The organism is Nitratireductor sp. J20-h4, from assembly GCF_056780505.1.
Map to the genome: position 1 here is coordinate 2523314 of NZ_CM165557.1, position 113604 is coordinate 2636917.

The following is a 113604-nucleotide window of genomic DNA, read 5'->3' on the forward strand; positions in this document are numbered from 1 at the left end:
CGCCGAGACCGGCGAGGATTTCGTCTTTCTCGACATGACACGGGCCGGTTTCGACCTGTCCGACCGCGGCGTCACCGGCCGGCCCTCGCCCGGCGCGCTCGACGTCTATTCCTGGACCGAGCGCGGCATCTACCGCGCCGGCGAGACCGTGCACGCCGCCGCCCTGGCGCGCAATCCCGCCGCCGACGCCATCGACGACCTGCCGCTGACCTTCATCTTCCAGCGCCCGGACGGGGTGGAGGATCGACGCATCGTTTCCAACGGCGCCGAGCTCGGCGGCCATGCCGTCGACCTTGAGTTGACCGACAACGCCATGCGCGGCACCTGGAGCCTGCGCATCCACGCCGATTCGAAAGAGCCGCCGCTGTCGGAGAAATTCTTCCTGGTGGAGGATTTCGTGCCCGACCGCATCGAGTTCGATCTCGCCGCCGACCGCGAGGAAATCGCCCTTGGCGAGGCCGCCTCCGTCGAGGTCGACGGGCGCTATCTCTACGGCGCGCCGGCCGAGGGCCTGGCGCTCGAAGGCCAATTGGCGATCACGCGCAGCCGCGAATGGACGCGTTTCCCGGGGTACCGGTTCGGCCTCGAGGACGAGGAGGACGTCGAGGACGTGCGTGTCGCGCTCGACGGCCTGCCGCGCACCGGCCCGGACGGCAAGGCCGCCTTCCCGGTCGAACTTGCGCAAGTGCCCTCCACCACCCAGCTGCTTTCGGCCGAGATCTCGGTGCGCATGGTCGAGGCCGGCGGTCGCGCCGTCGAGCGCGCGCTCGAGCTCGGCGTGAAACCCGAGGGTACCTCGCTCGGCCTCAAGCCCGAATTCGAGGGCGGCCAGGTGCCGGAAGGCAGCATCGCCAGTTTCCGCGCCATCGCGGTCGGCCCGGACGGCGCGCGGCTCGACGCCGCCGGCCTGTCCTGGTCGCTGGTCAAGATCAACCGCCAGTATCAATGGTATCGCAGCGGCAATTCCTGGCGCTACGAGCCCATCGTTTCGACCAGCCTGGTCGAGGAAGGCAGCATCGACGCCACGGCGGCGGGCGAGGCCCAGATCAGCGTTCCGGTCGACTGGGGCCGCTACCGGCTGGAGATCGAGACGGACGACCCCGCGGGGCCGGTCACCAGCGTGGAATTTTCCGCCGGCTGGTTCGTCGCCGCGCGCTCGACAGAAACCCCGGACGGGCTGGAAATCGCGCTCGACAAGGAAAGCTACCGGGTGGGCGACACCGCGCGGCTGAAGATCGAGTCGCGTTTCGCCGGCGAAGCGCTGGTCACCGTCGGGTCCGAAAGCCTGATTTCGACCGTTACCGCCGCGGTTCCCGCCGACGGCGCGACCATCGAGATCCCGGTGACCGAGGACTTCGGCGCCGGCACCTATGTGACGGCCACCCTGTTCAGGCCCGGCGAGGCCGCCGAGACGCGCCTGCCGATGCGCGCCATCGGCGTGAAATGGCTGCCCGTCGACCCCGGCCCGCGCAAGCTCGCCGTCGCCCTGGAACTGCCTGTAAAGACCGAGCCGCGCCAGCCGCTCACCATCCCGCTCGCCGTCACCGGCCTGCGGCCGGGCGAAGAGGCCTATGTCACGGTCGCCGCCGTCGACGTCGGCATCTTGAACCTCACCCGCTACGAGGCGCCGGACCCGGCCGGCTGGTATTTCGGCCAGCGCATGCTCGGCATCGAGATGCGCGATCTCTACGGTCGGCTGATCGACGGCTCGCCCGGCGCGACCGGCCGGCTGCGCACCGGCGGCGACGGCGGCGGCATGAGCCCCCAGGGCAGTCCGCCGACCGAAAAGCTGGTCGCCTTCTTCTCCGGCATCGTCAAAGTCGACGAGGACGGCCGCGCCACGGTCGCCTTCGACATTCCGCAATTCAACGGCACCGTCCGCGTGATGGCGGTCGCCTGGTCGAAATCGGGCACCGGCAGCGCCGAACGGGACATCGTCATCCGCGATCCGGTCGTGCTGACGGCGAGCCTGCCGCGTTTCCTGGCGCCCGGCGACCAGACCCGGCTGTTGCTGGAGATCGCCAACACCGACGGGCCGGCCGGCGCCTACACGCTCGGCCTCGCCACCGGCGCCGCCCTGGTCGCCGATGCCGGCGCCCTGCCCGCGACCCTCGACCTGCCCGCCGGCGGCAAGACGACACTCTCGGTGCCGGTCGCGGCCGAAACCGCCGGCGACGGCGCGATCACGCTCACGCTCTCCCATGCCTCCGGCCTGGCGATCGAACGCACGCTCGCGCTGCCGGTCAGGCCCGGCGTCATGCCGGTCACGACCCGGCGCGCCGTGGCGCTGGCCGGCAAGGGCGGCAGCCTGAGGATCGACGGCGAACTGCTTGCCGCATCGATCGCGCAAGGCGCCTCGGTCACCGTCAACGTCACCCGCGGCTCCGCATTCGACGTGCCGGCGCTGCTGATGTCGCTCGACCGGTATCCCTATGGCTGCGCCGAGCAGACGACGAGCCGGGCGCTGCCGCTGCTTTATGTCGGCGAATTGTCGAAATCGGCCGGGCTGGAGGACGATCCGGCCCTGCGCGGACGCGTGGCCGACGCGATCGAGCGGGTCCTGTCCCACCAGGCCTCGTCCGGCTCGTTCGGACTGTGGGGCCCGGGCTCCGGCGATCTGTGGCTCGACGCCTACGTCACCGATTTCCTGACCCGCGCACGCGAGCAGGACTATCACGTGCCGGCCGCGGCCATGGACCAGGCGCTGCTTAATCTGCAGAACTCGCTCGCCTACGATGTCGATCTCGCCACCAATGGCAGCGAGGTCGCCTACGCGCTCTACGTGCTGGCGCGCAACCGCAAGGCGTCGGCCGGCGATCTGCGTTATTATTCCGATACGCAGCTGGGCGCCTTCTCCAGCCCGCTGGCGCGGGCCCAGCTCGCCGCCAGCCTGTCGCTTTACGGCGACGCCCAGCGTGCCGGCCAGGCCTTCTCCTCCGCGCTGACGCTGGCGCGCGGCGTGGAACCCGGCCTGCAGTCCCGCGCCGACTATGGCTCGGCGCTGCGCGACGGCGCGGCCATGCTGGCGCTGGCGGCCGAAAGCCGGCCCGAGCCGGCGCTGGTGCCGCAAATGGTCTCCTACGTCTCCGATATCCGCAAACAGACGCGGTATCTCAGCACGCAGGACCAGGCCTGGATGCTGCTCGCCGCGCGCGCTGTCGCCGGCGCCAGCGACGACATCCGCCTCGACATCGGCGGCAGCCCGCACGAGGGCGCCTTCTCGCGCCGTCTCGACGGCGAGGCGCTGGCATCCGATCCGTTCGTGATCACAAACCGTGGCGACGAGCCGGTCGAGGCGGTGGTGACCACGCTCGCCGCGCCCGAACAGCCTCTGCCGGCTGGCGGAGACGGGTTTTCGATCGAGCGCAGCTACTACACGCTCGACGGCAAGCCCGCCACGATCGCCGCCGCCCGCCAGAACGAGCGCTACGTGGTGGTGATCAAGGTGCGCGAACACAATGACTGGCCCTCGCGCATCCTGGTCAACGATCTCTTGCCCGCCGGGTTCGAGATCGACAATCCGCGCCTGGTCGGCAGCGCCGAGCTGAAGAATTTCGAATGGCTCGGCCGGACCGACGCGGTGCATACCGAGTTCCGCGACGACCGGTTCATCGCCGCCTTCACCCGCGGTCAGGGCGGCGATCGCGACTACACGCTCGCCTATGTGGTGCGCGCCGTCACGCCGGGCGTCTTCGTCCACCCCGCCGCCAGCGTGGAGGACATGTACCGCCCGCAGCTTTCGGCGCGCACGGCCTCCGGCTTCATGGAGGTGGTGGGCGAATAAGAGACGGAGGCCGACGATGAGCACGCGCCCGATGGGCCGTTTCCGGCGTGCGGGACCGCCCGCGCGCGGCGCGTGCCGGGCGGAACGGTCATGCGCCTGAACCGGCCGGCCCTTGTCCGTCTCGCTCGCCGGAGCGCGCTCGCCGTCGCCGTTCTGGCGGTCGTGGCCGGCGCCGGTCTGTGGCTGCTCGACCGGCTCGACCGCGCGTTTCCGCCGCCGCTCGACAGCGCCGCCGCGATCTCCACCGAAGTCGTCGACCGCAACGGCGTGCTTTTGCGCGCCTACGCGCTCGAGGACGGACGCTGGCGGCTCGGCGCCGATCTCGACAGAATAGACCGCGCCTTTCTCGCCATGCTGGTCGCCTATGAGGACCAGCGGTTCTGGAGCCATCGCGGCGTCGATCCGCTGGCGCTTCTGCGCGCCGCCGGCCAGTTCCTCGCCAATGGCCGCATCGTGTCGGGCGGCTCGACGCTGAGCATGCAGCTCGCCCGGTTGATCGAGCCGCGCGCCGAACGCAGCCTCGGCGCCAAGCTGCGCCAGATGGCGCGCGCCCTGCAGATCGAGCGCCGGTTGTCGAAACGCGAGATCCTGACCCGCTATCTGACGCTCGCGCCCTATGGCGGCAATCTGGAGGGCGTGCGCGCGGCGAGCCTGGCTTGGTTCGGCAAGGAGCCGGCCCGGCTATCGCTGCCGCAGGCGGCATTGCTGGTCGCCCTGCCGCAATCGCCGGAGGCGCGGCGGCCGGACCGGCATCCGGACGCGGCCCGCGCCGCCCGCGACCGCGTGCTGGCGCGCATGGCAGGCGCCGGCGTCATCATCGACAGCGAGGTCGCGCGCGCGGCCGCCGAACCGGTCTTGCCGGTCCGCCGCCCGCTACCGGGCTTCGCTGCCCATGTCGCCGACGCCGCGCTGCGCGAAGAGCCCGCCGCCCAACGCCACCAGCTCACCATCGAGCGCGGCGTGCAGGAACGGCTGGAACGGGTCGCGAAAAAGGCGGCGGCGCGCATCGGCCCGAAAGTCTCGGTGGCGATCGTGCTCGCCCGGGCCGACACGGGCGCCATTCTCGCCAAGGCGGGCTCCGCCGATTATTTCGACGCTGCCCGCGCCGGCTGGATCGACATGGCGCGTGTCGTCCGCTCGCCCGGCTCGACGCTGAAACCCTTCATTTACGGGCTTGCCTTCGAGGACGGGCTGGTCATGCAGGAGACGACGATCGAGGACCGGCCGGCCAATTTCGCCGGCTACCGGCCGAAAAATTTCGACATGGAGTATCAGGGCGACGTCAGCGTGCGTCAGGCGCTGCAATTGTCGCTGAACGTGCCGGCGGTGCGGCTGCTCGACACGGTCGGCCCGGTCCGGCTGGTCGCGCGCATGAAGCGCGGCGGCGTGACGCCGACGCTGCCCGAGGGCGAAAGGCCGGGGCTGGCCATCGGCCTCGGCGGCGTCGGCCTGTCGCTGGAAGAGCTGGTCCAGCTCTATACCGGCCTGTCGCAACGCGGCCGGGTCGCGCGGCTGCACAGCCGCGCCGACGCCGCCGCGCCAAAGCCGCCCGGCGAGCCGATCCTGTCGCCGCAGGCCGTCTGGCAGATCACCGACATGCTGTCCGGCGTCGCCCCGCCCCAGGGCGCGCCGCGGCTCGGCATCGCCTACAAGACCGGCACCTCCTACGGTTATCGCGACGCCTGGTCGCTCGGTTATGACGGCCGCCACGTCATCGGGGTCTGGGTGGGCCGTCCCGACGGCGGCGCGGTGCCCGGCCTCACCGGCTATCTCGCCGCCGCGCCGATCCTGTCCGAGGCGTTTGCCAAATCCGGGCTCGGCATCACGCCCCAGCCGCGTCCGCCGGCCGGCGCGGTCCGGCTTGCCCGCGCCGACCTGCCCTTCGCCCAACGTCGCTTTGCCGCCTCGGCGCGCGAGAGCGCCGACGCGCCGGTCGAACCGGCGCCGGAGATCGTCTATCCGCCGCAGGGCGCGCGTGTCGATCTCGGCCTGCGCGCCGGTGGCGCGATGCCGCTGGCGCTGAAAATCAATGGCGGACGCGCGCCGTTCCGCTGGCTCGCCAACGGCCGGCCGGTGCGGCTGTCGGCGCGGCGGCGCACCGCCGCCTGGACGCCGGACGGCGCCGGCGCCTCGACCTTGACCGTCATCGACGCGGCCGGCCGTGCGGCCAGCGTCAACGTGTTTCTGGAATAGGCGAGCGCCGTCCCTACCCCGCCGGGCGGCCGAGGCCTTTGAGCTTGTCCATCACCTCGGCCAGGCAGTCCTGTGGCGTGCGGCCCGAGGTCTCGATATGCAGGCCGGCGCGGGCGTAGAGCGCCTCGCGGCTGGTCAGGATCGATTTCAGCTCCTCCATCGCCGCCGGATTGCCGGCCATCGGCCGGGTGTCGCCCTGGGCGCGCACCCGGGCCATGTGCTCCTCGGGCGCCGCCTTCAGCCAGACGGTATGAAAGTTGCGCAACAGGATGTCGAAGGTCTCCGGCTCGGCGACGATGCCGCCGGCCGCCGCAAGCGCAATGTCCTCGCAGGTGGCGATGACGCGCTCGAGCGCCTGGCGTTCCAGCCGTCGATAGCCTTCCTGGCCGTAAAGCGCCATCACCTCCGTCACCGGCATGCCGCTCGCCGCCTCGATTTCCTCGTTGAGCTCCATGAACGGCAGGCCGAGCGTGTCGGCCGCCATGCGCGCCAGCGTCGATTTGCCGGCGCCGCGCAGGCCGATGAAGGCGATGCGCCGGGCGCGCCTGAGCGCCGGGTTCTGCGGATCGAGAATGGCGATCACCCGCCGGCGCTCCTCGGCCGTCGCGCGCTGGAAAAGCCGCGTCACGGTGCCCGCCTCCGACGCCCACGGATCGTCGGCGGCGACCAGCCATTCGATCTTCAGGTCGAGCGCCTCGGCGATGCGCCGCAGAAGCAGGATCGAAATATTGCCTTCGCCGCCCTCGAGCTGGGCAAGATATCGCTGCGAAACCCCGGATTTTTCCGAAAGCACCCGCCGCGACAGGCCTTTGCGGGCGCGCGCCGTGCGCACGCGCTCGCCGACCAGCGCCAAAAGGGCCCGGTTGGCCGCGTCCTCGCCCGCGGCCGTTTCCGGCGGCCTTGCCCGTCCATCGAAGCCGACGATCTCGTCCATGCGCTCACGGTCCGTTTCAATTTATGCATTATAATGCACAAATTGCCGAGATTCGCAAGAACGGCCGCCGCCGTCAGCCGGATACGGCCAGGGGTCCGATCAGGGCGCGGATATCCGGCGGCGCGGCCATCTTGCGGAACGATTTCGCCTCGACGAACACGCACACGAACGTGCCCTCGAAACACAAGCCCCCGTCCTGGCGTCCGGCGACCGAAAACCGCACCGAGCTCTCGCCGAGTTTTTTCAGCGTCACCGCGCAGGCGAGCACGTGACGCGGCGTGACCGGCGCGCGGAAATCGAGGCTCATATGCACGAAGGGCGTGCCGACATTGCGGTCGAGATTGAGCCGGTACCAGTCCTGGCCGACATGGGCCTCCCACCAGGCGTCGATCGCCTCGAGCGCGAAATAGGGAATGCGGCCGGTATAGGCGATCAGCGCCGGATCGCAATCGGCCCAGCGCACATGCACCGTGTGCACGAAGCCGCTAGCTGCCTCGGCCTGAGACGCCTTGTCGTTGGTCCTGGCATCCATCGTCCAGTTGCTCCGCTAATAGGTCTCGACATGGTAGCGGCCGGTCTCGCGCATGGCGTCGCGCACCGCCTTCCAGTCGAGCCCCGCCCCGCGCGCGATGTCGGCGAATGCCTCCTCCACGCCGGCTTCCATCGCCTTGAGCCCGCACACATAGACATGGGTGGTGTCGGAGGCCAGCATGGTCGCGATCTTGTCCTTTTCGACCCGCATCCGGTCCTGCACATATTCGCGCGGCGTCCCCTCCACCCGGCTGAACACCAGATGCTTGTCGAGCAGCGCGTCCGGCACCTTTTTCAGCGGGCCGAAATAGGGCAGCGAATCGGGACGGCGCGCGCCGAACACCAGCATCATGCCGCCGGTCTCACCAGACGCGGCGCGCTGGCGGCGCATGGTGAAGCCGCGAAACGGCGCCGAGCCGGTTCCCGTGCAGATCATCAAGATGGTGGCGCGCGCATCGTTCGGCATCAGGAAGGTCGAGCCGAACGGGCCGGTGAGCCGGACTTCATCGCCGCGCTTGAGGTCGCAGACATAGTTGGAAGCCAGCCCGTGCGGCTCGCGCTTGACGGTCAAGGACAGGTTGTTGGTGTTCGGGCGCTCGCCGTCGCGCGGCGAGGACACCGAATAAAGCCGCATGCGGTGCGGACGGCCGTTGTCGTCGGTGCCCGGCGGCGCGATGCCGACACTCTGGCCCTCCAGCACCGGAAACGAGGTCGTACCCAGATCGAGGATGATGTGGCGCACGTCGGAATCGGCGTTGTCGCCGGTCAGCCGGTAATTGCCCTGCACGGTGGCGACGGCCGGGCTGGCGGCCGTGAACAGGTTGACCGTCGGCTTGGCCGCGGAGGCCGGCGCCTTGGCCGCACCGCCGGCGCCCTTGTGCGCCTCGGCCAGAAGGGCGGCCACCTCGTCGTCCAGCGCCTCGATCGCGCCGCCGCCCGCCCCGTCCCCGGCCTCGAACTCCTCCTGTTCGGGCAGCTCCATCCAGGACAGCTGCTCCTCCAGCGAATAGGGCGTCTTGACGATCCGCCAATTGTCGATCGAGCCGGTCGGGCACGGGGCGATGCAGGCCATGCAGAAATTGCAGATCGAGGCGTCGACCACGACATTGTTGTCGTCGTGGGTGATCGCGTCGATCGGGCACGCCTCCTCGCAGGTATGGCAGCGGATGCAGATTTCCGGATCGATCAGATGTTGTTTGACGAGCGCGGTCATGAAAATCTTCGCTCCGGGGTTTTGGTTTCAAGACCGGTCCCGCGCCCCCTCTGGCGGGCGCGCAGGCCGGGTCTCGCCTTACGCCATGTGCAGCTGCACATACTCGAAATCGCCGGGCTTGTTGTCGATCCCCACGCGCGGCGGCGCGATCCAGCCGGCAAACTTGCCCGGCTCCCACACCGGCACCATCAGCGAGGCGATATAGTCGCCGTCGGCCTTCGACGGCAGCCATTCGTCGCGCTTCTTTTCCCATTCCTCCTTCGACACGATCTCGCCGTCGGGGGTGATGTTGGCCTGGCCGAACACGCCGATCTGGCGATGGAAACCCGGATGCGGCAGCTTCATCTCGAACGGGATGCCGATCTTGGCGATCATCGCGTTCCAGCGGTTCACGCCGCCCTGGGAGTCGCGGATATAGTCGTCGCGCAGCCGCATGTTGATCGCCGACAGCGCCGGCAGATCGGCCGTCACCACCTTGCCGTCGACGAGCTGGACGACCGGATAGGTCGCATCCTTGAGCTGGTGGTCGTCGTCGATCTTGGTTTCCTGATAGCGACCCTTGATGCCGGCGGCGAACGCGTTGGCGGCGTTGGTCGACACTTCCGAGCCGAACAGGTCGAGCGACAGCGTGTAGTGCAGGTTGAGCTTCTTCTGGATCGTCGGCAGGTCGATGACGCCGAGCGCGCGCACCGCCTGGATGTCGTAGGGATCCTCGATGCCGGCCTCCTTCATCGCCTCGCAGGTGCGCTGGATGACCCGGCCCACGCCGGTCTCGCCGACGAACATGTGGTGCGCCTCCTCCGTCAGCATGAAGCGGCAGGTGCGCGACAGCGGGTCGAAGCCGGACTGGGCCAGGCTTTCGAGCTGCATCTTGCCGTCGCGATCGGTGAAATAGGTGAACATGAAGAAGGACAGCCAGTCGGGCGTGGCCTCGTTGAAGGCGCCCAGCATGCGCGGCGCCTCCTCCGATCCCGACGAGCGGCGCAGCAATTCGTCGGCCTCCTCGCGGCCGTCGGCGCCGAAATATTTCTGCAAGAGATAGACCATCGCCCACAGATGCCGCCCCTCCTCGACATTGACCTGGAACAGGTTGCGCATGTCGTAGAGCGACGGCGCGGTCTTGCCGAGATGGCGCTGCTGTTCGACCGAGGCCGGCTCGGTGTCGCCCTGGATGACGATCAGCCGGCGCAGCATGGCGCGGTGTTCGCCCGGCACTTCCTGCCAGGCCGGTTCGCCATATTGTTCGCCGCACGGGATGCGGCGATCCTCGACCTGCGGCGCGAGCAGGATGCCCCAGCGATATTCCGGCATCTTGACGTAGTCGAACTTGGCCCAGCCCTTCGGATCGACCGAGATCGCGGTGCGCAGATAGACCAGCGATTCCTGGAATTTCTGCGGGATCAGGTCGTTCCACCAATTGATGTAGCCCGGGTGCCATTTCTCCAGCGCCTTGAGAACGCGCCGGTCGGAGGAAAGCCCGACATTGTTGGGGATCATCGTGTCGTAGGAAACATTGATCAGTTCGGACATTGGTCACTCCCGCAAGACTGTAAGCCGTGATTGGTCGCCGGGGCGAAGGAAACGGGCCGGCCCGAACGGCCGCGCGCGTCGTGGACGGTCCTCACACCCGCTTCGTGTCGAATTCGCCGCGCAGACCGGTGCCGTAGCGCTGCAGCGCGCCGGTCTCGCCGACCGCGTTGGGACGCTGGAAGATCCAGTTCTGCCAGGCCGTCAGCCGGCCGAAAATCCGCGTCTCCATGGTTTCGGGCCCGGCGAAGCGCAGATTGGCCTCCATGCCGGTGAGCGCGTCGGGCGAAAAGCTCGCCCGCTCCTCCAGGAAGATGCGCACCTCGTCCTCCCAGTCGATATCGTCGAAGGCGAAAGTGACCAGACCGAGCTCGCTCGCCGCGTCCGCCTCCAGCGCCTCACCGATCCGTTCCTCGGCGGCCCCGACGCTCGCCGGTTCCCCGAGAAAGCGCGTCTCAAGGCGGGTGAGGTCGTTCGACATCGGGTACGGCCCGAAATTGCCCTTGGTCAGGGTCAGCGTCGCGACCGGCCGGTTGTCGCCCTCGAATTCGCCGTCGGCCATGTAGGAGCGGTCGGCGGCGAAGGCGAGTTCGGCCAGGGGGCCCGCGAAACAGGAGCCCGGCTCGATCAGCGCCGCCAGCGAGCGCGAGGTCATGTCGACGCGTTTCAAAACCCGCTTCCAGTAAAGCAGGATCTCGTTGGCGAGCCAGTCGTCACGATTGTCGAGCAAAAACGCTTCGTGCGCGGCGACCAGAGCCGGGTCGCCCTGGGTGTGAAACACGATGACACCGATCTCGAGTTCGTTGTTGCGCAGATGCAAAATGGCGTCGTCGAGTTCGCGCGCCGCCCGCAGCATCCAGCTTTCGGCGCCCTCGGCGTGCAGCGCCTCGACGGAGGCCGGCGCCGGGGCGTCGGGACCGTGCACGGTCAGCCGCGCGATGCGTTTTTCGCGGTCGATCTCGACCTCGACGCTCGAATAGGTCGCCGATCCGTCCTCGGAAATATCGCGCTTGAGCGGCGTCAGCGCGATTCCCTTGGCGTCGGCGGGCCGCTTCGACTTGGCCGCGTATTCCCGCGCGCGGGCCGCGACCGTCTCGGCGAATTTGGTGTTGGGCACGACGTCGTCGACCAGCCGCCAGTCCTTGGCCCGGCGCCCTTTCACCCCCTCCTCGATCGAGCAGAACACGTCGGCGTGGTCGCGGCGCACCTTGCGCTTGTCGGTGACGCGGGTGAGCCCGCCCGTGCCCGGCAGCACGGCCAGGAGCGGCACTTCCGGCAGCGCGACCGAGGACGAGCTGTCGTCGGCCAGGATGATGTGGTCGCAGGCGAGCGCCAGTTCGTAGCCGCCGCCCGCGCACGCGCCCTTGACGGCGCAGATGTAATATTGCCCGGACTCCGCCCCCGCCGCCTCGAACGTGTTGCGGGTCTCGTTGGTGAATTTGCAGAAATTGACCTTGTGGGTGTGCGCCGCCCCGCCCAGCATGCGGATATTGGCGCCGGCGCAGAACACCCGGTCCTTGCCCGACTGCAGGACAACGACCTTGATTTCGGGATGCTCGAAGCGCATCCGCTGGACCACGTCCGCCAGCTCGATATCGACGCCGAGATCGTAGGAATTGAGCTTGAGCTCGTAGCCCTCGAACAGGCCGCCATTCTCGTCGACATCCATGAACAGATGCGCGACCTCGCCGTCATAATCGATCCGCCAGTGGCGATACTGCGACGGGTCGGTCTGGAAATCGATTGTCTTGGCCACGCTCTGCCTCCACCTTGCTGCTGCACCCTAGTGCAATATGATGCAAATTCCAAGCCCGATTGGCTTAACTATAGCGATATTTCGCCGATTGCTCCGCAGATTTCATGCTCAATATGAATTATAATTCATATTTTCCATGCCAATACGGGCCGCCGCGCCACAAGGCGCTCCAAGGCGCCGGAGCCGGCCTCCGCGTCGATCGCCGCGGCGAAGGCGATCGACGCCTCGGCGAGCTGCGCCACGTCGACCCCCATCACGCGCTCCGTTCGGCCATGCCCCGCGTTCCACAGGCAGTCGGCCGCGTGATGGGCAAGACGGCCGGCCGCGCGCGGCCGGCCCATGCCGAGCTTCAGGCAGCAATTGGCCAGCTGGATCATGCCCTGGACGAGCATCCGCTCGGCGCTGTTGGGCCTGAGCCCCATCCACACCGGCTCCCAGACCTCGTGCGCCTCCCAGAAGAAGCCGTTGCCGTAGAGCGCGAAACCGTAGAGCCAGGCCTGATTGTCGGCCCAGCCGGCCGGATCGGTCGTCTCCGGCGCGGCATCGGCGATGTCGATGAAGACGCCGCTTTCGGGCCGGCGCGTCACGCCGGGCACGAAGGCGGTGTCCGGCAGCGGCCAGGCCGCGGCGTGACCGAAAATGCGATCGGACATGCTGTTTTCCGGCACCGTTCGCGCCTCGCCGGCTATGCCGCCTCCGCCTCGGCCGCCTCGATCGCGTCGAGCCGCGCCACGAACTCGGCCATCGCCGCGAGCGTGCGGGCCGGCTGGTCGACATGCGGCGAATGCCGGCAGTCGTCCAGCATCGCAACCTCGACCGGATTGTAGCTCTGCGTCTCGAGCGCCTCGATCTGCGCGCGCGAGCCGTACTGGTCGTCGACGCCCTGGATCGCCAGCACCGGCACGCGGATATAGGCGATCACCTCCTCGATGTTCCAGGCTTCGAATGTCGGATCGAGCCAGGCGTCGTTCCAGCCCCGGAACGCATTGTCGACATCGCGATGATAGCGCCCGAGCCGCGCGCGCAGATCGCCCTCGTCATAGGCCTGGCGCGCGTCGCGGATCGCGTCGAGCCCCATCGGCTCGGTGAAGAAATGCGGCGCCATCAGCACCAGCCCGCGCACCCGGTGGTCTTGGACCGAGCCGGCATAGATCGCGGCGATCGAGGCGCCGTCGGAATGGCCGGCGAGCACGCCTTTCTTGAAGCCGATCGCCTTGAGCACGTCGGGCAGCACGTCGACCGCCTCGCGGGTCATGTAGTCGAGCGGGCGCGGCAGCGCGGCCGCGTCCGAACGGCCATATCCCTGCCGGGAATAGGCGAACACGCCATAACCGGTCGCCTCGGCGAGCTTTTGCGGGAAATCGCGCCACAGCTCGACGCAACCCAGCCCCTCGTGCAGCAGCACGATCGTCGGCGCGCGCTCCGGCGTCGGGCCGTAGCCCCTGCCCTCGAGCGACACGCCCCGGGTCCGGATCACCATGCTTTCGCCGCTGGTCCACATGTCAGGCCACTCCCTGTCTGAGTTTGAAACGCTGGATCTTGCCGGTCGCCGTCTTCGGCAGGTCGGGCACGAAATCGATCCGGCGCGGATATTTCCAGGCGCCGACCTTGGCCTTCACATGGTCCTTGAGCGCCTGTTCCAGCCCGTCGCCCGCGGCCTTGTTCTTCAAGACGACGAAGGCGCGCGGCTTTTCCAGCCCCGCCTCGTCGCGGTCGGCCACCACCGCCGCCTCCAGCACCTCGGGATGGGTCACCAGCGCCTGCTCGACCTCGAACGGCGACACCCAGATGCCGGAAACCTTGAACATGTCGTCGGTGCGCCCGCAATAGACGAAGCGGCCCTCGGCGGTGCGCTCGTATTTGTCGCCGGTGCGCGTCCAGCGCCCCTCGAAGGTCGAGCGGCTCTTCTCGCGCTGGTTCCAGTAATTCTCCGCCGCCGAGGGGCCGTCGACCAGAAGCTCGCCGACCTCGCCGACCCCGACCTCGCCGCCGGTCTCGTCGACCAGCCGCAGCGCGTAGCCCGGCACGGCCACGCCCGAGGTGCCGTAGACGATGTCGCCGGGTGCGTTCGACAGAAAGATGTGCAGCATCTCGGTCGAGCCGACCCCGTCGATAATGTCGACGCCGGTCGCCGCCTTCCAGCCATTGCCGATCTCGGCCGGCAGCGCCTCGCCGGCCGACACACAAAGCCTGAGCCTGTCCATCCCGTCCGGCCGCGCCCCGCCGGCGGCGGCCACCATGGCCGCGTAAAGCGTCGGCACGCCGCAAAAGATCGTCGGCCTGATCTGGGCGATGGCGGCGAACATGTCGTCCGGCGTCGGCCGCCCCTTGAACAGCGCCGCCGTCGCGCCGGCCGCCATCGGAAACGTCATCGCGTTGCCGAGCCCGTAGGCGAAAAACAGCTTGGCCGCCGACAACACGACATCGTCCGCCTGCATGCCGAGAATTTTTGCGCCGAACGTATCGGCGGTCGCCTTCAGGCTGCCATGCAGGTGGCGAACCCCTTTCGGCCGGCCGGTCGAGCCCGACGAATAGAGCCAGAAGGCGCATTCGTCCGCGCTCGCCTCGACCGTGCCGCCGTCCCGGCTCGTGGCGAGTTCGGCGGCGAAATCGGCATGCCCGTCCGCCGCGCCGCCGACCACGAACACCGTGGCGAGCTCCGGCAGCCGGCCGAGAATCGGCGCGACCACCGGCAGGAACTCGCGCGACACGAACAGCGCCTTGGCGCGGCTGTCGGCCAGGATGATCTCGTAATAATCGGCCGAAAGCAGCGTGTTGAGCGGCACCGGCACGACGCCGGCCTTCAGCGCGCCCCAGAAGATCACCGGAAACTCGACCTGATCGAGCACGATCATCGCAGCCCGATCCTCGCGCTTCACCCCGTGCCGGGAAAACAGGTCGGCCATGCGGCCAGCCTCCCGCGACAGGTCGGCATAGCTCAGCCGCCGTCCGTCCTGCCCGCATTCGACGAAGGCAACGGCCTCGCCGCGCCCCGCCGCGACATGCCTGTCGATGAAATAGTCGGCAGCGTTGCCGTTCTCCTGACCCAAAACCATCCTCCTCCCGAATGCGATTCTGGCTCCGCGACGACCATGATCAGGCGGCGGATTTGTGCGATATCATGCACAAACACACCACGGAAGGCAAGCATTCTGATGGAGGCGACCGCGCGGATTGCAAACCGTTCCATCCACATCAGCCTCGTTTCGGCCCATTTATCAAAAACTTGGCCCAGGGCAGCGACTATATTTGCATTATATTGCAAATGTCGCGGAAGTGCGGGCCCTCCCGACCACCATGCCGTTCAGATCATGTCGGGCCAGTCCGGGCGCTGCGCGCGCCGTCCGCGCGGGTCGTTGCCGTCGGCAAAGCCCATGTCGCGCCGGAGATGATCGGGAAGCGTGCGCGGATCGAGGCGACGCCGACGCGAACGCGGCCGGACGAGGAAAGCCGCGACACGCCCGATCCAGGACCGACAATGCGGCGCCAAAAATCGCGAGAGATAATCTGCGCTGGCCATGGCACACCGCCTTCCCTATGCTTGATTGTTGATGCGTTAATCGGGACTCTGACCGGAAAAGCCTAGGTTTTCCAATCAAACGGCAACCGGAGCACATAAGGAAATTTTATCCATCATGGTTGCACAGCTCCCGCCCCTGGCTGCGCTGCGCGCCTTCGAGGCCGTCGCCCGGCACAACAGCTTCACCCGCGCTGCCGGCGAGCTCGGCATGACCCAGGCCGCGGTCAGCTATCAGATCAAGGTTCTGGAGGAGCGGGTCGGCGTGCCGCTTTTCCTCCGCCGCCCGCGCCGGATAGAGCTGACCGAGACCGGCAGCCGCCTGGCGCCGGCGATCGGCGAGGCCTTCGAGCGGATCGCCGCCGCCTGGCAGGAGGCCCGCCACGGCGCGCAGGGCACGCTGGTCATCAACACGCTGCAGACATTCGCCACCGCCTGGCTCGCGCGCCATATCGGCTCGTTCCAGATCGCCCATCCCGGCATCGCGGTCCGCATCGAGACCAACCAGAACGTCATCGATTTCGCCCGCGACGAGGCCGACATCGCCGTTCGTTCGGGCTCGGGCGGCTGGCCGGGCCTGATCGAGCACGAACTGATCGGCACCGATTTTTCGCCGATGCTGTCGCCCGGGCTGGCCGCCTCGGCGGGCGGGCTGCGCGAGCCGGCCGACCTGCTGAAGCTGCCGATCGTGTCGCCCAACGACCCCTGGTGGCCCGACTGGCTGGCGCGCGCCGGGCTTGCCCCCGACACGCTCGCCGGACGGCCGCACACCAGCCTGGGGTCGCAAGCCGTGGAGGCGAGCGCCGCGATTGCCGGCCAGGGCGTGGCCCTATTGACCACGGCCTTCTACCGCCAGGAGATCGAGGCCGGCCTTCTGGTCCAGCCCTTCGACATTGTCGGCACGGAGGGCCAAGCCTATTTCCTGGTCTATCCGCAGGCCCGGCGCAACGCGCCCAAGACGCGTGCCTTTCGCGATTGGATCCTGCCGCTGTTCGACCGGCAGCCGCGCTGAAGGCGCCCGACCCGCGGCGCCGGCCGCGGCTTGATCCAGGTCATGGCGTGGCCGCAGCGCTCGCGCCAGTCGTGGCAGGCCAGCATGCGCACGGCCAAAAAACGCTGGACGCGCACCGATATTTTGCCCAAACCATGGCAAAACAAGTGCGCCGCCGCACCATGACGACACGGTCGCGGACAAGGCGCACGGGAGGAGAATGTGGGTCCGGCCGAAATCCATGCCGGCGAAAGCCTGATCCGGAGGCGCTATGCGCGCATCGGCTTTGTGGTCCTGGCCGCCACGCTGGTCTGCGGCGCGGCCCTGGCCTGGCTCGCCTATGCCTTCGGCAGCGCCCAGGCGCGCCGCGCGGTCGAGGCGTCTGCCAGCGAGGCCCTGGCGCTGCAGTCCGAAACGCTGTCGGGCGTGCTGGAGAAATACCGCCTGTTGCCGCCGCTGCTGGCGCGTCGCGACGACATCATCGCCCTGTTTTCGCTGCTGCAAGCCCCCGAGGAGCGCGATGCGGCGCGCCGGGTCGCCTTCGAGATCGCCGGCTATTCCGGCGCCAAGGACGTCGCCTTCGCCGATGCGACCGGGCGCATCTTCGCCTCGGCGCGCGGCATCTTCGACAATTCGCGCCTCAACGAAAACGCCCTGCTCGACGCCGCGCGACAGGGCCGTCTCGGCCGCGAGACCCGCTCGGACGACAATGAACGCGCCTACGTGTTCGCCGCCTCCGTCCGCCGCGACGCCGCGCTGATCGGGGTGATCGCGGTCTATGTGCGCATCGACCAGATCGAGCAGACCTGGTCGCTTTCGGCCAACCCGATCGCCGTCACCGACGCCGACGGCCTGGTCTTCATCTCCAACCGGCCGCAATGGCATCAGCGCCGTCTTTTCGGCCCCGTGGACGGCGACGCCGTTCTGACCGGCGGTCCCGGCAGCACCGGCACGGTCGCGGAGGCCGGCAAACCCGGGCTCGGTTATATCCCCGCCCGGCGCGACCTGCCGTTGATGGGCTGGAAACTGCACGTGCTGGCCGACCGCGCGCCGGTCGTTGCCGCCGGGCGCACGGCCAGCCTCGTCGTCGTGCTGGCGGCCCTGCTTGCCGGCAGCCTTTCCTTCTTCCTCGTCAAGCGCCGCGAGGCCTATGCGCTGCGCCAGGCCCGCGCGGACGCCGAAGCGCACCGGCTCGAACATCTGGTCCAGGAGCGCACCGCCGACCTGACCCAGGCCAACGCGGCCCTTGCCCACGAGGTCAGGGAACGCACCGAGGCCGAGGCGCAATTGCGCAAGGCCCAGAACGAACTCGTCCAGGCCGCCAAGCTGGCCGCGCTCGGTCAGATGTCGGCCACGCTCAGCCACGAATACAACCAGCCGCTGGCCGCCATCCGCACCTATGCCGACAATGCGACGGCGTTCCTGCAGCGCAACCGCGCCGAGTCCGCCCGCGAAGCGCTTGGCCGCATTTCCGGTCTCGTCGACCGCATGTCGGAACTGTCGCGCACGCTGTTGTCGTTCGCCCGCAAGCCGGGCACCGAAATCGGCGATGTCGCGCTTGCCCCGGTGCTGGAGGAGGCGCTGATGCTTGTCGGACCGAGGGCGCGCAACGCCGGCATCGAGATCCGGCGCGAGGCGATCGTGCCCGACCTGGTGGTGCGCGGCGGCAAGCTGCGCCTCACCCAGGTGGTGGTCAACCTGCTCAACAACGCGCTCGACGCGCTGTGCGGCATCGGCTCGCAGGGGCGGTCCGACACGCCTCTGGTCACGATCGGCGCGCGCCGCCTCGGCGACCGCGTCGCGCTGACGGTGGACGACAACGGCCCCGGCATTCCCGACGCGCTGCGCGAGCAGGTGTTCGAACCGTTCTTCTCCACCAAGGGGGTTGGCGAGGGCGTCGGCATCGGCCTGTCCATCGTCTACAATATCGTGCGCGAATTCGGCGGCACCGTGCACGTCTCCGGCGCGCCGGGCGGCGGCGCCCGCTTCACCGTGCAGCTGACGGCCGCCGCATCCACCCCGCATGCGCTCGCCAGGGCCTCATGAGCAACGCCCGCGTCCTGCTTGTCGACGACGACGACGATCTGCGCCCGGCGCTGGTGCAGGGTTTCGAGATCGAGGACCTCGCCGTCACCGCCTATCGCAGCGCCGAGGACGCGCTGCCCGACATCACCCGCGAGCTCTATGGCTGCGTCGTCACCGACATCCGCATGGCCGGCATGGGGGGCATGGATCTCATGCGCCGCTGCCTGGAGATCGACCCGGCGCTGCCGGTCGTGCTGATAACCGGCCACGGCGAGGTTGCGCTCGCCGTGCAGGCGATGCGCGACGGCGCCTACGACTTCATCGAAAAACCCTTCCCCGTCCACCGCCTGACATCTGTGGTGCGCCGGGCGATCGAAAAGCGCCGGCTGGTGCTGGAAAACCGGGTGCTGCGCGAAACGCTCGACGCCTCCGGCAACCTGGAATCGCGCCTGGTCGGCCGCAACCCGGCCATGCGGCGGCTGCGCGAGGAGATCGCCGCGCTGGCCGGCACCGACGCCGACGTGCTGATCCTGGGCGAGACCGGCTCCGGCAAGGAAGTCGTGGCGCGCGCCCTGCACGATTTCGGCGACCGCTCGCGGGGCAATTTCGTCGCCATCAATTGCGGCGCGCTGCCGAAGGATATTTTCGAAAGCGAGCTTTTCGGCCATGAGGCCGGCGCCTTCACCGGCGCGCAGAAACTGCGCGTCGGCAAGCTGGAACACGCCGACGGCGGCACCGTCTTCCTCGACGAGATCGAATCGATGCCGCTCGACCTTCAGGTCAAGCTGCTGCGCGCCATCGAGCACCGCACCGTCGAACGCCTCGGGTCCAACCGCTCGATCCCCCTCGACGTGCGCTTCGTCGCCGCCAGCAAGGCCGACCTCAAGGCCGAGAGCGAGGCGCGTCGCTTTCGCGCCGACCTGTTCTACCGGCTCAACGTGGCGACGCTGAAGATCCCGCCCTTGCGCGACCGCGGCGACGACATTCCGCTGCTGTTCACCCATCTGGCGCGCGAGGCGCGCGCCCGCTACCGCCGCGACATGCCCGAAATGACTCCGGCGCTTGAAGCCGAGCTCACCGCCCATGACTGGCCGGGCAATGTGCGCGAGCTGCGCAATGTCGCAGACCGCTGGGTGCTCGGGCTGTGGCGCGGCTTTTCGCCCGACGCCCCTGCCGCGACGGAGAACGCCAACACGCTTCAAGACAGGGTGGCCGCCTTCGAACGCTCGGTCATCGAGGCCGAATTGAAGCGCCATGGCGGGCGCCAGAAAGAAACCTACGAGGCGCTCGGGATTTCGCGCAAGGGCCTCTACGACAAGATGAAGAAGCTCGGGCTCGGCGGACAGGAAAATGGGTAGATATCCACCCATCCGGCCGGCGCGGTGTGTGGCCAACGTAACATCGCCGCGCTCCGAGGGCTGACTCATTGCCTGCGCAAAATCCTTTAGCCTCTTGATTTGAAAAGACTTTGCAAAAATGCGCGCTGGAGCGCCACAACTGGCACCGCTCTTGCATACATTCTGGCAAGCGGCGCATCCGCTGCCACGGCGCAGACCGCTGCCGCGTTCCCGAGCGGAGGGCTCGCCCGGCAGATGCCGTGGATTTGAATGCAAAACCGGGCCCCGGGCCCACCAAGTGGAGGACGATCATGAAAAAACTTCTTGGCGCCGTATCGGCGCTCGCCATGGCGCTGTTTGCCGGACAGGCCGTTGCGTCCGAGGGCTGCGACGATGGCGAGATGGTCATCAAGTTCAGCCATGTCGTGGCCGCGACCGGCCATCCCAAGGGTGACGCCGCCACGCTGCTTGCCGAACGCGTCAACAAGGAGATGGACGGCAAGGCGTGCATGGAGGTGTTCGCCAATTCGACCCTGTTCGACGACGACAAGGTGATGGAGGCGCTGCTTCTCGGCGACGTCCAGCTCGCCGCCCCGTCGCTGTCCAAGTTCGAGGCCTACACGCTGAAATACCGGCTGTTCGACCTGCCCTTCATCTTCGCCGACCTGAAAGCCGTCGGCGCTTTCACCGGCAGCGAGGCCGGCAAGAACCTTCTCAAGGTGATGGAGGACCAGGGTTATACCGGGCTCGGCTACTGGATGTCGGGCATGAAATATTTCTCCGCCAAGAAGCCGCTGCTGGTGCCCAGCGACGCCAACGGGCTGAAATTCCGCGTCCAGACCTCCGACGTCGCCGTGGCGATGATCGAGGCGATGGGCGCCTCGGCCCAGAAGCTGGCCTTCAAGGAGGTCTACGGCGCGCTGCAGACCGGCGTTGTCGACGGCCAGGAGAACTCCTGGTGCAACATCTACAAGCAGAAATTCTTCGAGGTTCAGGACGGTATCTCGGAGACCAACCACCAGGCGCTGGCCTATCTTCTGGTCACCTCGACGGAGTGGCTGAACGGTCTCGACGCCGAGATTCGCGACCAGTTCCTGACGATCACCGAGGAGGTCACCGCCGCCGCCAATGACGAGGTCGGCAAGAAGGAAGCAGACTGCCGCCAGGGTATTCTCGACGCCAAGGGCGAAATCCGCACCCTGACGCCCGAACAGCGGGCCGAATGGGTCAAGACCATGAAGCCGGTCTGGGACAAGTTCGAGGGCGACATCGGCAAGGACCTGATCGACGCCGCCGCGGGCGCCGGCTCCTGATCGTAAGAGACACGGCCACGGCCGGGGCGACCCGGCCGTGGCCTTCCTGCCGGCCGTCAGAGCGCGGCAGGTCCAGAACCGGGGGAACCATCCAATGGCATTGTTGTGGCCGATCCTTGGCCTGATCGCGCTCGTTGTGATCCTTTTCGCGGCCGAGCGACGCTGGCCAGAGGCGATCACCCGGCTTGAAGAAAACTTCATCGCCGCGCTGATGGCGACCATCACCCTGGTGTCGTTTTTCCAGGTCGTCGCGCGCTACGGTTTCAACACCGGCTGGAGCGGCGCGCTGGAACTGACCCGCATCCTGTTTGCCTGGCTGATCCTGTTCGGCATGAGCTACGGCATCAAGCAGCACATGCATCTGGGCGTCGACGCCTTCATCCGCTTCCTGCCCAAACCCGCCTTCCGCGTCGTGGCCGTGTTCGGCGCGTTCTGCGCCTTCCTCTACGCCTTCATGCTCTTGCATGCCGGCTGGCTCGCCTGGTTCGGGGTCGACGTCAGCACCAACTGGCGCCAGACCGGCGCCATCGGTTACTGGAAATTCATGTTCGACCGCGGCACCGGCCTCGACGATCTGCGCTGGCCGGAGCTGATCCAGTCGCTGTTCGGCACCCAGGAGCGGGTGCAGCGCTGGATCGCCTATCTGATGCTGCCGGTCGGCCTTTCGCTGCTCGCCTTTCGGTCTCTGGAGGCCATGATCGCCATCCTGCGCGGCGAGCGCGAACTGGTGATCGCCGGCCACGAGGCCGAGGAGCTCGTCTCCGAACACAAAGACATCCTGAAGGACTGAGCACCATGGAAGCCGCCATTCTGTTCGTTCTCGTCCTGGGTCTGTTGTTTCTCGGCGTGCCGGTCGCCGTGTCGCTCGGCCTGTCGTCGATCATCATCATCGCCTTCTTCTCCGCCGACTCGATGTCCTCGGTGGCGCTGCAGCTTTTCACCGCCTCGCAGAACTACACCCTGCTCGCCATCCCCTTCTTCATCCTCGCCTCCGCCTTCATGTCGACCGGCGGCGTGGCCAGGCGCATCATCCGCTTCGCGATCGCCACGGTCGGCCATTTCCGCGGCGGCCTGGCGATGGCGAGCGTCATGGCCTGCATGCTGTTTGCCGCGCTGTCCGGCTCCTCGCCGGCAACGGTGGTCGCCATCGGCACGATCGCCATCGCCGGCATGCGCCAGGTCGGCTACAGCAAGGACTTCGCCGCCGGCATCATCGCCAATGCCGGCACGCTCGGCATCCTGATCCCGCCGTCGATCGTCATGGTGGTCTATTCCGCCGCCACCGACGTGTCGGTCGGGCGCATGTTTCTGGCCGGCGTCGTGCCCGGCCTCGTCGCCGGGCTGATGCTGATGGCGGCGATCTACGTGCTGGCGCGCATCCGCAACCTGCCGGCCGAGGAGTGGAAGGGGTTCGGGGAAATTCTCGCCGGCGGCAAGGAGGCCGGCTGGGGCCTGTTCCTGATCATCATCATTCTGGGCGGCATCTATGGCGGCGTCTTCACCCCCACCGAGGCCGCCGCGGTCGCCGCCGTCTACGCCTTCTTCGTCGCGCTGTTCGTCTATCGCGACATGGGCCCGCTCAAGGGCGTGCGCTGGATCCAGGACACCGACAACAAGCGCGCCCGCGTCGGCTTTTCCGCCCTCGTCTACGCGCTCGCCTTCTTCTTCGTGTTCATGATCCTGTCGTTTTTCGTCACCGCCGAATGGGAAGGCGTGACGGCAGGCGGCCGCGCGCTCGTCGGCCTGGTCCTGTCGCTCGCCATCATGGTCGCCTACGCGGTGTGGCGCGACCGCGAATCCAATCCCTTCAACATTCCCGGCTACATCGTCGCCGGCCTGCCGATCTGGGGCCGCAATGTCGCGCTGATGGGTCGCAACTTCTTGCGCATGTTCTTCAACGAGGACACGCGCAAGGTCATGACCGACGCGTCGAAGACGACGATCATGCTGATGTTCATCATCGTCAACGCGCTGCTTTTCGCGCATGTCCTGACCTCGGAGCGCATTCCCGACGCCATCACCGACCTGATGATCGGCTACGGTTTCAACTGGTTCACCTTCCTGATCGCGGTCAACCTTTTGCTGTTGCTCGGCGGCCAGTTCATGGAACCTTCCGGCCTGCTCCTGATCGTCGCGCCGGTGGTGTTTCCGATCGCCATGGAACTCGGTGTCGACCCGGTGCATCTCGGCATCATCATGGTGGTCAACATGGAGATCGGCATGATCACCCCGCCGATCGGCCTCAACCTGTTCGTCACCTCCGGCATCACCGGCATGAGCCTGATCCAGGTGGTGCGCGCCGCCGCCCCCTTCGTGGCGGTGCTGTTCGCCTTCCTGATCCTGGTCACCTATGTGCCGGTCTTGTCGACCTGGCTGCCCTACAGCCTGATGGGCCCGGAGATCGTGACGCGCTGAGCCGGCGGCGGCGCGCCGGTGTTCTGACGGCCGGCTAGAACCGTCCTGCTTTCCGCGGAATCGCAGACCGGCTCCAACCTATTGCTTTGACGCGTTTCCGAACGGGGAACCGGCGTCCACTTCGCCTGGAAACGCTCTAGTTGAGGATCGCGATCGACAGGTTGAGAAGGGCGGCGAAACCGACCCAGGCCGCGTAGGGCACGAAGGCCATCGCCGACAGGCGGTCGGCGCGCCAGCGGTTGATCACGAAGCCGACGACGAGGACGAAAACGGCGACGATCACGGCAAATGCCGGCCACACGAGATGCAGTGTAAAGAAGACCGGCGACCACAGCCAGTTCAGCGCCATCTGTCCGTACCACAGCATCATCGCCGTGCCGCCGCGCCCGGCGAGGAAGGTCCGCCAGCCGGCAATGGCGATCAGCACGTAGAGCGTGAACCAGACAGGCCCGAAGATCCAGTTCGGCGGGTTGAACGACGGTTTTTGCAGGCCCGCATACCACGCGCCCGGCGCCGTGCCATACCCGATCAGGGCGCCGGCGCCAATGACGACGACCAGGAACACGGCCAGAACCGCCAGCGACCGCGGGCTGCGATAGTTGATATTCGACGTCATGGACATGCCCCGCCTACGCAACCGGCGCCCGTTTGGATTTCCCGATGGGCGTGACTGCGGGCGGACGCCGGTCGCCGCCTAACCGATCACCGAGCCGGCCGCCAGCCACAGCGCCGCCGCCGTCATCGCCAGATAGGTCATGTGGTGCAGGAACTGGTCGAAGCCGTGCATGGCCCAGAAGGCGGCCGTATCGGGGCCCTTGCAGCTTTTCATGCCGTGGCGCGCCTTGGCGTGGTCGATCAGGAAATGCACGGCGAATTCCGCCGCCATGAAGGCCGCCAGCAGCGGCAGACCAAGCCCGGCCAGAACCAGCGCCGGCACCGAGCCGAGCGCGTGCACGCCGGCGTGGCAATAACCGCCCGGCTGGTCGAAATGTCCCTTGGCGCGGATGACCCAGCGCGGCTGCAGCAGATAATCGGCGATGAAATGCTTGGCCTGCAGGCACGCAAGCACGCCGAACGCCAGCATCAATTCGTCGGCCAAATACAGCCTCCCCACAAGCACGACCGGACAACCCGCCGGGTGCCGGTATCGATCATGCGCTTGCACCACACTAGAACATGACGGCGGCGCAAGGAAACAGCGCCGGTCCTGCGTCAAACCGCCTCCGCCGGCGCTGGTTTGCGACCCCAGTCTCGCTATCAAAGCCGACCTTGCCAAGAGGCAGCGCGCGAAGGCGTCGGTGCGTCAATGTCGCAGGCCGCGCGCGGCGGCGCTCAAGCGGGCCCCGGATCACGACGACATCCGGCGCCTGCGCGAAAACAACGCCGCCGCCCAGAAGCTTGCCGCCAGAACCAACGTGCCGGCGATCACCGCCAGCATGACGCGATCATAATCGCCGTTGCGCGCCCACAGCGCTGCCGCGGCCAGCGGCGCCAGCGCCTGCACGAGATGCATGGGAGCCGTCAGCGCGCCGTTGATCGCGCCGTAAGCGTTGCGGTCGACCATCTCGGGAACCGCCAGCCCGCGTACGATCGTCAACACGCCATTGGCTGCCCCGTAGAAGAGCGCGACCGGCGCCAGCAGCCAGAATTCGGCCGGCGCGAAAGCGAAGCCGGCGGCCGCGAACGGGAACGCCAGCACCGCGACCGACCCGATCCGGCGCACGGGCGCCTCGGCCATGAAAAACCACACCAACACCCGCCCCGCTACCTGGGCCGGCCCGATCACCGCGATCACGCCGACGACGGCGGCCGGCGCGAGCCCTTTTTCGAGCAGGATCGGGTAGAGATGGAAGGTCAATATCGAAAACGCCGCCGCGTAGGCGACCAGCGCCAGGACCAGCGCCCAAAACACCGGTCTGCCGGCGGCCACGACCACGGCGCGGCGTCCCGTAACGGTCGGACGGTCGGCGGCGCCGGCAACGGCAACGGCAACGGCAACGGCCTGATCCCTGGCCGGATCGATGGCGAAGACATAAAGTGGCGCGCATATCAAGATATTGACCAGGCCGAGGCCGATCAGCGCACCGCGCCAGCCCACCTGATCGAGCAGGAACTGGATCAGAGGCACGAAGACGGTGCTTGCGAACCCGCCCCACAGGGTCAGCGCGGTGATGCCGCGCCGCGCGCCGCTCGCCCCGGCGCGCCGGGCGATCACCGCGAAGGCGGGTTCGTAAAGAGTGGCCGCATGCAGGCCGCCGATCGCGGCGAAGATCAGGTAGAAGCCGTACAGGCTTTGGACGCGCGACCACATAATCAGCAAAAGGCCGGCCGCCAGCGCGGCCGTCGCCATCACGACGCGCCCGCGCCCGCGATCGATCGCCGCACCGACCGGGTAAGCGGCGAGACTGGCCGCGATCAGGCCGATCGTGACGGCAAGATAAAGATCCGGCTTGGCCCATCCCAGGTCCCGCCGCATCGCCTCCGCGATCAACGGAAAGGAATAATAAAGCGACCCCCAGGAGCATATCTGCGCAATACCGAGCGCGGTGATCATCGCGAGCAAGGTCGGAGCAGAGGGCGCATAGCCGCGCCCGGGAACAGCGTTCACGCCGCCGTGCCGCAACAGGTTGTGTTTTGGGTTGCCTTTTCGTCCGGTCGCGCCGCGCCTTCGCTGCAGCCGCACCCGTCGCTCCCCTGCGCTTTGGCCTCGGCGTCCTTGGCACAGCAGGCCTCCACCTCCGCTGGCGCCGGCCCGCCGCAGCAGCCGGATTGCCCTTCGACCCCGGTCGTATGCTCGCCGCGCGACGCCGTCGGTTTGGGTCTCAACATCCTTTGATCCTTCCTTGCGATGCGCCATCTGCAGCCGGCAACGCAGTGGCATCGCTCACCGGCCGGCAGTTGGCGTCGGCACAACACTCGTCCGCGAGATAGCCGATCAGAGCCTGCATATGCGGATAACTGGCGCGACAGATCAGGGTCGTCGCCTGCCGCTCCCGTTCCACCAGTTCGGTGTCCACCAGCCGCCTGAGATGGTGCGACAGGGTCGAGGCCGGGATGGCGAGTTTTTCCTGAACATGGCCGACCGCTAGGCCCGCCGTGCCGGCGCGCACCAGCACACGATAGAGTTCGAGCCGGGTGGTATTGCCCAGCGCCTCGAGTTGCCGCGCGGCTTGTTCGATTTTCATGGAAATAGCATGGCGACCGCGCCGCCGCGGGTCAAGCTTATTTCGAGTATCGTCGAATTATGGGGCGGGCTGCGATCAGGCGGCGCTCTTACCGCCGCTACCGATTACCACCTAGCCATCCTCCTTGACGAAGGAGGCGATCTGCACATTCGACAGTAGTGCGAACACGCGTTCGAACGGGCGGCAGAGCGCGGTGCCCCTGGGGCTTTCCACGATCGGCCGGTTGATCAGGACCGGATGCGCGATCATGGCCTCGATCAGCGCATCGTCGCTCCAGGCGCCCTCGCCCAGGCCGAGTTCGTGATAGGGCGCGGCCTTGTCGCGCAACACATCGCGCGGCGTCACGCCCATCGCCTCAATCAGCGCGACCAGTTTCTCGCGCGTCGGCGGTGTCTTGAGATATTCGATCACGACCGGCTCGACGCCCGCGTCGCGGATCGCGGCAAGCGTCTTGCGCGACGTGCCGCAGGCCGGGTTGTGATAGATGGTGGTCGTCATGCGTGTCTCGTTGTTCTATTTGCTATCGGGCTCGGGCGGAAACCAGTGCCGGGTGCGGTTGGCGAAGGCGACCAGCGACAGCATCACCGGAACCTCGACCAAGACGCCGACCACCGTGGCAAGCGCCGCGCCCGAATTCAAGCCGAACAGGCTGATGGCGACGGCCACGGCCAGCTCGAAGAAATTGGACGTGCCGATCAGCGCGCAGGGCGCCGCGACATTGAACGGTATTTTCCACGCCTTCGCCGCCGCATAGGCGAGAAAGAAAATACCGTAGGACTGGATCAGCAGCGGCACGGCGATCAGCACGATCAGTATCGGCCGACCAACGATCACATGGCCCTGGAAACCGAACAACAGCACCACGGTGATCAGAAGGCCGATCACCGAGACCGGTTTCAGCGACGCGGTGAAACCCGAAACGGCCTCCTGCGCGGCGCTGCCGTCGGCGCGCCGGGTGAGCCAATGGCGCGTCAGCGCGCCGGCGACAAGCGGGATCACCACATAGAGGCCGGTCGCCAGAAGCAGCGTCTCCCACGGCACGGCGATGTCGGTGACGCCGAGCAGCAGCGCGACGATCGGCGCGAAGGCGAAGATCATCACCACGTCGTTGAGCGACACCTGCACCAGCGTATAGGTGGCGTCGCCGCGCGTGAGCTGGCTCCACACGAACACCATCGCCGTGCATGGCGCAGCCCCCAGGAGGATCAGCCCGGCAATATATTGCTGCGCATCGGCCGGTTCGATCCAGGGCGCGAACACATGCTCGAAGAACAACACGCCGAGCGCGGCCATGGTGAAGGGCTTGACCAGCCAGTTGACCGCCAGCGTCAGCACCAAGCCCTTCGGCCGGTCGCCGATCTGGCCGAGGCTGGAAAAATCGACATTGACCATCATCGGAAACACCATCGCCCAGATCAGCACGGCGACGACGAGGTTGACGGAGGCGTATTCGAGACCGGCGAGCAGGCCGAACAGACCGGGCACCAGATTGCCGAGCGCGATGCCGGCCACGATGCACAGCGCCACCCACACCGACAGATATTTCTCGAAAAAGCCGATACCGCCGGCAGACGGCGCGGCGCGGTTGAAAACCTGGTCTGTCATGAGATTGTCCTGCGGCGTTCGGTCAGGGATCATCCGGCCTCGGCGACATCGCCACCGATGGCGTCGAGCCGCGTTTGCAGCGTCAGCTGGTCGATCGAGGCGAGCGGCAGGCTGGTGAAGACGACGATGCGGTTCGACAGCATGCGGTAGGCATCGGCGAAGGCGAGGTTTTTCTCCGCCTCCGTGCCCTCGGCCGCGGCCGGGTCGGGCACGCCCCAATGCGCCGACATCGGCTGGCCGGGCCAGATCGGACAGCTTTCCGCCGCCGCGCTGTCGCAGACCGTGAAGACGAAATCCAGCACCGGCGCGTCGGGCCCGGAAAACTCCTCCCAGCTCTTGGAGCGCGCGAAACCGGTGTCGTGGTTCATCGCCGCAAGCAGCCGCAGCGTGGCGGGATGGACCGCGCCTTTTGGCTGCGAGCCGGCCGAAAACGCCCTGAAGCGCCCGTTTCCGACGCGATTGAGGATCGCCTCGGCAAGGATCGAACGGGCGGAATTGCCCGTGCACAGAAAAAGGACGTTGTAGACCCGTTCGCTCATGACACTCCTGTCCACGTATCGTGCTCGGTTGCTTCGTGTTCGTCCCGCCGCAAGCAGGTCGCCGCCGCGATCGCCGGCCGGCACAGTTCCGGCGCGCCGTTGCAGCAATCCTCCATCAGGAAGGCGAGCAGGTCGCGAAACCCGGTCATGTCGGCGGCGTAGCACACGCTGCGGCCCTCGCGCCGCGCCGCGATCAGCCCGGCCCGGTCGAGCACCTTCAAATGCGCCGACATGGTGTTTTGCACCGTCGACAGGCGCGCCGCGATCTCGCCGGCCGCAAGCCCGTCGGGCCCGGCGCGCACCAGAAGGCGAAACACGTCCAGCCGGGTCTCCTGGCCAAGCGCGGCCAGCGCGTCCAGAGCGGCTATCTTATCCATATTTCCAGAAATCCGGATATTTCGACTTGCGGTCCTCTAACCCGCGCGACCGCGGCGCGCAAGTAAAAAATCAGGGGTGGACGCGCGATCGTCCGGCTGGGGCGCGGTCACCCCGACGCGCCTGCCCGGACAGTCGAGCCATGGCGCCGGCGCGCCGGCCGCGCGATGCGACCCGCGCCGCCGGGGCCGGCTTCACAGATTGTACTGCTCGCGCGCGTAGTCGCCGAGGCCGACGGCGTCGAGCCGGGCCAGCGGGGCGAGCAAGGTGACCTGGATGACGCCGGGCGCGCGGCCGATCTCGATCGCGCCGTTGATCGTTGCCCGGTTGCGCACCTCGGCAACGCTCAGGCCGAGCAGCGTCGCCGCCCGCTGCAGCCCGTTGTCGATCGCCGCGTTCATGTCGGCCGCCGTCCCGATCACGGAAACCGGCGCCAGCTCCTCGACCGTATCCATGCCCCACCCCTTGGCCAGCCGCAGCGCGCGGGCGCGCTCGTCGGCGCTGAACGGCCGCGCCAGCGGCGGCAGGTCCTCCAGCAGCGGAAACAGCACCGGCCCGTCGATCGGATACTCCTTCACCACCTCGACCTGCAGCGTCACGCTGCCGGCGACGTCCATCGTGTGGCTGGCGATCTCGCCGTCGCCCTGGGCGGCGTGCATGTCGCCCATATAGACGCCGGCCCCCTTCACCTTGACCGGCGCGATCAGGATCGCGCCCGGCCGCACGGCATCGATATCCATGTGGCCGTCGGTCTTGTGGGCCGCCAGTTGCTCGGCCGTGATCGCATAGTCGTGCGGCGCGCCGACCAGGAAGGCGCCGAAATCGCCCGCATTGTGCGAATCCGGCAGAGCGTGCGACGGCGTGGTGCCAAGCTGGCCGAGGAAGGGCCGCATGCGCACCATCACGCCGGCCATGTCCGACGGCGCGAAGGCGAGGATCGGATGCTGCACCGAGCGGTCGGGCAGCGCGGCGTAGTGATGGGCGTTGCGCGCGATCGTCTCGGCCGCCGCCTTCGGCACCGTGACGCCGACCTGGCGCGTCTCGTCGAACACGACCGTGTAACCGTGCACGATCTCGAACGGTTTGACCGCGTTGCCGCAGCGGTCGCACTTGACCGCGTCCTGGCCGATCCCCTCGAGATGGGTTTCCGGCCACAGCGCGTCGCAGGTCGGGCAGCGCGCCGCGACATAGGGATCGCCGAGGCAGAACCCTTCCGGCGAGGAATCGTGGCCCGACGCCGTGGCGAGCGCGGTCACGGTGATGTCGCGGATGCGGATCGCGATGCCGTCGCCGGGCTCGGCCCCGTCGACATGGACCGGCTGCGTCACCTCGTGGCCGCCGCGCAGGCGCGGCGTGATCATCGGCCCCCAGCAGCCGGGCGCGGTGTTGGCGATGATGGTGCCGCCGTTCTCGACCGGGCCGAGCATCGGCGCGTCCGGATCGAGCACGCTGTTGGTGAACCCCTGAACGACGACGCTGCGCCGCGGCGCGGCGGAAATGTCCGCTGGTTTGTTCATGGTCTGGATGGCTCCTCTCATGCGCGTGGATCACCGCTCCGGCGGGAACGTCCGGCGCGTTCCGGCGTCCCGCCCTGCGTGACGACAGGCTAGGCGCACCGCCGGCGTCTGACCAGCGCGCAGTCGCGCCTGCCCGATGGGCCATGGAAGGAGGTGAGGTGGCGCCCGGACAAGACAACATCATAAAACAAGCTGCAGTCCAAGTATCACAAAAACTGCAATGAACATCGTTTCACCCACGATCAGCACGACGGATTGGGGTGGAATGTCAAGAATCCGCTTAAGATCGGTTTTGAACCCTACCGCCGCGATCGCCGCCAACATCGCCCAACGGGCGATGTCCCAGAATAAGGCTTGCAGCCAACCGGGAATAAGGCCGAACGAATTGCATATGGCGAGAACAACAAACACCGCCACGAACCCGGGAATTATCGGAGGCTTGTTTGCGTCGCTATGCTGCTGAATTCTGAGTATCCGCAAGACCAACGTAAGGATCAAAACGAAGGGAGCGAGCATGGACACGCGGATCAGCTTGACCGTGGTAGCTGTCTCGCCAACACTGTCCGAAATCGAGAAGCCGGCCCCAACGACCTGGGCGACATCATGGATCGTCCCACCAAGGAAGACGCCTGAAGCCAGCGGATCCATACCAAGCGATTGGGTAATGATCGGATACACCACCATGGCAACCGTGCTGAGCAGCGTGACGCCGAATACAGTGAACCCGAGGTTCCGCTCCGAGAACTCGTTCCGTGGCAGTATGGCTGAGATTGCCATTGCAGCGGATGCGCCGCATATCGCGACCGCACCACTCGTAAGTATGGCGAGCCTCCAGCCGCGGCCGAGCGCGCGCGCGCCGAAATATCCGAAGAAGAGCGTTGCGATCAGCGCACAGACGACAAGGACGACGACGCCCCAACCGAGCTCGTTAAACACCTCGAAGCTGATCCGCGCACCGAGAAGTGCAACGCCGATCCGGAGAATTCTCTTCGAGGCAAAGTCGATGCCAGGCGCCGCTCTCCGGCTTTCGGAGGCGACGGGACGTATCGTCATGCCGAGCAGCAGGGCCATCAGCATGGCCGGCACTCCATAGTGGTCTGACAAGAACCGAGCGGCGAGCGCGACCAGACCACAAATGACGATGCCGTGCGCAAGACCGCGCACTCCGCAATTCAGACGATCTCTTTCGACGAGACTTGCCGTTTCCTCGACCGGAACCTCACTGCCGACCCGGCTGCGCACGGGTTCGCCGCTATCGCTGGTTTCCACTGTTTCGCTCAATCCAAAGGGCGAGCGTCAGTCCGCCGGAGAAATGTCGCCATATTCTCTATGCTGACCTTGAGTAAGACTCCGGGCAAAACAGCCAGGAAAACCGGAGCAACGACGGAAAAGCGCCGACGATGCTCAAATCTATTCTTGGGGTAGGTGCGATCCGTCACTTCGCTCTGGTCTCCCTGTTCAGATGCCTATCCAGGGATCAGTTGCTCGATCGCAGCCCCAGCATGTCACGTGCCTCCTCGCAACTCGCCACCTTGAAACCGACGTCGTCGACGATCCGTCGCGCCTTCTCGACCATCGCCGCATTGTCGGGCGCCATCTGGCCGCGGCTCAGATAAACCGCATCCTCCATGCCGATGCGGGCATGGCCGCCGGCGACAACCGTCTGCGCGACCATTGGAAACGCCCAGCGGCTGGTGGCAAATCCCGTCCAATGCGACCCGGCCGGCAACTGGTTGCGCGCATAGAGCAATGTTTCCGGCGACGGAACGAAGCCGTAGTTCACGCCCATCACAATCGAGCACAGCGGATCTGGCTGGATCGTGCCCTGGCGCACAAGCGCGTTGAGGATCGCAATGTCGCCGGAATCGAACAGTTCCAGTTCCGGCCGGATACCCGCGTCATACATGGCCGCAGCCATGACGCGGATAGAGTCGAGCGTATTGATGACGACCTCATTGCCGAACACCATGGTGTTCAGGTCGAGCGTGGCGATGTCCGGTCGCAGCGCGACCACATGCTCCACCCGCCGCTCCGGACGAACGAGATTGGTACGCGGCCCGGCGACTGCGGGATCCGCATCGGACGGATGGTAGCGCCCGCCTGGACCGCAGGTGAGATTGATGATCAGGGTCCTGTTCTCATTGCGGATGCGTTCCACGACCTGACGATAGAGATCGACTTCCATCGATGGTTTCTCCGTCTCCGGATCGCGGACATGGATATGGACGATGGTCGCGCCGGCTTTTGCCGCATCGAGGCAGGCTGTCGCGATCTCCTCCGGCGTGATCGGGAGGTTCGGATTCTGCGCGCGGGTCGTGAAATTGCCCGTTATCGCGCACGTCAGGAATACGGAACTCATTCTATCCTCCCAGATCATTCATCGTTCGCGCCGCAGGGCCATCCGACCCTGGCCGGGACGCATCAAATGAAACATTTGTCGTGACATCGTCTTGCGGGCGTCATTCCTGCGCGATCACGCTGTCCAGCCACGGGCAGTTGATCGGCTCGCCGCTGCGCAATCCACGGCTGGCGGCGTCCATTGCCATGGAGCGCATTTCTCGCCGCACCTCGTCGGGCAGGTAGAGACGCTCGTGCCCCCAGTAACTGGGGCCGTCGAAGGTCTCGTGCGCCTTCCAGATTTCCGGGTCGATCACACGCGCGCCCCAGCCGTACTCGACGAAGAAGCCAGACGGGGAGCGCGAATAGAACGAGGTCATCCAGTCGTTGGAATGGCGGCCCAGCGTGTAAGCAACGACCTCGGCTTCCTGGGCCAGGTCGTAGCCCTGGCCGACATCGTCGAGGCTGAAGAGTTCGAGCATAAGGTGATGGAAGCCGGTGCGGCCGGTCTCGACCATCGCGAAACTGTGGTGCCGTCCATTTATGTGGAAAAAATAGAGCTTGTTGGGATGGTGCGCGTAGTCGGTGACCGCAAAACCGAGAAGGTCGCGGTAAAAGGCGATCATCGGCGCAATGTCGACGACGTGAAAAACCGCGTGCCCCATCCCCAGCGGCCCCGTCTTGAAGCCAGTGATCGGGCGGCCCGGCACGAACGGTTCGGTATCGATCTGCGGCTTCCAGAATACCTCGACGGAATTCCCGGCCGGATCCCTGAACGCAATCAAATCGGTGACGAAGCGCTCGTCCGCCAGCGCGCGCGACCCGCGCGAAACCTCGAATCCGTTTGCCTCCAGCCGCGCGCCCAGCAGGTCGAGATCGTCCCTGCGCACCACTTCCCAGCCGACGAACGACGCGGCGTCGGGTCGTGAATCGACGATCAACCTCTGCTTCCGGTCATCCATTCGAAACGCGGACACGCCGCGCGCCCGGTCGACCCGCTGCATGCCGAGAATCCCGGTGGAGAACCGGTTCCAGTCCTCCAGCCGCTCCGTTCCGACCCCGACATATCCAAGTGCGGCGATGCCCATGGCGCTTCCTCCCAGTCGACCAGCCGAGTTGTCCGCGCCTCAGCCCCTGACGATGCGATTACTCAAGGTTCCGACGCCGGAAATCTCGACTGAGATATCGTCGCCCTCGGTCATGAAGCGCGGTGGCTTGCGGGCGCCGCCGACACCGGACGGCGTGCCAGTGGCGATCACGTCGCCGGTCTTCAGTTCCATGAAGCCGGAGACATAGGCGATGAGCGCGGGAACCGGGAAGATCAGGTCGTCAACGCCGCTGTCCTGGACCGTCTCGCCGTTGAGCACCGTCCTGAGGCGCATCGCGGCCGCATCGCCTGCATCGTGCGCCTCGACGACCCACGGACCGATCGAGCCGGACCTGTCGAAATTCTTGCCCGGAGAAAACTGGCTCGTATGCTTCTGCCAATCGCGCAGGCTGCCATCGTTCACGCAGCAATAGCCGAGGACGTGCTCCATCGCGTTGTCAGCGGCGATGCGCCGCCCGGCCTTGCCGATCACGACGCCAAGCTCGCCTTCCCAGTCGAAACGCTCCGATTCAGCCGGCAGCACCATCGCCTCTTCCGGCCCGACCAGGCTTTCGCGGGTGCGGAAGAAAACGACGGGATGCGATGGCACCGCGATGCCGGACTCTTCAGCGTGCGCGCGATAATTCAGGCCGATGCAGATGATACGGGCGGACGCTTCAAGCGGAGCGAGCGTCCGGTCGCCGCGCAAGTTCGCGGGCTGAGGATCGGCGAGCAGGCCGGCCAGCGTGGCGGACATGGACCGCGCGTCCGTCTTCGGATTGCCGCCGTCGTCGAAGCGAACCCAGACAGGATCTCCGGCACACTCAATCCTCGAAATCGCCAATTGTATCTCCCCTCATCGAACCGGCGCCGGTCATTCGCCGATGCGCGTGCCGAACAATACAAAGGGGTTGAGATAAAGAAGAATACAAAACAGCGACGCGGACATAACACAGGCGTTATGTCGGCACCCGACGCAGCCTTGCCGCGACGACGATGGCGCTGATCGCGGACACAAAGAGGCCGAACGCGGCCGGAAGCCGGAACAGCAGTGGCGAAAGGCCCAGTGTCTGCGACCGCTCGCCAACCTGATGCATCTCCCACCCACCGAGCGCGACATACCAGCCAAGCACCAGCAGCGCGAGGCCGGCGAAGAAGTAGCCGGCCGCATCGAGGAGGCGCGTGGTCCGCGCCGGCAGCCAGGAGCTGAGAAGATCAACGACGATGTGTCCGTGCGTCGCGAACACCCAGGGCTGCCCGAAACAGGCAATCAGCAGCAGCGTGCCCTGACTGACCTCGATTATGCCGTAGATGGAGAACAGCCCGATCGAGCGTGCCGTGATGTCGATCACGGTCAGCGCCATCAGCAGCAGCAGAAAGGCGCCGGCGATCAGCGCCATCACGCGGATCACGATCTGGAGACTTCTTGGAAGGCTGGACATGATATCCGCTGTCATCGTTTCACCTATTGGAGAAGGCCAGGCAGGAACAGGACGAGCCCCGGAAAGATCAGGAACAACGCGATCCGGACGATATCGGCGATGATGAAGGGCGTGACGCCCTGAAACGCGCCCCAGGTCGTCACCTGCGGCACCATCTTGGCCACCACGAAGATGTTGATTCCGATCGGCGGCGTAATCAGCCCGATTTCGACGAGCATGATCATGATGATGCCGAACCAGATCGGGTCGTATCCGAGGCCGATCACGATCGGGTAGATCACCGGCGTCAGGATGAACAGAATCGCCATCGTGTCGAGGAACATGCCGAAAAGGATCAGGACCGCGACGATCATCGCCATAACCCAGAACGCCGGGATGTCCAGCCCGGTGAAGAAGTCGGCGAGCCGGGGGCCCATCTGCGAGGCCTGCATGAAATAGTCGAAGATCGACGCGCCGGCGACGACGAACAAGATCATACCGCACACGCGGATTGTATCCAGAACGCTTTCGACGAGGCCGGAGACCGTAAGCTTGCGCTGCAGCGCGCCGAGCACGATCGCCGCGGCGGATCCGACGGCTGCGCCTTCCGTGGGCGAGAAGAGGCCGAGCAGAATGCCGCCCATGACCACCGTGAAGATCGCCAGCACGCCCCAGATGCGCGAAAGCGCGCGAAAGCGCTCCCGCCAGGCGGTGCGCGGGCCGGCCGGCCCCATCTGCGGGGAAAACCGCATCCAGATCGTGACCGCGGCCATGTAAAGGCCCGTCGCGACGATGCCCGGCAGGAAACCTGCCGCGAAGAGCTGGCCGATGGAATTCTCGGTAAGCACCGCATAGACGATCATCGGCAAGGACGGCGGGATCAGGATGCCGAGCGTCCCGCCAGCGGCGATCGAGCCGGCCGCGAGTTTCGGCGAATAGTCGAAACGCAGCATTTCCGGCACGGCGACCTTGGCCATGGTCGCGACGGTGGCGAGCGAGGAGCCGCACACCGCGCCGAAGCCGGCACACGACATCACGCTGGCAATGGCAAGGCCGCCCCGCCTGTGTCCGACGAACGCATTGGCGGCGCTGAACAGGCTGGTCGAGAAACCGATGCGCACCGAGATCAGCCCCATCAGGATGAAGAGCGGCAAAACCGAAAGCGTCGCGCTCGACAGGGCCTCCACCGGACCGGTCTGCAAGGCGTAGACCGCCGTGTCCAGACCGAGCAGGACCCAGACGCCCACGAACCCCGAAACGCCAAGCGAGAGCCCGATCGGGAACCGGATCGCGATCAGCCCGAGCATGGCGAACACGATGAGAATGCTGATAGCCATGGAAGACATCACTTCGACCCGGCCTCAAACGCCACTGAGCGGTTCATGCCAGCTCGAATTCTTTGTCCATGAGACGGACACTGATGGAAAACCCACCCTCGTTCAACTGCCATGGCCGGACGCGGTTCTGTCGGATCCCGGCTTTCTGGAACGGCTCCGCCTGGGCGATGGCTTCCGCCTCCTCGAGCGAGGCCGCCCGGATCAACGCCATCCCGTCGCCGCCCCAGGCGCTCGCCTCGTCGCGGAACGGCCCGCTGGCGAACAGAATGCCGCGCTTCTCAAGATCGTTCAGGAATATGAGATGCTCCCGCAGCACGTCGCCGAAACTCGCGATCGGATCGTCGAAAGGTGCCGGCGGCTCCATGAATATGGCGTAGTACTGCTTGCGCAACAGCTTGCCGCGCAGGCTTGCTAGATCGTCTGTCATCGGATCATGTCTTTCGGTTTGTCCCGAAGCGCCCGCAAGACGCCCCGGCCACACTCAGCGGGAAGCGGCGGCGATTTCGTTCTTCAGGGTCTCGTAGAATCCGCGCGCGGGCTTGCCCGATGCCTCGAGCTCCGCGAGCGCCTCCTCGACGACCGGTTTTACAAGGGCTTCCATTTTCGCCTGTTCGCCGGCATCGAGATCGACGACCTCGTTTCCTGCCTCCTCGATCAGGGTGCGGGCGCGATTGCCGACCTTGTTCCAGCAATCGGAGATGCGGGCGCCGATTTCCGGTCCGCTGAATTCGGTATCGATCATCGTCTTCAGATCGTCCGGCAGGCTGTCGTAGAACTTGTTGCTGAGCGCCAGGACACCGAGCGTCGTGCCGAGATTGACGGTGACATGCGCCTTGGTGACTTCGGCGAGCCGGAAGGCGGCGACCGTCGCCATCGGCGCAAGCGAACCGTCGATGACGCCGCGCTGCAGCGACTCGTACTGCTCCGTCACCGGCATCGACACGGCATCGGCGCCCATCGCATTGACTGCGTCCGCGATCACGCCGGACGCCGTGCGGATGCGTTTTCCCTTGAGTTCATCGATGGTCGCGACCGGCTGGCGAAGGTGCAACTGGTTCGGAGAAATCACCGCCAGGGCAAGAACGTGAACGCCCTTGAACTCGTCGGCGAGATATTTTTCCAGATTCTCGTTGAGAACCCGGGCGGCGACTACCTGGTCGCTGACGAGCAGCGGCAGGCCGGCGATCTCGGTCAGCCCGAAGCGGCCCGGCGTGTAGGACAAAACAGCCCAGGTGTAGTCGGTTATGCCACGCTCGACCTGCTCATAAAGCTTGGTCGGGTTAGCAAAGGCCGTACCGCCAAGATACATTTCCGCCGTGATGCGGCCGTCAGACCGCGCGGCAATTTCCTCGGCGATCGCCACGGGCGCGCACTTGTTGATCGGATTGTCGGCCGTGCCGAGCGCTGCGACCTTCATCTTCATTGTCTCTGCGGCGGCTGGCGCAGCGACGCACAAAGCGATGCCCGCGGCGGCGCAAATCAGTCTGCTTCTAGCTTTCATCGGCTTCCTCCCATTGAAATCATCGAATGTCGTCAACGCGGGCCAGGCGGCTTCGGGCGCTCTCATGCGTAAGTGCAGACCTCCTCAAAGGCCAGACGCGGCAGCCGGCCAAACAGGCTGGACTTATCGCCGTGTCCGACATTGCAAAGGAAATTCGACCTTATCCGCCCGTCCGGGAAGAACTCGGCATCGACAGTCTCGTTCGAAAAACCGGACAGCGGCCCGCAATCCAGCCCGACCGCCCGCAGTGCGAGGATGAAGTAGCCGGCCTGCAGGGTGGCGTTTCGGAAAGCAGTCGTACGGATATGGTCGTCCTTGCCGAGAAATCCCGAGCGCGCGTCGCGATGCGGGAACAGCCGCGGCAGTTTCTCGTAGAACTCCAGGTCGTAACCAAGGATCGCCGTAACCGGAGCTGTACGCACCTTTTCGAAGTTTCCCGGCGAAACGGCCTTCAACAGCCGCTCCTTGCCATCCTCGCTGCGCACAAAAACGATCCGCATCGGCTGGCAATTCGCGCTGGTCGGCCCCATCGACGCCATGGCTACCGCTTCCCGCAGGCGCTCCTCGTCCACGGGCTTGTCCAGCCAGGCATTATGCGTACGCGACAGATTGAATATCCGGTGAACCGCGTCCTCGCCGGACCCTTCAACGCGCACAGCAGCATCATTCATCGACAATCTCCCTCGGACGTCCCGAAGCCGATGACGCCGCGACGGGAAGGCAAGCAAACCATCAATCACCCATGCTGTCTGATGCAAAAAATGAGGAAATGCATAATGTAAAAGGCATGCTTTGCGCGATTCTCTCGATGCCATAACTCATGATGCATCGAAACTCTGCAATTCCGCATTTGACCACATGCCGCCAGCCAACCTTGATGCCCCCGTGATTGAAATTGCGCAGGCGAGGAAAAGGCATGTCCAAACGCGAGGCATCGAAAGACAAACCGGCGGTTCTCATAGTCGGAGGCGGTCCGGTCGGCCTTGCCCTTGGCGTCGATCTCGCGTTGCGCGGCATCCGCACGGTGCTGGTTGAAAGGCGGAAGCCGACCATCGGCCTTCCCAAAATGAACATGGTCAATGCCCGCTCGATGGAGTTCTCGCGGCGGTGGGGGATCGCCGATCAGGCGCGTGCGATCGGCTGCCCCGGCAACCTGCCGCAGGATGTGCTGTTCTGCACCTCCCTGTGCGGCTACGAACTCGCCCGGTTCAGCTATCCCTCCTATGACGAACGCGGCGAACTGCCCTACACGCCGGAAGGCAGCCGGCGCATCTCGCAGATGGATTACGATCCGTTGCTGATCGAAAAGGCCAGCTCGCTGCCCGAGATCACCCTGGTCCACGAGACAGACTGCCTCGGCTTCATCGACAACGGTGATTTCGTGACCGCGCGGCTGCGCGACCTGCGAACCGGCGCCGAATACGCGATCGATTGCGAGTATCTGGTTGGCTGCGACGGGGCCGAAAGCGGCATCCGGGCGGCGACCGGCATCGCGATGAACGGACCGGGGCAATTGAGCCGCAACGTCAACCTGATCTTCTCAACGCCCGATCTTGTGTCGCAGCATGACAAGGGTTTTGCCTGGGCCAACTGGCTGCTCGGCGAAAACGGGTACTGGGGCCTGGTGGTCAGCGTCGACGGTCGCGTCATGTGGCGGCTATCGATCGCGCTGCCGAAGGATCGCGATACCATCGAGGAGGCAGAGGCCCGGGCGCTGATCGACAAGGCGGTCGGACGGCCGATCGAGTTCGAACTCCACGCGATCCTTCCCTGGGTGCGCCGCCAACTCGTCGCCGACAGCTACCGCAAGGGTCGTGTGTTCATCGCGGGCGACGCCGCGCATGTGATGTCGCCGACCGGTGGCCTCGGAATGAATACCGGGCTCGGGGACGCTGTGGACCTGTCCTGGAAACTCGCCGCCACCATCCAGGGATGGGGAGGACCGGACCTGCTCGACAGCTACGACGCCGAACGCCGGCCGATCGCGGCAAAGAACGTCGCCGAGGCCGGCGACAATTTCGGCAAGCTCCGCGCCCTGCCCGGCAGCCCGGCGATCTTCGAAGACAGCGAGGAAGGCCGTGCATTCCGCAAGCGCATCAATGACATCGTCGTGACCGGCGGCTACGAGAAGGAATACGAGCAGGAAGGCACGGTTCTGGGATATCGCTACACCGACTCGCCCCTCGTGGCGGGCGCGGATGACGAGACGGACGCCATCCAGAGCGACGGCTACACCCCCTCCGACGCGCCGGGCGGCCGCGCGCCACATCTCTGGGTGGAGCCGACTGTTTCGACCATCGACATGTTCTGGTCAGGAATGACGCTGGTCTGCGTCGGCGACGCGGACGCGCCAGAGGCAGCGCGGATCGCCGCCGACATGTCGATACCCTTCCAGGTGCTGCGGCTTGCGCCCGACAAAGCGGAGGGCCTGTTCACCAGGGCGTTCACGCTGGTTCGCCCCGACGGGCACGTCGCTTGGCGCGCGGACACTGGCGACCGGGACTGGAGATCGGTCTTCGCCCAGGCGCTCGGTTTCGCGCCGGTCCCCGCCTGAACCGGAAACATTAAAACCGATTTTGTTTAGCTGGGATCGTTTGACCGCCGGGATTTCGCGGTCTGGCCAGGAGCGCGTGGCGAGGCGGTGCGGGCGCCGTGAGCCGGGCGCGACGCCGCCCAGCACGGGAAAGACCAAGGTCAAACGCTTCCAGTTAAGGAGGAGCGGCGCCAGAGGTCCACGCCCGGGCTGAACGCCTCAAGCTCGGCCATCATGGCGCGCGCCGCGGGCGATCGCGCGGCGGTCGAGCGGGAATAGACGACGACATCCCATTCCATCGGCTCGCCGGCGAGCGCGACTTCCGCGAGAGTGCCGTCGCGCAGGTCGTTGTGAACGATCAGTCGCGGATAGACCGTCAGCCAGTTGCCCTGCATCAGCACGGATCGCACCACGGCGATCGAGGAGCTCAGGATCGCATGCGGCGGCATCGAGACCCCTTCCAGCAGGAAGCGGCTTTCCAGCCTGCGCCACGGGCGGTTGTTGTGCGGCGGCATCACCCAGTTCTCGTTGGCGATCCTCGATATCGGGACGTCCTTCTCCCCCGCAAGGGGATGGTTCTTGCTGGCAACGATAACCAGTTCGTCGGTAAACAGCGTCGAACACTGAAGGACGGGATCCAGCGCGTCCTCCGGCGCCGGGCCGACGACCAGATCCAGCCCGCCGGTGCGCAACGTGCTGATCAGGCCGGTGAAGTTCTCCTCGAAGATTTCAACGCGAAGCCCCGGATGCTTGGCGATGAGTCGCGAAGCGACGGTCGGCAGAAGCACAGGCGCGCCCAGCGGCGCCGTCCCGACCCGGACAACGCCTTTTTCGTTGCCCTTGAGAGACTCGATTTCCTCACCGGCATGGCGCAGTTCGGCCAGAACCGCCTTCGCGTGCCGGATCATGCTTTCGCCGAAGACCGTCGGGATCATGCCGCGCGGGACGCGGTCGAACAAAGGCGCCCCGACCTCGTTCTCGATCTCCTGGATCGTGCGTGTGACTGCGGGCTGGGAGACAAGTAGCCATTCGGCCGCATGCGTGATGCTTGCGTGGTCGGCAACTGCCACGAGGACCTCGATCTGACGAAGGGTGAACCGGCTGCGTCGACCTGACATAATAAAAATCCTTCAGGTTGTAGAATTTCATAATCAAAGAGTTATGTAATTTCACCAAACCCTGTCAACGACGGAGTGAGAGTCGGCCAATGGGCGGCTCACAAGCAGGCCGCTTCGGAACTGAACAAGATGTATTGGCGGTGGGGAACCGGAAGCGCGCGATTGCCCGGGTCTTTTGCATGAGGTAGCAAACGTGCCGATGAAGAAGCGAGAAAGCCGCGTCGGCCCGGGGCGCCCCCCGACGATCAAGGACCCGGTCCGCACCATCTGCGATGCGGCAGCGTCACTGATCGCGGAGAAGGGCTACGACACCACCTCGCTTCAGGATGTCGCCAAATCGGTCGGAGTAACCAAGGCCGGCCTCTACCACTACTTTCCGACCAAACAGGCCTTGTTCGAAACCATTGTACTCGACACGCTTGAAGATCTCTACCAAACCGCTGCCACGGCAATTGCTGCCGAACCCGATCATCGATCAAAACTGATCGGCTTCATGTCGGCCCACGCCGCCTATTTCTCCGATCACGGCGATCGATTCCGCGCGAGCTTCTTCGGCCGCGGTGGCGGCGAAATGGCGAACTATACGCCCGAACAACTCGCCGCCAGGAAAGCCTACACGCGATTGCTCGAAAAGCTTCTGGAGGAAGGGGTGCGCGACAAGGCGTTTGTCGTCGCCGACATACCGACATTCGCTCGCGGCATTCTTGGAATGCTGAATTGGATGGCCCGCTGGTTCCGCCCGGACGGGCCGCAGTCTGCGCCCGAGATCGCCAGGAGCTACGCAAGCACGATCCTCGACGGCATCGCGAAGGACTAGGCAAACAGGAACAAGCGTTGACTCGCAGGTCGGGTTTTTTTATTACCGGCTGGACGGTATATAATATGGAAATTCGACCCCATGCACGCCCGGCGAACGGACAAGTCAGCTTCCGCGGATACGCATCTCTCACCAGAGGATCGCGAATTCCGGTCCCGCATGCGCGCCTTCTTCCAAGCCGAAATACCCACCGAAATCCGGGCGAAAGTGAGCGCGGGGCGACCGCTCGCAAAGGACGACATCGTCACCTCGCAACGCATCCTGAATTCGCACGGTCTTGCAGTGCCGCATTGGCCTGCGGAATGGGGTGGGAGGGACTGGACCCCGACACAGCGCTACCTCTTTACAGAGGAACTCCAGTTCAACGCCGTCCCCCTGCCCCTCCAGTTCAATTGCTACATGGTCGGGCCGGTGATCGCCGCCTTCGGCAGCGAGGAGCAGAAGCAGAAATTCCTGCCGCGGGCCGCCAATTGCGACGACTGGTGGTGCCAGGGGTTTTCGGAGCCAAACGCCGGCTCGGACTTGGCTTCTTTGAGAACTCAGGCCGTCCGAGACGGCAACGACTATGTCGTCAACGGCCAGAAAACCTGGACAACCTACGGTCAGTACGCCGACTGGATCTTCTGCCTGGTGAGGACCGATCCCGACGCCAAGAAACAGCGCGGCATCTCCTTCCTGCTGATCGACATGAATACGCCCGGCGTGGACCTGCGGCCGATCATCACGCTCGACGGCCGCCACGAGGTCAACGAGGTGTTCTTCTCCGACGTCAGGGTACCTGCCGAAAATCTCGTCGGCGAGGAAAACCGGGGTTGGGATTACGCCAAGTTCCTGCTGGCCAACGAGCGGTCCGGCATCGCACGGATTGGCCTGTCCAAGGAGCGCGTCTCGCGAATCCGCCAACGGGCGCAGGCGAACGGCGTATGGGACGATCCCCTGTTCCGCGCCGAGGTGATCCGGCTTGAAATCGAACTCAAGGCCCTGGAGATGACGCAAATGCAGATTCTGACGCGCGCCGGCGAGGGCGACAACCGGCCCGACCCGGCGTCGTCGATCCTGAAATTGCGCGGGTCGCAGCTTCAGCAGCGCGCCTCGGAGCTTCTGGTTGAGCTCGAGGGAGCTGCGGCGCTGCGCGCGCCCGGCGATGTCTCGGACGCCTATTCTGCGGCCGAGGAAGAGCTGGCGGCCGCCGCCGCGCTGAATAACTATCTGAATTTCCGCAAGGTTTCGATCTATGGCGGTTCCAACGAAATCCAGAAGAACATCGTCGCCAAGACGATCCTGAACCTGTGAGGCTGCCGTGCACGCGCTGACCGACGAACACCGCATGCTCCAGGACAGCATCGAGGCCATCCTGTCCGCCACGACCGACCCCGACGCCGTGTGGAGGCAACTGGCGGAGCTGGGAATGCTCGGTCTGACGCTTTGCGAAGCGGACGGCGGCGCCGGGCTCGGCCTTGCCGAACTGCTCTTGTTTGCGCACGGCTTCGGCCGGGTCGGCGTTTCGACGCCCTATCTTGGCGCCGAGGTCCTCGCCATGCCGCTGCTGGCCGGGATATCGTCCCATCCCATGGTGGCCTCCCTCCTGCCGGATCTTGCATCGGGCGCGCGGATCGTCACCCTGGCGCTCGACGACCTCGCACCGGTAACGGCCGGACGAAGCGCGGACAAAGGCTATGTGATCAGCGGGTCCAAGACGCTGGTTCCGTCCGGTTCCCGCGCGGATGTGGTCGTTGTGTCCGCGTCGCTGGACGACGGGCCCGCGCTGTATCTGCTCGATGCCGCAGCCGAGGGCATCAAACGCACACCATACGAACCGGCAGGACCGGGAGCCGGCGCCGATCTGACCCTCGAAGCGGTGACCGTAGACGATACGGCGCTGCTGGCCGAAGGCCCCGACGCGGCCGGGCTGATCGCCGACGCCCGTGCAAGGGGCCTGCTGGCGACCTGCGCCGACATGCTTGGCGGCATGGAGAAAATGCTCGAACTGACGGTCGAGTATCTGCGCACGAGACAACAATTCGGTCAGCCCCTGGCGTCCTTCCAGGTTCTGCAGCATGCGGCCGTCGACATGTATGTCGAACTGGAAACGGCCCGCGCGATGCTGAGCTACGGTACCCGCATGTTCGGCGCTCCGCAGGAGGAGCGGGCACGGGCCCTGGACGCGGTGAAACTCAAGCTGAACACTGCGGCAAAAACCCTCGGCGAAAACGCGGTTCAGCTTCACGGCGGGATCGGAATGACACAGGAACACCTGACGGGGCGTCTTTTTGCGCGGCTTGCCGCCGAACGGCTTTCCTTCGGCGACAGCCGAAGCTGTCTCGCCCGCCTCGTCGCCGACGATGCCAGCATCGCATTGAGTTGATGGGGAAGGCGCCTCTGCCGCCCGGACGAAGGGTCCCTCATGAAGAACGTTTTCTTTGCGATTACATCCGCATGCCGGTTGGGCGGTATGCCGGCGCGCGCGCGCATTTCCCGCGCCGACCAGGACGAATTCGCCTGCAGGCGCCATAAGCGCGCCGCATTGCGACCCGCCACGCATAACGGCAAATCCAACCGGCGCACATTCATCGCATGGCCGCTTTGGCGACGCTCCCACCAGGTCGCCGCACACAAAGCCTGTCTCAATTCAGAACCGCAACTGTAATGCTACGGCGTTTCCAGGCGAAATGGAAGCCGGTTCGCCGTTAAAAAACGTGTCAAGACAATAGGTTGGAGTCGGTCTGCGATTCCGCGAAAAGCAGAACGGCTCTCGGAGAAGCACGGCCCCTCAACTCTTTGTGTACACGTAATAAACCGACCGATGCCAGGCGATCAGAGCAGTCGGGACCGATATCAGACCATATTGCCAGGAGATTTCGTCAAGGCCGCTTTCAAAAAAGAACATCTCCAGCATGATCGCGACGCCCTGAACCACAATCAAGAACAGCAGCAAAGACGAGACCGGCTTTAGCTTGAGCGCCGCGACAGCGGCGAGCAGAACCGCCCCGCCCAGAAAGGCGACGACCAGCGCCACGACAAAGCTGAGGCTTGCGATATAGACCAGTTCCAAGCCGATCGAGCGGGCCGCTATCGCCACCAGCCCGGCGTGGGCCAGTGCGGCAAAGAAAGACGCCGCAAAAGCCGCGGGCAAGAGGCGATGAAAAACGGGCTTCGTTTCGCGCATTTGATCTAAATTTCTCTTACTTTCTAACGTATAACATATTCTTCAAGTATATTATCTATATAACCTCGAAAAATAGAATTGCAACTTCAATAATCATCATGTAAATCTCTTTCTCTAACTATTTTATTATTGAAAAAACCTTTCGGCTCTGCATAGTTGACTGGTCGCAAAAATTCAAGACATCGCTCTACTCGGTGCAGTTTTCCAAACAGACGCAAGGCGAAACATCGGCGGATATCCACACCACAGCGGGGATTAAGGCGACCGGCGGCGCTTGGGACATTTTTCGGCTACAGTCGGTGGGGTTTGGCGGACGGCTCGGAGCGAGTTTTGGACACGGCGGCATGAGCGAAGTGAACGGCCGTGCCGAAATTGACTGGTGGGCCCGGAGGGACTCGAACCCCCAACCAAGCGGTTATGAGCCGCCGGCTCTAACCATTGAGCTACAGGCCCCACCGGCTGCGTGACTTAGTGGCTTTTTGACGCCTGCACAAGCAGGCGCCGCAATCCACCCACATTCGCCCCCTAGCGCTTGCAGCGGGAGACAAACTCGGAGTGAACTGAATGATCCGCACCGTCCTGCCGCTGGCCGCCGCCCTGTCGCTTTCCGCCCTGCCCGCAATCGCCGCCGACCAGCCCTCGCCGCGCATCCAGGTGTCCGGCGAAGGCGAGGCGGCGCTGAAGCCCGATCTCGCGGTCCTGACCCTGTCGGTGATGCGCGAGGCCGACAGCGCGCGCGAAGCAATGAGCGCCGCCAACCAGGCGATGGAGGCCGTGATCGCGGCGATGAAGGAGGCCGGCATCGCCGCCCGCGACCTGCAGACCGCCGGCCTGCAGATCAACCCGCGTTATGAGGCCAAAAAACACGCCGACGGCAGCCAGACTTCCGAGATCGCCGCCTATCAGGTCGCCAACACGCTGTCGGTGCGCGTGCGCGACATCGCCGCCGTCGGCGCGGTGCTCGACCAGGCCGTCACGCTCGGCGTCAACCAGGGCGGCGGCATCCTGTTCGGCAACGAGGACCCTTCCTCCGCCCTGACGCAGGCGCGCACGGCCGCGGTGAAGGACGCGATCGCCAAGGCCGCAACCCTGGCCGCGGCCGCCGGCGTGGAACTCGGCCCGATCGTCGAGATTTCCGAACAGGCCTATAATCCGCGCCCGATGCCCTATATGGCGCGGGCCGAGATGGCTGCCGGCGCGGCGCCGGTCGAAGCCGGCGAGAATGCCTACCGCGTCCAGGTCAACGTCACCTTCGGCATCGACGCGCAAGACTAGGCCCGCCGGACCGCATGCAAAAAGGCCCGCGAATCCGGTTCGCGGGCCTTTTTTCGTCTGAACATTGGCGTCGTCAGCGCACCGCCACGATCGGGCAACGCGGCGCCCGGGCGAATATGACGGCGACGCGCTCGCCCCGCGCGCGGCCGCGCACCTTGATGATGCGATGATTGACGCGCACGACATGCGCGCGGCGCACGCCCAGGCGCTGGGCCTTGCGCACGGCGCGGTGCGGCGTACAGGCGCGCCGGAACGCGCGCCCGCCACGCCAGTCGCGGCCGCCGCGCCAGTGACGTCCGCCGCCCCAATGGCGGCCGCCATCGCCGAAGCGCATCGACACATGACCGCTGGAACCGCCAATACCGATCGAAATGCCGTCGGCCAGCGCGGTGGTCGACGTCGCGCCGATGGCGCCGAAACCGATCAGGGAAGCGAGCGCGGCTGTTTTGACGAAATTGAACATGAGATCTCTCCTGTGGCCGGTTTTTTGGGCGTCTTCTCGCCGAAGCGATGCCCGCACCCTGGCCGAATCCGCCTGAACCGGACGCGAACCGCCCGTTCATGCCGCGTTCATGGTGCGGCGCCGACCGGCAGGACGGCTTTGATCGCAGGTCGCCGCGCGCGCACGCCCCGACAGCGCTGGCGGCCCGGTAGGCAGACCGTCCGCCATGGCGGTGCGTGCGCACGCCGTGCGGGCGACGCGGCCGCCGCCCTGCGACGCGGCCGATTCCTCATGGAAAAACGGCGCTAGAGCCGGCGCATCCAGTACGCCATCGGCTTTTGCGTTTCGGCTGCCGCGCCGATCTCGCGCCAGGAAAATTCCGTCACCAGGCCTTCGACCGGCCGATAGCCGCGCTTGCGCCAGAAACCGTCGAGCGGTTGATAGTCGGGCGGGCAACGCGGATGGTCTTCCGGCCGCATGACGGCGGAAAACACGCAGGCCCGGAAACCGAACTCGCGCGCCGCCGCCTCGCGTTCGGCAAAGAAGCGCACCCCCGCCCCCTGCCCGCGATAGGGTTTCAAAAGCACGGATTCGCCGAAATAATAAAACGTGGCGACGTCCAGCCCGCGCGCGGCGAAAGGCTGCGCGAAGGCCTCGAAATGCTGGGCGAGCGGGGCGGCGGTCGCCGCGCCCACCAGCCTGTCGCCGTCGAACGCGCCGATCACCGCCGCCTTGTCGGCCGCAAAATAGGTCGCCAGATAGCGCCGCTCATAGGCCGCGTCGCCCTCGTAGAGATAGGGATAGTCGCGAAAAACGGTAATGCGCAGCCGGGCGAGCTCGTCGAACCGCGCGCGCGCCTCGGCGATATCCAGCCGACGCACGACAAGAGGCATCAGGCCGACACCTGAGCGATCCAGTCCTTGAGATTGTAATAGGTGGTCACCCGCGAGATACGGCCGTCGTCGATGTCGAAAAAGATGCCGGCCGGCAGCGTATAGGTTTGACCCCTGGCTTCCGGCAGCCCCTCGGCCGTCGCCAGATAGGTGCCGCGCACGGTGAACTCGGCCGCCGCCCGGCCGCCGCCCTCGGCGACCATGATGGCGATGTCCGACAGGTGCTCGCGATAATGGCGCGCCATCAACCCCAAAAACCAGCGGAATTTTTCCAGCCCGATCTCGCGCCCGCCCTGGTTGATGTCGTGCACGACATCCTCGGCAAGCAGCGCCAGCATCGCTTCGCTGTCGGCGGCGTTGAAGGCCTCGAAATAGCGCTCGATAAGCGCCCGGGTCTGGTGTTCGCTCATGGTGCTTGCCGTCTCCGTTTGCAGTTTATACCGCCGACCTGCCGTGTCGTCGCCCGATCGCGTTTCCTCACGGCTCGTGTTCCAGCATGTGTGTGAAATAGGCCTCGACCTCGGCAAGATCGTCCTCCGACGCGCTCACCCGCCCGCGCATCGACACGCCCGCCTCGTGCACGCTGTCGGCCCGGCCCGACACGAGCGGATGCCAGTCGTAAAGATCGCGCCCCTCCGCGACCAGCCGATAGGCGCAGGTCCCCGGCAGCCAGGACAGGGTGCGCACATTGTCCGGCGTCAGCCGCACGCAGTCCGGCACCCGCTCCAGCCGATTGTCGTAATCGCGGCAGCGGCAGCGTCCGGCATCGAACAGCCGGCAGGCCACGCTGGTCCAGTAGATCTCGCCCGTATCCTCGTCCTCGAGCTTGGCCAGACAGCATTTGCCGCAGCCGTCGCAGAGCGATTCCCACTCCGCCGCGCTCATCTCCTCAAGGGTCTTGTCTTTCCAGAACCGGCTCGTCATCGCGCCGGTTTCGCCGTTTGCGCGCGCCCCGTCAAGCGTCCCGCGCGGGCTTGAGGCGGAACCATACTCACCGCCGGGGGTTCTAGCCTGTGAAGGGACGTCACGAGAGGATCCGATTCCCATGAAGCTTCACGCACGCATTCTGGCCGGCACCGCGCTCGGCCTGCTGCTCGGCGCCGCGCCGGGCCACGCCGCCGGCCCCGCAGCGGTCGGCACCAAGCCCGATCCCGCAGCCGCGCCCCTGTTGCGGCTCGCACAGGACAAGTCCGAGGGCGACAAGCAAGCCGAGAAGGAACCCAAGCCGAAAAACGAGGGCAAGGCGAAGGACGAGCCGGCCGCGATGGAGCCGGCCCCGAAACCCGAACCCGAGCCTGAGGCCGCGCCCGCCCCCGAGGCAGAACTGCCCGCGGCCGAGCCCGAGGCGGCGCCCGCTCCGGAGGCGGAAGCCCCTGCGGCCGAGCCCGAGGCGCAACCCGCTCCCGAGCCAGAGGCCGCCGAACCACCAGCGCCGGAGGCTGAGCCGGAGCCCAAGGCCGAACAGTCTGAGCCCAAGGCGGAACAGCCGGAGGCCGAGCCTGAAGCCCCGACGGCGACGGAAGCCGCGCCGGAGCCCGAAGCGGCCGAGCAGCCGACACCCGAGGCCGCCCCCGAGCCGGCACCCAAGCCCGATGTCGAAGCCGGGCAGGAGACGCCGGAAACCGCGCCGGAACCGGAGCCGAAACCCGAGGCCGAGGCCGTGGAGCCTGTGCCCGAGCCCGTGACGGAGGAGGCCGCACCGGTGCCGGAGCCGAAGCCGGACGCCGAGACCACCGACCAGCCCCCCGCCGCGACCGCGCCGGATCCCGCGCCAGACGCCGCGACCGAAGCGCCCGAGCCAGTGACGGAGGAGACCGCGCCGGCTCCCGAGCCGAAGCCGGAAACCGAGGCCGACAAGCCGCAAGCCGACAGCGAGGCTCCCGTTCAGGCGACTGGCGGGGAGACCGAAGCCCCGTCGGATGAGCCCGCGCCGGTTCTCGACAGCGCCAAGGAGGCGCCGCAGGCCGACAGCGGTGACCAGCCGTCCGGCGAAACGCGGGAGGAACAGGCGATCGAACAACAAGCCGACGAGACCGGCGAGACGACGCCTCCGCCCGCGTCCGACGCGGAAGCCCAGGATGCCCAGGCGCGTCCGCAAGCGCTCGAATCCGCCATGACCGAAAAGGGCGAACGTGTCGAGCGCTCCGAAGAACGACGCTCGCCCCGCGAGCGTCCCGAAGGCGCCGAGGTGGTCAAGCAGTTCGGCGATCGCTTCGTGATCCAGTTCAACAACCAGATCTTCGTGGAAAGCTCGGATCGTTCGCGCCTGCGCCGCGATGCGCGCGAAGTCTATTACGAGACCCTGCCGCGCGGCCGCGAACGCGAGATCATCGTGCGACCGAACGGCTCGCAGATCGTCACCATCCGCAACCGCTACGGCGATGTGGTGCGGCGCTCGCGCATCACGCCGGACGGACGCGAGATCGTGCTGGTCTATGTCGACGAACGCAATTACGAGCGGGTGCGCGACTGGCGCGATCCCGGCGCCGAACTGCCGCCGCTGCGGCTGACGATCCCGGCCCGCGACTATATTCTCGACGCGCGTCGGGCCGAGGGGCCGGAAATCTATTACGACTTCCTCGACAAGCCCCCGGTCGAAAAGGTCCGCCGGCTCTATTCGATCGACGAGGTCAAGCGTTCCGCCCGCATCCGCGACACGGTGCGCCGCGTCGACCTGGACACGATCACCTTCGAATTCGGCTCCGCCTCGATCCCGGAAAGCGAGATCGCCAGGCTTGAAGGCGTCGCCACGGCCATCGAACGGCTGTTGGCGGAGAATCCCGGTGAAACCTTCCTGATCGAGGGCCACACCGACGCGGTCGGCTCCGACCTCGCCAATCTGGCGCTGTCGGACGAACGCGCCGAAGCCGTCGCCAGTGCCCTCACCAGGGTGTTCGCGATTCCGCCCGAAAATCTCGTCACCCAGGGTTATGGCGAGCGCTATTTGAAGATCCGCACCGAGGAGCGCGAACGCGAAAACCGGCGCGTCGCCATCCGCCGCATCACGCCGCTGGTGACCCCGGTCGCACGGGCGAACTGACGGCTGCTCATGGAGGTAGCCCGCCCGGCCGGATTTCCGGCCGGGTTTTGCTTTGGCCCGGCGCGCCTTGGCGCCTGATCCGGATCAATGACGCCGCCGCCATACCCATGATAGAAAGCGCATGGAGGATTTCATGCGCAAGGCCAGCGGCGCGACACCGCTCGTATCGCTCGACGCGGTGGCGCTCGATACGGAAACGACGGGCCTGGACACGACGAGCGCCCGCCTCGTGCAGATCGGCGCCGTCGCGCTTGCGGCGGGACGCGTGAGCGACGACGCGACCTTCGAGACCCTGGTCGATCCCCGCGTGCCGATCCCCGCCGAAACGACCGCCATCCACAACATCACCGACGCCATGGTCGCCGGCGCGCCCGCAGCCGACGCCGCGCTGCGGGCGTTCGACGACTTCGCCGCCGGGCGGGTGGTGATCGGCTACGCGGTCGGCTTCGACCTGGCCGTGATCGCGGCCGAGGCGGAGCGGACCGGGCTCGCCTGGGCAAGGCCGCGCACGCTGTGCGTCCGGCTCCTGGCCGCCCTCGTGGCGCCGCAGCTTCCCGACCAGTCGCTCGACATGCTCGCCGAATGGCTCGAGGTGCCGGTCGCCGACCGCCATTCCGCCCTCGGCGACGCGCGCGCGGCCGGCGCGATCTTCGTCCGTCTCGTGCCGCGGCTTGCCGAACGCGGCGTCAGGACGCTGGCCGAGGCCGAGCGCGCCTGCCTGGCGCTCGCCGGCCAGTTGGAGCGCCACCAGCGCGCCGGCTGGGCCGCGCCGGTGTCGCGGCCCGAACGGTTTGCCGGGCCCGGCGCCCTCGGCGCGCTCGACCCCTTCGCCTATCGCCACCGGGTCTCGGCCCTGATGAGCGCGCCGCCGGTCGTCATGCGCGCCGACGGCGCTCTGAAGACGGCGATCGCGCTGATGATGGAAAATGGCATCGGCGCGCTGCTGGTCTCCGACGACGGCGTCGCCGGCGGCCCGCTCGACGACTACGCCATCCTCACCGAGCGCGACGTCATGCGCCGGATCGCCGGCGGCGGCGCGGCCGCCTTCGCCGTGGCGGTCGGCGCGATCGCCAGCCGGCCGCTGCACAGCGTCCGCGCCGGCGCCTTCGCCTATCGCGCCGTCGGGCGCATGGACCGGCTCGGCATACGCCATCTGGCGGTGCGCGACGAGGACGGGCGGCTTGCCGGCATCGTTTCGGCGCGCGACCTGCTGCGCCTGCGGGCCGGCGCGGCGATCGGCCTCGACGACGCGATCGAGGCCGCCGGCGACGCGACGGCGATGGCGGCCGCCTGGTCGGGCCTGCCTGCCGTCGCCCAGGCCCTGATCGGCGAGGAAATCGACGCCCGGCTGGTCGCGGCGATCGTCAGCGAGGAACTGCGCGCGCTGACCCGCCGCGCCGCCCAGATCGCCGAGGCCGCGATGCTGGCCGAGGGCCGGGGGCCGCCGCCCTGCCCCTACGCGCTGATCGTGCTCGGCTCGGCCGGGCGCGGCGAAAGCCTGCTCGCGCCCGACCAGGACAATGCGATCGTCTTCGCGCGCGGCGCGCCCGACGGGCCCGAGGACGCCTGGTTTTCGGCACTCGGCGAAAAGATCGCCCCGCTGCTCGATACCGCCGGCGTGCCGCTGTGCAGCGGCGGCGTGATGGCCAAAAACCCGCCATGGCGCGGCTCCGAGGCGGTCTGGCGCGAACGCGTCGCCGGCTGGGTGGCGCACTCGCGGCCGCAGGATCTGCTCAACGTCGACATTTTTTTCGACATGGTGCCGGTGCACGGCGCGGCGCACCTGGCAACCGCGCTGTTCGACCACGCCTTTCGGCTGGCAAGCGCGAATATCGGCTTCGCCAAGCTTTTGGGCGAACGCCTGCTCGGCGGACCGGACCCCTTCACCCTGCTCGGCGGTTTCGCCACCGTGGCCGGACGTATCGACTTGAAGATGCACGGGCTGTTTCCGGTCGTCTCGCTGGCGCGCACGCTGGCGATCCGCCACGATCTGCGCCTGCGCGGCACGCGCGAGCGGCTGGAAGGGCTGATTGCAAAGGGGATCGGCGGCGAGGCCGACCTGCGCGCGCTGATCGAGGCCCACGCGCTGATCGTGCGGCTGATGCTGGCCCAGCAGGCGCGCGATCTTCTGGCCGGCGTGGCGGTCTCGAACCGGGTCGAGATCGCCGCCCTGACCCGCCACGAGCGCGCCATGCTGAAGACAGCGCTCAAAAGGGCCCGGCTCGTGCCCGAAATCGCGCGCACGCTGATGTTCGCATAGGGCGGCAGCCGGCCGACGACGGCGGCGAGCCGCAGGGAGACGGCTGGCGGCGCGACCGCGGTTACGGGTCGGGCCAGAGCCGTTCTGCTTTCGCGGAATCGCAGGCCGGCTCTAATCTATTGTCTTGACGCGTTTCCGGACGGCGAACCGGCTTCCACTTCGCCTGGAAACGCTCCAGAGGCGCCCACGCGAGCCTTTTTCGTCCCCCGCGCGGCATGGGCGTCGATGCGCTCCCCCGTTCGCCTCGCCAGCCCGGTCTCACAGCCTTCCGGTCACCTTGGTGTCGGTCTGGTCGAACACCGCGTCCGGCACGAAGAAATCGGCCGCCAGCGCGCCTTTCGCGCCGGGGGCATAGGGCGAAAAATCGGTCACGCCCTCTTCGCGCAGCACCATCTCGTCGATGAAGAAATTACCGGTGCACTCGCGCGCCGGCCGGTTCAAGATCGCATAGGCCGCATCCGCCATGATTTCCGGCGTGCGGCTGATCGAGGCCACCGCCTCGCCGCCGAGCAGGTTGCGCACCGCCGCCGTGTCGATCGCCGTCAGCGGCCACAGCGAATTGACCGCGATGCCGTCCTTGGCGAATTCCGCGCTCATGCCGAGCGTGCACATCGACATGCCGTATTTCGCCATCGTGTAGGCGACGTGGTTCTTGAACCATTTCGCCTGCATGTCGAGCGGCGGCGACAGGGTCAGGATATGCGGGTTCGCGGCCTTCTTCAGATGCGGAATGCACAGTTTGGAGACCATATAGGTGCCGCGCATGTTGATCTGGTGCATCAGGTCGAACCGCTTCATGTCGGTCTCCAGCGTGCCGGTGAGCTGGATCGCGCTGGCATTGTTGATGCAGATGTCGATGCCGCCGCAGGCGCTCGCCGTCGCCTCGATGGCTTCGGCCACCTGCTCGTCGTTGCGGATGTCGCACAGGACCGGCAGCGCCTTGCCGCCGGCCGCCTCGATCTGCTGGGCCGCGGTATGAATGGTGCCGGGCAGCCTGGGATGCGGCTCGGCGGTCTTGGCCGCGATGGTCACATTGGCGCCGTCGCGCGCCGCCCTGAGCGCGATCGCCAGCCCGATGCCGCGTGACCCGCCCGAAACGAAAATGGTTTTGCCCTTGAGCGACATCGAGACCTCCTGATGATTGCGGCCGGACTGTAGCCGATGTTCGCGCACGGTAAAATCGCCCGCGCGGCCCCGCGCGCGGTTTACATTCGCGCTCCGGTCGCTAAGTTTGCAGATGTCCTTGAGGCTGGGCGCGCGGCGTCCGCCTCCCGTCCGGCCGCGCAACCGCAAGCACCGGTTCGCCGCCGCAAATCTCCTCAAGCAAGATCGAGACAAATCAATGGCCGAAGTCAAGAGCGGCGATGTCGTTCGCATTCACTATACCGGCAAGCTCACCGACGGCACGGAATTCGATTCCTCGGCCGGCCGCGAGCCGCTCGAATTCGAGGTCGGCTCGGGCCAGATCATTCCCGGCCTCGACAATCACGTCAACGGCATGAACGTCGGCGACAAGTCCAGCGTCACCATTCCGGCGGCGGAGGCCTACGGCCCGCGCGACCAGAACCAGATCCAGGCGCTGCCGCGCACCCAGATCCCCGACACGATCGAACTGGAGGTCGGCGTGCGGCTGCAGGCCAGCACGCCGGAGGGCCACCCGGTGGCGCTTACCGTGGTCGAGCTGACCGAGGACACCGTCACGGTCGACGCCAACCATCCGCTCGCCGGTCAGGACCTGGTCTTCGACATCGAGGTTGTGGAAATCGTCGGCGGCTGACGGCAGGCCGTCAGCCTTCCTCGACCGACAGATCGAAGCGGGCGACCACCGCCGGCTGGATCAGGCCGGCATGCAGGCAAAGCAGCACCAGGTCGGCGTCGTGGCCCGCGCCGGCCGCGATCGCGGCCTCGATGCGCCTTTCGACCCCGGCCGCCGGTTCGGCGCCGTTGGCGGCCGCAAACGCCTCTGCCCCGAGCGCGCAATAGGCCACCAGCGCGGCGGCCGGCGCATAGGCGTGCGCGGGCGGTTCGTCGGCGTCGAAATGGTCTTTTAGGAGATTGGCGATGGTCAGCTTCACGCCTTCGGGCACCAGCGCCGGATGCAGGTCGAGGGTGCGCAGCGCCCCGTCGAGCTGGCGCAGGTCGGCGGAGCGTCCGAACCGTCCCATGAAACCGATCGACGATCCGCGCCGCGCCATTCTTTCCTCCGCAAAGCCGGCACCCTGGTCCGGCTTTGCTTAGATGGAGGCGCACGCCCTCGAGGTCAACCGCACGCGGCGCCACGGCGACAACGCTCAGCCCGCGTCGGCCTCGCCCAGATATTGCGCGGCGAACTCAGCGCTCGGCGGGATCGGCTTGATGACATCGATCATCACCCCGTTCGGATCGACGGTGATGAAATGGCGCTGGCCGAACGGCTCGTCTCGCAGGCTGCGCAGGATTGTCAGCCCCGCCGCCCGCACCCGCTCGTAAACGGCGTCCGGATCGGCAACCTCGAAATTGAGCAGCAGGTTCGACGTCGTGCCCCGTCCCTGCGGCGGCACCGTCTCGTGGTCGCCCCGAACGATGCCGAGATTGACCCGCTTGTCCTCGCGCGACTGCAGATGCACGTACCAGTCGCTCTCGAACAGCGCCTGGAAGCGGAAATGCTCGACGTAAAAGGCCGCGGTTGCGGCCACGTCGTCGCTCATCAGCACGGGATAATAGGAGGTGGTTTTCATCGGGCTTTCCTTTTCGCAGCACCACACATACAGTCTGTATGTATCTTCGAATTAACATACAGGCTGCATGTATGCAACAAGAAACGAAACGACGCTCCAATCGCGAACGCTCGCGGACCATGCGCGCGCAGCTGATCGCGGCTGCGCGCCGGCTGTTCGTCGACAAGGGGTATGCGGAGACCGGCACGCCGGAGATCGTGGCGGCTGCCGGCGTCACGCGCGGCGCGCTTTATCACCACTTCGCCGACAAGCAGGCGCTGTTCCGGGCCGTTGTGGAGCTGGAATCCAGTCGGGTCGCGGCCGAGATCGAAACCGCGTCATCGGGCGACATGCCGGTGCGCGAGGCGCTGATTGCCGGCGGCCGGGCGTTTCTGGGCGCCATGCGCGAACCCGGACGCACCCGTCTCCTGCTGCTCGACGGCCCGGCCGTGCTCGGGCGCGCCGGGATGGACGCCATCGACGCCGAGATCGGCGCCATGCGCTCCCTGCGCGAGGGTCTGGCCGCGGCGATGGCCGCCCGCGTCCTGCGCCCCATGCAGCTCGACGCCGTCACGCTGCTGCTGTCGTCGGCCTATGACCGGGCCGCCCTGGCCGTGGAGGCCGGCGCCGAGCCCGGCGATTTCATGGCGGTGCTTACCGCCTTCGTCGACGGCATGGCCGCGCCCGATCGTCATCGCGGCCCGTGATCTGCGCCTATTTGCGCACCGCCCGCTCGCTGGCGGCCAGATCGGCGGTGGTCTTGGCCAGCCGGAAGGCGAGTTCGCGGATGATGCGCCCGGCCAGTTCCGGAAACTCCTTGATCAGTTCGAGAAAATAGTCCTTGCCGATCTTGAGCGCGATCAGCTTGCCGTTGGCCCGCACCGTGGCCGAGCGCGGCACGTCGCAAAACACCGACATCTCGCCGACCAGCGCATGGTCGCGCAACTGCGCCACCACCACCTGCGCGCCCTCGGTTTCGGAAATGATGTCGGCGACCCCGCTGACCAGGATGAAGGCGCTGTCGCCGGTATCCCCCTGCCGAAACAGCGTTTCGCCATCGTTCAACTCGACCCGATCGGCGGCATAGGCAACCAGTTTCAGCTTCGTCGGCTCGATCGAGGCGAACAACGGTATCCGCCGCAGGACCTCGACCTCGTCATTCAGCGTGCGCATCGTCTTCCGCCCCTTTTTCGTCTGCCGTGGCCTCGCCATCGTCGCCATCGCCCGCGCGCGTGGCGATCTCATCCGGCTCGTCTTCCACCAGCGTACCGTTGCGGTAGACCAGCACGCGGTCGAACAGGCCGGCGAGCTCGTCATCGAGCAGAACCGCCAGGATGCCCGGTTTCCAGCCTTCGTCACCCAGAAGCGGAAGTTCGAGAATCCGCCGCATGGTCGCCTGCCGACTGGCCACGTCCAGCGCACCGAGCACCTCGTTGAACACGATAATATCAGGTTTTTTGATCAGCGCCCGCGCCAGATGCAGCTTCTGACGCTGCGTTTCCGACAGCCGCCGCCCGCCATTGCCCATCTCGAAATCGAGCCCGACATCGAGCAGGCCGCCCGAAAGCCCGGTGCGCGCGATCAGCTCCTGGACCGCCGCCAGCACCTTTTCCCGGCCGTCGACCGCGCTGGAGCTCACACGCCCGAGCAGGATGTTGTCGAGCACGGTGGCGGTCGGGTTGTAGAGGTCCGGATCGTGGAAGAACACCGGCGCGGCCTCCATCTCCGCCACGGTCTCGCGCACATTGGCCCGCGCGGCCAGGATGTCGCTTTCGGTTTCAGCGTCGAGCACGCCGAAACGGCTGCGCGCCTCGCAATAATTGAAGGTGATGCGCAGCAATTCCTCCCGGTCGGACAGCGCCTTCCCCCCCGCCTTGGCGCGGCGTTGCGCCGGCTGTTGCTTGGCCTGGCGGCCCATGCGCAGCCTGGCCATCATCTCCTTCAGCCGCGCCACCTCCTCGTAGCTGACATCGGCCACCGTCTCGAAAATCTTGCTGTCGGGCGCCAGGTCGCCGAACAGTTCGATGCGCGCCTCGGCGATGCGCCGGCCCATCTCCAGGAAACGCTCGCGCAGCCCGTGCCGGTCGAGGATCGCCAAAAGCACCGGATTGGTGGCCAGCGCGTCCAGCTCCCAGCCCGGCGCGCGCGCGGTGCCGAACAGAAGATTTTCGCCGATCGCGGCCTGGGCGTTGTAGCGCTCCGGGTCGAACGGCTCGACGATGCCGGCGACACCGAACGCCGCCGCATTGTCGCGGAATTCGCGCCGTACCTCGACGATCTTGTCGCAAAAGGCGGAATTGTGTTCGGGATCGACGGTGCCGCGCAGGCCCAGATCCTGGATCTGCCGCGACAGGCCGGAAAGGTCGAGCACGGCCGCCACGTGCCGGTCGAAGGCCCGCTGGTCGGCAAGTCCCAGCGCCGCAAGGTCGATCCAGTCCAGCGTCTCGTCCGGCGGCGCATCGTGCAACAGCCCGCCGCTGCCCTTTGGCGGGGTCGGCGGCGTCGTCTTCTCGGCAAACCCGACAGGCTGGTTCTTCAAAACCATGGTCAGATTGTCGCGGATCGTGCCGGCGGGAAAAAACGTACCGGCATCGACATAAGCGACGCGCCGTCCGGTCAGGCTTTCGGGCAGATCGTCGAGCGGTTTGCCGTCGAGCATGATCGTGCCGGAGACCGGCGAGGTCAGCCGCGCCAGCGCGGCGCAGAAGGCGCCGGCCGCGATTCGCGCGGCGTCGCTGCCGCCGGTCGCGATCGCCACCCGCTCGCCCGGCGCGATGCCGGCATGGAGATTTTCCAGCACCACGCGGCCGGTCTCGTCCTCCAGCCTGGCGCGCTCGGCGCGGAACCCGTCCCGCAGGCGCGGCACGGCCTGCCCCGGCATTTGCTGGATCGCGGCCGGCAACAGCCCGTCATCGCGAAAACTGTCGATGGTCTGCTCATAGCGGGCCTCGTTGATCAGCCGGATCTGATCGTAATCGATCAGCCCTTTGATCGGCCCGGGAAGATCCTTGTAGGCGGCGATCACCGCCACGAGCTGACCGATGTCAAGCCGGCCGGTGATGACGAAATAGCCGCCGAGCACGTAGAACAGGAACGATAGGAACTGCATCAAGAGGTTGTTGATGTATTTGACCGCGAATTTGCGCTGATAGAGCTCGAAGCGGATATCGAGGATCGTGGTCAAAAGCCCGTAATGGCGCGCCCGCGTGTAGTTGGAAATGTCGTTGACATGGATGTCGGGCGCCATCTCCACCGTCTCGGCCACCTGGCCCGACAGCCGCCGCGCCTGCAGCTGTCTTTGCCGGCCGAGCTGGATCAGCCTGCGGCGCAGGCGCGGAATGATCCAGACCTGGAAGCCGACGATCGCGATCGTCAGCGCGCCGAAATAGAAATTCTGCAGAAACAGGAACAACAGACCGGTGATCGCCTGCCCGCCCAGAAACAGCGGCAGCGAAAACGCATCGCCGACGAATTCGCCCAGCGGCTCGACCTCGTCCTTGATCACCGAGGCCGCCTCCGCGCCCTTCAGGTTGCGAAACCGCACCACCCGGTAGCGCAGCACACGGTCGAGCAGCGTATAGCGCAACTGCCTGAGCAGCGTCTCGCCGAGCTTGCCCTTGTAGGTGTTGACGTAGAGTTTGAAGGCGCCGTTGGCCACGACCGCGGCCAGGAAAAGCAGACCCAGCGCGAAAAGCATCGTCAGCCGGTCGAGAAAAAACCCCTCGAAAAGCACGATCTCGCGGCCGAAGACCGTTTCGGCAAACGGCAGGGGCAGACGCAGGAACGGCTGCTCGGCGCCGGCAGCCGAAAACCCCTCGCCCTGGATCGGCCCGTTGACGATCTGCTTGGGCAGTTCCAGCGTCAGGAAATAAAGCGGCATCGAGGCGACGATGACGATCAGGAGCCAGACCTGCTTGAGCCGTGAATTCTGCCAGATGAATTTGAGCAGGTTGCGTTCCAAGACCGGCCCTATCCCCACTTGCCCGCGTGCTGGCGCCCCGTCCGCTTTTCAAGCTTCAGATGTACATGCTGGCCCGCGAAGTTCAACCGGCCCGGCATCCGCCGCTCAGCCGAAAAGCCGGTCGCCCTGCTCGTCGATCATCTGTTTGGCCTTGCGCAGCGACACCGCGACCGCGTCCTCCTCGGCCGCGAAACGGTCGGCGCGGATCAGCCTGTGCTCCTTCACAACGCCGTCGACCTCCTTCACGATCAGCGCGCAGGTCTGGAACTGGCCGCCCTCCTTGAAGGGCATCGCCTTGATCACGTAGCCGTTGTGCTCGATCTCGGCGGCCACCCTGGCCGTGGCCGGCTCTGCCTCCCCGCCGTCGCCGAGCCCGAAAAGCCGTTTGAAAAAGGACATCGTCGTCTCCGCTAGTGGGTGCCGCGCGGCGGGGCGCCGGAGCGCGGCAAGGTTCGATATCAGCCTGAGGCCACATGTAGCACGATTTCGCGCCGATGCGCCCGCGCGCGGTGCTCGAACAGATAAAGCCCCTGCCAGGCCCCGAGCAGCATGCGCCCGCCGGCCACCGGAATGCCGAGCGAGGTTTGGGTGAGCGCCGCCTTGACGTGGGCCGGCAAGTCGTCGGGCCCCTCGGCCGTGTGCGTGACCCAGCCCATGGCGGGATCGTCCGCGGGCGGCACCAGCCGGCGGAAAAACCCGCTGAGGTCGCGCCGCACGTCGGGGTCGGCGTTTTCCTGGATGACGAGCGAGCACGACGTATGCCGCACGAATACGGTCAAAAGCCCCTCGCCCATGCCGGTTTCCGCCACGAACGCGGCCGCCCGGTCGGTGAATTCGTAAAGGCCCGGACATGCGGTCTCTATGGTGATGAATGTCAGCGCCATGCGTTTTCGTGCGCGCAGGCGGCGGGCTCTGTCAAGAGCCGGGCCGGCCGGCTATGCTGGACCCGCGCCAAGCGACGGAAATCGCGACCGTCTTCAAGCGTTTCTTGACCGAAATCAAGCTGTTGCCGCAATCTGGCCGGTACAGTGCCCGAAATCCGCAAAAGGACGCGACCATGACCGACATCGACAAGCGCAAGAAACAACTCCTCGGCCGGCTGGCCGAACTCGACGACCGCCTCACCCGCATCGAGGACGAACTCGACGACGCGCCCAATCCCGATTGGGAAGACAGCGCCGTGGAGAGCGAGGGCGACGAGGTTCTCGAACAGCTCGGAACCAGCGGCCAGGACGAGCAGCGCGCCATCGAGGCCGCGCTCAAGCGCATCGAGGCCGGCACCTATGGCGAATGCGTCAAATGCGGCGCGGAGATTTCCGAGGAAAGGCTCGACGCCCTGCCGCACACACCGTTCTGCCGCGAATGCGCGCGGGCGATGTAGCGGAACCTTTGCAACTGCCAGCCCTTATCGCCGGCCGGGTTTGAAAACCCGGCTGCGCGGTTTTCCCCTTTTCCCAACAAAAAACCCGGCCTTGCGTGGCCGGGCTTTTTTCGACGCAGGGTCGGACGTCAGCTGTCGAGGAAGCTGCGCAGTTTGCGGCTTCGCGACGGATGCTTCAGTTTCCTGAGCGCCTTGGCCTCGATCTGGCGGATACGCTCGCGCGTCACCGAGAACTGCTGGCCAACCTCTTCCAGCGTGTGGTCGGTATTCATGCCGATGCCGAAGCGCATGCGCAGCACCCGCTCCTCGCGCGGCGTCAGCGAGGCCAGCACGCGCGTCGTCGTCTCGCGCAGATTGGCCTGGATCGCCGCGTCGATCGGCAGAACCGCGTTCTTGTCCTCGATGAAATCGCCAAGATGCGAATCCTCCTCGTCGCCGACCGGCGTTTCGAGCGAGATCGGCTCCTTGGCGATCTTCAGCACCTTGCGCACTTTTTCCAGCGGCATGGCCAGTTTTTCGGCCAGTTCCTCCGGCGTCGGCTCGCGTCCGATCTCGTGCAGCATCTGGCGCGAGGTGCGCACGATCTTGTTGATCGTCTCGATCATGTGGACCGGAATGCGGATGGTGCGCGCCTGGTCTGCGATCGAGCGGGTGATCGCCTGCCGGATCCACCAGGTGGCGTAGGTGGAGAACTTGTAGCCGCGCCGGTATTCGAACTTGTCGACCGCCTTCATCAGCCCGATATTGCCCTCCTGGATCAGGTCCAGGAATTGCAGGCCGCGATTGGTGTATTTCTTCGCGATCGAGATGACGAGCCGCAGATTGGCCTCCACCATCTCCTTCTTGGCGATCGCCGCCTCGCGCTCGCCTTTCTGCACCTGGTTAACGATGCGCCGGAACTCGGCGATCGAGATCGCGGTCTCCTGGGCGAGATTCTGGATCTCGGTGCGCAGCGCGCGAATGCCCTGGCCCTCGTTCTTGGTAAATTCCTTCCAGCCGCGGCTCGACAGGTTGGCGATCCGCTTCATCCAGTTGGGATCGAGTTCCGAACCCTGATATTCCTTGATGAACTCCTCGCGCCGCACGCCGTAGCTCTCGGCCAGGCGCAGGAGCCGGCCTTCGTTCTGCACCAGCCGCTTGTTGATGTCGTAAAGCTGCTCGACCAGCGCCTCGATGCGGTTCTGGTTGAGCGACAGCGATTTGACCGCCTTGATCAGCTCTTCCTTGAGCTTCTTGTAGGAGCGCTCCTGGCTCGGCGACAGCGAGCCGGATGCCGCCAGCCGGTTCTCGACCTGCTGGTCCTGCAGCTTCCTGAGCTTCCTGTAGGTGTCGGCGATGAAATCGAGCGTTTCCATCACCTGCGGACGCAGCTCGGCCTCCATCGCCGCCAGCGACAGATTGGCCTCGTCCTCCTCGTCGTCCTCTTCCTCGGGCTGGCCCTCGCCGCCGACATTGGTAATGTCGTCGTCGCGGCCCCGGCGCGCGCCCTTCGGGTCGTCCTTCTTGGCCGCCTCGTCCTCGTCCTTGCGCTCGATCGCCGGAGCCTGCTTGGCTTCGGGGCCGGCATAGGTGGTTTCAAGATCGATGATCTCGCGCAGCAGGATCTTGGCTTCGTTCAGCTCGTCGCGCCAGATGATGATCGCCTGGAAGGTCAGCGGGCTTTCGCACAGGCCCGCGATCATCGTCTCGCGGCCGGCCTCGATGCGCTTGGCGATCGCGATCTCGCCCTCGCGCGACAGAAGCTCCACCGAGCCCATCTCGCGCAGATACATGCGCACCGGATCGTCGGTGCGGTCGGTCGGCTCCTTCTTGGTCGTCGTGGGCGCGACCGCGGTGCCGGCCTGTTCGGTGAGTTCGGTCGATTCCTCCTCGCCGCCGGCATTGGCGCGTTCGCCCTCGCCGTCCTCGCTCGGCTCGTCGTCCTCGACGACATTGATGCCCATGTCGGACAGCATCGCCATCGTGTCTTCGATCTGCTCGGAGGTCACCTCCTCCGACGGCAGGACGGCGTTGAGCTCGTCCATCGTGACATAGCCGCGCTTCTTGGCGACCTTGATCATCTTCTTGACCGCGTCGTCGGAGAGATCGAGCAGCGGGCCGTCCGGACCGCCTTCGCGTTCGGTCTCGGCCTCTTCCTTTTCTTTTGTCGCCATGCTTGTGTCTCCAACTGCGCGGAAGGACGCCTGCTCCTTCCGCTCGAGGGATCGGAGGTGCGCCCGTCCGCTATCCCGTCAGCGAGTAACCGTCTCGCGTTAAAGCCCGCTTAACCCTGACGCGCCCCTGTCCGAATCGTCCGGCAGGGAGGGCGGGGCCATCGTTAACGAATTCAACCCGCCCTGATTCCGTCATTTCCCGGCGACGTCAAGCCGTGCGGCGCCACTTCGCGCGAAAAAAGCCCGCAAGCGTCAGCTTCGGGCCGTTTTGCCGGACAAGAGACCAAATCCTTCAATGAGCGCTTCCGTCGCATGGGCATTGCGCAACTGAGCCTGGATTTCGAGCAGTTGCCGGTAGTTCTCGTCGGTCGGGTCGGCGGCGAGCGCCGCCTCGGCCGCCTTGAGCTCCTTATGTAGGGTGCCCGCCGACAGGTGCAAGTGCAGCGCCTGCTCGAAGGCGTCGCGCGCGTCGTCGAGGGCCGCGTCGGCGAGTGCCGGCCATTGCCGCGCGCGCCGCACCAGCGTCTCCGCCCGCTTCCAGGCCTCGCCGAGACCGGCCTTGTCGAGCCACGCGACCACCGCGTCCCGTTCGGCCGCCACGCCGTGCGCCACGGCGTCCAGAAGGGCCGCGTGCAGGCGCTTCAAATCCGGATGGGACAGTTCCAGTCGCTCGGCGACGTCGAAATGACCGTCGAACAGCGCCGGATGATTGATCAGCGACACGACCAGCACCGTCTCGCGCAGCGACATGATCCCGGACGACTGGCGCACCACCGCCGAACGCGCCAGGCTTTGCGAGACGGCGAGACGGCCGGCCGCATGCGGCCCCCGGCCGCGCCCGGCCTGACCGGGCCCGCTCGATGCGTCGCCGCGGTGGCGGCCGCGCTCGCCGCTGCCGAAAAAGCCCTGCACCCGCTCGCGCATCTCCTGGCTGTAGTGCCGGCGCACGCTTTCGTCGCGAATGCGCCCGACAAGGTCGCGCAGGCGTTTTTCCAGTTCGGCGCGCCGTTCGGGCGTGTCGAACACGCCGCCCGCCGTTTCGCGCTGCCACAGCATGTCGGCAAGCGGACGCGCATCGGCGAGCACCGCCGAAAACGCCTCCTTACCGCCCTCCTTGACCAGATCGTCGGGGTCCTGGCCTTCGGGAAGCAAGGCAAAGCGCAGGCTGCGGCCGGGTCCGATTTCCGGCAATGCGAGGTCCGCCGCCCGCCAGGCGGCTTTCAGACCGGCCTGGTCGCCGTCAAAACACAGGATCGGTTCCGGCGACATCCGCCACAGCAGGGCGAGCTGGTTTTCCGTCAGCGCCGTGCCCAGCGGCGCCACCACATTGGCGAACCCGGCCTGGGCGAGCCCGATCACGTCCATATAGCCTTCGACCGCGATCACCGTGCCGTCGCGGCCCTGCCCCTTGCGGGCGCGGGCGAGATTGTAGAGCACGTTGCCCTTGTGGAAGAGCTCGGTGTCGTTGGAGTTGAGATATTTGGCCGAGATCGCCGGCGACATCGCCCGCCCGCCGAAGGCGATCACCCGTTCGCGGGCATCTTCGATCGGAAACATGATGCGGTCGCGGAACCGGTCGTAGGACACCGCGATGTCGTCGCCGTGCACGACCAGACCGCAGGCCTCGATCTGATCCTTGCCCACGCCCTTGGCCGCGAGATGGCTCTTCAGCGCGTTGCGGCTGTCCGGCGCGTAGCCGAGGCGGAACGTTTGCTGCGTGGCCGAGCTGACGCCGCGCTCGCGCAGATAGGCGCGCGCGGCCGCACCGGCGGCCGACTGAAGCTGCTCCTGGAAAAACGCCGCCGCCAGGTCCATCACCTCGCTCAGGCTGGCGCGTTTTTTCTCCCGGCGCTCGGCCTCGGGGTCGCGCGCCGGCATCGGCACGCCGGCCATGTCGGCGATCCGCTCAACCGCTTCGGGAAATGACAGGCCGTCGAGCTCGGTCAGAAACCGGAAATGGTCGCCCGACACCCCGCAGCCGAAGCAATGATAGCGTCCCTTGCGATCCTCGCAGTGAAAGCTCGGCGTGTTTTCGCCATGGAACGGACAGCACGCCCAGTAATCGCCGCGCGACGCATTGGTCTTTTTGCGATCCCAGGTCACGCGCTGGCCGATGACGGCCGAGATCGAAACCCGGTCGCGTATCTCGTCGAGGAAGGAGGGTGAAAAGCGCATAAAACCTGTCTCCGCCCCCCATATAGGCGCGCACCGCGAAGCGCGCGAGCGCAATCGGCCACCATACCCGGTTTTCACAGCTTCGGTGCCGCGCCGCGTCCGGTCCCCGAGCCTTGATCGGCCCGCAAAGAGTGCGATTCATCCTTTTTCAAGCCCGACCTGCTAGACCATGCGCCGATATCGACGCGGGGGCACGGTATGTTGACGGTCTATAACTGCATCCTCACAGAGCATGACCTGCGGCTCGTGCTGCTGGCCGCCGTGATCTGCCTGATCGCATCGCTCACCGCGGTCAATCTTCTTCACCATGTCGGCCGGGCCCGCGGGCCCATGCGCCATGTGTGGACGGCCGTGTCGGCGACCGCGATCGGCTCGGGCGTCTGGGCCACCCATTTCATCGGCATGCTCGCCTTCCAGCCCGGCGTGCCCAATGGCTACGATCTCGGCCTGACCCTGGTGTCGCTGCTGGTCGCCATCCTGGTCACTGGCGGCGGCATCACGGTCGCGCTGGCGCGTCCAGGCATCGACAACCGTCTGGTCGGCGGCGCCATGATCGGCGCCGGCATCGCCGCCATGCACTATCTCGGCATGGCCGCCTTCCAGGTTCAGGGCGTGATGGCCTGGAACCAGCTTTTCGTCGCCGCCTCGCTCGTGGCCGGCATCGGCCTCGGCGCGCTGTCGGTCTTCCTCGCCCTGCGCTCCCAGACCATTCTTGCCCGTGTCGCCGGCGCGCTGGTGCTGACGCTGGCGATCTGCGGCATGCATTTCACCGGCATGGGCGCGGTCACGATCCTGCCCGACGCCTCCGTCGCCGTGCCGGCGAGCGCCATCCCCGCCCCGCTTCTTGCCGGCGCGGTCGCGGCGGCAAGTTTCCTCATCCTGCTTCTGGTCTGCACCGCGCTTTGGATCGACGTGCGCGACTACCGCAACGCCGAGAAGGAAGCCGCGCGTATGCACAATCTCGCCGACGCGGCGATCGAGGGGCTCCTTTTGTGCAGGAACACCCGCCTCGTCACGGCCAATGCCAGCTTCATGGCGCTGACCGACTGGACCCCGGACAATCTGATCGGCCGTCATCTCGCCGACCTGTTTCCCGACCAGGGCGTGTGCAGTTCGCTGCTCGACGGCTCGCAGGAAATCTTCGAGACCGAACTGGTCATCAACGAGGGCAACAGCGTCCCGGTCGAGTTGCTGTCGCGCTTCGTCGACTATGGCGGCAAGCCGCATCTGGTGGTCGCCGTGCGCGACATTCGCGAGCGCAAGGCGGCCGAGGCCGACATTCGCCGGCTGGCCCTGCACGACGCGTTGACCGGCCTGCCCAACCGGCGCGCCTTTTCCGCCCGGCTCGACGAGGAAATCCTCGCCACCGGCGACACGGGCGGCCACCTGGCGCTGTTGTGCCTGGACCTCGACCGGTTCAAAGAGGTCAACGATCTGTTCGGCCACGCCGCCGGCGACACCATGCTCAAGAAGGTCGCGCGCTGCGTGTCCGGCGCGCTGGTCGAGGGACAGATGCTGGCCCGCCTCGGCGGCGACGAGTTCGCCATCATCGCCCCGCGCCTGTCGCGCCCCGAAGACGCCGCGCGGATCGCCGAATCGGTCTTGAACGCCCTGCGCGAGGAAAACGAGAACGCCACCGATGACGGGCTGATGTCGACCAGCATCGGCATCGCGCTGTTTCCCGACGACGCCAGGGACCGCGAGACGCTGTTGAACAACGCCGACGCCGCGCTTTACCGGGCCAAGTCGGAAGGACGCGACACCTGGCGCTTCTACGAGGAGGCGATGGGCATGGAGGCGCGCGCCCGGCGGCTGATGGAACACGAACTGCGCCATGGCGTCGCCCGCAACGAATTCCGCCTCGTCTACCAGCCGCAGAAAAAGCTCGACACCGGCGAGACGATCGGCTTCGAGGCGCTGCTGCGCTGGTCCAGCCCCACGCGCGGCAATGTTTCGCCGGCGCTTTTCGTCCCGATCGCGGAGGAAAGCGGCATCATCGTGCCGCTCGGCGAATGGGTGCTGCGCACGGCCTGCAGGGAAGCCGTCACCTGGCAAAAGCCGGTGACCATCGCCGTCAACGTGTCGCCGGTCCAGCTCCACAGCCCGAGCTTCGTGCAGACCGTGCACGAAATCCTGCTGCAGACCGGTCTCGCGCCGAGCCGGCTCGAGATCGAGATCACCGAGACCGCCCTCGTGCGCGACATGACTCGCGCCCTGACGACGTTGCGCCAGCTCAAGGCGCTCGGCGTCCACATCGCCATGGACGATTTCGGCACCGGCTATTCCTCCCTGTCCAACCTGCGCGCCTTCCCGTTCGACAAGATCAAGATCGACGGCTCCTTCATCAAGCAGGTCGACACCAACGAACAGGCCGCCACCATCGTCAAGGCGGTGCTCGGCATCGGGCGCGGCCTCGGCCTGCCGGTGCTCGCCGAAGGCGTGGAGACCTCGGAGGAGCTGCGTTTTCTGGCCGGCGAGTTCTGCCAGATCGGCCAGGGCTATCTGCTCGGTCGCCCCGCTCCCGTCGCCGCGCTCGACGACAGTCCCGATGTCGAAGACCGGCGCGAACCCGACGCCGCCTGAGCGCGCCAACACCCGAAACCCGCCCAGGAGCCTGCGCAACGGGCCCGACGCGGCCGCGTTGCGCAACGCGACAGCGCGGCGTATCGTGCGCTCCGCCGCCCTGCCCCGGCACAACGACCTGCCGCCCGGGCGGCGCTCCGCGACGGAGTGGACAATGATGAACGCGCCGCTTTCCCCGCCACCGAGCGACAGCGCATCGTTTGACGCGACGCGATGAGCGGCTCGCTCGTGCTCCTGCATCTGGCCGGCGCCGTGGCGCTGCTGTTGTGGGCCACCCGCATGGTGCGCACCGGCGTCGAGCGCGCCTATGGCAACCTGCTGCGCCACCGGCTGCGTGCGACCCTGCGCAACCCGCTCCTGGCGGTGCTGGCCGGCGCCGCCCTGGCCGTGGCGCTGCAGAGCGCGACGGCGGTCAGCCTTCTGGTCGGCTCGTTCGCCGGCGCCGGTATCGTGTCGGCGTCGGCCGGACTGATCGCCGTTCTGGGCGCCGACATCGGCTCGGCGCTGGTCGTCAAGATCCTGTCCTTCGATCTCGCCTTTCTGGTGCCCGTGTGCCTGGTCGCCGGTACGACCATGTTTCTGGCCACCCAGGCGCGCAACTGGCGCCAGTTCGGCCGTATCCTGATCGGGGTCGGCCTGCTGATCCTGTCGTTGCGCATGATCGGCGAGGCCTCCGAGCCGCTGCGCGACAGCCACCTGCTGCCGGTCGTCGTCGACTATCTCGCCGGCGACCCCGCCACCGCCTTCATCGTCGCCGCGCTGACGACCTGGCTGTTTCACTCCTCCGTCGCCGCCATCCTGCTCGTGGTGGCGCTGGCCGGTCGCGGCCTGGTTCCGGTGGAGCTCGGACTGGTCTTCGTGCTCGGCGCCAATCTCGGCGGCGGCGTCATCGCGGCGGTGCTGGCACGGGCGATGCCGCCGCTGTCGCGCACCGTGCCTGTCGGCAATCTGATCGTGCGCGCCACCGGCGCGATCCTGGCCCTGATCGCGGTCGTTCTTGTCGGGGCGCCGCTGGAGCGGCTGGGCGCGACCGCGCCCCAACAGCTCATCCACGCCCATCTGCTGTTCAACGGCCTGCTGGCCCTGCTCGGCGTTCCCCTCGCGGGCCTCGTCGTCCGCCTCACCACGGCGATGACCTCGGCGCGCAGCACTGCCGCCGGCGAACTGCTCGCGACCACGGAACTCAGCGCCTTGAACGAGAAGGCCCTCGATAAACCCGCCCAGGCGCTGGCCAACGCCACGCGCGAAGTGGTGCGCGTGTGCGAGATCATCGAAATCATGCTCACCCGCATCATCGAACTCTACGCCCATGCCGACAAGGACGGCATCGACGCGCTTGCCGCGCTCGACGACAGGGTCGACAGGCGCCACGCCGCCATCAAGCTCTACCTGGCCAGAACCACCGTCCACCCGCTGACCGAGGACGAGGCGCTGCGCTGCCAGGAACTCATCGGCGCCTGCGTGAAACTCGAGCAGGTCGGCGACATCATCGTGCGCAACATGCTCGTCCACGTGCGCAAGAAGATGGAGCGCGGCCTGGAATTCACCGATGAGGGCTGGCGCGAACTGACCGGCTTCCACGCCGCCGTTGCCGCCAATGCCAGGCTGGCCTTCAACGTTTTGGTATCGCGCGACAGCGAGACCGCGCGTCAGCTCGTCGCCGAGAAGGACCGGCTGCGCGACAAGGAAAAAGCGTCCAATCAGAGCCATTTCGACCGGCTGCGCGAAGGCACGGCAAAAAGCCTCGAGACGAGTTCGATCCATCTCGACACGCTGCGCGACTTAAAGCAGATCAATTCGCTGCTCGCCTCGATCGCCTATCCTGTGCTGGAAGAACACGGCATGCTCAGCGACACGCGCCTGAAGGCGGGATAGGCCCGCCCGACGCGGCTTATGTCAACGCAGCATGCCCTTGACGATGCCGCTCGCCTTGCCGAAATCCATCCGGCCGGGAAATTTCTGCTTCAGCGCGTTCATGCATTTGCCCATGTCGCGCAGGCCGCCGGCGCCGACCTCGTTGATGACCTGCTTGCAGGCCTGCTTGACCGCCTCGTCCTCCAGCGGGCGCGGCAGAAGGCTGCGAATCACCGCGATCTCCTGGTGCTCCTGCTCGGCCAGTTCGAGCTGGCCGCCCTCTTCGAACGTGCATGCCGATTCCACGCGCTGCTTGAGCATCTTCGCCAGGATCGCGGCGATGTCCTCGTCGCTGACCGGGTCCTTGCCGGCCGCGCGGTTCGCGATATCGCGATCCTTCACGGCGGCCTGGATCAGCCGGATCGTCGACAGCCGGCGTTTGTCCTGGGCCTTTTGCGCGTCCCTGAGTGCGCACGCGAGTTTTTCGCGCATCGGATCCTTCTCCATTCGCGGCCATGCACCATAGCGCCCCGACTCGGCGGAGGCAAACCGTTTATATAAGCGCAATCTATTGTTTTTATTGGATAAAACTTTTGCCCCTGCGTCAATCTTCACAGATTGACCGGCGTCCGCGCTTCGCCTATTGTCCGCGCCTTGCATGGACGTATACCTGTTCGCACGGATCGACGGCTTGCCGTGGCTCGCGTGCGTTTCTTCGCGCCATATGGCCTTTGGCCGCCCGCCTTTCAAGCCCGGGCGTCCGACCTGACGGAGAGTAGAGATGACGCAATCGACCCCGGCCTGGACCGTGACGCCCCCCACGGCCCTGCTCGTTCTGGCCGACGGCACCGAAATCGAGGGGACCGGCCTCGGCGCCGAGGGAATCGCGACCGGCGAGGTCTGCTTCAACACCGCTCTGACCGGCTACCAGGAAATCCTCACCGATCCGTCCTATGCCGGCCAGATCGTCACCTTCACCTTTCCGCATATCGGCAATGTCGGCGCCAATGACGAGGATATCGAGGATCTGACGCCGGCCAAACGCGCCGGTGCCGTCGGCGCCGTGTTCAAATCCGATCTCACCGATCCGTCCAACCATCGCGCCGGCGAGCATCTCAACGACTGGCTGAAGCGCCGCGGCGTGGTCGCCATGTGCGGCATCGACACCCGCGCGCTGACGGCGCTGATCCGCGAAAAAGGCATGCCCAACGCCGTGATCGCCCATGCGCGCGACGGCGTGTTCGACCGCGCCGAGTTGAAGCGGCGGGCGGCCGAGTGGCCGGGCCTTGTCGGGCTCGACCTGGCCAGGGAGGTTACCTCCGGCCAGAGCTCGACCTGGACCGAGACGCCCTGGCAGCTCGGCGACGGTTACGGCCGGCAAGACGCGCCGACAATGCATATCGTGGCGATCGACTACGGCGTGAAGCGCAACATATTGCGGCTTCTGGCCGGTCTCGGCGCCGAGGTGACGGTGGTGCCGGCCACGACCACGGCCGAGGACGTGCTGGCCATGCATCCCGACGGCATTTTCCTGTCGAACGGCCCCGGCGATCCGGCCGCCACCGGCGACTATGCCGTGCCCGTCATCCGCGAACTTCTGAAAAGCGACATCCCGGTGTTCGGCATTTGCCTCGGCCACCAGATGCTGGCGCTGGCGCTCGGCGCACGCACGGTCAAGATGCACCAGGGTCATCACGGCGCCAACCATCCGGTCAAGGACCACACCACCGGCAAGGTCGAGATCGTCTCGATGAATCACGGCTTCGCCGTCGATTCGGCCTCGCTGCCCGACACGGTGGAAGAAACCCATGTCTCGCTGTTCGACGGGTCGAACTGCGGCATCGCCGTCAAGGGCCGGCCGGTGTTTTCGGTGCAGCAGCATCCCGAGGCCTCGCCCGGCCCGCAGGATTCGCATTACCTCTTCCGCCGCTTCGTCAATTTGATCCGCCAGCGCAAGAACGAGCCGGCGCTGGCCGAGCGCTAGCGCCAAAGGCGATTGCAAGGCGGCCTCCGGCTCCGCATTCTGCTTCGGCAGGTGTTGGAGGAGCGAGCCATGCAATTCGACAGGGAATTGATATCCAACGGCAACCCGATGGAGGCGATCGTCGGGTTTTCGCGCGCGGTGCGCGTCGGCCCGTTCATTTCGATCGGCGGTACCGCGCCCGTAGGCGCTGACGGCAAGACCGTCGGCATTGGAGATGTTGCCGCGCAAACCCGCCAGTGTATCGAGATCATCAAGGACGCGCTCGAGCGCGCCGGATCGGGGCTGCACGACGTCGTGCGCACGCGCGTCATCCTCACCGATATCGACAACTGGAAAGCGGCCATCGACGTCCGCAAGGAATATTTCAAGGATGTGCGGCCCGTCGACACGATTATGGCGATAGATCGTTTCGTGAACCCGGAATGGCTTGTTGAATTCGAGGCCGATGCGGTGATTGCGGGCTGGGGCGAGAACTAACCGCAAACAAGAAAAGGGCGGCCCGAAAGCCGCCCAGCCCCGCTCCGTTCGTGCCTCCTCGCGCTACGACGTCAGCCGCAGCCGCACCACCCGGTCGCGGATTTCCTCGAACACCTCGTCGAGCTGCGAGCGCGACGGCGCGTCGAAGAAATGCGCCGAGCTGGACGCGCAGTCCTTGAGCATCATGCCCGTCTTCACGTCCGGCTCCTCGAGCCTGATCGTGTAGACGATGATGTTCTGCGCCTTGGCGTTGTTGCAGGCCGCCAGCGTCTTTTCGTTCATCAGCCTGTTGGTGTCGGAGGACGAGCCGGCGGTGATCCCCAGCCGCCCGTCGACCAGATAGCCCTGGCTGGAATAGCGCGACCCGAGCGCGTTTTTGGAATTGCCGAACACGTTCGAGCCATCCGTCAGAACGATCATGATCTTTTCGACCCCGATCTGTTTGGGATCGCGCCCTTCGGTGAAGGGTTCGTGCGGCGACAGCACCCGCATGCCCCAGGCCACCCCCTCCATGATGTTGGTATTGCCGTTGGCCGTAAGCGATTCGACCTTTTTGGTGACCGCCTTGAAGTCGGTATTCAACGGCATGATGGGCTGGGTCACGCAATCGCGGTTCGGTCCGCGCCTGCCCGATATCTCGGCGTCCGGCGTCAGCCATTCGAGTCTGGGATCGAGCGGAGCAAGCGCGGTCACGCCGTATTTCAACAGCTTCTTGACCTTGCCTGCGGCACTCTTGTCGAGCGGATCCACATCCGCGTCGATATAGTTGTTGGAATAACCGCCCTCGTCGGGCTCGTCGATCGAAAAGGCCGGCACGAACAGGCTTGCCGCGTCCTTGGTGTTCGGCTCGCTGTCCTTCACGTCGTGGGCGGTCTTGCCGCCGCCGTAACGCGTCTCCACGCAGCCGGCCCATTCCTCGCCGAGATGGTTGAACAGCTCGAACCGGCTCAACCCCTTCTGCAGCTCCACCTGCGGAAAGTCTGCCTTGCCCTTCAGATCGAGCCATTTGGCCCCGGTCTTGTTCTTGACCTGGCCGTTCTTCAGGAATTCCGGACCGTAATGCGGGCCGACATTGACGAAATTCGCGAACGGAACCACTGCGAATTTCAGCTTGTCCTTGCCCTTGACCTGGGCCGACATGGTGTTGACCAATCCCAGAACGGCGTCCTTCATGGCGATCAGCTTGCCGCCGGACATGGAACCGGTGGTGTCGAGCACCAGCGCGATTTCATAATTGGTATAGGCCAGATCGGCCGTGGACCGCGCCGACACTTTCCAGTTTTCGTAACCCAGCAGCGAGCCGAAGGTCAGGTTGGCGCGCGCCGCCGCCTTGATGTCGACCTTGGTGCCGTTGCGATCGATTTCCAGGTCCGCGTAGCGCGGGTCGAAATTCGTTGTCAGGAACTGCTTGGCGATCTTGTTGGCTTCCACGTCCGAGAGCGACTCGCCCTCGCGGGCGATCGCCAGCGCGGCCGAATCCATCGCCTGCTGGAGTTGCGCCTGCTTGGCGCTGATCGAGGCGAAGTCGAGCGCCGTGCCGCCGGCAAGCAGCAGCGGCAACATCGCCAATGCCATCATCATCCCGTAATGGCCGCTGTCGTCGCGGCAAAAAAGCTGAAACAGAGACCGTGCCATGCCAAACCCCCTCGGCAATTTGCAAGAGAGGGATTGTAGGACAGCCAAATTAATACGCGGATAACCGGCAGGCTTAACGGCTTCATAACAAATTATGCCCAACGCCCACGAACCGAACCGTTCCCCGGCCCGGGCCTTCATGCCTTCGCGGCCTCGCAAACATCGCGGGCCGGAAGGGTTTTCTGCCGTCGGCTTAACAGGCGCCAGGCCGGTCGGGCGCGACGCCGCACACCGCCGCCGATCCGGCCGAACGCGCCATTCGGCCGCCGGCTCAGACCGGACCGTTAAACGTGTCGCAGGCGTCGAGCCGGCCGCTTTTCAGGCCGCGCGAGAACCATTCGCGCCGCTGCGCCGACGTGCCGTGGTTGAAGCTTTCGGGCACGACATACCCTTGCGTGCGCCGTTGCAGCGTGTCGTCGCCGATCTGGGTGGCGGCGTTGAGCGCCTCGTCGATATCGCCGGCCTCCAGCAGCCCCTTCTGCGCGGTAAAATGCGCCCAGATGCCGGCGAAGCAGTCGGCCTGCAACTCGACGCGGATCGACATCTGGTTGGCCTCGGTCTGGCTCATAGTCTGGCGCATCGCGTTGAACTTCGGCAGCACGCCGATCAGGTTCTGCACATGATGGCCGACCTCGTGCGCGATCACATAGGCCTGGGCGAAATCGCCGGCGGCGCCGAAACGGCGGGCGAGTTCGTCGAAAAAGCTCAAATCGAGATAGAGTTTCTTGTCGCCCGGACAATAAAACGGCCCCGACGCGGCCGAGGCGAAGCCGCAGGCCGAGCGCACCTGGCCCGAAAACAGCACCATTTTCGGCTCGGCATAGGTGGCGCCCTCGGCCTGGAAAATGCCTGTCCACACGTCTTCCGTCTCCGCCAGCACCACGCCGGCGAACTGCGTCGCCTCGTCGCTGGCCCGCGTCTGCTGCTGGCCGGCCGGCGCGCCGCCCGGGTCCTGCGACAGCATTTCCAGCGGGTCGATGCCGCAGGCTCTGAGCGCGAAGAACAGCACCACCAGGATGATGATGCCCGAAATCCCGCCGCCGCCGCCGATCCGGCCGACCGGGATGCGCACACCGCCGCCGCCGCGCCCGAACCCGCCGCCGCCGCGTCCGCGCCGGTCCTCCACATTCGAGCTCTGTCGTCTGCCGCGCCAACGCATGTCGAACCTCCCAGCCAGCCCACCGCGCCCGCCGCGAAGGGGAGACGCACGCTTTCGCGACGGTTTTAACCCAACAAATCGTGTTCGTCTCGCCTCGCGTGCCGCCGGCTGCTCAACGCCCGAAGGCGCATCGTCTCCCGGTCGGGCGCTGCCCGTTCCAGGCCGCGCCGATATCGCGGGCCAGAGCGGCCCTGGTCGGCATGAGCACGCCTTGCCGATCGCCCTTCAGGTAAAGCACCACCCGCAGCCCGTTGCGCCCGGCCAGCGCGTCGGCGATGATGTCGTCGGCCAGGATGATGCGCCGCCCATAGGCCTGCCGCGACGACAGCGCGAGTTGCGGCATGACGTGGCCGACGAGTTCGGTGCAGAACAGCCGGTCGGGATCGTCGCCGTCGAAATTGAAATCGAACGGGTTGCCGACATGGCCGGCAAGCCGCACGGCCTCCCCGGCGCGTCCGCCCTTGCCGTGGCGGTTCGCACGCAGCACGACCAGCCGGTCCGTATTGAGCACCGCCTCGGGGCGCGACAGGTGCACGCCGCGATAGTCGGCCTCGACGAATACCGCGCCGGCGCGGATCGCGGCCTGGTGCGGCCGCACCGCCGGGTGGTCCCACACGCCGAGCCGGCGCAGCTCCGTCTCCGTGCCCAGATAGGTGATCGCGTGCACGAACAGTCCGGGCAGGGTGTTGCCGGACAGCCTGCCCTTGGAACTCACCACGATGATGTCGAGCGGCCGCATCCGCTCGCCGAGCAGGCGCAGCGCCTTGTCGTCGCCGGCCAGGTGTCCGCCGCGCCAGGCAATCCGGCCGATCACGTTTCCGATCAACGGCGCCGCCGGCTCGGCAAGCGCCACCAGCCAGGCCGGCGAGCGCTCCGGCGTCTCGCAGCACCCGGCAAGCGGGTTGTCCCGCCCGGACCCGGCATCGCCGGACGCGTTCCGGGGCGCATGGGCGCAGGCCGAAAGCACGATGGCGATGGCGAAGAAGACGGTCAGGCGCAAGCGCGCCCACGCCCGGTCAGGCGGTCGACGGCTGGTCACGGCCGAACTCCGGCGGCGTCGGGTTAGAATCACCGCAGCAGAAACACCTTGACGCTGCGCCGGTAGACCTCGACCTCGATCAGCGGCGTCCCGTTCATGATCGCCCGGCGGGTGCGCGCATCCATAGCCCCGCGCCGCTCGAGCATGGTTTGCAGACGCGCCCGCGCCTTGGCGGAGGCGAACCACGAATCGCCGGTGTCCTCCGCATCGATCCAGCCGAATTTGTGGTAGTTGGCCCGATCCTGGCGCACGACCTGCGCGGCGTTGTCGAGCGGATAACCGTCGCTCGCCTCGTGATCATGCGGCGAAAGCCGCGCCACGTAGGAGCCGAGATAGGTATCGGCCGCCGCCGTCGTGGCCGAGGCCGCGACCAACACCGCGCCGATCGCGGCCATCAAAACGGTTCGTTTGAAAAACATCGCAAGCCCTCCATGCGTACGCCCGATCCTCTATGTCGCCTTTGCGCCAGGTCTTCCTTGATCGGAGTCAATCGGCCGTGGCGTGACCACAGCCTAAGACCTCGTGCGGCGGGGAAAAAGCCGCGACCGAGGGAATGTGAGGTTCGGGGCGGCGTCAACGCCCCGAGGCAACCGCCTCATGCGCGCTCCAGCGCCGCCACGATCTTGGCGAGCGCGGCCAGATAGGCCGCCTGCTCGGCTTCGTCGAGCGCAGCCAGCGCCGCGCCGTTGACCGCGGCCACCGCCGCGCGCACCGCCGGCGCCTTGTCGAGCGCCGCCGGCGTCAGCGACACCAGCGCGCTGCGCCCGTCGGCGGGGTCGGGGTCGCGGCGGATCAGCCCGTCGCGCTGCATGCGCGCCAGCGTGGCCGCCATGGTCGGCTGCTCGATGCCGGCGGCCGCGGCCAGCGCCTTCTGGGTCATGGTCGCGCCTTGGCCGAGCGCAAAAAACACCGGCAAATGGCCGGACGCGAGCCCGAGCGGCTTCAGCCGCCGGTCGATGGCGCGGGCAAAAAGCCGCGCGGCCCAGTTGGTCATGTAGCCGGCCGATCGGTTGCGGACAAAATCCATATTACATAGCTTGCTATTTAATTACATCGTATGCTATATAACATGCAGTTCCCGCGTCGATCAAGGAGACGATCGCAATGGCTCTCACCAGCACCAAACATCGTTACGGCAGCGTCGCGGCCGGCCTGCACTGGCTGTCCGCGGTCGTGCTTTTCGCTCTCGTCGCGAGCGGCCTGCGGCTCGAGGCGATGGCCGGCGCCTCCGGCACGGCCGCTCTCTTGCGCCTTCATCTTAGCCTTGGGGTGATCGTCTTCGCGCTCACCCTGGCGCGCATCCTGTGGTGGGCTTTCGCCGACCGCCATCCCGACCCCGTCGGCGGCGCCGTCTGGCAGGCCAGGGCCGCGCGCCTCGTCCACTGGCTGTTTTATCCGGTGATCCTGCTCGCCGCCGCCAGCGGCATCGCCACCATCGCCGCGTCGGGCGCGGCCGGCCCGCTGTTCTTCGGCGACCCGGCTCCCCTGCCCGACTTTTCCGACCTGGCCCCGCGCCGCGCGCACGGATTTCTGGCCTGGGCGCTGATCGTCCTCACCGGCCTTCATGTCGCCGCGGCGCTCTATCACCAGTTGGTCAGGCGCGACCGCATCCTCGCCCGCATCCTGCCGGCCCTCGGCCGCGCGCGCCAGCCTGTCCCCTGAGCGGGCGCGACCGGCGGCGGGCCGACGACGGCCGGCGCGGGGCGCGCGTGTCCGCCCGCCCGCGCCGGTCGCGCCCGCCGCCTTGCTCTTGCCGCAGCCGCCCGGCACAGTGCCCGCAAACGCAAACCGGGGTCCTTGATGGGCGGTTCTGTCCCGGGCACGCGGCTGCGGCGCGTTTGTGCGGGCCTGGCGCTGGTGTGTGCCCTTTTCCGGCGGTCGCCGTCGCGCAAGAAGCGCGCGCCCTGCGCGGCGTGGCGCTGGTGATCGGCAATGGCGACTACGCCCATCTGCCAAGGCTCGCCAATCCCGAAAACGATGCCGACGCGATCGAGGGCCTGCTCGCCGATCTCGGTTTTGAGTCCGTGCGCCGCACCGACCGCGACGCAAAAAACCTCGCCCGCGATCTCGACCGCTTCGTGGAAGACGCCGCCGAGGCCGATGTGGCGGTGTTTTATTATGCCGGCCACGGAATCGAGGCCGGCGGCGAGAATTTCCTGATCCCCGTCGACGCCGACCTGTCGGCCCTTGGCGCGGCGTCCGAGCGCCTCGTGCCGCTCAACGACATTCTCGCCCGGCTGCGCGAGAGCGTGGCCGTCACCATCCTGCTGCTCGACGCCTGCCGCGACAATCCGTTCCCGCCCGGCGCGACGCTGAAACGCACCCCCGGCGCCCAGCCGGTGCCGATCTCGGCCGGCGGCCTGGCCGAGACGCGCGGCGCCCGCGCCCTTGCCGACACGCCGGCCGGGACGACCACGGGCCCGCTCGGCATGGTGATCGGCTTCGCCGCCGAGCCGGGCCGCCCGGCCCTCGACGGCGCCGGCGACAACAGCCCCTACGCGGCCGCGCTGCTGCGCCACGTCTCCGCCATGGCGGGCACCGAATTCGGCACCGTCATGCGCATGGTGGCCGAGGAGGTCTATCTGAAGACCGACGGCCGACAGCTTCCGTGGACGAATGCCAGCCTGCGCCGCCTGCTTTATTTCGGCGAGGCGCCCGCGCCGGTCGAGGGGCCGCCGGGCGAGATCCTCGCCGAGCGCCGGCGCCTGCTCCTGACCATCGCCAACCTGCCGGCGGTCCGGCGCACCCAGGCCGAGAACCTCGCCCGCGGCGGCGAGGTGCCGATGAGCGTCGTCTTCGCCATGATGCAGGCGCTCGGCGTCGAGGCGACCGGCGACCCCGCCGCCGTCGAGGCGCGGCTGCGCGCCGAAATCGGCCGCTTCGCCGAAAACCGCCGGGCAAACGCGGCGCTCGCCAATCCCGATCCGGAGATCGAGCGCCTGTCGCGCCTGGCCGACGAGGCCGAACTGGAAGGCGCGCTCGAAACCGCCGATCGGCTGCGCGACGGCGCCAAGCAGCGTGTCGCGGCGCTGCGCTCGACCCGCGACCGGCAGATCGCCGCCCTGCGCGACCGCATTGCCGAGGATGCGGCGGTTTTTGCCCGCAGCGCGGAGACCAAAAAACTGCTCTTCCGCCACGCCGAGGCCGCCGACGACTATGCCGAGGCCCGCGCCATCCTCGCCGATTGGGACGACAAAAAAGCGCTGGACTACCGCCGCGCGGAAATCGCCGCGCGCCTGACCGACGCCGAGTTGAAGGGATCGCGATCCTCGCTCGCCGCCGCCGAACGCCTGGCGCGCGAGACGCTGCTCGATGGCGATGGCCTGCCCGCCGGCGAGCGGGCCCGTTTCGCGCATGGCCTGGCCCGCGCCCTGATGCTGCGCGGCGCCAAAACCGGCGACGACGCCGCCGTTCGCGAAGCGCTGGACGTGCTCGAAACGGCCGACGCCGACGCCGAGGCGCTGCCGGCCGGCGAGCGCGCCAGGCTTTTGCTCGATACGGGGCGCGCCGGCGGGCAAATCGCGTTGACGGCCGGCGACGCCGCCGCCTTGGCCGACGCCGGGACGAAATTCGCCGCGGCCGCCGCCCTCGCCCGCCAGGCCGGGGATCGGGCGACGGAGGCCGAGGCGCGTTTCCGGCACGTGCAGGCGCTTTATTATCGCTGGGCGGCCGCGCCCTCTTTGATGCTTTTCGCCGCCTTGCAGGGCGAGCTCGGCGCGCTTGTCGCCATGCTCGACACCGACGGCGACATCGATCCGGTGTCGGCGCGCTACGCGGTGCGCGCGCCGCAGATCGCGCTCGATCTCGCCATGCGCCTGAACACGACCGAGGCCCTGTCGACGGTAACCGAGATGAACGCCATGACCGCCGGCCTGTTCGGCCGCGAGCGTTTTCCGCTGCTCTGGGCCGAGATCGCCACCACCGGCGGGCGGATCGGCCTGGAATGGGCGGACCGTTTCGGCGACCTCTCCGGGCTTTCCGCCGCGCTGGAGGCGCACGAGGCCGCGTTGGCGATCTTCCGCCAGGCCGGCGCGCGGGCCGCCGCCCTCGACGCAGCGTGGCAACGCGCGCTGACCCTGGTGGCGATCGGCCTGCGCGAGGACGGCACGCGGCACCTCGCCGCGGCGCTGGACGCGCTCGACGCCGTCGAAAGCGACCCCCTCGCCGGCTCCAACCCGCGACAGCTCCGGCTGGTCCGCCTGCAAAAGGCGCGGGTCCGCGCCGGCATCGGCCAGCGCCGCGGCGATGCCGCCATGCTGCGCGAGGCCGTCGCCGGGCTCAGGGCCGCCCATGAGGGCTTCGACCCGGCCGCCGAGCCGCAACTGGCGACCTTCGCGCAGGCCGAGCTCGGCAAGGCGGTGCAGGCGCTGGCCGCCCTTAATGACGATGCCGAGGGATTGCGCCAGGGCGTCGACCTGCTGCAAACCGCGATCGGGCACTACGAGGCGTGGCAGGCGCCGGCGACCAACCCGGTCCCGTTCGTCGAGCTTTTCGCGCACTACGCCGACGCGGCCGCGAGGCTGGCGCTCGCGACCGGCAGCCCCGGCGACATCGACCGCGCGGTCGCGGCCGGAATCCGGATCAACCGCCATATGCAAGATGTCGACAACCAGCAGGGCATCGCGCTCACCGCCAACACGCTGGCCTTCGTCATCGTCCAGGGCCTGCGCGCCGATTTCGACGCAGGCCGCCTGGCGCTGGCCGAGGAGATGGCCGCCACCGCCCTGGCGCGGGCGCCCGCTTTGCCCGCCTTCGCCGGCTATTTCGAAAACACCGCCTGCGAGGTGCGCACCGAAAAGGCCCGCCACCACGCCGACCTGGCAGCCGCGCGCCAGGCCCTGGCGCTGTGCGAAAGCGGTCTGGCGAAGCTGCGATCTCTGGACGACGCGGAAGCGGCCGCGACCGCGCAAAAAGCCGTCGCCCGGGCCAAAGCGCTGGTCGCAACGCTCGCCGCGCAATAGGCGTCCGGCCGGCTCGAAAGCCCTATCCCGGCAGCCCGTCAAGTGTCGGAACCGCCCCGAGCTCCGTATCCCAGTCCGCCCGGCTCGCGCAGCAAATATGCGCGGTCGGCCGTATCTCCACCGGGCTGTCGAGGCTTCCGGCCGGCACCGCCAGCAGGGCGCCGTCTGCCTGTAGCGTTGGAACGGCCGAGCCGCATTCGGTGCAAAAACTCTTTTCGTGCCGGGTCCCGGGCACCCGGTAGGTCCTGATCTTGTCTTGCCCCGACAGCCAGGCGATCGTCGCGGTGGAGGAAAACAGATTGGCCGCGTGCGCGGAGCCGGTATCCTTGCGGCACCGCCGGCAATGGCACAGGAAAAACGCCTCGAACGCGCCGCTGATCTCGAATGCGACGGCGCCGCACAAACACGCGCCTGCGGTTTTTTGGGTCACGACCCACCTCGCTCTCGTCTGAAAGGGCCGGGTACGCCGGCCGACAGCCTTGTCCTAAAGACCGCGCCCCCGATTCGCGACCCGTCCGATTGCCGGGTCGACGTCATCGCCCTGCGCGAACGCCAGGGCGGCACCTGTCCTTCGTCCGCAACCGTGAAGCTGAAGGCCGCAGGATGGCCCGCGCTCGTCAGGTCGCCAAGGCCAAGCTGTTCGCCGATGAAGCCACCCATTGGGATGTTCTGGAAATGCAGTTCGAGACGGGCCTGATCAATCACAGTGAGGCCTACAGCGACGGCAACGGCAAGCACACCAACTTTGTCGAAAGCTACTTCTCGCGCCTTCGCCGCATGGTCGGCGGGCAGCACCACCACGTTTCGCACCGCTACCTGTACCAGTACGCGAACCATGCCGCGTGGCTGGAGGATCACCGCCGCCGCTCAAACGGTGCCAACGCCTTCGCGCTGCTTGGCGGCGCGCTCGATCATTCGGTATCGCGGGTGTGGGCGGGGTACTAGCGGCGGGCCGAAATAATATTTCAACCACGCCTTGAAATTTGGAATCTTTCGCCCAGATTCGGGACGTTTACCCCACGTTAAGGGTAGGCAAGGAGCGGCCCGGCGGTGCGCAAACACCAAACCGGGCCTTATTTGAACCACCTAGACGGTGGGGCGTGATCACTTGGGCATTAAGTGGACATTGTGAGTCCACGTGTCAAGAGGGATTCTTGGCCTCACCGCATAAAGACATACAGAAAGGTTTATGTCTTATGCAGCAGCACTTCGAACTTATCCCCCACAAGGCACAGGGGACGATTATCTACCAGCGCCCGGCCGACGGCTACATCAATGCCACGGCTATGTGTCATGCGGCGGGTAAGCAGTTCAAGCATTACAATGAGAACCGCACGACAAGGGGCTTTCTTGATGCCTTGTCGAGCGAGGTCGGAATTCCGACCTCGAAGCTTGTCCAGTCAATCAGTGGTGGCGACTCTCGGCTTCAGGGTACATGGGTCCATCCCCATGTGGCCATTCACCTCGCCCAGTGGTGTTCCGCCGAGTTTGCTGTCAAGGTCAGCCAGTGGGTCTATGACTGGATGTCAGGCAAGGGCGCGCCGGCGCGCGGTGAGTTGCCCTATCACATCCGACGTTACACGGCGAACCAGCAGAACGTTCCCGTTGCTCACTTCTCGATTCTGTCCGAGCTGACCCTCGCGCTGATAGGTCCGATGGAGATCATGGGCTACACGCTGCCGGAACACATGGTGCCCGATATTTCGCATGGGCGCATGTTCTGCAAATGGCTTCGTGAGAAGCATGGAATCGATACCGATGCCCTCCCGACCTACTGGCATGTCTACGAGGACGGCCGGAGGGTGCAGGCAAAGGCCTACCCGGAAAGCCTGTTGGCGGAGTGGCGCAAGCACTTCCGTGAGGAGTGGCTGCCTAACCGGGCCACAGCATACTTCCGCAGCCGCGATAGTTCTGCTCTGGCATATTTGCCGCGCCTTCTCCCGACGCCCGGCGGGCGGGCGGCGTAATAGACAAAGAGATCGGCGGCGGGCTTAAACCCGCCGCTCCCACAACAAATTCCCCTTCGCATCCGCAACGCTCCGCACATGCCCTTCCTCGCGCATCTTGCGCAGGGCCTTGCTGACGCGCCGTGTCAGATCGGACAGGTGTTTCCGGTCCCGCGCGTCTTCTCCGCATAGCGCGACAAACTCGCCTGCGATATCCCGCCTCGACAACGAGCCTGTATCGGTGCGCGGTTCGCCATAGATTGACTCGGATAAGGTTGGTGCCCTCGATGCACGAGGCTGCTTTTTCATAAAAACCAATTCTCGATGCGGCGTCAGCGCCGGCACGCATCGTTAAAAAGGGCGTCACGGGGTTTTACCTGTCACGGCGTGGTCAACGACACGCGCATCCATGCGGCCGCCGAATTCGACGTTTCCAACGGCCGCCGCGGCAAGGCGCGCTCCGTGCGCGGCGCCAAAAAACACGTCAACGCCCCGCTTCCGCGTGCGCGAAAACCCGGCCACGCGGCGCAGCGCCGGCGAAACCGCAGAGGCGCGCATGGCCGCGCGGCCGGTTTGTGTGTTGGATTGCGCCGTTGCCGGCGCTTTCGGCTCTTCCCTCGCGGTTTTCTCTCCCCTATAAGGCCCGCCTAGCCTGACAAGATTTTCTCTTGCGCACCGACCGGGCTCCGCGATGCGCCACGGCGCTCTCCGGAGACGCCCCGCGCCGGGTCTTCGCGCAAGAACGTTCGAACGGACCGACCGCCATGCCCAAACGCACCGACATCACCTCCATTCTCATCATCGGTGCGGGGCCGATCGTCATCGGCCAGGCCTGCGAGTTCGACTATTCCGGCACCCAGGCGGTCAAGGCGCTGAAGGACGAGGGTTACCGGGTCGTGCTGGTCAACTCCAATCCGGCCACCATCATGACCGACCCGGAGCTGGCCGACGCCACCTATATCGAGCCGATCACGCCGGAGGTGGTGGCCAAGATCATCGCCAAGGAGCGTCCCGACGCGCTGTTGCCGACCATGGGCGGCCAGACCGCGCTCAACACCGCCCTGTCGCTGCGGCGCATGGGCGTGCTGGAACGCTACGGCGTGGAGATGATCGGCGCCGACGCCGAGGCGATCGACATGGCCGAGGACCGGGCCCTGTTTCGCGAGGCGATGGCCAGGATCGGGCTGGAAACGCCGAAATCGGTGCTCGCCAACGCCACCGAGGTCAAGGACGCCGACCGCAAGACCCACGAGGCCGAGCGCGCCGGCCTGCGCGAGACGCTGTCGGGCGACGCGCTCGACACCGCGCTCGACGAGCTTGAGAACCGCTGGAATCTCGGCGAGGGCGACCGCAAGCAGCGTTACATGACCCACGCCATGGCCGTCGCCGCGACCGCGCTCGACCATGTCGGCCTGCCGGCGATCATCCGCCCCTCCTTCACGCTCGGCGGCACCGGCGGCGGCATCGCCTTCAACCGCTCCGAGTTCTTCGAGATCGTCGAGCGCGGCCTCGACGCCTCGCCGACGACCGAGGTGCTGATCGAGGAATCGGTGCTCGGCTGGAAGGAGTACGAGATGGAGGTCGTGCGCGACCGCGCCGACAATTGCATCATCATCTGCTCGATCGAGAATATCGACCCGATGGGCGTTCACACCGGCGATTCGATCACGGTGGCGCCGGCGCTCACCCTCACCGACAAGGAATATCAGGTGATGCGCAACGCCTCGATCGCGGTGTTGCGCGAGATCGGGGTGGAGACCGGCGGCTCCAACGTCCAGTTCGCCATCGACCCGGCGAGCGGGCGCATGGTCGTCATCGAGATGAACCCGCGCGTGTCGCGCTCCTCCGCGCTCGCCTCCAAGGCGACCGGCTTCCCGATCGCCAAGGTGGCGGCCAAGCTGGCGGTCGGCTACACGCTCGACGAACTCGAAAACGACATTACCGGCGGCGCCACCCCGGCCTCCTTCGAGCCGTCGATCGACTATGTGGTCACCAAGATCCCGCGCTTCACCTTCGAAAAATTCCCCGGCGCCGAGCCGGTCCTGTCGACGGCGATGAAGTCGGTCGGCGAGGTGATGGCGATCGGCCGCACCTTTGCCGAAAGCCTGCAAAAGGCGCTGCGCGGGCTCGAAAACGGCCTAACCGGGCTCGACGAGATCGAGATTCCGGGCGTCGGCCCCGGCAGCGACAGCGACGACGACCGCAACGCCATCCGCGCCGCCCTCGGCACGCCGACGCCCGACCGGCTGCGCCAGGTCGCCCAGGCGATGCGCATGGGCACCTCGCTCGCCGACATCCACGCCATGTGCGCCATCGATCCGTGGTTTCTGGAACAGATCGCCGCGATCGTGGCGATGGAGGCGCGCGTGCGCGAGCACGGCCTGCCGGCCGACGCGCAGAACCTGCGCATGCTCAAGGCGATGGGCTTTTCCGACGCCCGTCTCGCCTCGCTCACCGGCCTCGACGCCGAGGCGGTCAGGAAGGCGCGCCACGCGCTCGCCGTCCACCCCGTCTACAAGCGCATCGACACCTGTGCGGCCGAGTTCGCCTCGCCGACGGCCTATATGTATTCCACCTACGAGGTGCCGTTCGCCGGCGCGCCCGCCGACGAGGCAAAAGTCTCCGACCGCGACAAGATCGTCATTCTCGGCGGCGGCCCGAACCGCATCGGCCAGGGCATCGAGTTCGACTATTGCTGCTGTCACGCCGCCTTCGCGCTCGCCGACGCCGGCTACGAATCGATCATGGTCAACTGCAATCCCGAGACGGTGTCGACCGATTACGACACCTCCGACCGGCTCTATTTCGAGCCGCTGACCGACGAGGACGTGCTGGAAATCCTGCGCGCCGAACAGGCCGCCGGCCGGCTGGTCGGCGTCATCGTCCAGTTCGGCGGCCAGACGCCCCTGAAACTCGCCGAGGCGCTGGAACGGGCCGGCATCCCGATCCTGGGCACCGCGCCCGACATGATCGACCTGGCCGAGGACCGCGACCGCTTCCAGAAGCTTCTGACCCGGCTCGGCCTCAAGCAGCCCAGGAACGGCATCGCCTTTTCCGTCGAGCAGGCCCGGCTGGTGGCCGGCGAGCTCGGCTTTCCGCTGGTCGTGCGCCCCTCCTACGTGCTCGGCGGCCGCGCCATGCAGATCATCCACGAGGAAGGCCAGCTCCAGTCCTATCTGCTCGACACCGTGCCCGGCCTGGTGCCGGAGGACATCAAGCAGAAATATCCCAACGACAAGACCGGCCAGATCAACACCCTGCTCGGCAAGAACCCGCTTTTGTTCGACACCTATCTGGCCGGCGCGATCGAGGTCGACGTCGACTGCCTGTCCGACGGCGCGGCGACCTATGTCGCCGGCATCATGGAGCATATCGAGGAGGCCGGCATCCATTCCGGCGATTCGGCCTGCTCGCTGCCGGTCCATACGCTCGATCCCGCCACCGTCGCCGAGCTCGAGCGCCAGACCGCGGCGCTGGCCGGCGCGCTCAGGGTCGGCGGGCTGATGAACGTGCAATACGCCGTCAAGGACGGCGAGATCTTCGTGCTCGAGGTCAATCCGCGCGCCTCGCGCACCGTGCCGTTCGTGGCCAAGACCATCGGCCGGCCGATCGCCAAGATCGCCGCCCGCGTCATGGCCGGCGAGAGCCTGGACGCCACCTTCGCCGCCTATGGCGGAAGGCCCGATCCCGAAAAACTCGCCCACATCGCCGTCAAGGAGGCCGTGTTCCCGTTTGCCCGCTTCCCCGGCGTCGACATCCTCTTGGGCCCGGAAATGAAGTCGACCGGCGAGGTGATGGGCCTCGACCGCGAATTCGCGCTCGCCTTCGCCAAGGCCCAGCTCGGCGCCGGCGTCGACCTGCCGCGCTCGGGCACCGTGTTCGTGTCGGTGCGCGACGCCGACAAGCCCGGCGTGCTGCCGGCCGTCAGGCGGCTTGCCGATATCGGCTTCAAGGTGCTGGCCACCGGCGGCACCGCCCGCTTCCTGCGCGAAAACGGCATCGAGGCCGAAAAGATCAACAAGGTGCTGGAAGGCCGCCCGCATATCGAGGACGCCATCCGCAACCGCCAGGTCCAGCTGGTCTTCAACACCACCGACGGCCAGAAGGCGGTCTCGGATTCCAAGTCGCTGCGCCGCGCCACGCTGATGCAGAAAGTGCCCTATTACACCACCATGGCCGGCGCCGAAGCCGTCGCCGAAGCCATCGCCGCCTTGAAGGCCGGCTCGCTCGAGGTCCGCAAGCTGCAGGATTATTTTTAGCCTCTCCCCTTGCGGGCAGGATAACCAGCCGCCGGCGTCGACCGGCCAAGCGGGCTGCCAAAAGGTCGCGCGCCGGCGCGCTATCTCTCCCCTTGCGGGAGAGAAAGCGTTTTCCCGCATGTGCGAGGGGCTTGCCCCCGAGCACGTGCCTGGAAAACGCAAGAGAGGGGATGGGGACCGTTTGGCCGATCTCCCCCTTGTGTGGGGGGGACGAGCAGCCGGTTGGCGGAGCGTATCCATCGTGCCGGCGCCACAATGGAAGGCCGGCGAGCGCAGGCACGCTACGAAGCAGCGGGGACCCGGCCGACGGCAGGACAGAGGGGTACGAAGGGCACAGCCGCCGCGCCCGCCAGCGACATGGCCAACGCCGCCTGAACCCGCCTCCCGAGCTCCGCCTTGCCCTCCGGCCCCCACGCGCATAGATTATGCGCATGAATACCCCCCGCAAATCGGCCAATCTCTCGCTGGACGCGGCCCTTGTTGCAGAGGCGCGCGCGCTCGACATCAACCTTTCCCGTGCCGCCGAGGCGGGAATCGGCCGTGCGATCGCGCAAGAGCGCGCCCGGCGCTGGCGCGCCGAAAACGCCCCCGCGCTCGAAAGCGCCAATGCCTGGGTCGAGGCCCACGGCCTGCCGCTCGACCGCTACCGGCAATTCTGACAACGGCGAAGGCCGCACCGGATGCGCTACGACGTCTACAAAATGCGGCAGCGGGACGCCTATCTGCTCGACGTCCAAAACGACCTTCTGGACGGGCTCAACACGCGCGTGGTTGTCCCCCTCCTGCCGCGCGACCGCGCGCCGATCCCCGCCGCGCGTCTCAACCCGGTCCTGGCCATAGACGGCGCCCCCCACGTCATGGCGACGCAGTTTCTTGCCGCCGTCCCCCGCACCGAACTCGGCGAACCGGTGGCGAACCTGTTGCCGGACCATGACCGCATCGTCGCCGCGCTCGACATGCTGTTTCACGGATTTTGAGGCAAGTCGGCGCTTTTCGCCACGGCCGGCATTCGCCGCCGGGGCCGCGACAACGCGCGCCGGCGCCCTATCTCTCCCCTTGCGGGAGAGAAAGCGTTTTCCCGCATGTGCGAGGGGCTTGTCCCCGAGCACGTGCCTGGAAAACGCAAGAGAGGGGATAAAAACGGTTCAGGGCGACTCCCGCTTGACGCGCTTGTTTCACTGGCTGCCGACAGTCAAGTTTCGTCATCCACCGTGTGTGGCAAGGCGACTTGACCAACAATGCCGCGTACGCGCTCCATGCGTCAGAAGAAATCCAAGTCGTCTCATCACGCTATCTGACTTTCAGGTCTTCTCCACCTTGGCCAGCTTCGGATAGGCGAATGGTTCACGAGGAATTGCTCTCAATTCTGATATTCCCAAAAACATCTGATGATTACTTTTGGGAGAATAATTTCGAATATTTGCATACTCACCCAGATATCGCCGTATCAACTCACTGAATTTTTGATCAAGGTTATCAAGAACATGCTTGTCGTTGCAGAACCAATAGTGTTTTCCCCATCCGTCGATCATTCCATCAACACGCCTAAAAGTACTCGCCAGAGAGAATGCACTATTAAATGGCTGACCGTTCTGAACGCTGCGCATGGCTTTTAGACTCTCGTCGAAAGCCGTTCGAACGGAATGCACAATCTTTGCTCGTGCCTGTGAGTTGGGCCTTATGGCACCACGACAAATATTTATACCAAGAAAATCAAACCCCTCCTCAATTGAAACACCGCCTTTGGAGCTTTTCTCAGGAGACAACTCCATCCCTAAACTAGAAAGAATTTCGACCGCCTTACGCAGGCGTGCGCCAGCGGCCTTTTTCGAAGGAGCGAGTATTATGAAATCGTCTATGTAACGAATGCATTTGCAATCGCCATCATTCATTATTTTATCGAACTCAGACAGGATTATATTGCCGAGCAACGGAGAGAGGGAATTTCCTTGAGCAACACCGATTTCCTCTACCGGAAAATCTGCCGCCTTCTCTCTAAGTTGAGCCATATTTGACAACTCGACGTCGATCGCTTCGCGAAAGAGCAAAGTCATTTCCTCGTCTTTTACCGCTTCGGAGACGATTCTAGTGACCGCATCTTTCGAAATCCGCGTGAAAAACGATCGGATATCGGCACTCGCAACAAAGCGTGCGCCGCCGCTGATCTCGTTCAGTACGGCTCGGATTGCAGCTGGTACAGCGGCAACGGATTCGCTTCGTTCTTTTCTATTTTCCCGCGACCCACGCTCTCCCCTAATACCGCCGAAGCTGTAGGGGGTCTTTATATAAGGTTGGAGATCGGGGACATCTGACAGAACATTCAAAATAGCCCGTTGGACGATGCGGCTTTCAACAGGGGCGAGAACGATTGGTCTAAATTTACCTGTACTTTTCCCTTGGGCATCCACTTTAGGGATTGGTATCCCTTCCGCAGGCATGAACTTAAACGATCGCTGACCGAGCTTTCCTTTAAGGGATCGAAGTTTGCCAGGCGCGTCCTCGGCAAAAATTTCGAGTTCCAATCGAACTTTTTCTGATCTGGAACTGCGGCCATTGCCTTGGATCACGCTCCACGCGTGTTCGAGATTACTTAGGCGCCTTACTGCTTTGACGAGATCGGATGGCACGCGTCTCTGGGGTCCTGTTGGTTCACCTCACCCGCCTGACGGTGCGCTGAACTCCGCAGCGGAACCTTTCGGCCCTTGCCGCACAATCGGGGCGACGACTTGCGCCATCGCCTCGCCGTAGCAGGTCCGCTCGATCTCGACGGTCATCCCGCCTGCCGCGCTCCCTGCTAGAGCCAGTCCGACCAGAATTGTCGCAAAGCGTCGCCGCTGGCCGACCCGTGCCGGGTTGGCACGTTTTTGCATGGTTCACGCATCATGGCCTCCTATGAGAAGCGTAACGTTTTTAAGGCGTTAAGCAAGAGGCGAAATGGCGCGAACCTCTCCCACCTCCAGGTGAAACTAAAGCGAGTAGCCGTCCAACAGGTACCCCTAACGGTATAGGTTCCGGCTATCTTAGTCTCATCAGGCAAGCGGGCGCTGAACTCCGCAGCGGAACCTTTCGGCCCTTGCCGCACAATAGGGGCGACGACTTGCGCCATCGCCTCGCCGTAGCAGGTCCGCTCGATCTCGACGGTCATCCCGCCTGCCGCGCTCCCTGCTAGAGCCAGCGCGAACATTATGGGAACATCGGCGGCAGCACGTCAAGCGCGATGCAGTACTATCCCCAAAGAATTACTGTATGGCGGAGATCTGTGACCATTCTGAGAACACCTCCCGCCAAATACCGTGTCTATTGCTACGGTAAACCGCCTCAAACCCAAAGGATAAGCATGTGTCTATCTCGGTCAAAATTTGCCCGGCAATGACGGCGGTCGAGATAACACCTCGCCAGTCGCTAGCGTGAGGTAGGAACTCGGCCCCGAAAAAGCCCTCCCCCCCCCCCCGCCAACCCCCTGTCCGAACACTCCCTTCCCCATTCCCCGCGCATTTTTTCATCCACGCCCCTCGCCGCCTCCCTTACCCTTTGCCCAGTTCTTCTCGCGGGAACGCCGATCATGACGGTGATTGCGCGGAGGGGAACCGGCGCCTCCGTTTCGGCCTCGTAAGCCGGCGCCGGGGCGGCCGCGTCCAGGGGTTCCCCTGCGGGCATGACGACCCGCGCGTGCCGGACGGTGCACTCGGTCCGTCCTTTTAGGGACGGCGGAAGCGGAACGGACGCGGACGAAAAATCGCCGGGCGGCGGTCTTCGGATCGCACGACAAAAAAAGGCGAGCGAGCCGAAGGCCGCCGTCTCCCGACCGCAATGGCCAGACGCTTCGGCGGGCGTGGCAGCGATGGAGCATGGGCAATGGACAGCAGCAAACCGCAGGCAAGGCGCGACATTCCGGCCAAGGGCCGAGCCGGCGAGCGCCGGCCGCCCGGTTTTCCGGGCGCGCCCGCGCAGGGCCCGGCGCGGAGCGGCGGAACGGCCCGTGAGCGAAAACAAGCGGCCAACGGCCGAGCCGGCGACCGCCGGCCGCCCGCGTTGTCGGGCGCGCCCGCGCAGGGCCCGGCGCGCAGCGACGGAACGGCCCGTGCGCGAAGCCAAGCGCTCAACGCCCAAGCCGGCGACCGCCGGCCGCCCGCGTTGTTGGGCGCGCCCGCGCAGGGCCCGGCGCGCAGCGACGGAACAGCCCGTGCGCGAAGCCAAGCGCTCAACGCCCAAGCCGGCGACCGCCGGCCGCCCGCGTTGTCGGGCGCGCCCGCGCAGGGCCCGGCGCGCAGCGACGGAACGGCCCGCGAGCGAAGCCAAGCGCCCAATTCCCGCAAAATTCCACCATTCCCGCGGCCCTGGCCGGTGTTCAAGGTGCCGGAAATCCCGCGCGGCTTCGGCACCGACGCGCAATGGGAACTCGGCGAGCGCGAGCGCGCCGATTACTACAGGAACATGGGCATCATCCTCGGCCTGATGCAGTGGGTGTGCACCAGGCTCGGCAACCACCGGCGCTGCCGCCTGCGCGTGTGCCGGCGCAAGCGCCGCTGCGCCGGCCGCCGGCCGGAAGACCGCTGGAACGACGGGTTTCTGTTTCCGCTGGTGCCGCCCTGCGAGCCGATCGAGGACGAGCGCATCTACCAGCTCCGCGACGAGGTCAACCAGGTGCTCTGGCAGGCCGAATGCCGCGGCGCGCAGACCCCGCCGCCGGTGCGCTGTGCCGGCCAGCCGCTGGTGTTCGAGGATGGCGAAACCCCGGTTCGCGACGCGGCGGCGCGCCGGCGCCGCGATCGCGACGCGGGCCGCGCCGGGACGGCGGACGGCGCGACGGGGCGCTCCGACGCGTGACCCGGCTAGTCGAACATGCCCTTCGGCGTCTCGCCCTTCAGGAACGGCTCGATGAAGGCGGCAAGCAGGGATGCCTGGGTAATCACCGCGGTGTGCGACGTCGCCGGCATCACCGCCAGCCGCGATTGCGGCAGCGGCTTGCCCATGTCGCCCATCCCCCCGCCGCCGAGCAGCCGCAGCATCGAGACGGCGTGCTCCAGCGTGTTGACGTCGGCGTCGCCCGAAATGATCAGCACCGGCATCGTCAGCGCCTTGACGTCGTCGGCCCATTGCATCGGTTCGTGTTCGAGCCGGATCAGCTTTTCCACCAGTGCGGGAAAGCCGTCCGGGTCGGCGGCGAGCCGCTTGTAGTCCTCCGCGAACGGCATGTTGACGAACATCTCGACCGTCATCTGCGGAATGAAGGCCTTGAATTCCGGCTGCCAGCCCTGCGCGTCATAGGCGACCGAAGCCGCGACCAGCCGGTCGACCTTGTCGGGATGGCGGATGGCGAGCTGCAGGCCGGCCGCCGCGCCCATCGAATAGCCGAACACGTCGGCGCGGGCGAGCCCGACCGCGTCCATGAACGCGGCCACGTCGTCGGCGAGGTTTGGATAGGTGATCGGCCGGTCGATGTCGGTGGTGCGGCCGTGGCCCTGGAACTCCAGCGCGTAGACGGTGTGGTTTTCGGCCAGGATCGGGATGATCTCGCCCATCGTCTCGATGTTCATATAGGCCCCGTGCAGCACCACCAGCGGGTCGCCGGCGCCCGATTTTTCGTAATAGACCTGCATGCCGTTGACCGCGACCCGGTCGCCGGCGGGCGCCTCGTCGGCGGGCGCCTCGTCGGCAAGCGCGGGGCCGGCGAGCGTCTGCATGGCCAAGCCGGCAAGGCCGGCGAAGAGTGTGGCGCGGGACATCGTTTCCTCCTGATTGAACCTGCGGCCGCGGCCGCTTGCGACCTCACGACGAACCGCCAGTGCACGTTTCGACAGTATCGGCCGATTTTTTTCGCCGCGAAACCGGTTGTCGGCGCCCGCCCGGCCAGTGGCGTTCCCGCCGGCGGGCCGGGCCTGCCGCATCGCCGCCGCATTCGCGCGCGAGGCTTTTCGGGCCGCGGCGCGTTTCGCCGCCGGCCGACACAGGGGAGCGGCCATGATCAGGACTTTGGTGCTGTCCTTGCTTGTCGCGCTGGCCGCGACGCCGGCCGCCGCGATCGCGCGCTACCAGTCCGAGGCGCTCGACTGCGGCCAGGCGCGGGCGATCCTGGAGCGCGAGGGCGCGGCGATCTTCCGCTACGGATCGAAACGCAACCCATCGCTGACGCTGTACGACCGCTACGTGCTGCATGGCGGTTATTGCGGCTGGGACGAATATGCCGCCAATGGCTGGATCCCGACCCGCGACGACCCGCCCTGTTTCGTACGCGTGTGCAAGCCGAAAATCTTTCACGAAGACCCGTTCTGAGCCGCGCGCCCGGTCCGCGCCGGCCGGTCGTCAGATCAGAAGGAGAAACACGCCTGGTCCGGCTGCGGCGGCCCCAGCCTTACGCCCTCGAGCGCCAGCATGCGCAATTTGGCGTCGCCGCCGCCCGGCGCGGAAAACCCGCCGAGCCTACGGCCGGCCGCCAGCACCCGGTGACAGGGAATGACCAGCGGTACCGGGTTCCTGGCCATGGCCTGGCCGACCTCGCGCGCCGCGCCCGGACTGCCGGCGCGCGCCGCGAGCTCGCCATAGGTGGCGACCGCACCGAATTCGAGCTTCAGCGTCTCGCGATAGATCGCCCGGTGAAACGGCGGCACGCCGGCAAGGTCGAGCGGCACCGCGGAAAAATCGCAGGCCTCGCCGGCGGCGTAGCGGCGAATATCGGCGATCAGCCCGCGCACCCAGCCGGGCCGTACCGTTTCAATCGGCACCGGCCCGCTGCCGGGCGGCGCGGCGCGGGCGGCCCGCCGGCTCAATCCGGCCCGGTCGCTGTCGGGCAGGCAGACGCGGCACAGGCCCTGCCCGGTCCAGGCGATGCCGAACAGGCCGAGCCCGGTTTTAAAAACGGTCCAGCCCGCCTCGCCCGCCATCAAAGCTCCTCCTGTCGGCGTCCGGTTCAACCGAACTTCGTACCGCCAAGACTATCATGGCGCGGCCGGGCGCTCAAAAGCGCCGCGACAGCCAGCTGACAGGTCCCGCCACGACCGGCAGGCGCGCGCCTCAGTCGAGATGCTTGCTGATGAAGGCGCCGGTCGCGCCGATCAGCTCGTCGACCATCTCGGTGCCGGCAAAGGCGTTGAAGACGTGGTCCATCGGCCGCACGAACAGCTCCTCCTCGCCGTCGTGATAGTCGAGCAGCACCTGGCCCGACGCCGGCTGCGGGAACACCACGTCGTCCTTGGTGCCGACCGCCACGAACAGCGGCTCGTCATATTCGGCGATCTCCGCCACCGGATCGACCAGGTAAAGCGTTTCGAAAAAACCCGGCTTGAGCGCGATCTCCGCGCCCCAGGGCAAGGTCACCTTCACCGCCTCGCCGCTGCTGGCGAAACCGGCCTTCATGGTGTCGGGACCGAGCACGAAGGTCATCGCCGCGGCGAGGTTGCTGCCCGGCGCCCACAGCGCCACGGCGTCGAGATCGTGTTCGGTGCGGCCGGCGACCGTCGCGCCGACCGTGCCGCCCATGCTCCAGCCGACCAGCGCCATGCGCTCGTCGTCGACCGCGCCGGAGGCGGCCAGATAATCGAGCGCGGCCAGCCCGTCCTCGACCTGGCGCGCAACCGTGGTGTCGGCGAAATCGCCGTCGCTGTCGCCGGAATTGCGGAAGTCGATCCTGAGGCTGGCAATGCCGTTTTCAGCCCACATGCGTGCCGCGCGCGCAAAAACGCCTTCCTTGACGGCCGGAATCTCGAGCTCGTCGCGGCTGCCGGTAAACCCGTGCAGAAGCAGGATCACCGGCGGCTTCTCCACACCGTCGGGCAGGTTCATGGTGCCGACCACCTTTTCGCCGCCGACCTCGAAACTGATGGTCTTTTCGGCGGCCAGGGCCACGCAGGGCGCGGCGGCCAGTACGATGGCGGCGAAGGGGGCAAGGAGCAATCGAAGCGTCATGGCGGTGTCCTCCCGGGGCTGATGCGCAACCCCTTAGCCATAACACGTGCCGGACCGGAGGCAATCCGTCTCCCGTTCCGGGCTTCCGCCGCCAAGGCCAGGAAAGCAGCCACGGCGGGTTTGTCGAGACCTGCCGCGCGCCGGCGGCCCGCGGCAGGCCCGTTACGGTCGCGCCAGAGATCAGTCGGCGACGATCGAGATCACCGTGTCGCTATCGTCGGTGGTCACGACGACGCTGGTGCCCGGCTCGATGCCCTCGAGGCTGACGCCGTCGGCGACGGCCAGTTCGGCGCCGTCTTCCATTACGATGACCATGGCCTCGGCGTCGACGGCCGACACCACGCCCTGCATTTCGCCGGCAAGCGCGACAGTCACGAAGGAAGCCGAGGCGAGCACGGCGGCGAGAAGCGTCTTCATCGGAATTTCTCCATTCCATAATGAGGGGTCATAGACGCCGCTTCGGCGCGTTCCGGGCAGGCCCGTCTCATCCGCGCCGAAGCGGACGGCAGGCATCTATTCCTGTCGAGTCAAACGCGCAATTGGTTGAAAAATATATTTTTTCCCGGATCGTCCATACCGAATTCCGCCGCAATTCGGCGCTGTCGCGCAGCAATGATCGCAACCCTAGGCCGGGGGCCGCTTCACCCGGTGCCCGCCCGGCAAAAACCGGGCCGTCGCCAGCGAGCCCAGCGAAAAGGCCACAAGCACGGCGAAGGCCGTTCGATAGCCGCCCGCCCCGGCGGTGCTTTCCACAACGAGGACGACGATGATCGCCCCCAACGCTCCGCCGAGACGCTGGGCGATGTTGACAAGCGTCGCCGCATCGCCCGTTTCGGCCTTGTCGACCAGGGTGTAGGCCGCCGTCATGGCGGGCATCTGGGCAAGCGCAAGCCCGGCACCGCGCAGGAAAAGCAGGCCCGCAAGCGGCAGGACGGACAAAAAACCCGGCACCACCGCCGTGGCGACCACGACGAGGCCGCTTCCGGCCAGGCTGATCCGGGCCGCGCCGGCCCGGTCGACGAGCGCACCGGCGACCGGCAGAGCAACGGCCGCGCCAAGGCCCAGGAGCAGCAGCATCAGACCGGCGAGAGCCGGCGGCTGGCCAAGCGCACGCTGCAAATAGAGCGGCAACAGCAACAGCCCGCCATAAAGGGCCGCCCCCGTGAGACCGGCCGTCGCGATCGCGGCGCCGAAGCCCGGACGATCGAGCAGACGCATATCGATCAGCGGCGCGGCGGCACTGCGTCCATGGTGCCAAAATCCGCCAAGCAGAAGCACACCGGCAACCGTCGCGACACCCGGCAGGACACCGCCACCGGTGCCGGCGATCGCGGCCGCTCCGAAAAGCGCGAGCGGAAGACCGGGGCTGACAAGCGCCAGCCCTTTCACGTCGAGCCGTTCCGACGCCGCCCGCTTGCCACCAGCGATCAGCCCCCGCGCGGCGAAAAGCGCGAACAGCCCGACCGGGAGATTGATCCAGAAGAGCCAGCGCCATGAGGCGAGTTCTATCAGCAAGCCGCCCAGCGCGGGCCCCAGCGCCGGACCGAGCGCGACGGCGAAGCCGACCGTGCCCATCAGCCGTCCGAACTGGCGGGCATCGGCCTTGGCGGCCGGCACCGCTTGCCCGGCCGGCACCATCAACCCGGCCGCGAGCCCCTGCAGGCAGCGTCCGGCGACAAGCACCGCCATATCCTGCGCCGCCGCGCATAAGAGCGAGGCGGCGACGAAGACGACCATGCTTGCCGTCCATAGCCGCCCCTGCCCGATGCGGCGACCGAACCAGCCGGTGAGCGGCAACGAGACGGCGAGCGCGATCAGATAGGCGGTCGCGACCCATTGCACGCTGGCGAGCGGGGCATCGAAACCGGCGCGGATGCTTTCCAGCGCCAGATTGGCGACGGTCGAATCAAGCATAGCCATGAAGCCGCCGGCGCCGGTTGTCGCGGCCAGCGCCCAAAGGCGGGTGGGTACGGGAGGCGGGGTGGTGGGCATGGTCGCGTTTTCGTCGAGCGGGACAGGATCGGATTTTTATGATACAAATGTATCACAAAAAGCGACCCGGACGCCACAGGCCAGACCGTTGCCGAAAACCGTCGACCACGACAAACGCCGCGCGATGATCCTCGACGCCCTCTTCGCCGTGGCCGCGCGCCAGGGCCTGCACGCCGTCTCACTGCGCGCGGTGGCGGCCGAAGCGGGCATATCGCTGCGCCTGGTGCAATATTACTTCGAGACCAAGGCCGGGCTGATGCAAGCCGGACTGAATCGCCTCGAGCGGGAGAGCAACGATCGCTGGACCGGGCGGCTGGCCCCGCCCCCCGATGCGCCCGACACACGCGCCGCACTCGCCGCGCTGTTCCGCGAGGCGCTGCCGACCGATCCGCAAAGCCGGGCCTTCCATCATATGTGGATGTCTTACGCAGTTTTGGCGATGACCGAGCCGGATCTGGCCGGGCCTGGCCTCGTCGCGGGGCCCAACCGGCTACAGACGCGGATCGCGGCGATCCTCTCGGACGGCAAGGAGGCCGGCATGTTCCGCGCCGATATCGACGTCGACGCGGAAGCCGGCGCGCTGTTGGGACTGATCCACGGCCTCGGCACCGCGATGCTGGTCGGGCAGCAGAAACCTGCCGCGGCCCTGGCCCATCTGGAACGCCAGCTTGACCGGTTGTGTGTGACAAAGAAGCCGGGCGAAAATCCACCACGTTCCGGAAACCAAAGGCCGGCGTAACAAGGAGGTCGACATGACAGACTGGGCTCTGCCACGCGCGGGTGGTTGCCGCTGCGGCCAGGTGCGGATCGAGGTGAACGCGCCGCCTCTGATCACCATGGCCTGCCACTGCGTCGGTTGCCAGCGCATGAGCGCGTCGGCCTTTTCGCTGTCGGCGGCGATCCCGGCCAAAGGGTTTCACATCATCCGTGGCGAGGCGGTGATCGGCGGCCTGCACGGCGCGACACGACATTTTTTCTGTCCGCGCTGCATGACCTGGATGTTCACACGCCCGGAAGGGATGGACTGGTTCGTCAATTTGCGTCCGACCATGCTCGACGATCCGACCGGCTTCGCACCCTTCATCGAAAGCTGGACCAGCGAAAAATTGGCCTTCGCCGAAACCGGCGCGGCACACAGTTACGAGGCCTTTCCGCCGCTCGAGGCCTATGAAGGGCTGATGCGGGACTTCGCCGTGTGGACCGGGACGTAGCGTCAAACGAAATTCAGCGCCGGGAGCGTGATATCAGGCACCGAACCGGGGCTTCGAAACCGAGTTTCGAAACGATCCGATACATGGTCAACGGCCTGCAAGAGCATGACAATTCCGGTTGAACGCACGATGTCATCGAGCCGGTCCTGTTTGGTGAAATGCCATCAAGCTGTCCTCGGCCCGGCGCCGCCAAGACGCCGGAATGCCGGTTTTCCGCGCCTGGCCGGCCTCCGGAGCTCCACCGGACGCACCTTAACGCGTCGACGCCACACACTGTCCTTCTTGCCAGCGGGCCCGCACACCTTTATATGGTCACCATTGATATTTCGGCCGATCGATACGGCAGGTTGCGATCTTCCTCGCATTTGCTGACGTCAATCTCCAAAATCTCGATACCACCGGCCACGATGGGTCGTGGCCACATGACGTTGCAAATCTGAAGGAAATTACCATGGCAACCGGAACAGTGAAGTGGTTCAATTCGACCAAAGGCTTCGGTTTCATCCAGCCTGACGAAGGCGGCTCGGACGTATTCGTCCACATCTCGGCCGTCGAGCGCTCGGGCATGGGCAATCTCGTGGAAGGCCAGAAGGTCAACTACGAGATCCAGCAGGACCGCCGCACCGGCCGCTCCTCGGCCGGCAACCTGACGGCTGCCGACTGAACCATTTGCGCGCGGCGCCCTGCGCCGCGACAAGTGATCGTTATGGAAGAGGCGGGGTGCCGACCCCGCCTTTTTCATGCCCGGGCGACAGATCTCGGACCCGCGCTCACGGCCGCCAGTCGATCGGCACGTGACCGGGATCGGCCTCGACGCGTTTCAGCCATGCCGAAACCGCGGGAAATAGGCCAAGGTCGAACCCGCCGCGCCCGGCCTGATGGGTATAGGCGTAGAGCGCTATGTCGGCCACCGACAGCGCGCCGCCGGCGAAAAAATGCGCCGCGCGCAGCCGGTCTTCCATCACTCCAAGCGCCTTATTGCCGGCCTCCAGCGTTTCGGCGAGCCGGGCCGGCGTGCGCTGATGCGCCCGTTCGGGATAGACCAACAGCGCCCGGCGCACCGCAACGGCGGGTTCGTGACTATATTGCTCGAAAAACAGCCATTGATAGACCAGCGCCCGCTCGAACCGGTCCTGCGGCAGGAAGCGCGTCCCCTCGGCCAGATAAAGCAGCATGGCGTTGGATTCGGCAAGATGTCGCCCGTCTTCGGTCTCCAGCAGCGGCACCTTGCCGTTCGGGTTTTTGGCGAGGAAGTCCGGCTTCCGGGTCGACCCGTCGAGCGAGTTCACCTCGACATGGCGGAAGGCAATGCCGAGCTTGGCCAATAAAAGCCGCGGCTTGTAGCAATTGCCGCTGTCGCCCATGCCGTAGAGTGTGATCATTGCCCGCCATCCTTTCGAGCCGAACGCGCAGATCGCGCAGCGTTACTATCGGGCCGGCGGGACCGGCTGACCAATCAATAGTTCTGGTCGAACAATCGACAATTGCGATCTGTCAGCGCGACGTCGCCTGCGCCCCGGGCGCGGCCCCTGACGACAACGCCGCCACCGACAAGGCGGCATCGTCGAATATCGTGCCGGCGAGCGCCGGGCGGGCAAGCAGAAATCCCTGCAGATGGTCGGCACCGGCCGAGATCGCGACGACCAGTTGCTCGGGCGTCTCGATCCCTTCCACCAGTACCTTGCTGCCGAGATCGTGAAAGCGCGCGAAAAGCCGCGGCAGGAAATCGCGCGCGGCCTTGTCGGCGACGATCTTTTGAAACCAGGCTGCGTCGAGCTTGACGATATCCGGCCTGATCAGCCGCAGCCGGGCCGGCGTCGAATGGCCCGCCCCGAAATCGTCGACCGCAACCCGCATGCCGGAGCGGCGCACGTTTTCGGTCAGCGCCGTCACCCGCTCCGTTCCCGCGCCGAACGCCTCGGTGATCTCGCACACCACCATGCCCGGCGCGATTTCGTTTTCGGCAAACAGCCAGTCCAGATGCTCGACGTCTTCATCCGGCATCGCCGGGTCGACATTGAAGAACAGCTCCAGCCCGTCCACGCCGATATTGTGGTAGTTGCGCATGTGCAACACCCGGCACAAGCGCTCGAGCGCGGCCCGTTCCTCGGCCGCGGCGCGCTCGAACAGCTTTGTGGCGGGAACGGCCTTTCCGCCGGTGAAGGCGATCACCAGCGCCTCGACCGCGAACGGCATCAAAAGGTCGTCCTCGACCCGGAACAGCGGCTGGTAGCAGCTTTTCAGCCGCAATTCCTGGAAGCGGCCATAGGCGATGCCGACCTCGTCGACATTAAAGGCGAATGCGCCGCTCACCCGCGCGCCCCCGGCCACGCCGTCGCACAGCCCCTAGCCAGGCGCGATAGCCGAGACGGACCCGAGGCGATGGCGACGAGCGGGGCATAAGGCATGGCAGAGCTTAACCGCCGGACTGGCGGCGGCCAAATGTCCGGCGCCGCGATGCAGGCTGATGGCGGCTTTCCAGCGGGTCGTCGGCGGCCACCGGCATCGCGCGCGGTGCGCCGGCACCCGACCACGACACGCTTTGGCCGGCCGGTTCGTCCTTGCCGGAGAAAATCGAAAAGCTCGTCGGCGCCAGTTCCGGCCGGGCGAGAACAAAACCCTGCACCATCGATGCGCCCGTTTCCTCGGCGAGTTCCAGCTGCCACATTTCCTCGATCCCCTCGAACACGGTTTTAATACCGCTGTCGGCGAAACGCGACACCATGACCTTCAAAAGTCCGAATCCGGCGCCCGAATCCATCAGGCGCGTGATCCACTGCGCGTCGAATTTGACAATATCGGGTTTCAAGTCGTCAATGCGCTGAATATCGGAATCGTCCGCCCCGTAATCATCGACGGCGATCTTGAAACCGCTGGCGCGCAGGGCGTCGACGAAGCGGCGCAGCGCGCCGGTGGAGCCGGATTTCTGTTCCGTGACCTCGCACACGATCCGGCCGGGATGCATGCCCGCCTCGTGCAGCACCAGCCGCATGTCGCGGATCGCGACATCGACGACCTCGGCGTCGGTGAACAGGGACGGGTCGAAATTGACGAAGATCGACACTTTCGGATCGAGACACGCCGCCGCGTTGAGAAGGTGCAGCGTGCGCATCAGCGTTTCGACATGGAACCGGTCGATCGGTGGAATGCCGCGAAAGAACGCGTAGGGCGATAGCGCGGCGCCGTCGCGGAACGGCCGCACCAACCCCTCGAACGCGGCGATGGCGAGTTTTCCTTCACCGAACGCGAACACCGGCTGGAAGGCGCTCTTGATCGTGTAGACGCCCCACACGCCGGTCGACGTTCCGTCGTCCTGGCGAACGATATGGGCAAGGCCTGCGCTGCGCGACACGAATGCGGTTCTCCGCGTTGAAACCGGCCGGCGGCGGTCGCCCGCCGCACCGCAATCCCGCCGGCCGCGCCGAGGCGAGACCATCCGGGTGGCCGGAAGTATCGGCGATTGGGCTTTGAACAAGGTTAACGGCGCAAATTTTCGTGCATCGACGGCGAACGCCGGCAAAGTCTTGCGCTCGTGCCCGCATTCGGACATTACAAGCCGCTGCCCAGCGCAGCGACACCCTGGCCCAGAGGAGACGATCACAATGGCCTTTCTCGCCGACGCCCTGTCCCGCGTAAAGCCCTCCGCGACCATCGCGGTAAGCCAGAAAGCGCGCGAGCTCAAAGCGAAGGGCCGCGACGTGATCGGCCTGGGAGCCGGCGAGCCGGATTTCGACACGCCCGACAACGTCAAGAACGCAGCGATCGAGGCGATCCGGCGCGGCGAGACCAAATATACGCCCGTATCCGGCATCGCACCGCTGCGCGAGGCGATCGCGGCGAAGTTCAAGCGCGAGAACAATCTCGACTACAAGCCGGAGCAGACCATCGTCGGCACCGGCGGCAAGCAGATCCTGTTCAACGCCTTCATGGCCACGCTCAACCCGGGCGACGAGGTCGTCATCCCCGCGCCCTACTGGGTCAGCTATCCCGAAATGGTGGCGATCTGCGGCGGCACGGCGGTCTTCGCCGAAACGAGGATCGAGGACGGCTTCAAGCTGACGCCGGCCGCGCTGGAAAAGGCGATCACGCCCAAGACCAAGTGGCTGGTGATGAACTCGCCCTCCAATCCCTCGGGCGCGGCCTATACCGAGGCCGAGCTGAAGGCGCTCGCCGACGTGCTGATGAAGCACGAGCATGTGTGGACGCTCACCGACGACATGTACGAGCACCTGACCTATGGCGATTTCGCCTTCCGCACCATCGCCGAGGTCGAGCCGGCGCTCTACGCGCGCACTTTGACCATGAACGGCGTGTCGAAGGCCTATGCCATGACCGGCTGGCGCATCGGTTACGCGGCCGGACCGGTGGAACTCATCAAGGCGATGGACATGATCCAGGGCCAGCAGACCTCGGGCGCCTGCTCGATCGCGCAATGGGCCGCCGTCGAGGCGCTCAACGGACCGCAGGACTTCGTGACGCGCAACAAGGCGATCTTCCAGGGCCGCCGCGATCTCGTCGTCTCGATGCTCAACCAGGCCCGCGGCATCTCCTGCCCGGTGCCGGAAGGCGCCTTCTACGTCTATCCATCCTGCGCGGCGCTGATCGGCAAGAAGGCCCCGTCCGGCAATGTGATCGAGACCGACCAGGACTTCGTCACCGAGCTTCTGGAGGCCGAGGGCGTGGCGGTGGTGCAGGGCTCCGCCTTCGGGCTCGGCCCGAATTTCCGCATTTCCTACGCGACCTCGGAGGGACTGCTGGAAGAGGCCTGCACCCGCATCCAGCGCTTTGCCGGTTCGCTGAGCTGACGCTTTTCGCCACCGACGTATCCGACAACAAGACCGACCCGGCCCCCGCGGCCGGGTTTTGCTTTCCGGCGGTCAAGGCCGTTCTGCTTTTCACGGAATCGCAGACCGGCTTAACTTATTGTTTAACGCGTCTTTGAACGGCGAACCGGCTTCCACTTCGCCTGGAAACGCCTTAGTGCGCCAGACGCCGCCAAGCGCCCGGCGGCGCGCCGTAGCGCGCGCGAAACGACCTGGAAAAATGCGACAGGTCGGAAAAGCCGCACGCATAGGCGATCGACGTCACCGGAACAGCAGCCTTCGCCGGCGCGCGCAGCGCGGCCGCGGCCTCGCGCAGGCGCACCTCCATCACGAAGGCCCCGAGCGTGGTGCCGGTCCGGGCAAAAAGCTTCTGCACGTAGCGCGGCGAAATGCCCATGGCCCGGGCGCAGCGCGCCGCATCAAGACGCGGATCGGCGAAATTTCGCTCGACAAAGCAGCGCAGCGCGAGCAATTGCGCATCCGCCCGCGACGTGCGCGACACGTCGACGCCCTCGCCGCCCAAGACCATCGCCGTCAGGTCGAGCAGCATGGAAAAAAGCCGTGCCGATGCCGCTTCCGGCAGGTGGCCGGCGGTCTCGTCGATCGAGCGCGCCGTCTCCGCGATCAGCCGTCCGAGCGCGGGCTCGAACGACAACAGACGGGGCCGCTCCGGCAGGCGGCCGCCGAGTCGGGTCGCGAGCGCCTCCTTCGGCACCCAGAACGACGACACCGCCAGCGACGACAGCCGGCGATGCTCGAGCGAAAACGGCCGGCCGGAATCGAAAATGCCGACATCGCCGGCGCGCAGGGCGATCTCCGTCCCGGCCTGATCGATGCGGCACTCCCCGCCCCGCTGCAGATTGAGATAATAGCATTCGCGCGGCGAGCGCGCGATCTCGCGCCCGGTCCGCACAACCAGATGCGCGGTCGCGTCGACCCGGTTGACCGCCCCCTCGCCCAGCGGATGCGATTCCACGCGGGCCTTGAAGTGCCGCCGCCGGACGGCCTCCAACTCGGGCAAGAGCTCCATAAAGGACTGGCAGATGCCGTCGCGGTAATAATCGAACGCCTCGGTTCCACCAACATCGCGCGTGTCCCACACACTGCCCCAGCGCAGTGCCGGCCCGGCATCGGCACGCTTCACCTCCGGTTTGATCGCCATCGTCTGATCCCCTTGCGGTTCGCTCCGGTCCAACATCGGTGCGCGCCTGGCCAAGCCCGCGCCACCCATTGTTGTCAGGATCGAACACCCGATAAATCAAAGCGCAGGGAGGAAAAAATGGCAACTTACGTGCTTGTTCACGGCGCCTGGCATACCGGCGAGCTGATGGAGGATGTCGCCCGGCCGATCCGCGACCAGGGACATGACGTCCACACGCCGACCATCGCCGGCAACCGGCCGGGCGACGACCGGCGCACCGGACTTGAGGCGGCGATCGGCTCGATCGTCGCCTTCATCGAAGAACGCGAACTGACCGACGTCATCCTTGTCGGCCACTCCTATGGCGGCATGATCATCACCGGCACCGCCGACCGGTTACCGGGCCGCATCCGCCGCCTGGTCTACTGGAACGCCTTCGTGCCCAACGACGGCGAATGCCTCAACGACATGGTACCGCCCCACTACGTGGCCCTGTTCGACGCCGTCAGCGCCGCGAGCCCCGACAACGCCGTCATGCTGCCGCCGCCGATCTGGCGCGAGGCGTTCATGAACGACGCCGACGGCGCGACGGCCCAGGCGACCTACGAAAAGCTCAACCCGCATCCCTACGCGACCTTTACCGACGCGATCAGGCTGTCGGCCAACCCGGCCGAGATGGAAGTCGCCAAATCCTATATCAACTTCACCGAAGACACCGCCCTGCCCCAGTCGCTCGGCTGGCATCCGCGCCTGTCGGAAAAGCTCGGCCTGTTCCGGCTCGTCCAGGCATCCGGCGGACACGAGGTCTGTTTCACCAATCCGGCGTTGCTGGCCGAAAAGATCATCGAAGCCGGCCGCGACTGACCTGGTGCGGGAATTTTGGCGGGATGCGGCCGACAAGGCCGCGTCCCCTCACCAGACCGACAATTCGTGCGCGGCGGCAATGACGCCCAACGCGCGCCAGTGCTCCTGCGGAATATTCGACAAGGTCTTTTCGTCGAGCACGTCCCGGGTCTCGAGATAGCGCATCTTGTTGTAGAATTGCGCCTTGTCCCGTTCGATCAGCTGGTGTTTCTGCAAGAAATCATTCAGATCGGCGGCGAGCCTCTCGAACAGGCCGGGCTCGACCCCGGTCAGCATCTCTTCCACCTTGAGTTCGAGGTCGGAGGGGCCGGCCGCCTGATAGAGATGGTAGAGCCGCGCCAAATGGTAGGTGCTGACGAAGCGGGACTTGACGGCGACCGTCCTGACGCTCGGCGACCGGCGGCTTTCGATCGTGGCCACCCCGCCGCTGACCGAAACGCCGATCCGCGGCGTATCGCCCAAAAGCGCCTGCAGCCGTTTTTGGGTCAGCCCCGCCTCCAGGGACGCGCCGCCGGCAGCCATCATCTGCGTCCTCGCCGTAACCTGCCCCCTGATGATGTCGCTGACCATGAGATAGGCCGTCTCGCGCCCGTCGATGACCAACCGCGCGAGGTCGCATTTTTCGTCGTTTGAAACGCGCTCCGTCGACGGCTCGTGCTCGGTGTGTTCGCGCGAGGCCGGGTCGATCGCAATCCTGGCGATGCCCGAGATCGCCAGCGCGAGTTCGGCCTCGATCTGCGCCAGCCCGTGAACGGAGATGCCGGCGCCGACACCGAACGACAGCTGGTTGGCGAGCGTGATATCCAGCGCATCGACGTCGCGAAAGGCCGACGCGCCGAGATCGAGGCAGTCTTGCCGCGGCACCACCCGCCCTTCGTCCGGATATTGGATGATGTCGCCCTTGCGGATGTTGCCGTTGGTGAAAATCGGAACAGCATAGTGATTGGTGATGAAATAACGCGCCATGACGGCTTTGTACTGATCCTGGTACATATCCGCCAAAGCCGGGGACGACATCAGCGCAAAGGCAAGAACAACAAACGGGAGACGCATGGCATTTCTCCTCCACGCCCATGAGGTTCAAAGAACTATATTATTCACAATTGCAGATCTTACCAGAGAACGAGAAGACGACAACGCAACCCGCATTCGATGTTTGTTTCACGAAAACGGACCGAAGCAGGTCGCAAACAAAGCCGCAGGGCGATCGCTCGACGCCGAAAAGCCCGGCACGCCGGGCGCGGGGCCAAACGGCTTTTAGCGGTCGAGGCGAGGCCGGCCGGCCGGTTTCCACCCGCCGGCTGCGGCGAGCGTCGAAGGATAGGGACGTCTTGCCTCATCGCAAAAGCCGTGTGACGATGCCCGCGCCGGGTGCCTGAAACCCGGCGCGCGACGGCCGCGGGCCGGCCGCCGCCCGCGAGCAAGCGTGAGGAGGAGGTCGTTCACATGGGTAGTCGCGCCGGAGGAAGACGCACGGGGCCGAAATGCATCGCCATTGTCGGTCCCTTCGCCAGCGGAAAAACATCGCTTCTGGAAGCCGTTCTGGCGCGCACGGGCGCCATCGCGCGGCAGGCCACCGTCGCCTCGGGCGCCACGGTCGGCGACGACAGCCCGGAGGCGCGCGCGCATCTGATGAGCGTGGAGGCGAGCGTTGCCACCACCGACTTCATGGACGACAGCCTGACCTTCATCGACTGCCCGGGCTCGATCGAATTCGCCTATGAGGCCGAACCCGTTCTGGCCGCCTGCGACCTGGCGATCGTGGTGGCGGAGGCCGACGAAAAGAAGATTCCCGCCCTGCAGCTGATCATGCGCACGCTGGAGGAACACGGCATTCCGCGCGTTTTGTTCCTCAACAAGGTCGACAAGGCCGCCATCGGCGTGCGCGACACGCTGAAGCTGTTGCAGCCGGCAAGCACGGTGCCGCTGGTTCTGCGCCAGATTCCGCTGCGCAAGGACGGCATCGTCATCGGCTCGATCGATCTGGCGCTGGAACGCGCCCACATCTATCGCGAACACGCCGAAAGCGAGATCGCGCCGATCCCCGACGACGAAAAGGCCCGCGAGGTCGAAGCGCGTTTTTCCATGCTGGAAACGCTGGCCGACCACGACGACGCGCTGGTGGAGCAATTGCTGGAAGAGATCGAGCCGCCGCGCGACGCGGTGTTCGACGACCTCGCCGCCGATCTGCGCGCGGGCTCGGTGATTCCGGTGCTGATCGGCTCGGCCGAGCATGGCAACGGCGTGCTGCGGCTGTTAAAGACGGTCCGACACGATGCGCCCGACATCGCGCAAACCCGCGAACGGCTCGGGCTCACCGAAACCGGCGATCCCGTCCTCCAGATCGTGAAGACCGTGCACACGCCGCATGGCGGCAAGCTCTCATACGCCCGCATCCTGGCGGGTTCGATCGCCGACGGCGCCGAAATCGTCACGCATGACGGCCGCACCGGCCGCGTTTCAGGCCTCTACCGCATGCTCGGCCGAAACCAGACCAAGCTGCAGAACGCCGGCGAGGGAGATACGGTCGCGCTCGGCAAGCTCGACGAGGTGCGCACCTGCGACACGCTCGCCGTCGGCAAGACGCCGCCGGCGGCCCTGGCCACGCCCGAGCCGCCGCAACCGGTCAACGCCGTCGCCCTGCGGCCGCACGAGCGCAAGGACGAGGTCAAGCTGTCGGCCTCGCTGCAAAAACTCGCCGAGGAAGACCCCTCGATCGCGATCGAGCATCAAGACAGCGGCGAGACGGTGATTTCGGGTCATGGCGAAATGCACCTGCGCGTGACCACCGAGCGGCTCGGCAGCAAGTTCCAGATCGAGGTCGATTCCAGCCGGCCCGGCGTTCCCTATCGCGAAACCATCCGCAAGGGCACCACCCAGCGCGGCCGGCACAAGAAGCAGTCCGGCGGCCATGGCCAGTTCGGCGACGTCGTGCTGGAGATCAGGCCGCTGCCGCGCGGCAGCGGCTTCGAGTTCACCAACACGATCACCGGCGGCGTCGTGCCCAAGCAATATATCCCCTCCGTCGAGGCCGGCGTGCGCGACTATCTCAAGGCGGGCCTGTTCGGTTTTCCGGTGGTCGACATCGCGGTCAATCTCGCCGATGGCTCGTACCACGCGGTCGATTCCTCCGACATGGCCTTCCAGATGGCGGCCAAGCTCGCCATGCGCGAGGCGATGCCGGCCTGTTCGCCGGCGATCCTGGAGCCGATCATGAAGATCGAGGTCTTCACCCCTTCCGACGCCACGGCCAAGGTGACCGCCATCCTGCCGCAGCGCCGCGGCCAGATTCTGGGCTTCGACGCCAGGCCGGGCTGGCCGGGCTGGGACGTGGTGGAGGCGATGATGCCCCAGGCCGAGATCGGCGACCTGATCGTGGAACTGCGCTCGGCCACCGCCGGCGTCGCCACCTTCCGGGCGAGCTTCGATCACATGGCCGAACTGACCGGGCGCCTTGCCGACGAGGTGGCAAACACCCACGGCAAGGCCGCCTGACGTCACCGGGCACGACCCCCATGCCCCGGCCCACGCAGATGTGATGGCGATTGAATTGCCGCTCCCTCGGCGCGCGCTAGGGTCTGCCCGACACCGAACCGGGAGGAAGTCATGGTCTCCATCCACCGCCGGCCGTCCTGGGCGCTTGCCGAGCGTCTGGCGACGCCGGAAACCGCCTTTGTCAATCGCCGCGCCCTGCTTGCCGGCCTGGGCGCCGGCGCTGCCGCTCTGGCCGCGCCCGCCCTGGTCGGCGCGGCGCGGGCGGCCGAGGACCCGACCGCCGCGCTTTATCCCGCCCCCCGCAACCCGGCCTTCACCATCGAGCGCCCTCTCACGCCGGAGGAGATCTCGAGCCAGTACAACAATTTCTACGAGTTCGGCTCGCACAAGCAAATCGCCAACGCAGCCCAGGCGCTCGAGACGCGACCATGGGACATCGAAATCGCCGGCCTGGTCGACAAGCCGCAAAAGCTCGCCTTCGACCAGCTGATCCGCAAAATGCCGCTGGAAGAGCGTCTCTACCGCCACCGCTGCGTCGAGGCCTGGTCGATGACCGTGCCGTGGACGGGGTTCGCCCTGTCGCAACTGCTCGCGCTCGCCGACCCCCAAGCCGAGGCGAAATATCTGCGGCTTGAAACCTTCCTCGACCCGAAAATGGCCTCAGGCCAGCGGCAGGTCTGGTATCCTTGGCCTTATGTGGAAGGGCTGACCCTGGCCGAAGCGAAGAACGAGCTCGCCTTCATGGTTACCGGCGCCTACGGCAAGCCGCTCGCCAAGCAGTTCGGCGCGCCGCTGCGGCTCGCCCTGCCGTGGAAATACGGGTTCAAATCGATCAAGTCGATCGTCAGGATCACCGTCACCGCCGAACGGCCGGTCAGCTTCTGGGAAGAGATCGCACCCGGCGAATACGGGTTCTGGGCCAATGTGAACCCGCAGGTTCCGCATCCGCGCTGGAGCCAGGCCAGGGAGCGCGTCCTGCATACCGGCGAGACCGTGCCGACCGTGATCTATAACGGCTATGGCGAGCAGGTTGCCGGACTGTACCAGGGCATGGACGGGGAAAAACTGTTCATGTGAGGCGGACGGCGGCGGCTTGGCGTCGAGCCAACCGACCGACGCACCGCGCGAACCGCAAGCAGGCCCCGCCGCAAGACAAAAAAAAGGCCGGTACCTGAAAGGACCGGCCTAGCTATTGGAAGTGCCGTAAAACGGCGAAACCTCCAGAGGGGAACACTCGCGGGCGCTAATGGGAGGAGGAACGCGCCCGGGAGTGATTGTTATATGTGCCTGCCCTGCCTTTTTCGCAAGCAGATCAATTGCAACGCACCCATGCAATTATGCATGGTTTGTGCAGGTGATTGAAAAACATGCATAAATGCCCGTTCGGACGGCAAGCTCCTTGCCTAAATGCCCCTCAAAAAGCCCAGCTTCGCGCCTTGGAGAAGATGAAATCGCGAAACGCTTTCAGCTTCGCCTGATTCTTCATCGCCTCGGGATAGCAGAAGTAGGTATCGAAGGCCGGCACCGCCATGTCCGTCAGCACCTGCACGAGCCCCGAACCGGGATCGGCCATGTAGTCGGGCAGCATGGCAACGCCCGCGCCGCGCCGCACGACCCGGCGCATCGACATCAAATCGTTGATCTGCAGCGTCGCCGGCCGCTTTTCGCCTTCGGGCATGCCCAGGCTCTGCAGCGTGTTCAAATCCTTCAGGTAGGCCGGCACCGGTTCGCCGAACGTGATCAGGCGATGCTTGTCGAGATCGGCCGCGGTCTCGGGTTCGCCGAACCTGTTGATGTAGGACGGCGCGGCGAAGACGTGCAGATGCACGGTGAACAGCCGCCGCTGGATCAGATCCGGCTGTTGCGGCTGGCGCAGGCGTATGGCGCAGTCGGCCTGCCGCATCGTCAGGTCGAGTTCCTCATTGGCGAGGATGAGCTGGATCTGGATATCCGGATAGAGGTCGAGAAACTCCTGCACCCGCTGCGACAGCCATCCCGACCCCAGGCCGACCGTGGTGGTGACACGCAAGAGGCCGGACGGCTTTTCGGTCGTTTCCATCAGCCGGCTGCGGACCGATTCCAGCTTTACGAACACTTCGTGGGCGGTGTTGAACAAAAGCTCGCCCTGCTCCGTCAGCACCAGCCCGCGGGCGTGGCGGTTGAATAGCGACACGCCGATTTCCTGCTCGAGCGCGCTGACCTGGCGCGAGATTGCCGACTGCGACAGATTAAGCTTCTCCGCCGCGTGCGTGAACGAGCCAGCCTCGGCGGCGGCGTGAAACACACGCAGTTTGTCCCAGTCGAGCGACATTACCCCTCCTCCCGGTCCGCGCGCCGCTATTCCGCGGCTTCGCGGTGGGCTTCGTGTTCAGCCAGGTATTTTTCCGCTTCCAGCGCCGCCATGCAACCGAGACCGGCGGCCGTGACGGCCTGGCGGTAGATGTCGTCGGTGACGTCGCCGGCCGCGAAGACACCGGGAATGTCGGTCCGGGTCGAATCCGGCTCCGTCCACAAATAGCCGTTCGGCTTCTGCTTGACCTTGCCCGCGAACAATTCCACCGCCGGCGCGTGGCCGATCGCCACGAACACGCCATCGACCGCCATTTCGGTGATCTCGCCGGTTTTCTTGTTGCGCAGACTGATCGCGTTGACGGACGCCGGCAGCGGCGGCTTTCCGGCTTCGCCCTTGATCTCGTCCACCTCGGTGTCCCACAGCACCTTGATGTTGTCCTTCTTGAACAACCGATCCTGGAGGATGCGCTCGGCCCTGAATTCGTCGCGGCGGTGGATCACCGTGACGGTTTTCGCCAGATTGGAGAGATAAAGCGCCTCCTCCACGGCGGTATTGCCGCCGCCGACCACCACAACGTCCTTGCCGCGATAGAAAAAACCATCGCAGGTCGCACAGGCCGACACGCCGAAGCCCATGAATTTCTCCTCGCTCGGCAGGCCGAGCCATTTGGCCTTGGCGCCGGTCGCGATCACCAGCGCGTCGCAGGTATAGTCCGTGCCCGTATCGCCCTTGAGCCGGAACGGGCGCACGTCGAGATCGACCTCGGTAATCAGGTCGGAGACGATCTCGGTGCCGACATTCTCGGCCTGCTTGAGCATCTGCTCCATCAGCCACGGCCCCTGGATCGGCTCCGCGAAGCCGGGATAGTTTTCCACCTCGGTGGTGATCATCAACTGCCCCCCCTGCTCGAGCCCGGCGATCAGCATCGGCTTGAGCATCGCGCGCGCGGCATAGATCGCGGCGGTGTAGCCGGCCGGGCCGGAGCCGATAATGATGACGGGGGCGTGTCTTGCATTCATGTCCGGATTCCTTTCGCACGCCCGCGTCGCCGCCGGGGCGAGCGGGCAGTCAGGGCCACGCTGATCTAAGGAATGGGGACCCCATTGTGCAAGGGCGCGAAGGGCTTTTCGCACAACTGCCGCGACCATGACCAGCAGCCCGCCGCCGGTTTTGGCTGGTCGGGTCGACGCTTGGCTCCATCGCGGCTTTGCCGTATGAGTTTTGCCTAAGCGACCGATTCTTTCGCCAAGAATGCCATACGGGTAACAAATGACCTTCAAGGCTGAACTCGACGCGACGGATTGGAAGATCCTGCGCGAACTGCAAAATGACGGTCGCATGACCAATGTCGAGCTGTCGCGCCGGGTCGGCATCTCGGCGCCGCCCTGCCTGCGCAGGGTCAAGCGCCTCGAGGACAACGGCGTCATTCGCGGTTACCGGGCGCTTTTGAACGCGCCGGCGCTGGGCTTCGACGTGGTCGCGTTCTGCCTGATCGGCCTGCAGCATCAGACCGAGACGGAATTGAAGGCGTTCTCCGATCTCACCCGCACCTGGCCGATCGTGCGCCGCGCCTGGATGGTGTCGGGCGATTCCGACTTCCTGCTCCACTGCGTGGCGAGCGACCTGACGACGTTTC

The 113604-nt window shown here is 66.3% G+C and carries 101 protein-coding genes, 1 tRNA gene and 1 pseudogene (2 of these 103 only partly in view); 39 read left to right on the forward strand and 64 right to left on the reverse strand.

Annotation, left to right across the window (positions count from 1 at the left end):
* Positions 1 to 3784 carry the 3' portion of an alpha-2-macroglobulin family protein gene (locus ACT2B0_RS12290; RefSeq protein ID WP_473465204.1) on the forward strand. It extends 1688 nt beyond the left edge of the window, so 3784 of the gene's 5472 nt are visible here — the last part of the coding sequence; its start codon lies beyond the left edge, outside the window; its stop codon occupies positions 3782 to 3784.
* 90 nt (positions 3785 to 3874) lie between these two features.
* Entirely contained in the window at positions 3875 to 5977 is a 2103-nt protein-coding gene (gene pbpC / locus ACT2B0_RS12295) for a penicillin-binding protein 1C (protein WP_473465207.1), read from the forward strand.
* Between the two features lie 13 nt (positions 5978 to 5990).
* Here pbpC and ACT2B0_RS12300 read toward each other — a convergent pair whose 3' ends face one another.
* From ACT2B0_RS12300 to ACT2B0_RS12340, 9 genes are all read right to left on the reverse strand, one after another.
* On the reverse strand, positions 5991 to 6911 hold the full coding sequence (locus tag ACT2B0_RS12300) for a helix-turn-helix transcriptional regulator (protein ID WP_106571463.1): 921 nt from the start codon (positions 6909 to 6911) through the stop codon (positions 5991 to 5993).
* 73 nt (positions 6912 to 6984) lie between these two features.
* Positions 6985 to 7443, reverse strand: coding sequence for an acyl-CoA thioesterase (locus ACT2B0_RS12305; RefSeq protein ID WP_473465210.1), 459 nt, complete (start codon positions 7441 to 7443; stop codon positions 6985 to 6987).
* A 15-nt stretch (positions 7444 to 7458) separates the two neighbouring features.
* Positions 7459 to 8655, reverse strand: coding sequence for a benzoyl-CoA 2,3-epoxidase subunit BoxA (gene boxA / locus ACT2B0_RS12310; protein ID WP_473465213.1), 1197 nt, complete (start codon positions 8653 to 8655; stop codon positions 7459 to 7461).
* Between the two features lie 78 nt (positions 8656 to 8733).
* Positions 8734 to 10185, reverse strand: a complete 1452-nt coding sequence (gene boxB / locus ACT2B0_RS12315) for a benzoyl-CoA 2,3-epoxidase subunit BoxB (protein ID WP_473465216.1) — start codon at positions 10183 to 10185, stop codon at positions 8734 to 8736.
* A gap of 91 nt (positions 10186 to 10276) precedes the next feature.
* A complete protein-coding gene (boxC, locus tag ACT2B0_RS12320; protein WP_473465217.1) occupies positions 10277 to 11938 on the reverse strand; it encodes a 2,3-epoxybenzoyl-CoA dihydrolase in 1662 nt (553 codons plus the stop codon).
* A gap of 125 nt (positions 11939 to 12063) precedes the next feature.
* Positions 12064 to 12591, reverse strand: coding sequence for a DUF309 domain-containing protein (locus ACT2B0_RS12325; protein WP_473465220.1), 528 nt, complete (start codon positions 12589 to 12591; stop codon positions 12064 to 12066).
* Between the two features lie 32 nt (positions 12592 to 12623).
* Complete coding sequence (locus ACT2B0_RS12330; protein ID WP_473465223.1) at positions 12624 to 13439, reverse strand: alpha/beta fold hydrolase; 816 nt, start codon at positions 13437 to 13439, stop codon at positions 12624 to 12626.
* Position 13440: 1 nt separating this feature from the next.
* Positions 13441 to 14994 carry a benzoate-CoA ligase family protein gene (locus tag ACT2B0_RS12335; RefSeq protein WP_473465227.1) on the reverse strand — a complete coding sequence of 518 codons (1554 nt, stop codon included), beginning with the start codon at positions 14992 to 14994 and terminating at the stop codon, positions 13441 to 13443.
* Positions 14995 to 15242: 248 nt separating this feature from the next.
* Positions 15243 to 15458 (reverse strand): hypothetical protein, encoded by a 216-nt coding sequence (locus tag ACT2B0_RS12340; protein WP_473465230.1) that lies wholly within the window; start codon positions 15456 to 15458, stop codon positions 15243 to 15245.
* A 115-nt stretch (positions 15459 to 15573) separates the two neighbouring features.
* Between ACT2B0_RS12340 and ACT2B0_RS12345 the strand changes: the two genes are divergently transcribed.
* The 6 genes from ACT2B0_RS12345 (at position 15574) to ACT2B0_RS12370 (ending at position 23536) form a co-directional block, all read left to right on the forward strand.
* Positions 15574 to 16467, forward strand: coding sequence for a LysR substrate-binding domain-containing protein (locus ACT2B0_RS12345; RefSeq protein ID WP_473465233.1), 894 nt, complete (start codon positions 15574 to 15576; stop codon positions 16465 to 16467).
* A gap of 201 nt (positions 16468 to 16668) precedes the next feature.
* Positions 16669 to 18492, forward strand: a complete 1824-nt coding sequence (locus ACT2B0_RS12350) for a sensor histidine kinase (protein ID WP_473465236.1) — start codon at positions 16669 to 16671, stop codon at positions 18490 to 18492.
* Positions 18489 to 19829, forward strand: a complete 1341-nt coding sequence (locus tag ACT2B0_RS12355; protein ID WP_473465239.1) for a sigma-54-dependent transcriptional regulator — start codon at positions 18489 to 18491, stop codon at positions 19827 to 19829. The genes ACT2B0_RS12350 and ACT2B0_RS12355 overlap by 4 nt, the downstream gene beginning before the upstream one ends.
* 290 nt (positions 19830 to 20119) lie before the next feature.
* On the forward strand, positions 20120 to 21121 hold the full coding sequence (locus tag ACT2B0_RS12360) for a DctP family TRAP transporter solute-binding subunit (RefSeq protein ID WP_473465242.1): 1002 nt from the start codon (positions 20120 to 20122) through the stop codon (positions 21119 to 21121).
* 94 nt (positions 21122 to 21215) lie between these two features.
* Positions 21216 to 21911: a TRAP transporter small permease gene (locus ACT2B0_RS12365; protein ID WP_473465245.1), complete on the forward strand. Its 696-nt coding sequence runs from the start codon at positions 21216 to 21218 to the stop codon at positions 21909 to 21911.
* Between the two features lie 5 nt (positions 21912 to 21916).
* On the forward strand, positions 21917 to 23536 hold the full coding sequence (locus tag ACT2B0_RS12370; RefSeq protein ID WP_473465248.1) for a TRAP transporter large permease: 1620 nt from the start codon (positions 21917 to 21919) through the stop codon (positions 23534 to 23536).
* A 136-nt stretch (positions 23537 to 23672) separates the two neighbouring features.
* Here ACT2B0_RS12370 and ACT2B0_RS12375 read toward each other — a convergent pair whose 3' ends face one another.
* The 18 genes from ACT2B0_RS12375 to ACT2B0_RS12460 form a co-directional block, all read right to left on the reverse strand.
* Positions 23673 to 24152: a TspO/MBR family protein gene (locus tag ACT2B0_RS12375; protein WP_473465251.1), complete on the reverse strand. Its 480-nt coding sequence runs from the start codon at positions 24150 to 24152 to the stop codon at positions 23673 to 23675.
* 78 nt (positions 24153 to 24230) lie between these two features.
* Positions 24231 to 24635, reverse strand: coding sequence for a DUF3307 domain-containing protein (locus ACT2B0_RS12380; RefSeq protein WP_473465253.1), 405 nt, complete (start codon positions 24633 to 24635; stop codon positions 24231 to 24233).
* Positions 24636 to 24884: 249 nt separating this feature from the next.
* On the reverse strand, positions 24885 to 26144 hold the full coding sequence (locus ACT2B0_RS12385) for an MFS transporter (protein WP_473465256.1): 1260 nt from the start codon (positions 26142 to 26144) through the stop codon (positions 24885 to 24887).
* Between the two features lie 214 nt (positions 26145 to 26358).
* Positions 26359 to 26721: an ArsR/SmtB family transcription factor gene (locus ACT2B0_RS12390; protein ID WP_473465259.1), complete on the reverse strand. Its 363-nt coding sequence runs from the start codon at positions 26719 to 26721 to the stop codon at positions 26359 to 26361.
* Positions 26722 to 26832: 111 nt separating this feature from the next.
* Positions 26833 to 27219 (reverse strand): arsenate reductase (glutaredoxin), encoded by a 387-nt coding sequence (arsC, locus tag ACT2B0_RS12395; protein WP_473465263.1) that lies wholly within the window; start codon positions 27217 to 27219, stop codon positions 26833 to 26835.
* A 15-nt stretch (positions 27220 to 27234) separates the two neighbouring features.
* A complete protein-coding gene (arsB, locus tag ACT2B0_RS12400) occupies positions 27235 to 28326 on the reverse strand; it encodes an ACR3 family arsenite efflux transporter (RefSeq protein WP_473465265.1) in 1092 nt (363 codons plus the stop codon).
* Between the two features lie 29 nt (positions 28327 to 28355).
* Positions 28356 to 28865: an arsenate reductase ArsC gene (locus ACT2B0_RS12405; RefSeq protein WP_473465268.1), complete on the reverse strand. Its 510-nt coding sequence runs from the start codon at positions 28863 to 28865 to the stop codon at positions 28356 to 28358.
* Complete coding sequence (locus ACT2B0_RS12410; protein WP_473465271.1) at positions 28862 to 29242, reverse strand: ArsR/SmtB family transcription factor; 381 nt, start codon at positions 29240 to 29242, stop codon at positions 28862 to 28864. The genes ACT2B0_RS12405 and ACT2B0_RS12410 overlap by 4 nt, the downstream gene beginning before the upstream one ends.
* 192 nt (positions 29243 to 29434) lie before the next feature.
* Positions 29435 to 30757, reverse strand: a complete 1323-nt coding sequence (locus ACT2B0_RS12415) for an acetamidase/formamidase family protein (RefSeq protein ID WP_473465274.1) — start codon at positions 30755 to 30757, stop codon at positions 29435 to 29437.
* 180 nt (positions 30758 to 30937) lie between these two features.
* Complete coding sequence (locus ACT2B0_RS12420) at positions 30938 to 31933, reverse strand: YeiH family protein (protein WP_481658484.1); 996 nt, start codon at positions 31931 to 31933, stop codon at positions 30938 to 30940.
* Between the two features lie 301 nt (positions 31934 to 32234).
* Positions 32235 to 33116, reverse strand: a complete 882-nt coding sequence (locus tag ACT2B0_RS12425) for a beta-keto acid cleavage family enzyme (RefSeq protein WP_473465280.1) — start codon at positions 33114 to 33116, stop codon at positions 32235 to 32237.
* Positions 33117 to 33216: 100 nt separating this feature from the next.
* A complete protein-coding gene (locus tag ACT2B0_RS12430; RefSeq protein ID WP_473465283.1) occupies positions 33217 to 34182 on the reverse strand; it encodes a VOC family protein in 966 nt (321 codons plus the stop codon).
* 39 nt (positions 34183 to 34221) lie between these two features.
* Positions 34222 to 35025 carry a fumarylacetoacetate hydrolase family protein gene (locus tag ACT2B0_RS12435; protein ID WP_473465286.1) on the reverse strand — a complete coding sequence of 268 codons (804 nt, stop codon included), beginning with the start codon at positions 35023 to 35025 and terminating at the stop codon, positions 34222 to 34224.
* A gap of 115 nt (positions 35026 to 35140) precedes the next feature.
* Positions 35141 to 35638, reverse strand: coding sequence for a TRAP transporter small permease (locus tag ACT2B0_RS12440; RefSeq protein WP_473465289.1), 498 nt, complete (start codon positions 35636 to 35638; stop codon positions 35141 to 35143).
* A gap of 8 nt (positions 35639 to 35646) precedes the next feature.
* Positions 35647 to 36939: a TRAP transporter large permease gene (locus ACT2B0_RS12445; protein ID WP_348452436.1), complete on the reverse strand. Its 1293-nt coding sequence runs from the start codon at positions 36937 to 36939 to the stop codon at positions 35647 to 35649.
* 43 nt (positions 36940 to 36982) lie between these two features.
* Positions 36983 to 37366: a YciI family protein gene (locus ACT2B0_RS12450; protein ID WP_348452438.1), complete on the reverse strand. Its 384-nt coding sequence runs from the start codon at positions 37364 to 37366 to the stop codon at positions 36983 to 36985.
* 54 nt (positions 37367 to 37420) lie between these two features.
* Complete coding sequence (locus ACT2B0_RS12455) at positions 37421 to 38356, reverse strand: TRAP transporter substrate-binding protein (RefSeq protein WP_473465293.1); 936 nt, start codon at positions 38354 to 38356, stop codon at positions 37421 to 37423.
* A 146-nt stretch (positions 38357 to 38502) separates the two neighbouring features.
* On the reverse strand, positions 38503 to 39111 hold the full coding sequence (locus tag ACT2B0_RS12460) for a malonic semialdehyde reductase (protein ID WP_473465961.1): 609 nt from the start codon (positions 39109 to 39111) through the stop codon (positions 38503 to 38505).
* A gap of 245 nt (positions 39112 to 39356) precedes the next feature.
* Here ACT2B0_RS12460 and ACT2B0_RS12465 point away from each other — a divergent pair, with 245 nt between their 5' ends.
* Entirely contained in the window at positions 39357 to 40994 is a 1638-nt protein-coding gene (locus ACT2B0_RS12465) for an FAD-dependent monooxygenase (protein WP_473465296.1), read from the forward strand.
* A gap of 140 nt (positions 40995 to 41134) precedes the next feature.
* On the opposite strand, the gene ACT2B0_RS12470 is transcribed toward ACT2B0_RS12465, so the two are convergent.
* On the reverse strand, positions 41135 to 42091 hold the full coding sequence (locus ACT2B0_RS12470) for a LysR family transcriptional regulator (RefSeq protein WP_473465298.1): 957 nt from the start codon (positions 42089 to 42091) through the stop codon (positions 41135 to 41137).
* Positions 42092 to 42290: 199 nt separating this feature from the next.
* On the opposite strand from ACT2B0_RS12470, the gene ACT2B0_RS12475 reads away from it, so the two are divergent.
* The 3 genes from ACT2B0_RS12475 to ACT2B0_RS12485 all read left to right on the forward strand — a co-directional run bounded on the left by ACT2B0_RS12475 (position 42291) and on the right by ACT2B0_RS12485 (position 45273).
* Positions 42291 to 42908, forward strand: coding sequence for a TetR/AcrR family transcriptional regulator (locus ACT2B0_RS12475; protein ID WP_348294841.1), 618 nt, complete (start codon positions 42291 to 42293; stop codon positions 42906 to 42908).
* Between the two features lie 81 nt (positions 42909 to 42989).
* Positions 42990 to 44201 carry an acyl-CoA dehydrogenase family protein gene (locus tag ACT2B0_RS12480; protein WP_473465300.1) on the forward strand — a complete coding sequence of 404 codons (1212 nt, stop codon included), beginning with the start codon at positions 42990 to 42992 and terminating at the stop codon, positions 44199 to 44201.
* Positions 44202 to 44208: 7 nt separating this feature from the next.
* A complete protein-coding gene (locus ACT2B0_RS12485; protein ID WP_473465303.1) occupies positions 44209 to 45273 on the forward strand; it encodes an acyl-CoA dehydrogenase family protein in 1065 nt (354 codons plus the stop codon).
* Positions 45274 to 45678: 405 nt separating this feature from the next.
* Here the strand turns inward: ACT2B0_RS12485 and ACT2B0_RS12490 are convergent, their stop codons facing one another.
* Together ACT2B0_RS12490 and ACT2B0_RS12495 are read right to left on the reverse strand one after the other, a co-directional pair.
* Positions 45679 to 46074, reverse strand: a complete 396-nt coding sequence (locus ACT2B0_RS12490) for a hypothetical protein (RefSeq protein ID WP_473465306.1) — start codon at positions 46072 to 46074, stop codon at positions 45679 to 45681.
* A gap of 377 nt (positions 46075 to 46451) precedes the next feature.
* Positions 46452 to 46527 (reverse strand) — tRNA-Ile (locus ACT2B0_RS12495).
* Between the two features lie 111 nt (positions 46528 to 46638).
* On the opposite strand from ACT2B0_RS12495, the gene ACT2B0_RS12500 reads away from it, so the two are divergent.
* Positions 46639 to 47349 (forward strand): SIMPL domain-containing protein, encoded by a 711-nt coding sequence (locus ACT2B0_RS12500; RefSeq protein ID WP_473465308.1) that lies wholly within the window; start codon positions 46639 to 46641, stop codon positions 47347 to 47349.
* A gap of 73 nt (positions 47350 to 47422) precedes the next feature.
* Here the strand turns inward: ACT2B0_RS12500 and ACT2B0_RS12505 are convergent, their stop codons facing one another.
* The 4 genes from ACT2B0_RS12505 to ACT2B0_RS12520 all read right to left on the reverse strand — a co-directional run bounded on the left by ACT2B0_RS12505 (position 47423) and on the right by ACT2B0_RS12520 (position 49608).
* Positions 47423 to 47812 carry a hypothetical protein gene (locus tag ACT2B0_RS12505; protein WP_473465310.1) on the reverse strand — a complete coding sequence of 130 codons (390 nt, stop codon included), beginning with the start codon at positions 47810 to 47812 and terminating at the stop codon, positions 47423 to 47425.
* 284 nt (positions 47813 to 48096) lie between these two features.
* On the reverse strand, positions 48097 to 48684 hold the full coding sequence (locus ACT2B0_RS12510; protein ID WP_473465313.1) for a GNAT family N-acetyltransferase: 588 nt from the start codon (positions 48682 to 48684) through the stop codon (positions 48097 to 48099).
* Positions 48684 to 49094, reverse strand: coding sequence for a ketosteroid isomerase-related protein (locus ACT2B0_RS12515; protein WP_473465316.1), 411 nt, complete (start codon positions 49092 to 49094; stop codon positions 48684 to 48686). The genes ACT2B0_RS12510 and ACT2B0_RS12515 overlap by 1 nt, the downstream gene beginning before the upstream one ends.
* A gap of 67 nt (positions 49095 to 49161) precedes the next feature.
* Entirely contained in the window at positions 49162 to 49608 is a 447-nt protein-coding gene (locus ACT2B0_RS12520; protein WP_473465318.1) for a YcgN family cysteine cluster protein, read from the reverse strand.
* A 121-nt stretch (positions 49609 to 49729) separates the two neighbouring features.
* Here ACT2B0_RS12520 and ACT2B0_RS12525 point away from each other — a divergent pair, with 121 nt between their 5' ends.
* On the forward strand, positions 49730 to 51724 hold the full coding sequence (locus ACT2B0_RS12525) for an OmpA family protein (protein ID WP_473465321.1): 1995 nt from the start codon (positions 49730 to 49732) through the stop codon (positions 51722 to 51724).
* A 133-nt stretch (positions 51725 to 51857) separates the two neighbouring features.
* The gene (locus tag ACT2B0_RS12530) at positions 51858 to 53984 is read left to right on the forward strand and encodes a DUF294 nucleotidyltransferase-like domain-containing protein (protein WP_473465324.1); all 2127 of its coding nucleotides are present in this window, start codon (positions 51858 to 51860) and stop codon (positions 53982 to 53984) included.
* 258 nt (positions 53985 to 54242) lie between these two features.
* On the opposite strand, the gene ACT2B0_RS12535 is transcribed toward ACT2B0_RS12530, so the two are convergent.
* Positions 54243 to 55109, reverse strand: coding sequence for an SDR family oxidoreductase (locus ACT2B0_RS12535; protein WP_106573567.1), 867 nt, complete (start codon positions 55107 to 55109; stop codon positions 54243 to 54245).
* A gap of 217 nt (positions 55110 to 55326) precedes the next feature.
* On the opposite strand from ACT2B0_RS12535, the gene ACT2B0_RS12540 reads away from it, so the two are divergent.
* Entirely contained in the window at positions 55327 to 55761 is a 435-nt protein-coding gene (locus ACT2B0_RS12540; RefSeq protein ID WP_106573545.1) for an FKBP-type peptidyl-prolyl cis-trans isomerase, read from the forward strand.
* A 10-nt stretch (positions 55762 to 55771) separates the two neighbouring features.
* On the opposite strand, the gene ACT2B0_RS12545 is transcribed toward ACT2B0_RS12540, so the two are convergent.
* Both ACT2B0_RS12545 and ACT2B0_RS12550 read right to left on the reverse strand, forming a co-directional pair.
* Entirely contained in the window at positions 55772 to 56179 is a 408-nt protein-coding gene (locus tag ACT2B0_RS12545) for a hypothetical protein (RefSeq protein WP_106573546.1), read from the reverse strand.
* Between the two features lie 96 nt (positions 56180 to 56275).
* Complete coding sequence (locus tag ACT2B0_RS12550; RefSeq protein ID WP_473465327.1) at positions 56276 to 56701, reverse strand: VOC family protein; 426 nt, start codon at positions 56699 to 56701, stop codon at positions 56276 to 56278.
* 71 nt (positions 56702 to 56772) lie between these two features.
* On the opposite strand from ACT2B0_RS12550, the gene ACT2B0_RS12555 reads away from it, so the two are divergent.
* On the forward strand, positions 56773 to 57387 hold the full coding sequence (locus ACT2B0_RS12555; RefSeq protein ID WP_473465330.1) for a TetR/AcrR family transcriptional regulator: 615 nt from the start codon (positions 56773 to 56775) through the stop codon (positions 57385 to 57387).
* Positions 57388 to 57394: 7 nt separating this feature from the next.
* Here ACT2B0_RS12555 and ACT2B0_RS12560 read toward each other — a convergent pair whose 3' ends face one another.
* From ACT2B0_RS12560 to ACT2B0_RS12575, 4 genes are all read right to left on the reverse strand, one after another.
* A complete protein-coding gene (locus ACT2B0_RS12560) occupies positions 57395 to 57853 on the reverse strand; it encodes a cyclic nucleotide-binding domain-containing protein (RefSeq protein WP_473465332.1) in 459 nt (152 codons plus the stop codon).
* Positions 57837 to 60641 carry an ABC transporter transmembrane domain-containing protein gene (locus ACT2B0_RS12565; RefSeq protein WP_473465335.1) on the reverse strand — a complete coding sequence of 935 codons (2805 nt, stop codon included), beginning with the start codon at positions 60639 to 60641 and terminating at the stop codon, positions 57837 to 57839. Before ACT2B0_RS12565 ends, ACT2B0_RS12560 begins: the two co-directional genes overlap by 17 nt.
* Before the next feature lie 105 nt (positions 60642 to 60746).
* Positions 60747 to 61040 carry an HlyU family transcriptional regulator gene (locus ACT2B0_RS12570; RefSeq protein ID WP_473465337.1) on the reverse strand — a complete coding sequence of 98 codons (294 nt, stop codon included), beginning with the start codon at positions 61038 to 61040 and terminating at the stop codon, positions 60747 to 60749.
* Between the two features lie 59 nt (positions 61041 to 61099).
* Positions 61100 to 61525: a secondary thiamine-phosphate synthase enzyme YjbQ gene (locus ACT2B0_RS12575; RefSeq protein WP_473465340.1), complete on the reverse strand. Its 426-nt coding sequence runs from the start codon at positions 61523 to 61525 to the stop codon at positions 61100 to 61102.
* 173 nt (positions 61526 to 61698) lie between these two features.
* Here ACT2B0_RS12575 and ACT2B0_RS12580 point away from each other — a divergent pair, with 173 nt between their 5' ends.
* Complete coding sequence (locus tag ACT2B0_RS12580) at positions 61699 to 62022, forward strand: TraR/DksA family transcriptional regulator (protein ID WP_333670251.1); 324 nt, start codon at positions 61699 to 61701, stop codon at positions 62020 to 62022.
* Between the two features lie 128 nt (positions 62023 to 62150).
* Here ACT2B0_RS12580 and rpoD read toward each other — a convergent pair whose 3' ends face one another.
* On the reverse strand, positions 62151 to 64175 hold the full coding sequence (rpoD, locus tag ACT2B0_RS12585; protein ID WP_473465343.1) for an RNA polymerase sigma factor RpoD: 2025 nt from the start codon (positions 64173 to 64175) through the stop codon (positions 62151 to 62153).
* A gap of 252 nt (positions 64176 to 64427) precedes the next feature.
* On the reverse strand, positions 64428 to 66350 hold the full coding sequence (gene dnaG, locus ACT2B0_RS12590) for a DNA primase (RefSeq protein WP_473465346.1): 1923 nt from the start codon (positions 66348 to 66350) through the stop codon (positions 64428 to 64430).
* A gap of 198 nt (positions 66351 to 66548) precedes the next feature.
* Between dnaG and ACT2B0_RS12595 the strand changes: the two genes are divergently transcribed.
* Positions 66549 to 68933: a bifunctional diguanylate cyclase/phosphodiesterase gene (locus ACT2B0_RS12595; protein ID WP_473465349.1), complete on the forward strand. Its 2385-nt coding sequence runs from the start codon at positions 66549 to 66551 to the stop codon at positions 68931 to 68933.
* 213 nt (positions 68934 to 69146) lie between these two features.
* Entirely contained in the window at positions 69147 to 70808 is a 1662-nt protein-coding gene (locus ACT2B0_RS12600) for a Na/Pi cotransporter family protein (RefSeq protein WP_473465352.1), read from the forward strand.
* Positions 70809 to 70829: 21 nt separating this feature from the next.
* On the opposite strand, the gene ACT2B0_RS12605 is transcribed toward ACT2B0_RS12600, so the two are convergent.
* Entirely contained in the window at positions 70830 to 71279 is a 450-nt protein-coding gene (locus tag ACT2B0_RS12605) for a GatB/YqeY domain-containing protein (protein ID WP_473465354.1), read from the reverse strand.
* 289 nt (positions 71280 to 71568) lie between these two features.
* On the opposite strand from ACT2B0_RS12605, the gene carA reads away from it, so the two are divergent.
* The gene (gene carA, locus ACT2B0_RS12610; RefSeq protein ID WP_473465357.1) at positions 71569 to 72771 is read left to right on the forward strand and encodes a glutamine-hydrolyzing carbamoyl-phosphate synthase small subunit; all 1203 of its coding nucleotides are present in this window, start codon (positions 71569 to 71571) and stop codon (positions 72769 to 72771) included.
* Between the two features lie 108 nt (positions 72772 to 72879).
* Positions 72880 to 73248, forward strand: coding sequence for a Rid family hydrolase (locus ACT2B0_RS12615; protein WP_473465359.1), 369 nt, complete (start codon positions 72880 to 72882; stop codon positions 73246 to 73248).
* A gap of 63 nt (positions 73249 to 73311) precedes the next feature.
* Here ACT2B0_RS12615 and ACT2B0_RS12620 read toward each other — a convergent pair whose 3' ends face one another.
* The 5 genes from ACT2B0_RS12620 to ACT2B0_RS12640 form a co-directional block, all read right to left on the reverse strand.
* Entirely contained in the window at positions 73312 to 74883 is a 1572-nt protein-coding gene (locus ACT2B0_RS12620) for a pilus assembly protein TadG-related protein (protein ID WP_473465362.1), read from the reverse strand.
* Positions 74884 to 75154: 271 nt separating this feature from the next.
* A complete protein-coding gene (gene ypfJ, locus ACT2B0_RS12625) occupies positions 75155 to 76042 on the reverse strand; it encodes a KPN_02809 family neutral zinc metallopeptidase (RefSeq protein WP_473465364.1) in 888 nt (295 codons plus the stop codon).
* A gap of 112 nt (positions 76043 to 76154) precedes the next feature.
* Positions 76155 to 77081 (reverse strand): hypothetical protein, encoded by a 927-nt coding sequence (locus ACT2B0_RS12630; RefSeq protein WP_473465366.1) that lies wholly within the window; start codon positions 77079 to 77081, stop codon positions 76155 to 76157.
* 29 nt (positions 77082 to 77110) lie between these two features.
* Positions 77111 to 77500 carry a hypothetical protein gene (locus ACT2B0_RS12635; protein ID WP_473465369.1) on the reverse strand — a complete coding sequence of 130 codons (390 nt, stop codon included), beginning with the start codon at positions 77498 to 77500 and terminating at the stop codon, positions 77111 to 77113.
* A gap of 176 nt (positions 77501 to 77676) precedes the next feature.
* Positions 77677 to 78075: a MarR family winged helix-turn-helix transcriptional regulator gene (locus ACT2B0_RS12640; RefSeq protein ID WP_238719868.1), complete on the reverse strand. Its 399-nt coding sequence runs from the start codon at positions 78073 to 78075 to the stop codon at positions 77677 to 77679.
* Between the two features lie 110 nt (positions 78076 to 78185).
* On the opposite strand from ACT2B0_RS12640, the gene ACT2B0_RS12645 reads away from it, so the two are divergent.
* Both ACT2B0_RS12645 and ACT2B0_RS12650 read left to right on the forward strand, forming a co-directional pair.
* Positions 78186 to 78743, forward strand: coding sequence for a cytochrome b (locus ACT2B0_RS12645; RefSeq protein ID WP_473465372.1), 558 nt, complete (start codon positions 78186 to 78188; stop codon positions 78741 to 78743).
* Positions 78744 to 78940: 197 nt separating this feature from the next.
* Positions 78941 to 82042 (forward strand): caspase family protein, encoded by a 3102-nt coding sequence (locus ACT2B0_RS12650; protein ID WP_473465374.1) that lies wholly within the window; start codon positions 78941 to 78943, stop codon positions 82040 to 82042.
* Between the two features lie 22 nt (positions 82043 to 82064).
* Here the strand turns inward: ACT2B0_RS12650 and ACT2B0_RS12655 are convergent, their stop codons facing one another.
* Positions 82065 to 82472: a GFA family protein gene (locus ACT2B0_RS12655; protein WP_106573564.1), complete on the reverse strand. Its 408-nt coding sequence runs from the start codon at positions 82470 to 82472 to the stop codon at positions 82065 to 82067.
* 102 nt (positions 82473 to 82574) lie between these two features.
* Between ACT2B0_RS12655 and ACT2B0_RS12660 the strand changes: the two are divergent.
* From ACT2B0_RS12660 to ACT2B0_RS12680, 5 genes and pseudogenes are all read left to right on the forward strand, one after another.
* A pseudogene (locus tag ACT2B0_RS12660) lies at positions 82575 to 82987 on the forward strand (transposase); the annotation flags it as partial.
* 251 nt (positions 82988 to 83238) lie between these two features.
* The gene (locus ACT2B0_RS12665) at positions 83239 to 84009 is read left to right on the forward strand and encodes a KilA-N domain-containing protein (protein WP_473465377.1); all 771 of its coding nucleotides are present in this window, start codon (positions 83239 to 83241) and stop codon (positions 84007 to 84009) included.
* A gap of 743 nt (positions 84010 to 84752) precedes the next feature.
* Positions 84753 to 88247 (forward strand): carbamoyl-phosphate synthase large subunit, encoded by a 3495-nt coding sequence (carB, locus tag ACT2B0_RS12670; RefSeq protein ID WP_473465379.1) that lies wholly within the window; start codon positions 84753 to 84755, stop codon positions 88245 to 88247.
* A 431-nt stretch (positions 88248 to 88678) separates the two neighbouring features.
* Positions 88679 to 88906: a type II toxin-antitoxin system CcdA family antitoxin gene (locus ACT2B0_RS12675; protein WP_156712040.1), complete on the forward strand. Its 228-nt coding sequence runs from the start codon at positions 88679 to 88681 to the stop codon at positions 88904 to 88906.
* A 21-nt stretch (positions 88907 to 88927) separates the two neighbouring features.
* Positions 88928 to 89224 carry a CcdB family protein gene (locus tag ACT2B0_RS12680; RefSeq protein WP_473465382.1) on the forward strand — a complete coding sequence of 99 codons (297 nt, stop codon included), beginning with the start codon at positions 88928 to 88930 and terminating at the stop codon, positions 89222 to 89224.
* 324 nt (positions 89225 to 89548) lie between these two features.
* Here ACT2B0_RS12680 and ACT2B0_RS12685 read toward each other — a convergent pair whose 3' ends face one another.
* Complete coding sequence (locus ACT2B0_RS12685; protein ID WP_481658395.1) at positions 89549 to 90874, reverse strand: reverse transcriptase domain-containing protein; 1326 nt, start codon at positions 90872 to 90874, stop codon at positions 89549 to 89551.
* 27 nt (positions 90875 to 90901) lie between these two features.
* Complete coding sequence (locus ACT2B0_RS12690; protein ID WP_481658396.1) at positions 90902 to 91117, reverse strand: hypothetical protein; 216 nt, start codon at positions 91115 to 91117, stop codon at positions 90902 to 90904.
* A 940-nt stretch (positions 91118 to 92057) separates the two neighbouring features.
* Between ACT2B0_RS12690 and ACT2B0_RS12695 the strand changes: the two genes are divergently transcribed.
* On the forward strand, positions 92058 to 93074 hold the full coding sequence (locus ACT2B0_RS12695; protein WP_481658397.1) for a hypothetical protein: 1017 nt from the start codon (positions 92058 to 92060) through the stop codon (positions 93072 to 93074).
* 5 nt (positions 93075 to 93079) lie between these two features.
* On the opposite strand, the gene ACT2B0_RS12700 is transcribed toward ACT2B0_RS12695, so the two are convergent.
* Entirely contained in the window at positions 93080 to 93931 is an 852-nt protein-coding gene (locus tag ACT2B0_RS12700; protein WP_473465964.1) for an alpha/beta fold hydrolase, read from the reverse strand.
* Positions 93932 to 94208: 277 nt separating this feature from the next.
* On the opposite strand from ACT2B0_RS12700, the gene ACT2B0_RS12705 reads away from it, so the two are divergent.
* Positions 94209 to 94520, forward strand: coding sequence for a hypothetical protein (locus ACT2B0_RS12705; protein WP_473465391.1), 312 nt, complete (start codon positions 94209 to 94211; stop codon positions 94518 to 94520).
* A gap of 35 nt (positions 94521 to 94555) precedes the next feature.
* On the opposite strand, the gene ACT2B0_RS12710 is transcribed toward ACT2B0_RS12705, so the two are convergent.
* From ACT2B0_RS12710 to ACT2B0_RS12725, 4 genes are all read right to left on the reverse strand, one after another.
* Positions 94556 to 95128, reverse strand: coding sequence for a methylated-DNA--[protein]-cysteine S-methyltransferase (locus ACT2B0_RS12710; protein WP_473465394.1), 573 nt, complete (start codon positions 95126 to 95128; stop codon positions 94556 to 94558).
* Positions 95129 to 95258: 130 nt separating this feature from the next.
* Positions 95259 to 96149, reverse strand: coding sequence for an alpha/beta hydrolase family protein (locus ACT2B0_RS12715; RefSeq protein ID WP_473465396.1), 891 nt, complete (start codon positions 96147 to 96149; stop codon positions 95259 to 95261).
* Between the two features lie 180 nt (positions 96150 to 96329).
* Positions 96330 to 96566: a DUF1344 domain-containing protein gene (locus ACT2B0_RS12720; RefSeq protein ID WP_473465398.1), complete on the reverse strand. Its 237-nt coding sequence runs from the start codon at positions 96564 to 96566 to the stop codon at positions 96330 to 96332.
* A 207-nt stretch (positions 96567 to 96773) separates the two neighbouring features.
* On the reverse strand, positions 96774 to 98141 hold the full coding sequence (locus tag ACT2B0_RS12725) for a DHA2 family efflux MFS transporter permease subunit (protein ID WP_473465401.1): 1368 nt from the start codon (positions 98139 to 98141) through the stop codon (positions 96774 to 96776).
* Positions 98142 to 98229: 88 nt separating this feature from the next.
* Here ACT2B0_RS12725 and ACT2B0_RS12730 point away from each other — a divergent pair, with 88 nt between their 5' ends.
* The 3 genes from ACT2B0_RS12730 (at position 98230) to ACT2B0_RS12740 (ending at position 100016) form a co-directional block, all read left to right on the forward strand.
* Positions 98230 to 98880, forward strand: a complete 651-nt coding sequence (locus ACT2B0_RS12730) for a TetR/AcrR family transcriptional regulator (RefSeq protein WP_473465404.1) — start codon at positions 98230 to 98232, stop codon at positions 98878 to 98880.
* Positions 98881 to 98893: 13 nt separating this feature from the next.
* Entirely contained in the window at positions 98894 to 99352 is a 459-nt protein-coding gene (locus ACT2B0_RS12735; protein ID WP_473465408.1) for a GFA family protein, read from the forward strand.
* Between the two features lie 451 nt (positions 99353 to 99803).
* Positions 99804 to 100016: a cold-shock protein gene (locus ACT2B0_RS12740; RefSeq protein ID WP_106570547.1), complete on the forward strand. Its 213-nt coding sequence runs from the start codon at positions 99804 to 99806 to the stop codon at positions 100014 to 100016.
* Between the two features lie 106 nt (positions 100017 to 100122).
* On the opposite strand, the gene ACT2B0_RS12745 is transcribed toward ACT2B0_RS12740, so the two are convergent.
* The 3 genes from ACT2B0_RS12745 to ACT2B0_RS12755 all read right to left on the reverse strand — a co-directional run bounded on the left by ACT2B0_RS12745 (position 100123) and on the right by ACT2B0_RS12755 (position 102704).
* The gene (locus ACT2B0_RS12745; RefSeq protein ID WP_473465412.1) at positions 100123 to 100734 is read right to left on the reverse strand and encodes a glutathione S-transferase family protein; all 612 of its coding nucleotides are present in this window, start codon (positions 100732 to 100734) and stop codon (positions 100123 to 100125) included.
* Between the two features lie 112 nt (positions 100735 to 100846).
* On the reverse strand, positions 100847 to 101665 hold the full coding sequence (locus ACT2B0_RS12750; RefSeq protein WP_473465415.1) for an EAL domain-containing protein: 819 nt from the start codon (positions 101663 to 101665) through the stop codon (positions 100847 to 100849).
* Positions 101666 to 101768: 103 nt separating this feature from the next.
* Positions 101769 to 102704, reverse strand: coding sequence for an EAL domain-containing protein (locus tag ACT2B0_RS12755; RefSeq protein ID WP_473465418.1), 936 nt, complete (start codon positions 102702 to 102704; stop codon positions 101769 to 101771).
* A 250-nt stretch (positions 102705 to 102954) separates the two neighbouring features.
* Between ACT2B0_RS12755 and ACT2B0_RS12760 the strand changes: the two genes are divergently transcribed.
* The gene (locus tag ACT2B0_RS12760) at positions 102955 to 104157 is read left to right on the forward strand and encodes a pyridoxal phosphate-dependent aminotransferase (protein ID WP_473465420.1); all 1203 of its coding nucleotides are present in this window, start codon (positions 102955 to 102957) and stop codon (positions 104155 to 104157) included.
* Between the two features lie 172 nt (positions 104158 to 104329).
* On the opposite strand, the gene ACT2B0_RS12765 is transcribed toward ACT2B0_RS12760, so the two are convergent.
* Positions 104330 to 105337, reverse strand: coding sequence for a helix-turn-helix domain-containing protein (locus ACT2B0_RS12765; protein ID WP_473465423.1), 1008 nt, complete (start codon positions 105335 to 105337; stop codon positions 104330 to 104332).
* A gap of 117 nt (positions 105338 to 105454) precedes the next feature.
* On the opposite strand from ACT2B0_RS12765, the gene ACT2B0_RS12770 reads away from it, so the two are divergent.
* A complete protein-coding gene (locus ACT2B0_RS12770; RefSeq protein WP_473465426.1) occupies positions 105455 to 106180 on the forward strand; it encodes an alpha/beta hydrolase in 726 nt (241 codons plus the stop codon).
* Positions 106181 to 106228: 48 nt separating this feature from the next.
* Here ACT2B0_RS12770 and ACT2B0_RS12775 read toward each other — a convergent pair whose 3' ends face one another.
* Positions 106229 to 107233 (reverse strand): hypothetical protein, encoded by a 1005-nt coding sequence (locus tag ACT2B0_RS12775; protein WP_473465429.1) that lies wholly within the window; start codon positions 107231 to 107233, stop codon positions 106229 to 106231.
* Between the two features lie 393 nt (positions 107234 to 107626).
* Here ACT2B0_RS12775 and ACT2B0_RS12780 point away from each other — a divergent pair, with 393 nt between their 5' ends.
* Positions 107627 to 109675 carry an elongation factor G gene (locus tag ACT2B0_RS12780; protein ID WP_473465432.1) on the forward strand — a complete coding sequence of 683 codons (2049 nt, stop codon included), beginning with the start codon at positions 107627 to 107629 and terminating at the stop codon, positions 109673 to 109675.
* A 111-nt stretch (positions 109676 to 109786) separates the two neighbouring features.
* A complete protein-coding gene (gene msrP / locus ACT2B0_RS12785) occupies positions 109787 to 110752 on the forward strand; it encodes a protein-methionine-sulfoxide reductase catalytic subunit MsrP (RefSeq protein ID WP_473465435.1) in 966 nt (321 codons plus the stop codon).
* Between the two features lie 337 nt (positions 110753 to 111089).
* On the opposite strand, the gene ACT2B0_RS12790 is transcribed toward msrP, so the two are convergent.
* Positions 111090 to 111986, reverse strand: a complete 897-nt coding sequence (locus tag ACT2B0_RS12790; protein WP_473465438.1) for a LysR family transcriptional regulator — start codon at positions 111984 to 111986, stop codon at positions 111090 to 111092.
* A gap of 26 nt (positions 111987 to 112012) precedes the next feature.
* Positions 112013 to 112987 carry a thioredoxin-disulfide reductase gene (gene trxB, locus ACT2B0_RS12795; protein ID WP_473465440.1) on the reverse strand — a complete coding sequence of 325 codons (975 nt, stop codon included), beginning with the start codon at positions 112985 to 112987 and terminating at the stop codon, positions 112013 to 112015.
* A gap of 250 nt (positions 112988 to 113237) precedes the next feature.
* On the opposite strand from trxB, the gene ACT2B0_RS12800 reads away from it, so the two are divergent.
* A protein-coding gene (locus tag ACT2B0_RS12800; protein WP_473465443.1) for an Lrp/AsnC family transcriptional regulator crosses the window boundary here: on the forward strand, positions 113238 to 113604 show its 5' portion. The gene runs 107 nt beyond the window's last position; 367 of the gene's 474 nt are visible here — the first part of the coding sequence; it begins with the start codon at positions 113238 to 113240; the stop codon falls past the right edge of the window.

What these genes read in the sequence shown, in the direction of transcription:
- pbpC (WP_473465207.1), top strand. Translation starts at nt 3,875, where the DNA reads ATGCGCCTGAACCGGCCGGCCCTTGTCCGTCTCGCTCGCCGGAGCGCG.
- ACT2B0_RS12300 (WP_106571463.1), bottom strand. Translation starts at nt 6,911, where the DNA reads ATGGACGAGATCGTCGGCTTCGATGGACGGGCAAGGCCGCCGGAAACG.
- ACT2B0_RS12305 (WP_473465210.1), bottom strand. Translation starts at nt 7,443, where the DNA reads ATGGATGCCAGGACCAACGACAAGGCGTCTCAGGCCGAGGCAGCTAGC.
- boxA (WP_473465213.1), bottom strand. Translation starts at nt 8,655, where the DNA reads ATGACCGCGCTCGTCAAACAACATCTGATCGATCCGGAAATCTGCATC.
- boxB (WP_473465216.1), bottom strand. Translation starts at nt 10,185, where the DNA reads ATGTCCGAACTGATCAATGTTTCCTACGACACGATGATCCCCAACAAT.
- ACT2B0_RS12325 (WP_473465220.1), bottom strand. Translation starts at nt 12,591, where the DNA reads ATGTCCGATCGCATTTTCGGTCACGCCGCGGCCTGGCCGCTGCCGGAC.
- ACT2B0_RS12330 (WP_473465223.1), bottom strand. Translation starts at nt 13,439, where the DNA reads ATGTGGACCAGCGGCGAAAGCATGGTGATCCGGACCCGGGGCGTGTCG.
- ACT2B0_RS12335 (WP_473465227.1), bottom strand. Translation starts at nt 14,994, where the DNA reads ATGGTTTTGGGTCAGGAGAACGGCAACGCTGCCGACTATTTCATCGAC.
- ACT2B0_RS12340 (WP_473465230.1), bottom strand. Translation starts at nt 15,458, where the DNA reads ATGGCCAGCGCAGATTATCTCTCGCGATTTTTGGCGCCGCATTGTCGG.
- ACT2B0_RS12345 (WP_473465233.1), top strand. Translation starts at nt 15,574, where the DNA reads ATGGTTGCACAGCTCCCGCCCCTGGCTGCGCTGCGCGCCTTCGAGGCC.
- ACT2B0_RS12355 (WP_473465239.1), top strand. Translation starts at nt 18,489, where the DNA reads ATGAGCAACGCCCGCGTCCTGCTTGTCGACGACGACGACGATCTGCGC.
- ACT2B0_RS12360 (WP_473465242.1), top strand. Translation starts at nt 20,120, where the DNA reads ATGAAAAAACTTCTTGGCGCCGTATCGGCGCTCGCCATGGCGCTGTTT.
- ACT2B0_RS12365 (WP_473465245.1), top strand. Translation starts at nt 21,216, where the DNA reads ATGGCATTGTTGTGGCCGATCCTTGGCCTGATCGCGCTCGTTGTGATC.
- ACT2B0_RS12370 (WP_473465248.1), top strand. Translation starts at nt 21,917, where the DNA reads ATGGAAGCCGCCATTCTGTTCGTTCTCGTCCTGGGTCTGTTGTTTCTC.
- ACT2B0_RS12375 (WP_473465251.1), bottom strand. Translation starts at nt 24,152, where the DNA reads ATGACGTCGAATATCAACTATCGCAGCCCGCGGTCGCTGGCGGTTCTG.
- ACT2B0_RS12390 (WP_473465259.1), bottom strand. Translation starts at nt 26,721, where the DNA reads ATGAAAATCGAACAAGCCGCGCGGCAACTCGAGGCGCTGGGCAATACC.
- arsC (WP_473465263.1), bottom strand. Translation starts at nt 27,219, where the DNA reads ATGACGACCACCATCTATCACAACCCGGCCTGCGGCACGTCGCGCAAG.
- arsB (WP_473465265.1), bottom strand. Translation starts at nt 28,326, where the DNA reads ATGACAGACCAGGTTTTCAACCGCGCCGCGCCGTCTGCCGGCGGTATC.
- ACT2B0_RS12405 (WP_473465268.1), bottom strand. Translation starts at nt 28,865, where the DNA reads ATGAGCGAACGGGTCTACAACGTCCTTTTTCTGTGCACGGGCAATTCC.
- ACT2B0_RS12410 (WP_473465271.1), bottom strand. Translation starts at nt 29,242, where the DNA reads ATGGATAAGATAGCCGCTCTGGACGCGCTGGCCGCGCTTGGCCAGGAG.
- ACT2B0_RS12415 (WP_473465274.1), bottom strand. Translation starts at nt 30,757, where the DNA reads ATGAACAAACCAGCGGACATTTCCGCCGCGCCGCGGCGCAGCGTCGTC.
- ACT2B0_RS12425 (WP_473465280.1), bottom strand. Translation starts at nt 33,116, where the DNA reads ATGAGTTCCGTATTCCTGACGTGCGCGATAACGGGCAATTTCACGACC.
- ACT2B0_RS12430 (WP_473465283.1), bottom strand. Translation starts at nt 34,182, where the DNA reads ATGGGCATCGCCGCACTTGGATATGTCGGGGTCGGAACGGAGCGGCTG.
- ACT2B0_RS12440 (WP_473465289.1), bottom strand. Translation starts at nt 35,638, where the DNA reads ATGACAGCGGATATCATGTCCAGCCTTCCAAGAAGTCTCCAGATCGTG.
- ACT2B0_RS12445 (WP_348452436.1), bottom strand. Translation starts at nt 36,939, where the DNA reads ATGGCTATCAGCATTCTCATCGTGTTCGCCATGCTCGGGCTGATCGCG.
- ACT2B0_RS12450 (WP_348452438.1), bottom strand. Translation starts at nt 37,366, where the DNA reads ATGACAGACGATCTAGCAAGCCTGCGCGGCAAGCTGTTGCGCAAGCAG.
- ACT2B0_RS12455 (WP_473465293.1), bottom strand. Translation starts at nt 38,356, where the DNA reads ATGAAGGTCGCAGCGCTCGGCACGGCCGACAATCCGATCAACAAGTGC.
- ACT2B0_RS12460 (WP_473465961.1), bottom strand. Translation starts at nt 39,111, where the DNA reads ATGAATGATGCTGCTGTGCGCGTTGAAGGGTCCGGCGAGGACGCGGTT.
- ACT2B0_RS12465 (WP_473465296.1), top strand. Translation starts at nt 39,357, where the DNA reads ATGTCCAAACGCGAGGCATCGAAAGACAAACCGGCGGTTCTCATAGTC.
- ACT2B0_RS12470 (WP_473465298.1), bottom strand. Translation starts at nt 42,091, where the DNA reads ATGTCAGGTCGACGCAGCCGGTTCACCCTTCGTCAGATCGAGGTCCTC.
- ACT2B0_RS12475 (WP_348294841.1), top strand. Translation starts at nt 42,291, where the DNA reads ATGAAGAAGCGAGAAAGCCGCGTCGGCCCGGGGCGCCCCCCGACGATC.
- ACT2B0_RS12480 (WP_473465300.1), top strand. Translation starts at nt 42,990, where the DNA reads ATGCACGCCCGGCGAACGGACAAGTCAGCTTCCGCGGATACGCATCTC.
- ACT2B0_RS12490 (WP_473465306.1), bottom strand. Translation starts at nt 46,074, where the DNA reads ATGCGCGAAACGAAGCCCGTTTTTCATCGCCTCTTGCCCGCGGCTTTT.
- ACT2B0_RS12500 (WP_473465308.1), top strand. Translation starts at nt 46,639, where the DNA reads ATGATCCGCACCGTCCTGCCGCTGGCCGCCGCCCTGTCGCTTTCCGCC.
- ACT2B0_RS12505 (WP_473465310.1), bottom strand. Translation starts at nt 47,812, where the DNA reads ATGTTCAATTTCGTCAAAACAGCCGCGCTCGCTTCCCTGATCGGTTTC.
- ACT2B0_RS12510 (WP_473465313.1), bottom strand. Translation starts at nt 48,684, where the DNA reads ATGCCTCTTGTCGTGCGTCGGCTGGATATCGCCGAGGCGCGCGCGCGG.
- ACT2B0_RS12515 (WP_473465316.1), bottom strand. Translation starts at nt 49,094, where the DNA reads ATGAGCGAACACCAGACCCGGGCGCTTATCGAGCGCTATTTCGAGGCC.
- ACT2B0_RS12520 (WP_473465318.1), bottom strand. Translation starts at nt 49,608, where the DNA reads ATGACGAGCCGGTTCTGGAAAGACAAGACCCTTGAGGAGATGAGCGCG.
- ACT2B0_RS12525 (WP_473465321.1), top strand. Translation starts at nt 49,730, where the DNA reads ATGAAGCTTCACGCACGCATTCTGGCCGGCACCGCGCTCGGCCTGCTG.
- ACT2B0_RS12530 (WP_473465324.1), top strand. Translation starts at nt 51,858, where the DNA reads ATGCGCAAGGCCAGCGGCGCGACACCGCTCGTATCGCTCGACGCGGTG.
- ACT2B0_RS12535 (WP_106573567.1), bottom strand. Translation starts at nt 55,109, where the DNA reads ATGTCGCTCAAGGGCAAAACCATTTTCGTTTCGGGCGGGTCACGCGGC.
- ACT2B0_RS12540 (WP_106573545.1), top strand. Translation starts at nt 55,327, where the DNA reads ATGGCCGAAGTCAAGAGCGGCGATGTCGTTCGCATTCACTATACCGGC.
- ACT2B0_RS12545 (WP_106573546.1), bottom strand. Translation starts at nt 56,179, where the DNA reads ATGGCGCGGCGCGGATCGTCGATCGGTTTCATGGGACGGTTCGGACGC.
- ACT2B0_RS12550 (WP_473465327.1), bottom strand. Translation starts at nt 56,701, where the DNA reads ATGAAAACCACCTCCTATTATCCCGTGCTGATGAGCGACGACGTGGCC.
- ACT2B0_RS12555 (WP_473465330.1), top strand. Translation starts at nt 56,773, where the DNA reads ATGCAACAAGAAACGAAACGACGCTCCAATCGCGAACGCTCGCGGACC.
- ACT2B0_RS12560 (WP_473465332.1), bottom strand. Translation starts at nt 57,853, where the DNA reads ATGCGCACGCTGAATGACGAGGTCGAGGTCCTGCGGCGGATACCGTTG.
- ACT2B0_RS12570 (WP_473465337.1), bottom strand. Translation starts at nt 61,040, where the DNA reads ATGTCCTTTTTCAAACGGCTTTTCGGGCTCGGCGACGGCGGGGAGGCA.
- ACT2B0_RS12575 (WP_473465340.1), bottom strand. Translation starts at nt 61,525, where the DNA reads ATGGCGCTGACATTCATCACCATAGAGACCGCATGTCCGGGCCTTTAC.
- ACT2B0_RS12580 (WP_333670251.1), top strand. Translation starts at nt 61,699, where the DNA reads ATGACCGACATCGACAAGCGCAAGAAACAACTCCTCGGCCGGCTGGCC.
- rpoD (WP_473465343.1), bottom strand. Translation starts at nt 64,175, where the DNA reads ATGGCGACAAAAGAAAAGGAAGAGGCCGAGACCGAACGCGAAGGCGGT.
- dnaG (WP_473465346.1), bottom strand. Translation starts at nt 66,350, where the DNA reads ATGCGCTTTTCACCCTCCTTCCTCGACGAGATACGCGACCGGGTTTCG.
- ACT2B0_RS12595 (WP_473465349.1), top strand. Translation starts at nt 66,549, where the DNA reads ATGTTGACGGTCTATAACTGCATCCTCACAGAGCATGACCTGCGGCTC.
- ACT2B0_RS12600 (WP_473465352.1), top strand. Translation starts at nt 69,147, where the DNA reads ATGAGCGGCTCGCTCGTGCTCCTGCATCTGGCCGGCGCCGTGGCGCTG.
- ACT2B0_RS12605 (WP_473465354.1), bottom strand. Translation starts at nt 71,279, where the DNA reads ATGCGCGAAAAACTCGCGTGCGCACTCAGGGACGCGCAAAAGGCCCAG.
- carA (WP_473465357.1), top strand. Translation starts at nt 71,569, where the DNA reads ATGACGCAATCGACCCCGGCCTGGACCGTGACGCCCCCCACGGCCCTG.
- ACT2B0_RS12615 (WP_473465359.1), top strand. Translation starts at nt 72,880, where the DNA reads ATGGAGGCGATCGTCGGGTTTTCGCGCGCGGTGCGCGTCGGCCCGTTC.
- ACT2B0_RS12620 (WP_473465362.1), bottom strand. Translation starts at nt 74,883, where the DNA reads ATGGCACGGTCTCTGTTTCAGCTTTTTTGCCGCGACGACAGCGGCCAT.
- ypfJ (WP_473465364.1), bottom strand. Translation starts at nt 76,042, where the DNA reads ATGCGTTGGCGCGGCAGACGACAGAGCTCGAATGTGGAGGACCGGCGC.
- ACT2B0_RS12635 (WP_473465369.1), bottom strand. Translation starts at nt 77,500, where the DNA reads ATGTTTTTCAAACGAACCGTTTTGATGGCCGCGATCGGCGCGGTGTTG.
- ACT2B0_RS12640 (WP_238719868.1), bottom strand. Translation starts at nt 78,075, where the DNA reads ATGACCAACTGGGCCGCGCGGCTTTTTGCCCGCGCCATCGACCGGCGG.
- ACT2B0_RS12645 (WP_473465372.1), top strand. Translation starts at nt 78,186, where the DNA reads ATGGCTCTCACCAGCACCAAACATCGTTACGGCAGCGTCGCGGCCGGC.
- ACT2B0_RS12665 (WP_473465377.1), top strand. Translation starts at nt 83,239, where the DNA reads ATGCAGCAGCACTTCGAACTTATCCCCCACAAGGCACAGGGGACGATT.
- carB (WP_473465379.1), top strand. Translation starts at nt 84,753, where the DNA reads ATGCCCAAACGCACCGACATCACCTCCATTCTCATCATCGGTGCGGGG.
- ACT2B0_RS12675 (WP_156712040.1), top strand. Translation starts at nt 88,679, where the DNA reads ATGAATACCCCCCGCAAATCGGCCAATCTCTCGCTGGACGCGGCCCTT.
- ACT2B0_RS12680 (WP_473465382.1), top strand. Translation starts at nt 88,928, where the DNA reads ATGCGCTACGACGTCTACAAAATGCGGCAGCGGGACGCCTATCTGCTC.
- ACT2B0_RS12690 (WP_481658396.1), bottom strand. Translation starts at nt 91,117, where the DNA reads ATGCAAAAACGTGCCAACCCGGCACGGGTCGGCCAGCGGCGACGCTTT.
- ACT2B0_RS12695 (WP_481658397.1), top strand. Translation starts at nt 92,058, where the DNA reads ATGGCCAGACGCTTCGGCGGGCGTGGCAGCGATGGAGCATGGGCAATG.
- ACT2B0_RS12700 (WP_473465964.1), bottom strand. Translation starts at nt 93,931, where the DNA reads ATGCAGACGCTCGCCGGCCCCGCGCTTGCCGACGAGGCGCCCGCCGAC.
- ACT2B0_RS12705 (WP_473465391.1), top strand. Translation starts at nt 94,209, where the DNA reads ATGATCAGGACTTTGGTGCTGTCCTTGCTTGTCGCGCTGGCCGCGACG.
- ACT2B0_RS12710 (WP_473465394.1), bottom strand. Translation starts at nt 95,128, where the DNA reads ATGGCGGGCGAGGCGGGCTGGACCGTTTTTAAAACCGGGCTCGGCCTG.
- ACT2B0_RS12715 (WP_473465396.1), bottom strand. Translation starts at nt 96,149, where the DNA reads ATGACGCTTCGATTGCTCCTTGCCCCCTTCGCCGCCATCGTACTGGCC.
- ACT2B0_RS12720 (WP_473465398.1), bottom strand. Translation starts at nt 96,566, where the DNA reads ATGAAGACGCTTCTCGCCGCCGTGCTCGCCTCGGCTTCCTTCGTGACT.
- ACT2B0_RS12725 (WP_473465401.1), bottom strand. Translation starts at nt 98,141, where the DNA reads ATGCCCACCACCCCGCCTCCCGTACCCACCCGCCTTTGGGCGCTGGCC.
- ACT2B0_RS12735 (WP_473465408.1), top strand. Translation starts at nt 98,894, where the DNA reads ATGACAGACTGGGCTCTGCCACGCGCGGGTGGTTGCCGCTGCGGCCAG.
- ACT2B0_RS12740 (WP_106570547.1), top strand. Translation starts at nt 99,804, where the DNA reads ATGGCAACCGGAACAGTGAAGTGGTTCAATTCGACCAAAGGCTTCGGT.
- ACT2B0_RS12745 (WP_473465412.1), bottom strand. Translation starts at nt 100,734, where the DNA reads ATGATCACACTCTACGGCATGGGCGACAGCGGCAATTGCTACAAGCCG.
- ACT2B0_RS12760 (WP_473465420.1), top strand. Translation starts at nt 102,955, where the DNA reads ATGGCCTTTCTCGCCGACGCCCTGTCCCGCGTAAAGCCCTCCGCGACC.
- ACT2B0_RS12765 (WP_473465423.1), bottom strand. Translation starts at nt 105,337, where the DNA reads ATGGCGATCAAACCGGAGGTGAAGCGTGCCGATGCCGGGCCGGCACTG.
- ACT2B0_RS12770 (WP_473465426.1), top strand. Translation starts at nt 105,455, where the DNA reads ATGGCAACTTACGTGCTTGTTCACGGCGCCTGGCATACCGGCGAGCTG.
- ACT2B0_RS12775 (WP_473465429.1), bottom strand. Translation starts at nt 107,233, where the DNA reads ATGCGTCTCCCGTTTGTTGTTCTTGCCTTTGCGCTGATGTCGTCCCCG.
- ACT2B0_RS12780 (WP_473465432.1), top strand. Translation starts at nt 107,627, where the DNA reads ATGGGTAGTCGCGCCGGAGGAAGACGCACGGGGCCGAAATGCATCGCC.
- msrP (WP_473465435.1), top strand. Translation starts at nt 109,787, where the DNA reads ATGGTCTCCATCCACCGCCGGCCGTCCTGGGCGCTTGCCGAGCGTCTG.
- ACT2B0_RS12790 (WP_473465438.1), bottom strand. Translation starts at nt 111,986, where the DNA reads ATGTCGCTCGACTGGGACAAACTGCGTGTGTTTCACGCCGCCGCCGAG.
- trxB (WP_473465440.1), bottom strand. Translation starts at nt 112,987, where the DNA reads ATGAATGCAAGACACGCCCCCGTCATCATTATCGGCTCCGGCCCGGCC.